At 68.3% G+C, this 111,820-nt stretch carries 115 protein-coding genes, 1 tRNA gene, 1 pseudogene and 1 riboswitch (2 of these 118 running past the window's edge); of the genes and pseudogenes, 62 read left to right on the top strand and 55 right to left on the bottom strand.

What is annotated here, in order from left to right; genetic code table 11:
* A protein-coding gene (locus tag LX13_RS08550) for a TIGR03557 family F420-dependent LLM class oxidoreductase (protein WP_253660916.1) crosses the window boundary here: on the bottom strand, positions 1–831 show its 5' portion. The gene continues 123 nt to the left of window position 1, outside the view; the window shows 831 of its 954 coding nt (coding positions 1–831); the start codon lies at positions 829–831; its stop codon lies off the left edge, out of view.
* 450 nt (positions 832–1,281) lie between these two features.
* Between LX13_RS08550 and LX13_RS08545 the strand changes: the two genes are divergently transcribed.
* Together LX13_RS08545 and LX13_RS08540 are read left to right on the top strand one after the other, a co-directional pair.
* Positions 1,282–2,877 carry an FMN-binding glutamate synthase family protein gene (locus LX13_RS08545; protein ID WP_253660915.1) on the top strand — a complete coding sequence of 532 codons (1,596 nt, stop codon included), beginning with the start codon at positions 1,282–1,284 and terminating at the stop codon, positions 2,875–2,877.
* A 208-nt stretch (positions 2,878–3,085) separates the two neighbouring features.
* Positions 3,086–3,709 carry a hypothetical protein gene (locus LX13_RS08540; RefSeq protein WP_253660914.1) on the top strand — a complete coding sequence of 208 codons (624 nt, stop codon included), beginning with the start codon at positions 3,086–3,088 and terminating at the stop codon, positions 3,707–3,709.
* A 15-nt stretch (positions 3,710–3,724) separates the two neighbouring features.
* Here LX13_RS08540 and LX13_RS08535 read toward each other — a convergent pair whose 3' ends face one another.
* Positions 3,725–5,500, bottom strand: coding sequence for a S53 family peptidase (locus LX13_RS08535; protein WP_253660913.1), 1,776 nt, complete (start codon positions 5,498–5,500; stop codon positions 3,725–3,727).
* Positions 5,501–5,766: 266 nt separating this feature from the next.
* Between LX13_RS08535 and LX13_RS08530 the strand changes: the two genes are divergently transcribed.
* The 3 genes from LX13_RS08530 to LX13_RS08520 are packed head-to-tail and all read left to right on the top strand — an operon-like array spanning position 5,767 to position 8,491.
* Positions 5,767–6,060, top strand: coding sequence for a metal-sensitive transcriptional regulator (locus LX13_RS08530; RefSeq protein WP_253660912.1), 294 nt, complete (start codon positions 5,767–5,769; stop codon positions 6,058–6,060).
* The gene (locus LX13_RS08525) at positions 6,057–6,266 is read left to right on the top strand and encodes a heavy-metal-associated domain-containing protein (protein ID WP_253660911.1); all 210 of its coding nucleotides are present in this window, start codon (positions 6,057–6,059) and stop codon (positions 6,264–6,266) included. Before LX13_RS08530 ends, LX13_RS08525 begins: the two co-directional genes overlap by 4 nt.
* Positions 6,263–8,491: a heavy metal translocating P-type ATPase gene (locus LX13_RS08520; protein ID WP_308214720.1), complete on the top strand. Its 2,229-nt coding sequence runs from the start codon at positions 6,263–6,265 to the stop codon at positions 8,489–8,491. Before LX13_RS08525 ends, LX13_RS08520 begins: the two co-directional genes overlap by 4 nt.
* 93 nt (positions 8,492–8,584) lie before the next feature.
* On the opposite strand, the gene LX13_RS08515 is transcribed toward LX13_RS08520, so the two are convergent.
* From LX13_RS08515 to LX13_RS08485, 7 genes are read right to left on the bottom strand one after another with little or no spacing between them, the layout of a single operon-like run.
* Entirely contained in the window at positions 8,585–9,160 is a 576-nt protein-coding gene (locus tag LX13_RS08515) for an Asp23/Gls24 family envelope stress response protein (protein ID WP_253660910.1), read from the bottom strand.
* A complete protein-coding gene (locus tag LX13_RS08510) occupies positions 9,157–9,867 on the bottom strand; it encodes a DUF6286 domain-containing protein (protein WP_253660909.1) in 711 nt (236 codons plus the stop codon). Before LX13_RS08510 ends, LX13_RS08515 begins: the two co-directional genes overlap by 4 nt.
* Positions 9,864–10,250: an Asp23/Gls24 family envelope stress response protein gene (locus LX13_RS08505; protein WP_253660908.1), complete on the bottom strand. Its 387-nt coding sequence runs from the start codon at positions 10,248–10,250 to the stop codon at positions 9,864–9,866. Before LX13_RS08505 ends, LX13_RS08510 begins: the two co-directional genes overlap by 4 nt.
* The gene (locus LX13_RS08500; RefSeq protein WP_253660907.1) at positions 10,243–10,425 is read right to left on the bottom strand and encodes a DUF2273 domain-containing protein; all 183 of its coding nucleotides are present in this window, start codon (positions 10,423–10,425) and stop codon (positions 10,243–10,245) included. Before LX13_RS08500 ends, LX13_RS08505 begins: the two co-directional genes overlap by 8 nt.
* Positions 10,426–10,459: 34 nt before the next feature.
* Positions 10,460–10,768, bottom strand: a complete 309-nt coding sequence (locus tag LX13_RS08495; protein ID WP_253660906.1) for a hypothetical protein — start codon at positions 10,766–10,768, stop codon at positions 10,460–10,462.
* Between the two features lie 18 nt (positions 10,769–10,786).
* Complete coding sequence (locus LX13_RS08490; protein WP_253660905.1) at positions 10,787–11,092, bottom strand: hypothetical protein; 306 nt, start codon at positions 11,090–11,092, stop codon at positions 10,787–10,789.
* Positions 11,089–11,571 carry an Asp23/Gls24 family envelope stress response protein gene (locus tag LX13_RS08485; protein WP_253660904.1) on the bottom strand — a complete coding sequence of 161 codons (483 nt, stop codon included), beginning with the start codon at positions 11,569–11,571 and terminating at the stop codon, positions 11,089–11,091. Before LX13_RS08485 ends, LX13_RS08490 begins: the two co-directional genes overlap by 4 nt.
* Before the next feature lie 219 nt (positions 11,572–11,790).
* Between LX13_RS08485 and LX13_RS08480 the strand changes: the two genes are divergently transcribed.
* The 3 genes from LX13_RS08480 (at position 11,791) to LX13_RS08470 (ending at position 14,576) form a co-directional block, all read left to right on the top strand.
* Positions 11,791–12,534: an RNA polymerase sigma factor gene (locus tag LX13_RS08480; RefSeq protein ID WP_253660903.1), complete on the top strand. Its 744-nt coding sequence runs from the start codon at positions 11,791–11,793 to the stop codon at positions 12,532–12,534.
* Between the two features lie 29 nt (positions 12,535–12,563).
* Positions 12,564–13,046 (top strand): hypothetical protein, encoded by a 483-nt coding sequence (locus LX13_RS08475; protein ID WP_253660902.1) that lies wholly within the window; start codon positions 12,564–12,566, stop codon positions 13,044–13,046.
* A gap of 72 nt (positions 13,047–13,118) precedes the next feature.
* Positions 13,119–14,576, top strand: coding sequence for an FAD-binding protein (locus LX13_RS08470; protein ID WP_253660901.1), 1,458 nt, complete (start codon positions 13,119–13,121; stop codon positions 14,574–14,576).
* A gap of 367 nt (positions 14,577–14,943) precedes the next feature.
* On the opposite strand, the gene LX13_RS08465 is transcribed toward LX13_RS08470, so the two are convergent.
* The gene (locus LX13_RS08465; RefSeq protein WP_253660900.1) at positions 14,944–15,597 is read right to left on the bottom strand and encodes a fasciclin domain-containing protein; all 654 of its coding nucleotides are present in this window, start codon (positions 15,595–15,597) and stop codon (positions 14,944–14,946) included.
* Positions 15,598–15,956: 359 nt separating this feature from the next.
* Here LX13_RS08465 and sigK point away from each other — a divergent pair, with 359 nt between their 5' ends.
* From sigK to LX13_RS08440, 5 genes are all read left to right on the top strand, one after another.
* Positions 15,957–16,532 carry an ECF RNA polymerase sigma factor SigK gene (gene sigK / locus LX13_RS08460; protein WP_253660899.1) on the top strand — a complete coding sequence of 192 codons (576 nt, stop codon included), beginning with the start codon at positions 15,957–15,959 and terminating at the stop codon, positions 16,530–16,532.
* On the top strand, positions 16,522–17,388 hold the full coding sequence (locus tag LX13_RS08455; RefSeq protein ID WP_253660898.1) for an anti-sigma factor: 867 nt from the start codon (positions 16,522–16,524) through the stop codon (positions 17,386–17,388). The genes sigK and LX13_RS08455 overlap by 11 nt, the downstream gene beginning before the upstream one ends.
* Positions 17,389–17,598: 210 nt before the next feature.
* Positions 17,599–18,681: a Re/Si-specific NAD(P)(+) transhydrogenase subunit alpha gene (locus LX13_RS08450; RefSeq protein WP_253660897.1), complete on the top strand. Its 1,083-nt coding sequence runs from the start codon at positions 17,599–17,601 to the stop codon at positions 18,679–18,681.
* A complete protein-coding gene (locus LX13_RS08445) occupies positions 18,681–18,989 on the top strand; it encodes an NAD(P) transhydrogenase subunit alpha part 2 (protein WP_253660896.1) in 309 nt (102 codons plus the stop codon). Before LX13_RS08450 ends, LX13_RS08445 begins: the two co-directional genes overlap by 1 nt.
* Before the next feature lie 11 nt (positions 18,990–19,000).
* A complete protein-coding gene (locus tag LX13_RS08440; protein WP_301301045.1) occupies positions 19,001–20,515 on the top strand; it encodes an NAD(P)(+) transhydrogenase (Re/Si-specific) subunit beta in 1,515 nt (504 codons plus the stop codon).
* A gap of 89 nt (positions 20,516–20,604) precedes the next feature.
* On the opposite strand, the gene LX13_RS08435 is transcribed toward LX13_RS08440, so the two are convergent.
* The 3 genes from LX13_RS08435 to metE all read right to left on the bottom strand — a co-directional run bounded on the left by LX13_RS08435 (position 20,605) and on the right by metE (position 23,971).
* Positions 20,605–21,021 (bottom strand): CARDB domain-containing protein, encoded by a 417-nt coding sequence (locus LX13_RS08435; protein WP_253660894.1) that lies wholly within the window; start codon positions 21,019–21,021, stop codon positions 20,605–20,607.
* A gap of 227 nt (positions 21,022–21,248) precedes the next feature.
* Complete coding sequence (locus LX13_RS08430) at positions 21,249–21,623, bottom strand: VOC family protein (protein ID WP_253660893.1); 375 nt, start codon at positions 21,621–21,623, stop codon at positions 21,249–21,251.
* A 77-nt stretch (positions 21,624–21,700) separates the two neighbouring features.
* Complete coding sequence (gene metE, locus LX13_RS08425; RefSeq protein WP_253660892.1) at positions 21,701–23,971, bottom strand: 5-methyltetrahydropteroyltriglutamate--homocysteine S-methyltransferase; 2,271 nt, start codon at positions 23,969–23,971, stop codon at positions 21,701–21,703.
* 183 nt (positions 23,972–24,154) lie between these two features.
* A riboswitch (cobalamin riboswitch) is annotated at positions 24,155–24,332 on the bottom strand.
* 107 nt (positions 24,333–24,439) lie between these two features.
* Here metE and LX13_RS08420 point away from each other — a divergent pair.
* Positions 24,440–25,825 carry a DUF2252 domain-containing protein gene (locus LX13_RS08420; RefSeq protein WP_253660891.1) on the top strand — a complete coding sequence of 462 codons (1,386 nt, stop codon included), beginning with the start codon at positions 24,440–24,442 and terminating at the stop codon, positions 25,823–25,825.
* Positions 25,826–25,840: 15 nt separating this feature from the next.
* Here LX13_RS08420 and LX13_RS08415 read toward each other — a convergent pair whose 3' ends face one another.
* Positions 25,841–26,581 carry a metallophosphoesterase gene (locus tag LX13_RS08415; RefSeq protein ID WP_253660890.1) on the bottom strand — a complete coding sequence of 247 codons (741 nt, stop codon included), beginning with the start codon at positions 26,579–26,581 and terminating at the stop codon, positions 25,841–25,843.
* A gap of 59 nt (positions 26,582–26,640) precedes the next feature.
* Positions 26,641–29,001, bottom strand: a complete 2,361-nt coding sequence (locus tag LX13_RS08410; protein ID WP_253660889.1) for an ATP-dependent DNA ligase — start codon at positions 28,999–29,001, stop codon at positions 26,641–26,643.
* Positions 29,002–29,275: 274 nt separating this feature from the next.
* On the opposite strand from LX13_RS08410, the gene LX13_RS08405 reads away from it, so the two are divergent.
* Positions 29,276–29,839 carry a hypothetical protein gene (locus tag LX13_RS08405; RefSeq protein WP_253660888.1) on the top strand — a complete coding sequence of 188 codons (564 nt, stop codon included), beginning with the start codon at positions 29,276–29,278 and terminating at the stop codon, positions 29,837–29,839.
* Between the two features lies 1 nt (position 29,840).
* On the opposite strand, the gene LX13_RS08400 is transcribed toward LX13_RS08405, so the two are convergent.
* Entirely contained in the window at positions 29,841–30,305 is a 465-nt protein-coding gene (locus LX13_RS08400; RefSeq protein ID WP_253660887.1) for an SRPBCC family protein, read from the bottom strand.
* Between the two features lie 170 nt (positions 30,306–30,475).
* Here LX13_RS08400 and LX13_RS08395 point away from each other — a divergent pair, with 170 nt between their 5' ends.
* Positions 30,476–32,083, top strand: a complete 1,608-nt coding sequence (locus LX13_RS08395; protein WP_372499897.1) for a serine hydrolase — start codon at positions 30,476–30,478, stop codon at positions 32,081–32,083.
* A gap of 18 nt (positions 32,084–32,101) precedes the next feature.
* Here the strand turns inward: LX13_RS08395 and curA are convergent, their stop codons facing one another.
* Together curA and LX13_RS08385 are read right to left on the bottom strand one after the other, a co-directional pair.
* The gene (curA, locus tag LX13_RS08390; RefSeq protein WP_253660885.1) at positions 32,102–33,133 is read right to left on the bottom strand and encodes an NADPH-dependent curcumin/dihydrocurcumin reductase; all 1,032 of its coding nucleotides are present in this window, start codon (positions 33,131–33,133) and stop codon (positions 32,102–32,104) included.
* Between the two features lie 91 nt (positions 33,134–33,224).
* Positions 33,225–33,680 carry an NUDIX hydrolase gene (locus LX13_RS08385; RefSeq protein ID WP_253660884.1) on the bottom strand — a complete coding sequence of 152 codons (456 nt, stop codon included), beginning with the start codon at positions 33,678–33,680 and terminating at the stop codon, positions 33,225–33,227.
* A 105-nt stretch (positions 33,681–33,785) separates the two neighbouring features.
* On the opposite strand from LX13_RS08385, the gene LX13_RS08380 reads away from it, so the two are divergent.
* The 7 genes from LX13_RS08380 (at position 33,786) to LX13_RS08350 (ending at position 39,107) form a co-directional block, all read left to right on the top strand.
* Positions 33,786–34,091 (top strand): hypothetical protein, encoded by a 306-nt coding sequence (locus LX13_RS08380; RefSeq protein WP_253660883.1) that lies wholly within the window; start codon positions 33,786–33,788, stop codon positions 34,089–34,091.
* 1 nt (position 34,092) lies between these two features.
* Positions 34,093–35,022: an FAD:protein FMN transferase gene (locus LX13_RS08375; protein WP_253660882.1), complete on the top strand. Its 930-nt coding sequence runs from the start codon at positions 34,093–34,095 to the stop codon at positions 35,020–35,022.
* Positions 35,019–35,579 (top strand): ferric reductase-like transmembrane domain-containing protein, encoded by a 561-nt coding sequence (locus LX13_RS08370; RefSeq protein WP_253660881.1) that lies wholly within the window; start codon positions 35,019–35,021, stop codon positions 35,577–35,579. The genes LX13_RS08375 and LX13_RS08370 overlap by 4 nt, the downstream gene beginning before the upstream one ends.
* Positions 35,576–36,826, top strand: a complete 1,251-nt coding sequence (locus LX13_RS08365; protein WP_253660880.1) for an NADH-ubiquinone oxidoreductase-F iron-sulfur binding region domain-containing protein — start codon at positions 35,576–35,578, stop codon at positions 36,824–36,826. Before LX13_RS08370 ends, LX13_RS08365 begins: the two co-directional genes overlap by 4 nt.
* Positions 36,823–37,041 carry a ferredoxin gene (locus LX13_RS08360; RefSeq protein ID WP_253660879.1) on the top strand — a complete coding sequence of 73 codons (219 nt, stop codon included), beginning with the start codon at positions 36,823–36,825 and terminating at the stop codon, positions 37,039–37,041. The genes LX13_RS08365 and LX13_RS08360 overlap by 4 nt, the downstream gene beginning before the upstream one ends.
* Positions 37,042–37,172: 131 nt before the next feature.
* Entirely contained in the window at positions 37,173–38,114 is a 942-nt protein-coding gene (gene ku / locus LX13_RS08355; protein ID WP_253660878.1) for a non-homologous end joining protein Ku, read from the top strand.
* A gap of 123 nt (positions 38,115–38,237) precedes the next feature.
* Entirely contained in the window at positions 38,238–39,107 is an 870-nt protein-coding gene (locus LX13_RS08350) for an AurF N-oxygenase family protein (RefSeq protein ID WP_253661787.1), read from the top strand.
* 62 nt (positions 39,108–39,169) lie between these two features.
* Here LX13_RS08350 and LX13_RS08345 read toward each other — a convergent pair whose 3' ends face one another.
* From LX13_RS08345 to LX13_RS08330, 4 genes are read right to left on the bottom strand one after another with little or no spacing between them, the layout of a single operon-like run.
* Positions 39,170–40,807 (bottom strand): FAD-dependent oxidoreductase, encoded by a 1,638-nt coding sequence (locus tag LX13_RS08345; protein WP_253660877.1) that lies wholly within the window; start codon positions 40,805–40,807, stop codon positions 39,170–39,172.
* Between the two features lie 58 nt (positions 40,808–40,865).
* Complete coding sequence (locus tag LX13_RS08340) at positions 40,866–41,486, bottom strand: TetR/AcrR family transcriptional regulator (RefSeq protein ID WP_253660876.1); 621 nt, start codon at positions 41,484–41,486, stop codon at positions 40,866–40,868.
* A 24-nt stretch (positions 41,487–41,510) separates the two neighbouring features.
* Positions 41,511–42,530, bottom strand: coding sequence for a crotonase/enoyl-CoA hydratase family protein (locus LX13_RS08335; RefSeq protein WP_253660875.1), 1,020 nt, complete (start codon positions 42,528–42,530; stop codon positions 41,511–41,513).
* Positions 42,527–43,594 (bottom strand): hypothetical protein, encoded by a 1,068-nt coding sequence (locus LX13_RS08330; protein WP_253660874.1) that lies wholly within the window; start codon positions 43,592–43,594, stop codon positions 42,527–42,529. Before LX13_RS08330 ends, LX13_RS08335 begins: the two co-directional genes overlap by 4 nt.
* Before the next feature lie 259 nt (positions 43,595–43,853).
* Between LX13_RS08330 and LX13_RS08325 the strand changes: the two genes are divergently transcribed.
* The gene (locus tag LX13_RS08325) at positions 43,854–46,661 is read left to right on the top strand and encodes an ATP-binding cassette domain-containing protein (RefSeq protein WP_253660873.1); all 2,808 of its coding nucleotides are present in this window, start codon (positions 43,854–43,856) and stop codon (positions 46,659–46,661) included.
* A gap of 129 nt (positions 46,662–46,790) precedes the next feature.
* Positions 46,791–48,296: a flavin-containing monooxygenase gene (locus LX13_RS08320; protein ID WP_253660872.1), complete on the top strand. Its 1,506-nt coding sequence runs from the start codon at positions 46,791–46,793 to the stop codon at positions 48,294–48,296.
* On the opposite strand, the gene LX13_RS08315 is transcribed toward LX13_RS08320, so the two are convergent.
* Positions 48,283–49,071, bottom strand: a complete 789-nt coding sequence (locus LX13_RS08315) for an alpha/beta fold hydrolase (RefSeq protein WP_253660871.1) — start codon at positions 49,069–49,071, stop codon at positions 48,283–48,285. The genes LX13_RS08320 and LX13_RS08315 overlap by 14 nt on opposite strands.
* 94 nt (positions 49,072–49,165) lie before the next feature.
* Between LX13_RS08315 and LX13_RS08310 the strand changes: the two genes are divergently transcribed.
* The gene (locus LX13_RS08310) at positions 49,166–50,701 is read left to right on the top strand and encodes a hypothetical protein (RefSeq protein ID WP_253660870.1); all 1,536 of its coding nucleotides are present in this window, start codon (positions 49,166–49,168) and stop codon (positions 50,699–50,701) included.
* Here the strand turns inward: LX13_RS08310 and LX13_RS08305 are convergent, their stop codons facing one another.
* Together LX13_RS08305 and LX13_RS08300 are read right to left on the bottom strand one after the other, a co-directional pair.
* On the bottom strand, positions 50,702–51,142 hold the full coding sequence (locus LX13_RS08305; protein ID WP_253660869.1) for a hypothetical protein: 441 nt from the start codon (positions 51,140–51,142) through the stop codon (positions 50,702–50,704).
* Between the two features lie 174 nt (positions 51,143–51,316).
* Positions 51,317–52,024: a DUF2071 domain-containing protein gene (locus LX13_RS08300; RefSeq protein ID WP_253660868.1), complete on the bottom strand. Its 708-nt coding sequence runs from the start codon at positions 52,022–52,024 to the stop codon at positions 51,317–51,319.
* 84 nt (positions 52,025–52,108) lie between these two features.
* Here LX13_RS08300 and LX13_RS08295 point away from each other — a divergent pair, with 84 nt between their 5' ends.
* Positions 52,109–53,449 (top strand): MFS transporter, encoded by a 1,341-nt coding sequence (locus tag LX13_RS08295; protein ID WP_253660867.1) that lies wholly within the window; start codon positions 52,109–52,111, stop codon positions 53,447–53,449.
* Here LX13_RS08295 and LX13_RS08290 read toward each other — a convergent pair.
* Positions 53,437–54,345 (bottom strand): LysR family transcriptional regulator ArgP, encoded by a 909-nt coding sequence (locus tag LX13_RS08290; RefSeq protein ID WP_253660866.1) that lies wholly within the window; start codon positions 54,343–54,345, stop codon positions 53,437–53,439. The two genes, LX13_RS08295 and LX13_RS08290, sit on opposite strands and share 13 nt — an antisense overlap.
* A gap of 72 nt (positions 54,346–54,417) precedes the next feature.
* Here LX13_RS08290 and LX13_RS08285 point away from each other — a divergent pair, with 72 nt between their 5' ends.
* Positions 54,418–55,038, top strand: a complete 621-nt coding sequence (locus LX13_RS08285; RefSeq protein WP_253660865.1) for a LysE/ArgO family amino acid transporter — start codon at positions 54,418–54,420, stop codon at positions 55,036–55,038.
* Here LX13_RS08285 and LX13_RS08280 read toward each other — a convergent pair whose 3' ends face one another.
* Positions 55,039–56,346, bottom strand: a complete 1,308-nt coding sequence (locus LX13_RS08280) for an EAL domain-containing protein (RefSeq protein WP_253660864.1) — start codon at positions 56,344–56,346, stop codon at positions 55,039–55,041.
* Between the two features lie 360 nt (positions 56,347–56,706).
* Here LX13_RS08280 and LX13_RS08275 point away from each other — a divergent pair, with 360 nt between their 5' ends.
* The 5 genes from LX13_RS08275 to LX13_RS08255 all read left to right on the top strand — a co-directional run bounded on the left by LX13_RS08275 (position 56,707) and on the right by LX13_RS08255 (position 60,856).
* Positions 56,707–57,174 carry a DUF4334 domain-containing protein gene (locus tag LX13_RS08275; protein ID WP_253660863.1) on the top strand — a complete coding sequence of 156 codons (468 nt, stop codon included), beginning with the start codon at positions 56,707–56,709 and terminating at the stop codon, positions 57,172–57,174.
* Between the two features lie 101 nt (positions 57,175–57,275).
* Entirely contained in the window at positions 57,276–58,184 is a 909-nt protein-coding gene (locus tag LX13_RS08270; RefSeq protein WP_253660862.1) for an ABC transporter ATP-binding protein, read from the top strand.
* Positions 58,181–58,978, top strand: a complete 798-nt coding sequence (locus tag LX13_RS08265) for an ABC transporter permease (RefSeq protein WP_253660861.1) — start codon at positions 58,181–58,183, stop codon at positions 58,976–58,978. The genes LX13_RS08270 and LX13_RS08265 overlap by 4 nt, the downstream gene beginning before the upstream one ends.
* 50 nt (positions 58,979–59,028) lie before the next feature.
* Positions 59,029–60,225 (top strand): sensor histidine kinase, encoded by a 1,197-nt coding sequence (locus tag LX13_RS08260; RefSeq protein WP_253660860.1) that lies wholly within the window; start codon positions 59,029–59,031, stop codon positions 60,223–60,225.
* A 19-nt stretch (positions 60,226–60,244) separates the two neighbouring features.
* Positions 60,245–60,856: a response regulator gene (locus LX13_RS08255; RefSeq protein WP_253660859.1), complete on the top strand. Its 612-nt coding sequence runs from the start codon at positions 60,245–60,247 to the stop codon at positions 60,854–60,856.
* A gap of 16 nt (positions 60,857–60,872) precedes the next feature.
* Here the strand turns inward: LX13_RS08255 and LX13_RS08250 are convergent, their stop codons facing one another.
* A complete protein-coding gene (locus LX13_RS08250; protein WP_253660858.1) occupies positions 60,873–61,550 on the bottom strand; it encodes a DUF1275 family protein in 678 nt (225 codons plus the stop codon).
* Between the two features lie 32 nt (positions 61,551–61,582).
* Between LX13_RS08250 and LX13_RS08245 the strand changes: the two genes are divergently transcribed.
* From LX13_RS08245 to LX13_RS08230, 4 genes are all read left to right on the top strand, one after another.
* A complete protein-coding gene (locus LX13_RS08245; protein ID WP_253660857.1) occupies positions 61,583–62,185 on the top strand; it encodes a DinB family protein in 603 nt (200 codons plus the stop codon).
* The gene (locus LX13_RS08240; protein WP_253660856.1) at positions 62,182–63,501 is read left to right on the top strand and encodes an alpha-hydroxy-acid oxidizing protein; all 1,320 of its coding nucleotides are present in this window, start codon (positions 62,182–62,184) and stop codon (positions 63,499–63,501) included. Before LX13_RS08245 ends, LX13_RS08240 begins: the two co-directional genes overlap by 4 nt.
* 148 nt (positions 63,502–63,649) lie before the next feature.
* The gene (locus LX13_RS08235) at positions 63,650–64,042 is read left to right on the top strand and encodes a PLD nuclease N-terminal domain-containing protein (RefSeq protein WP_253660855.1); all 393 of its coding nucleotides are present in this window, start codon (positions 63,650–63,652) and stop codon (positions 64,040–64,042) included.
* Between the two features lie 77 nt (positions 64,043–64,119).
* A complete protein-coding gene (locus LX13_RS08230; RefSeq protein ID WP_253660854.1) occupies positions 64,120–64,560 on the top strand; it encodes a DoxX family protein in 441 nt (146 codons plus the stop codon).
* Here the strand turns inward: LX13_RS08230 and LX13_RS08225 are convergent.
* On the bottom strand, positions 64,445–65,482 hold the full coding sequence (locus LX13_RS08225; RefSeq protein WP_253660853.1) for a DMT family transporter: 1,038 nt from the start codon (positions 65,480–65,482) through the stop codon (positions 64,445–64,447). The two genes, LX13_RS08230 and LX13_RS08225, sit on opposite strands and share 116 nt — an antisense overlap.
* A gap of 35 nt (positions 65,483–65,517) precedes the next feature.
* On the opposite strand from LX13_RS08225, the gene LX13_RS08220 reads away from it, so the two are divergent.
* A complete protein-coding gene (locus LX13_RS08220) occupies positions 65,518–66,093 on the top strand; it encodes a TetR/AcrR family transcriptional regulator (protein ID WP_253660852.1) in 576 nt (191 codons plus the stop codon).
* An 18-nt stretch (positions 66,094–66,111) separates the two neighbouring features.
* Here the strand turns inward: LX13_RS08220 and LX13_RS08215 are convergent, their stop codons facing one another.
* From LX13_RS08215 to LX13_RS08205, 3 genes are read right to left on the bottom strand one after another with little or no spacing between them, the layout of a single operon-like run.
* Positions 66,112–66,999 (bottom strand): crotonase/enoyl-CoA hydratase family protein, encoded by an 888-nt coding sequence (locus tag LX13_RS08215; RefSeq protein ID WP_253660851.1) that lies wholly within the window; start codon positions 66,997–66,999, stop codon positions 66,112–66,114.
* Positions 67,000–67,025: 26 nt separating this feature from the next.
* Positions 67,026–68,237: an alpha/beta hydrolase family protein gene (locus tag LX13_RS08210; protein WP_253660850.1), complete on the bottom strand. Its 1,212-nt coding sequence runs from the start codon at positions 68,235–68,237 to the stop codon at positions 67,026–67,028.
* The gene (locus LX13_RS08205) at positions 68,234–69,469 is read right to left on the bottom strand and encodes an alpha/beta hydrolase family protein (protein WP_253660849.1); all 1,236 of its coding nucleotides are present in this window, start codon (positions 69,467–69,469) and stop codon (positions 68,234–68,236) included. Before LX13_RS08205 ends, LX13_RS08210 begins: the two co-directional genes overlap by 4 nt.
* Positions 69,470–69,634: 165 nt before the next feature.
* On the opposite strand from LX13_RS08205, the gene LX13_RS08200 reads away from it, so the two are divergent.
* Together LX13_RS08200 and LX13_RS08195 are read left to right on the top strand one after the other, a co-directional pair.
* On the top strand, positions 69,635–70,066 hold the full coding sequence (locus tag LX13_RS08200; protein WP_253661786.1) for a GtrA family protein: 432 nt from the start codon (positions 69,635–69,637) through the stop codon (positions 70,064–70,066).
* Positions 70,067–70,082: 16 nt separating this feature from the next.
* Complete coding sequence (locus tag LX13_RS08195) at positions 70,083–70,901, top strand: SDR family oxidoreductase (RefSeq protein WP_253660848.1); 819 nt, start codon at positions 70,083–70,085, stop codon at positions 70,899–70,901.
* Here the strand turns inward: LX13_RS08195 and LX13_RS08190 are convergent.
* From LX13_RS08190 to LX13_RS08180, 3 genes are read right to left on the bottom strand one after another with little or no spacing between them, the layout of a single operon-like run.
* Positions 70,898–71,209 (bottom strand): hypothetical protein, encoded by a 312-nt coding sequence (locus LX13_RS08190; RefSeq protein WP_253660847.1) that lies wholly within the window; start codon positions 71,207–71,209, stop codon positions 70,898–70,900. The genes LX13_RS08195 and LX13_RS08190 overlap by 4 nt on opposite strands.
* Positions 71,210–71,211: 2 nt before the next feature.
* Positions 71,212–71,649, bottom strand: coding sequence for a hypothetical protein (locus tag LX13_RS08185; RefSeq protein ID WP_253660846.1), 438 nt, complete (start codon positions 71,647–71,649; stop codon positions 71,212–71,214).
* A complete protein-coding gene (locus LX13_RS08180) occupies positions 71,646–71,945 on the bottom strand; it encodes a hypothetical protein (RefSeq protein WP_253660845.1) in 300 nt (99 codons plus the stop codon). Before LX13_RS08180 ends, LX13_RS08185 begins: the two co-directional genes overlap by 4 nt.
* Positions 71,946–72,167: 222 nt before the next feature.
* Here LX13_RS08180 and LX13_RS08175 point away from each other — a divergent pair, with 222 nt between their 5' ends.
* The gene (locus tag LX13_RS08175) at positions 72,168–73,394 is read left to right on the top strand and encodes a hypothetical protein (protein WP_253660844.1); all 1,227 of its coding nucleotides are present in this window, start codon (positions 72,168–72,170) and stop codon (positions 73,392–73,394) included.
* Between the two features lie 3 nt (positions 73,395–73,397).
* Here LX13_RS08175 and LX13_RS08170 read toward each other — a convergent pair whose 3' ends face one another.
* Entirely contained in the window at positions 73,398–74,351 is a 954-nt protein-coding gene (locus LX13_RS08170; RefSeq protein ID WP_253660843.1) for an amidohydrolase family protein, read from the bottom strand.
* A gap of 21 nt (positions 74,352–74,372) precedes the next feature.
* Complete coding sequence (locus LX13_RS08165) at positions 74,373–75,011, bottom strand: TetR/AcrR family transcriptional regulator (RefSeq protein WP_253660842.1); 639 nt, start codon at positions 75,009–75,011, stop codon at positions 74,373–74,375.
* Positions 75,012–75,119: 108 nt separating this feature from the next.
* Here LX13_RS08165 and LX13_RS08160 point away from each other — a divergent pair, with 108 nt between their 5' ends.
* Genes LX13_RS08160 through LX13_RS08130 form a run of 7 tightly spaced genes read left to right on the top strand, consistent with a single transcriptional unit; the run spans position 75,120 to position 83,300 of the window.
* The gene (locus LX13_RS08160; protein ID WP_253660841.1) at positions 75,120–76,244 is read left to right on the top strand and encodes a VOC family protein; all 1,125 of its coding nucleotides are present in this window, start codon (positions 75,120–75,122) and stop codon (positions 76,242–76,244) included.
* Entirely contained in the window at positions 76,241–77,185 is a 945-nt protein-coding gene (locus tag LX13_RS08155) for a fumarylacetoacetate hydrolase family protein (protein ID WP_253660840.1), read from the top strand. Before LX13_RS08160 ends, LX13_RS08155 begins: the two co-directional genes overlap by 4 nt.
* Entirely contained in the window at positions 77,182–78,747 is a 1,566-nt protein-coding gene (gene mhpA / locus LX13_RS08150; protein WP_253660839.1) for a bifunctional 3-(3-hydroxy-phenyl)propionate/3-hydroxycinnamic acid hydroxylase MhpA, read from the top strand. The genes LX13_RS08155 and mhpA overlap by 4 nt, the downstream gene beginning before the upstream one ends.
* Positions 78,744–79,940, top strand: a complete 1,197-nt coding sequence (locus LX13_RS08145; protein WP_253660838.1) for a cytochrome P450 — start codon at positions 78,744–78,746, stop codon at positions 79,938–79,940. Before mhpA ends, LX13_RS08145 begins: the two co-directional genes overlap by 4 nt.
* A gap of 53 nt (positions 79,941–79,993) precedes the next feature.
* Positions 79,994–80,662, top strand: a complete 669-nt coding sequence (locus LX13_RS08140) for a TetR/AcrR family transcriptional regulator (RefSeq protein WP_253660837.1) — start codon at positions 79,994–79,996, stop codon at positions 80,660–80,662.
* Complete coding sequence (locus LX13_RS08135) at positions 80,601–82,238, top strand: acyl-CoA dehydrogenase family protein (protein ID WP_253660836.1); 1,638 nt, start codon at positions 80,601–80,603, stop codon at positions 82,236–82,238. The genes LX13_RS08140 and LX13_RS08135 overlap by 62 nt, the downstream gene beginning before the upstream one ends.
* A gap of 30 nt (positions 82,239–82,268) precedes the next feature.
* Positions 82,269–83,300 (top strand): LLM class flavin-dependent oxidoreductase, encoded by a 1,032-nt coding sequence (locus LX13_RS08130; RefSeq protein WP_253660835.1) that lies wholly within the window; start codon positions 82,269–82,271, stop codon positions 83,298–83,300.
* Here LX13_RS08130 and LX13_RS08125 read toward each other — a convergent pair.
* Complete coding sequence (locus LX13_RS08125; RefSeq protein WP_188488099.1) at positions 83,290–84,168, bottom strand: LLM class flavin-dependent oxidoreductase; 879 nt, start codon at positions 84,166–84,168, stop codon at positions 83,290–83,292. The genes LX13_RS08130 and LX13_RS08125 overlap by 11 nt on opposite strands.
* Positions 84,169–84,382: 214 nt before the next feature.
* On the opposite strand from LX13_RS08125, the pseudogene LX13_RS08120 reads away from it, so the two are divergent.
* The 4 genes and pseudogenes from LX13_RS08120 to LX13_RS08105 form a co-directional block, all read left to right on the top strand.
* Positions 84,383–84,631: pseudogene (locus LX13_RS08120) on the top strand (BatC protein); the annotation flags it as partial.
* An 87-nt stretch (positions 84,632–84,718) separates the two neighbouring features.
* A complete protein-coding gene (locus LX13_RS08115) occupies positions 84,719–85,930 on the top strand; it encodes a cupin domain-containing protein (protein WP_253660834.1) in 1,212 nt (403 codons plus the stop codon).
* Positions 85,927–86,859 carry a ferredoxin family protein gene (locus tag LX13_RS08110; RefSeq protein ID WP_253660833.1) on the top strand — a complete coding sequence of 311 codons (933 nt, stop codon included), beginning with the start codon at positions 85,927–85,929 and terminating at the stop codon, positions 86,857–86,859. Before LX13_RS08115 ends, LX13_RS08110 begins: the two co-directional genes overlap by 4 nt.
* Before the next feature lie 147 nt (positions 86,860–87,006).
* A complete protein-coding gene (locus tag LX13_RS08105) occupies positions 87,007–87,591 on the top strand; it encodes a hypothetical protein (RefSeq protein WP_253660832.1) in 585 nt (194 codons plus the stop codon).
* Between the two features lie 58 nt (positions 87,592–87,649).
* Here LX13_RS08105 and LX13_RS08100 read toward each other — a convergent pair whose 3' ends face one another.
* A complete protein-coding gene (locus LX13_RS08100) occupies positions 87,650–88,447 on the bottom strand; it encodes a CPBP family intramembrane glutamic endopeptidase (protein ID WP_253660831.1) in 798 nt (265 codons plus the stop codon).
* A gap of 34 nt (positions 88,448–88,481) precedes the next feature.
* Complete coding sequence (locus tag LX13_RS08095; protein ID WP_253660830.1) at positions 88,482–89,144, bottom strand: ester cyclase; 663 nt, start codon at positions 89,142–89,144, stop codon at positions 88,482–88,484.
* Positions 89,145–89,288: 144 nt separating this feature from the next.
* On the opposite strand from LX13_RS08095, the gene LX13_RS08090 reads away from it, so the two are divergent.
* Positions 89,289–90,023 (top strand): GAF and ANTAR domain-containing protein, encoded by a 735-nt coding sequence (locus LX13_RS08090; RefSeq protein WP_253660829.1) that lies wholly within the window; start codon positions 89,289–89,291, stop codon positions 90,021–90,023.
* Between the two features lie 3 nt (positions 90,024–90,026).
* Here LX13_RS08090 and glfT1 read toward each other — a convergent pair whose 3' ends face one another.
* The 4 genes from glfT1 to LX13_RS08070 are packed head-to-tail and all read right to left on the bottom strand — an operon-like array spanning position 90,027 to position 93,295.
* Positions 90,027–90,929, bottom strand: coding sequence for a galactofuranosyltransferase GlfT1 (glfT1, locus tag LX13_RS08085; protein WP_253660828.1), 903 nt, complete (start codon positions 90,927–90,929; stop codon positions 90,027–90,029).
* A gap of 6 nt (positions 90,930–90,935) precedes the next feature.
* Positions 90,936–91,799 (bottom strand): galactan export ABC transporter ATP-binding subunit Wzt/RfbE, encoded by an 864-nt coding sequence (wzt, locus tag LX13_RS08080; protein ID WP_253660827.1) that lies wholly within the window; start codon positions 91,797–91,799, stop codon positions 90,936–90,938.
* A 13-nt stretch (positions 91,800–91,812) separates the two neighbouring features.
* Complete coding sequence (wzm, locus tag LX13_RS08075; protein ID WP_253660826.1) at positions 91,813–92,676, bottom strand: galactan export ABC transporter permease subunit Wzm/RfbD; 864 nt, start codon at positions 92,674–92,676, stop codon at positions 91,813–91,815.
* 49 nt (positions 92,677–92,725) lie between these two features.
* Positions 92,726–93,295, bottom strand: a complete 570-nt coding sequence (locus LX13_RS08070) for a bacterial proteasome activator family protein (protein WP_253660825.1) — start codon at positions 93,293–93,295, stop codon at positions 92,726–92,728.
* A gap of 141 nt (positions 93,296–93,436) precedes the next feature.
* Here LX13_RS08070 and LX13_RS08065 point away from each other — a divergent pair, with 141 nt between their 5' ends.
* Positions 93,437–94,633: a cysteine desulfurase-like protein gene (locus LX13_RS08065; protein ID WP_253660824.1), complete on the top strand. Its 1,197-nt coding sequence runs from the start codon at positions 93,437–93,439 to the stop codon at positions 94,631–94,633.
* Positions 94,634–94,705: 72 nt separating this feature from the next.
* On the opposite strand, the gene LX13_RS08060 is transcribed toward LX13_RS08065, so the two are convergent.
* Positions 94,706–95,683, bottom strand: coding sequence for an NAD(P)H-quinone oxidoreductase (locus tag LX13_RS08060; RefSeq protein ID WP_253660823.1), 978 nt, complete (start codon positions 95,681–95,683; stop codon positions 94,706–94,708).
* Positions 95,684–95,866: 183 nt separating this feature from the next.
* On the opposite strand from LX13_RS08060, the gene LX13_RS08055 reads away from it, so the two are divergent.
* Together LX13_RS08055 and LX13_RS08050 are read left to right on the top strand one after the other, a co-directional pair.
* Positions 95,867–96,382, top strand: a complete 516-nt coding sequence (locus LX13_RS08055; protein WP_253660822.1) for a MarR family winged helix-turn-helix transcriptional regulator — start codon at positions 95,867–95,869, stop codon at positions 96,380–96,382.
* An 8-nt stretch (positions 96,383–96,390) separates the two neighbouring features.
* Positions 96,391–96,478: transfer RNA gene (locus LX13_RS08050), tRNA-Ser, on the top strand.
* 96 nt (positions 96,479–96,574) lie between these two features.
* Here LX13_RS08050 and LX13_RS08045 read toward each other — a convergent pair.
* The 4 genes from LX13_RS08045 to LX13_RS08030 form a co-directional block, all read right to left on the bottom strand.
* Entirely contained in the window at positions 96,575–97,288 is a 714-nt protein-coding gene (locus LX13_RS08045; RefSeq protein WP_372499896.1) for a CPBP family intramembrane glutamic endopeptidase, read from the bottom strand.
* Positions 97,289–97,301: 13 nt separating this feature from the next.
* Positions 97,302–98,462, bottom strand: coding sequence for an NAD(P)H-binding protein (locus LX13_RS08040; protein WP_253660820.1), 1,161 nt, complete (start codon positions 98,460–98,462; stop codon positions 97,302–97,304).
* A gap of 85 nt (positions 98,463–98,547) precedes the next feature.
* On the bottom strand, positions 98,548–99,600 hold the full coding sequence (locus LX13_RS08035) for a magnesium transporter CorA family protein (protein ID WP_253660819.1): 1,053 nt from the start codon (positions 99,598–99,600) through the stop codon (positions 98,548–98,550).
* A gap of 30 nt (positions 99,601–99,630) precedes the next feature.
* Positions 99,631–100,746 carry a D-alanine--D-alanine ligase family protein gene (locus LX13_RS08030; RefSeq protein WP_253660818.1) on the bottom strand — a complete coding sequence of 372 codons (1,116 nt, stop codon included), beginning with the start codon at positions 100,744–100,746 and terminating at the stop codon, positions 99,631–99,633.
* Between the two features lie 54 nt (positions 100,747–100,800).
* On the opposite strand from LX13_RS08030, the gene LX13_RS08025 reads away from it, so the two are divergent.
* From LX13_RS08025 to LX13_RS08015, 3 genes are read left to right on the top strand one after another with little or no spacing between them, the layout of a single operon-like run.
* A complete protein-coding gene (locus LX13_RS08025; RefSeq protein WP_253660817.1) occupies positions 100,801–102,129 on the top strand; it encodes a UDP-N-acetylmuramoyl-tripeptide--D-alanyl-D-alanine ligase in 1,329 nt (442 codons plus the stop codon).
* Between the two features lie 2 nt (positions 102,130–102,131).
* Positions 102,132–103,295: an acyltransferase family protein gene (locus LX13_RS08020; protein WP_308214743.1), complete on the top strand. Its 1,164-nt coding sequence runs from the start codon at positions 102,132–102,134 to the stop codon at positions 103,293–103,295.
* The gene (locus LX13_RS08015; protein ID WP_253660815.1) at positions 103,292–104,536 is read left to right on the top strand and encodes a hypothetical protein; all 1,245 of its coding nucleotides are present in this window, start codon (positions 103,292–103,294) and stop codon (positions 104,534–104,536) included. The genes LX13_RS08020 and LX13_RS08015 overlap by 4 nt, the downstream gene beginning before the upstream one ends.
* A gap of 160 nt (positions 104,537–104,696) precedes the next feature.
* Here LX13_RS08015 and LX13_RS08010 read toward each other — a convergent pair whose 3' ends face one another.
* Together LX13_RS08010 and LX13_RS08005 are read right to left on the bottom strand one after the other, a co-directional pair.
* Positions 104,697–106,100, bottom strand: coding sequence for an alpha/beta hydrolase (locus LX13_RS08010; protein ID WP_253660814.1), 1,404 nt, complete (start codon positions 106,098–106,100; stop codon positions 104,697–104,699).
* Positions 106,101–106,235: 135 nt separating this feature from the next.
* Complete coding sequence (locus tag LX13_RS08005) at positions 106,236–107,069, bottom strand: helix-turn-helix domain-containing protein (protein WP_253660813.1); 834 nt, start codon at positions 107,067–107,069, stop codon at positions 106,236–106,238.
* 100 nt (positions 107,070–107,169) lie between these two features.
* Between LX13_RS08005 and LX13_RS08000 the strand changes: the two genes are divergently transcribed.
* Positions 107,170–107,940 (top strand): SDR family NAD(P)-dependent oxidoreductase, encoded by a 771-nt coding sequence (locus LX13_RS08000; protein ID WP_253660812.1) that lies wholly within the window; start codon positions 107,170–107,172, stop codon positions 107,938–107,940.
* 13 nt (positions 107,941–107,953) lie between these two features.
* Here LX13_RS08000 and LX13_RS07995 read toward each other — a convergent pair whose 3' ends face one another.
* Positions 107,954–108,385 carry an acyl-CoA thioesterase gene (locus tag LX13_RS07995; RefSeq protein ID WP_308214719.1) on the bottom strand — a complete coding sequence of 144 codons (432 nt, stop codon included), beginning with the start codon at positions 108,383–108,385 and terminating at the stop codon, positions 107,954–107,956.
* 219 nt (positions 108,386–108,604) lie between these two features.
* On the opposite strand from LX13_RS07995, the gene LX13_RS07990 reads away from it, so the two are divergent.
* Positions 108,605–109,576, top strand: a complete 972-nt coding sequence (locus LX13_RS07990; RefSeq protein WP_372499895.1) for an alpha/beta hydrolase — start codon at positions 108,605–108,607, stop codon at positions 109,574–109,576.
* Positions 109,577–109,580: 4 nt separating this feature from the next.
* Here the strand turns inward: LX13_RS07990 and LX13_RS07985 are convergent, their stop codons facing one another.
* Entirely contained in the window at positions 109,581–110,069 is a 489-nt protein-coding gene (locus LX13_RS07985; RefSeq protein ID WP_253660810.1) for a MarR family winged helix-turn-helix transcriptional regulator, read from the bottom strand.
* Positions 110,070–110,185: 116 nt separating this feature from the next.
* Here LX13_RS07985 and LX13_RS07980 point away from each other — a divergent pair, with 116 nt between their 5' ends.
* The gene (locus tag LX13_RS07980) at positions 110,186–111,133 is read left to right on the top strand and encodes an NADP-dependent oxidoreductase (protein WP_253660809.1); all 948 of its coding nucleotides are present in this window, start codon (positions 110,186–110,188) and stop codon (positions 111,131–111,133) included.
* 4 nt (positions 111,134–111,137) lie between these two features.
* Here the strand turns inward: LX13_RS07980 and LX13_RS07975 are convergent, their stop codons facing one another.
* Together LX13_RS07975 and hisC are read right to left on the bottom strand one after the other, a co-directional pair.
* Positions 111,138–111,395, bottom strand: a complete 258-nt coding sequence (locus LX13_RS07975; protein ID WP_253660808.1) for a hypothetical protein — start codon at positions 111,393–111,395, stop codon at positions 111,138–111,140.
* 4 nt (positions 111,396–111,399) lie between these two features.
* A protein-coding gene (gene hisC, locus LX13_RS07970) for a histidinol-phosphate transaminase (RefSeq protein ID WP_253660807.1) crosses the window boundary here: on the bottom strand, positions 111,400–111,820 show its 3' portion. It continues 662 nt past the right edge of the window; only the last 421 of its 1,083 coding nucleotides appear in the window; its start codon lies beyond the right edge, outside the window — the gene reads right to left on this strand; its stop codon occupies positions 111,400–111,402.

The raw sequence follows: 111,820 nt of genomic DNA, 5'->3' as shown, positions 1-111,820 counted from the left end.
GTGGGCGTCGGGATCGGCGTTGCATGTGATCGTCTCGGCGATGTCCGCCTTCGGGACCAGGCCGGCGACGCTCTCGAAGTCCCGCGGACGGGGCAGGATCTGCGCGAGCTGACCCGGCAGGGCGTCGTTGGACCAGAGCCGGTGGGCGGTGTCGAGCGCGCGGTCGGAGTCGGTGTCCCAGCAGACCTTCGTGCCCGCCTGCACCGGCTTCGAACCACCGCCACTCGACCGGAACACCTCGATCGACTCCTTGTCCGGCGTGACCGTGCAGAAGCCGTCACCGATGCGGCCGGCCAGCTCGGCGGCCTGCGGCCCGAACCCGGAGACGTAGATGGGGACGGTCTCGGTGGGCAGCGTGTAGATCTGCGCCTCCTGGACCTCGTAGTGCTTGCCGTGGTGGCTGATCTCCTTGCCGCCGTGCAGCAGTCGGATCACGTCGATGGCCTCCTCGAGCATCTCGAGGCGCACCCCCGGCGACGGCCAGAGGTCGCCGAGCACGTGCTCGTTGAGTGCCTCACCGCTGCCGACCCCGAAGACGAACCGGTTGTCGAGTTGCACCGCGGCCGTGGCGACGGCCTGCGCGAGGATCGCGGGGTGGATGCGGATCGTGGGACACGTGACCGCCGTCGTGACGGGCAGTGAGGTGACCTCCGACAGCGCGCCGAGAACACCCCACACGAACGGGCTCTGGCCCTGCTCGGAGTTCCACGGGTGGAAGTGGTCGGAGATCCAGAGGCGGGTGAAACCGGCGGCCTCGGCCATCCGGGCCTGCTCGATGAGTTCTTTGGGGCCGTACTGCTCGCACGACAGGAAGTAGCCGACGTCGGTCATCAGTGATGCAACCCTTCACAGTGCAGATCGGGTGTGTTCGCGTTCGTCGTCGGACTCACAGGCCGCGTGGTGCGGTGAGGGTGACCGAGGACGTGTGCGCAGCAGCGGTCTGAACTGGCATCTTCGACCGTACGCGATCAGGCACAGCCGGATCCACGCCGTGCGTGGAGGGCGAATGGTGGGGGCGCGCTCTGCTTGACACCGGTTGACTCCCACCACCGCGATCGGATCGGGCTAGGAAGCAACTGTCCATGGCAACCCAACCTGTCCTCGACGGTACGCGGGCGCGACGCCGACCCGCTACGTCTCGCCGCACCGAACCCCGAGAGTCGTTGGCGTGGTGTGGGGGTCGGACGGGGCTGGTGGGCCGTCACCGTCCGTTGGCCGAGCGGGTGTAGGACTGTCGTGAGAGGACGGCGGGGCCGTCATGGGCTGTGATGGGAGTCGTCCGTGGTGAAGTTCGTGGTCCTGGTGGTCACCGTCGGGGGAGCAGTGCTGGCGGCAGTCGCGGCGGCGTTCTCGTCGCAGGTCTGGTGGGTCTTCTGTGCGTTGTTCGCCGCCGCGGCTGCCGTCGCCGTGTACGACCTCGTCCAACGCAGGCACTCGGTGTTGCGGATCTACCCGCTGGTCGGGCACATGCGATTCCTCCTCGAGGCCATCCGCCCGGAGCTGCAGCAGTACTTCATCGAACGCAACTACGACGGGCGCCCGTTCGACCGCGACGTGCGGACGATCATCTACGAGCGCGCGAAGGGCATCCACGGCGAGCTGTCGTTCGGCACCGAGCGCGACATCGAGCAGGTGGGCTACGAGCACCTTGTCCACTCGACCGTCCCGGTGCCGATCGCCGACACCCCGCCGCGCGTGATGATCGGCGGTCCGCACTGCACGCAGCCCTACTCGATGTCGCTGCTGAACGTGTCGTCGATGAGCTTCGGGGCGCTGTCCGGTGCCGCGCTGACCGCCCTCAACCGCGGCGCGGCCGCGGGCGGCTTCGCGCACGACACCGGCGAGGGCGGTCTGACGCCGTATCACCTGTCGGGCGGGGCCGATGTCGTCTGGGAACTCGGATCGGGATACTTCGGCGCCCGTACCGCCGACGGACGGTTCGACCCGAAGACGTTCGCCGACAAGGCGACCGACGACCGGGTGAAGGCCATCTCGATCAAACTCAGTCAGGGCGCGAAGCCGGGGATCGGTGGTGTGCTCCCCGCCGCGAAGGTGAGTGCCGAGATCGCCGAGTACCGGGGTGTGCCCGCACACGAGAAGTGCGTGAGCCCGGCCTATCACTCCGCGTTCTCCACGCCGCGGCAGCTCGTCCGGTTCGTGGCCGAGCTGCGTCGACTCTCGGGCGGCAAACCGGTCGGCATCAAACTGTGCGTCGGCGACCGCAGCGAGGTCCTCGCCATCTGCAAGGCGATGATCGCCGAGAACGACGGCCCGGACTTCATCATCGTCGACGGGGCCGAGGGCGGTACCGCAGCCGCGCCCCTGGAGTTCGAGGATCACGTGGGCCTCCCGCTCACCGACGGGTTGATGACCGTGCACAACGCGCTGGTCGGCTCCGGGTTGCGGGACACGGTGCGCATCGGCGCCAGCGGGAAGGTCGCGACCGGCAGCGACATCGTCAAGCGGCTCATCCAGGGCGCCGACTTCACCAACGCGGCGCGGGCGATGATGATGGCCGTCGGGTGCATCCAGTCGCAGCGATGCCACACGAACCACTGCCCGGTCGGTGTCGCCACGCAGGATCCGCGCCGGGCGCGGGCCCTCGACATACCGGACAAGTCCGAGCGGGTGCACCGCTACCACCAGGCGACCGTCGAGCAGGCGATGCAGCTGATGGCGTCGATGGGCATCGGATCGCCCGACCAGCTCGACCCGAGCATGCTGCGCAAGCGAGTCGACACGGTCACCCAGCGGTCCTACGCGGAGATCCATGAGTGGCTCGACGACGGCGAGTTGCTCGCCGACCCGCCGGTCGACTGGGTGCGGGACTGGGCGCACGCCGACGCCGACTCGTTCCGCCGTACCGTGCGCCACTGAACTCTGCGACGGTTTCGGGCCCATCGGTACTAGTCTGATCGCCAGGGTCAAGGGGGAATGCGTCATGGTGGACGACGGATGTTGGGCGACGGTCATATGCAGTGCGAATGATCGGGCGGAACTCGGGGATACCAGCGACAACGGGTGGGTACTCGGCTGCCGCCTCAGCATCGGGCATCGCGGCGATCACGCGACCGATGCCGAGAACGTGCCCCGGTACGACCGCCGGTTGTGGCTCGAATGGAACGACCGCGAACAGCACGCACAGTCGCTGATCGACCGGATGCCCTGCACGGGCGGGGTCGGGGCGCGGTGCATGCTCTTCGAGGGTCACGGCGGCGTGCACTGGTACGCCCCGACCAACGGCTATCTGACCTCCGCAGGGACCGGTCGGCGTCGCGCCGAGGAGTCCGATCCGCAGACGCGGTCGAACGTCGTCACCGTCGACCACGCCGACGACAACGGTCACCGCGAGGGTGGCCACCACGACCTGCACGAGTCCTACGGTGACGTCGCACCGACCGCGCCCTCCCGCGCACACGACGTCATCGAGACGGGCGCGCACCGGGAGAGCGACCACGAGCACGACCTCGGCGACATCGCCGACACACATGGTGTCGCCGACATCGCCGAGATCCCCAACCTGCGCGGCCGGGCGGTCCGCGGTCAGCCGCCGACAGACCGCCTCGACGCGTTTCCGTCCGCGCGTGCCGACGAGATCACCGCGGCCGAGCACCCGTCGGCACCGTCGGTGAGTGCCGCCCTCGACGCCGTGGTCGCCGCGTTGGCGCAACTCGCCGAGGCCCTGCGGCGATCCGAGAACGAGCGCTGACGTCCGACGTCGCGGCTACGGCGCGCTGACGGCCGTGGCGTACGCGGGGTTGTTCGGCGTACCCAGTCCGGTCGTCTTGTCGTAGCTCGCCGTGGTCGGGTACACCCCGGTGTTGCCGGTGATGGAGTTGGTGCCGGTCGTGATGTCGTGGAACGCGCCCGGCGTGGACGTCGCGACCCGGTAGAGCGTCGGGTTGATGTTGCCGAAGCGTTTGCCGCCGGCTTTCGCCGAGGTCAGCGCGAGCAGGGCGGCGTTGAGCGGAGCCGCGCCACTGGTGCCCGCCGAGGCGGTCCACCCGCCCCCGGTGTCGTTGCCTGCGGCGTCCGACAGCTCGGTGTAGGTGCTGAACTGGTATTCGGCGGCCACGCCGGCGATGTCGGGGACCTGGCGCTTGGCACCCCCGTCGACGCCGGTTCCGGTCTGCCAGGACGGCTTGGCGAAGTAAGTGGACACCCCACCACCGCTGGCGCCTCGGAACGACGGGTCGATGCCCGCGGCGTAGTCGTTCCACACCTTCTCGTTGGCCCACGCCCCGGTGGTGGAGTTGATGAACAGACGGCTGCCGCCGACGCCGGTCACGTTGGGATCGGAGGCGGGGTAGTCGACGGTGATGGTGGTGTCCCGTGACGAGGAGTTCCACTGGTCCGACGACCCGTGGTCACCGGCGGCGTCGACGAAGGTCTGTCCCTGCGCCACTCCCTGCGCGATGATGTTCGACAACGCCCGGATGCCCGAGGCGCCCTCGGCCAGTTCGGACTCGCCCCAGCTGATCGAGACGATCGAGGCGCGGTTGTCGGAGACGATCTTCGAGTACAGGTCCACGTCGGCGTTGCCCACGTTCGGTGCCTGATAGTTCAGGATCGTCGCCTTGGGTGCGATCGAGTGCAGGACCTCGATGTCGAGGTCGACCTCGCCCTGCCCCGAGAGGTCGCCGGCCGGCCCGCCGTCGACGTCGATCGTCTGTACCGCGGGCGCGGTGATGCCGTACTGGCTGTCGAACGCCTTGTAGTTCGCGGGCTTGTACCCGGAGAACTCGACCAACGCGATGGTCTGTCCGCTGCCCCCGTTGCCGCCGATCGTCGGGGCTGCGTAGGCGCTGCTCAGTTCGGCCGCGGTGAATCCGCCCTTGGGTCCGCTGCCCTTGTCCGTCACCGCATTGGGTGCGAGCTTCGGCTTCTGCGGTACCTGCGCCGTCGGCGGGGGAGTGACCGGGAGCGGTGCGTCGGTGAGCCCGGAGACGTCGGTGATGACCGATGCCGCGGCGGGGGATGCCTTCGCCGAGCTGTCCGCTCCGATGAACTCGGCTCCGTTTTTCGGGTCGCGGTACTGCGAGAGCCCGGTGCCGAACGTGGCGCCGAGCTGATCCACGGTGCCCGTCGCCGAGATGGTCTGCTGTCCCTGGGCGAGCGCACCGACCTGCAGGCCGTGTGAGCGCAGATAGTCGGTGGCCGTGGTCACCTCGCTCGGTGACGGCCCGAAGCGCGACGCGAACTCGGCCGGGGTGAGGAACCGGCGGAACTGTGGCGACCCCGGATCACTCACCGCCGCATCGAAATCGGCCAGACCCTGCGGGTCGCGGGATGCCAGCGCCACGGTCACCGTCCGCCGCTGTGCCGCCGGCGCACTGCCCACCTTCGCCGACCGGGCCACGCGGGGACTCACCTGCGCTCGACCCGAATCAATTGGGGCCACCGGCGCATTCGAGGCCGGTGCGGCCCACGCAACCCCGGAGCTCACGGCCATCACCGTCGCCACACCCACCGCGAACGGAACCAGACGCTTGATCGTCATGCCAGCCTCACCTTCTGTGTTTCGAGGAACCTAGCAGTTACTGCGCACAGGTAACTAGCAATACGAACAGTCGTGACCGAAAGGAATTCGGTGTTCACGCCCGCGTCACGAGAACCGGGCAAAACCCCCGTCGTACATATGATTCGGGCGCCTCGGCCCAACCTCGGCGCTTCGGCACTCGGCAGCTTTATACGGTAGGGGGGTACCGTAAACCTGCCAAGGGTGGTATACCGGACAGGGGTATGAACCACGGAGGAGACAGCCACATGGACGGCGCCACGCACGGATACATCCAGCGCAAGGACGACTACCTCAAGCGGCTGCGCCGCATCGAGGGTCAGGCGCGCGGACTGCAGCGGATGGTCGACGAGGAGAGCTACTGCATCGACATCCTCACGCAGGTCACGGCGATGACGAAGGCGCTACAGGCGGTCAGCCTCGGACTATTGGAGGAACACATGAACCACTGCGTGATCAACGCGGCACAGGAGAGCGACGAAGCGGGCCAGGTCAAGGTGCGCGAGGCGATGGACGCCGTCACCCGGCTGGTCCGCTCATGAGCACCGCCACGTTCACCGTCACCGGAATGACATGCGCGCACTGCGTCGCCTCGGTCACCGAGGAGGTCTCCGAGATCGTCGGCGTCGACGGTGTCGAGGTCGATCTCGACACCGGCGCGCTCTCCGTCACCAGCTCCGACCCGATCGATCCGGCTGCTGTCGCGGCCGCGGTGACCGAGGCGGGGTACGACCTGGTCGCGCCGTGAGCACCGCGGTGTTCGACCTCGAGGGCATGACCTGCACCTCGTGCGCCGCGCGGATCGAGCGCAAGCTCAACAAGCTCGACGGTGTCGAGGCATCGGTCAACTTCGCGACCGAGACCGTCGAGGTACATCACCCCGACGAGGTGACCACCGGCGAGCTCGCCGACGTGGTCGCCGCCGCCGGCTACCGCGCCGTCGAGCAGGAAGCCCACGGGCACAGCTCTTCTGACCACGACCACTCCGCCGGGGCGACGGATCTACGCCGCCGGTTGATCGTCTCGGCGATCCTCAGCGTCCCCGTCGTGGCCCTGTCGATGGTGCCCGCGTGGCAGTTCGACTACTGGCAGTGGGTGTCACTCGCGCTCGCCATCCCGGTCGTGGTGTGGGGCGCCTGGCCGTTCCACCGTGCGACCGTCAGCGGTGCGCGGCATCTCGCGACCTCGATGGACACCCTCGTGTCGATCGGGATCACCGCGGCCTACGGGTGGTCGCTGTACGCACTGTTCTTCGGGACGGCGGGCATGATCGGCATGCGCCACGGCTTCGATCTCACCCTCGCCCGGGGCGACGCGTCGGCGAACATCTACCTCGAGGTCGCCGCGGGCGTCACGACCTTCCTGATCGCCGGTCGGTACCTGGAGTCGCGGTCGACCCGGGAGGCCGGAGCCGCCATGCGTGCGCTGGCCGAACTGGGCGCGAAAGAGGCGACGCTGCTCGTCGACGGTCCGCACGGGCCGGTCGAGAAGCAGGTTGGCGCAGACACTCTCGTGGTCGGTGACCGGTTCCTGGTCCGACCGGGCGAGAAGATCGCCACCGATGGCGAGGTCATCTCGGGGTCGTCGGTGGTCGATCAGTCCGTGATCACCGGTGAGTCGGTGCCCGTCGACATCACCGTCGGCGACCGGGTCATCGGGGCAACCGTCAACGGCGGCGGGACGATCACCGTCCGTGCGACCTCCGTCGGTGCCGACACGCAGATGTCGCAGATCGCCCGGCTCGTCATGGACGCGCAGAACGGCAAGGCCGGCGTGCAACGCCTCGCCGACGCCATCTCGGCGTACTTCGTCCCGGTCGTGCTCGTGCTCGCGCTGGTGACGTTCAGTGCGTGGCTGCTGGCCGGCGGCGGACTGACCGCGGCCATCACCGCGGCCGTCGCGGTGCTGATCATCGCCTGCCCTTGCGCGCTCGGCCTGGCCACGCCCACCGCGCTCATGGCGGGCAGCGGTCGCGGCGCGCAGCTCGGGATCCTCATCCGGGGACCGCAGGTCCTCGAACGCGCCAGCCGCATCGACACCGTCGTGCTGGACAAGACCGGCACGATCACGACCGGCGTGATGACCGTCGCCGACGTGGTCGCCGCCCCGGGCGTATCCGATGACCAGGTGTTGCGGCGGGCCGCAGCGGTCGAATCGGTGTCGGAACACCCGATCGCCCGTGCCATCGCACGCGCCGGCACGCAGCGTCTCGAACGGCTCCCCGAGGTCGAGGGCTTCGAGAACGCCGCCGGTCTGGGCGTGCGCGGAACCGTCGATGGTGTCGAGGTACTCGCCGGTCGGGCGGCATGGGCGACGGAGCGCGGACTGGCCGCCGCTCCGGAGGTCACCCGCGCGATCGACGAGGCCGAGTCGGCGGGCGCCACCGCGATCGTCGTCGGCTGGGACGGTGCGGTGCGCGGCGCGGTGGTGGTGGCCGACGAGGTCAAGCCGTCGTCCGCGGCCGCGGTGGCCGACCTGCGACGACTCGGGCTCACACCGGTCCTGTTGACCGGCGACAACGAGGGCGCGGCCCGCGCCGTCGCCGCAGCCGTCGGCATCGACCGCGTCATCGCGGGTGTCCTGCCGCAGGACAAGGTCGACACCGTGCGCGCACTTCAGGCCGAGGGATCTCGTGTGGCGATGATCGGCGACGGGGTCAACGACGCGGCCGCACTCGCCGCCGCCGACCTCGGACTGGCCATGGGTACCGGCACCGACGTGGCCATCGAGGCGTCCGACCTGACGTTGATGTCCGGCGACTTGCGACTGGCCGGCGACGCGATCCGATTGTCCCGGGCGACGTTGCGGACCATCCGCGGGAACCTGTTCTGGGCCTTCGGATACAACGTCGCCGCACTTCCGTTGGCGGCGTCCGGGCTGCTCAACCCGATGTTCGCGGGCGCGGCGATGGCCTTCTCGTCGGTGTTCGTGGTGCTGAACAGCCTTCGGCTGCGCCGCTTTCAGGCTCGCTGACGTACGCAACCCACACCTCTGACCGGGGTCGAGCGCATTGTGCGCCTTGCGACGGTCATCGGTGTGGGTTGTGGTGGATCTGCTCCGCGCGGGTCAGGACACGCGCTGGGTCGAGCCCTTCGACTTCTCCAGGTGGATCAGGATCCGGGCCCGCAGATCGCTGCCGGGTAGGGCTCCGCGGATCTGACGCTGCGCGTTCTCGACCACCGGGAGCAGATCGTCGAACGACGTGGTCGGATCGGCGATCACGGTGATCTCCAACAACTTTCGCTTGCGATCGTCGACCGCCTTCGACCGTGTCGAGGACACCAGTCGGTGGTGGGCGAGATCGTCGGCCACGGCGTTGGCGATCTTGCCCGGCGACACCGCCAGGGTGCCCGAGCTGTCGCTGCCCGGCAGCTCGACGTCGCCGATCTTGCGGGGACGGGCATTGACCGACAGCAGGAAGAACCCGATGACGATGCCGCCCACCGCGATCCCGGCGAGCACGTAGACCCACCAGCCGGCGTCGGGCGCCCGGTCGAACCAGGAGGCGTCGATGTCGGCGATGCGATCGCGCACCCAGGTCACCTTCAGCTCCCACGCGATCGCGGCAGCGCCGACGACGATCATCGCGACGGCGACCAGGAACGCGACCACACGGTTCAGTCCTGCGGGGAGGGCATTCACGGTTGCTCCTTGATCAGGGTGGGCGAATCCGACTCGGACTCCGCGGCCTCGGTCGCGAACGACTCGGGCATGGCCGGTCGCGCGATGGGAGCAGGCGGGGTGACCGACTGTTCGACCTTCTTCACGCGGACCTTGAGTTTCACGGTGCGCCCGGGGGCGACCGGTGCGATCGCTGCGGTGACGCGTTCGGTGATGGTGGCGCGGGTCTCGGGCGAGTCCTCCGAGAGCAGGACGGCGACCTTGACCTTGCGACGCTTCACGACGGTGTTGGCCTCCAGGACGTCGCGGACATCCCGGGCGACCGCGCTGCTGCGTCGGGCGACGTCGACGCGTCGAGTCCAGGTGCTCGGCGAGTACCCGTCGACGTCCTCGACACCGTCGACCGCGAAGTGGGTCTTGGGTCGGGGCGTGACCGAGACGATGAGGAACCAGAGGCCGACGATGATCAGCGCGACCGCGGCCGGCCACATCCACACCTGCCACGACAACGACGAGATCCACCGCGACGCGGCGGCGATCCACTCGGTGCCGGAGATCCACTTCATCTCGATGATGAAATCGCGGATCGCGATGCCGGCGATCGCCAGCAGGACGAGGGCGAACAGCGTCGTGACCACGACCGATCCGGGCGTGGCCGTCGGCGGCTTGAGCTTGCGCGCGTCCGGTACCGGGACGGACTGGGCGTCCGATGGTGTCGGGGTGGTCACTGCACTCTCCTCGTGGATGGTTGTTCGCCGGGCACGAGCTCGGCGATCGTGACGTCGACCCGGTGGGGTGTGATGCCGGCGAGGCGGGCGAGCTCGTGGTGGACCTGCGCCCGGACCTCCTGAGCGACCGTGGTGATCTGCGTCGGCCAGCGGACGGCGATCGACACCTGCACCCGTGGGTGGGAGACCGACATGTCGATCGAGACCTTCGGGTAGTCGGCGCCGGTGATCAGCCCCATGGATCCGCGGTGACGCAGCACGCCCTCGATGTCCAGGGCTGTCTGACGGCTGATCTGCTCACCGACGCGGTCGGCGATGGTCAGCGTGCCCGGCCCGCCGTTCTCCACGGTCGGTTCAGCGGTGCCGGGGGCATCGTCAGCCACGGTTACGGCTCTTCAACAGACCGGACAGGTCGATGGTGCCGTCCCGCTGCAGGCCGATGGCCAGACCGACCGCACCGAGCACGATCGCGAGGATGAAACCGCCGAAACCGCCGGTGGTGGCTGCGATCGCCAGGAGCAGTCCGACGATGAGGCCGATGGTTGCGTTGTTGTTCATGTCAATCCTCCGATTGCCGTGCTGCGTGAATGGATCAGATGTCGAAATATCGTCTGCTCCCCGGGACGGACCGCGGGAGGCGCCCTCGGATCTGACGGATCTGCGCGGCGGTCCGCCGCTGCAGTCGTCGAAGAGGTCTGCTGGGTCGCACGGTCAACCGGGCGTCGGTCGTCTCGGCGGTCGACGGCATACGGAACGTCGAGGCCGGTTGTGGCGCCCGCCCGAACTCCCGATCGAGCCGGGACAGTTCGAGGCGGAGCCGCTCCGGGTCGCCGCCGACATCGGGGTGATGTGAACGGATCACCTCACGACGTCGGGCGGCGTACTCCGGAGAGGTGGTCATCGTCAGATTGTCGCCGAATCAGACGGAGTCCGGTGTCCCGGGCTGCTCGTCGACCGACACGTCCTCGACGATGACCGTCATCGGACGGTCCGCGACCGCCTCGACGGCCTCGCGGACGGCCTCGGCGGTGTCGGTGACATTTCGATGGAGATCCACCTCGATGTGCACCTCGCCGCTGTAGTCCTGCAGGCGTACCCCGACCACCCGTCGACCGGGTGTGTACGTGGCCACCTCACCGAACCGGCCGGCGTTGAGTCCGGTCACACCGGGGACCGACGTGGCGGCGGTGGCCACCGCGTCGGCGACCTCGGCGCTCGAGCTCACTGGACGCGGGGCTCTGCGGGCTCGGTGGTGGTCTCGTCGTCCTCGAAGTGGATGTCGTGGATGGCGATGTTGACCTCGGTGACCTCGAGGCTCGTCATGTCCTGGATCGCGTTGATGACATTGGAGCGCACCGCGGCGGCGAGCTCGTGGATCGCGACGCCGTAGTTGGCGACCAGTCCGAGATCGACAGCGGCCTGCTTCTCGCCGACCTCGACTGTGACGCCCTGGGTGATGCTGGGGCCGCCGCCGGGGATGGCCTCACGGACGCGGCCGACGATGCGGGCGGTCTGGCCGCCGAGGGCGAAGACGCCGTCGATCTCGCGTGCGGCGATGCCGGCGATCTTCGAGACGACCTGGTCGGCGATGGTGGTGCGGCCGTGCACGCCGACGAGCTCACGGTGATCGGCGGAGATCTCCGTGCTCGCTCCGGCGGTGGCGGCGGGGGTCGTGGTTGCCTTGGTGGTCGATGCCGAGGTCATCTGCACTCCTTCGTGTTTGCGCGTGGGTCGCGGCCGTGTCGGCCGGAACCCGTGTGGGGTGAAACGTTGTCCACCGGGGTGGGCGACACTGGTGGCGTCGCTTGCTCCCGATGTAATGAGTGAGTCGGGCTCGGCGCGGGTTCTGCACGCGGGATCTGACGTGATCTGGGCCACACTGTGGTTCTGTGGAAAACAGTACGTACGAACGGAGGCGCGCACGTGGAGTTCGGCGAAGACATGGCCGGCCCGTCCGACGTGGCGACGGATTCTGACGAGCTGCTCGCGCACGCGGCCGCGATCGGTGACCGTGCCGCGTTCGACGAGCTCGTCCGGCGGACGCTGCCGGTACTGCTGCGCTACGCGAACCGGATGACGCCCGACCGCCAGAACGCCGAGGACGTCGTCCAGGAAACGCTGTTGGCCGCATGGAAGGGGCTGCCACGGTTCGGGTTCCAGAGCAGCTTCCGGACCTGGGTGTTCTCCATCGCGCACCGCAAGATCATCGACATCCGTCGCAAGCGCAGCGAACTGGCCGCCGACGACGAGTTCCTGAGCGCCGTGCCGTCCTCGTCGCCGACTCCGGTGGACGACGCGATGGGGACGTCGTTGATGGACGCGCTCGAGCGTGAACTGGCCGATCTGCCCTACAACTCTCGCGCCGCCTGGTGGCTGCGCGAGATGGAGGGTCTGTCGCATCCGGAGATCGCGCGCATCCTGCAGATCACCCCCGGCTCGGTCCGCGGGCATCTCCAACGGACCCGCGCCCGCCTGGCCGAGCGGATGGAACCGTGGCGCCCCGGTGGGACCGGGAATCCGACGGGTGTCGCCGAGCCGAGGTCGGCGCCGATTCCGCGTGACGCGCCTGCCGGGGGCCGGGGACGGACCGATGTCGGGGCGCGTAAGCACTCCCGGGCGGGACCGGTCGCCGCACGCGACACGACAGAACGATCGGTGGGCACGTGACGCCCGCACCAGCTCAGGGAGGAGGCGCGATGTCGGAACCGGAACCGGAACCGGTCGATGTGGGCTCGGAACAGTGGCTCGTGGACGCAGGCCGTCAACTCGATCCGCCGCAGAGCGATGTCGAACGCCTCACCAGGTCGGTGATCGACTCCGCGCGCAAGATGTCGCACTCGCGGGCGACCCTCGCCACCGACATCGACCGCGTCATCGTCACCGACCGCGTCCTGCGTCGGCTGCTGCTCATCGAGGTCCGCCGTCGGATGCACCGACCGGTGCTGCGGGTCGTCGTCGACTCCGAGGGCGGCGAGGTGACCGCGATCCATCTCGGGGTGGTGTGTTGGTACGACGACGAACTGATCGAACTCGCGTCTCGGACGCGCGCCGTGATCGCCGACGTGTTCGTCGGGACCCTGGGCGCCGATCGTGGGCAGCGTGCGGCCGCGCTCGTCGACATCGACTGGGTCGATCTCGACGAGAAGAGGCATCGGGACGCGAATACGAGGGAGAACTAGAACCTGTTCTAGTCGGGCGGTACGCTGCGAGTGCGGGCAGCTCGTGTCCGCGCTCGAACGAGAGGACTCGCGGTGCGCGCCGAGATACCCGAGGTCATCAGTCAGTCGTCGGTCGAATCGTGGAGCGACGAGATCGATGTCGTGGTGATCGGCTGCGGCATCTCCGGAGCGTGTGCCGCCGTCGAGGCCGCCGCGGCGGGGGCGAAGGTGCTCGTGCTCGAGCGCGCCGCGGTCGCCGGTGGGACCACGTCGATGGCCGGCGGGCACTTCTACCTCGGTGGCGGGACGGCCGTGCAGCAGGCGACGGGCCACGAGGACTCCGCCGAGGAGATGGAGAAGTACATCACCGCGGTCAGCCGCGACCCCGAGCCGGACAAGATCCACGCCTACTGCCGCGACAGCGTCGAGCACTTCGACTGGATCGAGGCCCTGGGGTTCCGCTTCGAACGCAGCTTCTTCCCCGGCAAGGCCGTGATCCAGCCCGAGACCCAGGGGCTGATGTACACCGGCAACGAGAAGGTGTGGCCGTTCAAGAACATCGCCATCCCGGCGCCCCGCGGGCACAAGGTGCCCGTCCCCGGCGACACCGGCGGCGCCGGCATGGTCATCGACCTGCTGGTCAAGCGCCTGGCCGACCTCGAGGTCGAGATCCGGTACGAGACCGGCGCGCGCAACCTCGTCACCGACGACACCGGCGCCGTAGTCGGTTTGGCGTGGAAGCGCTTCGAGGAGACCGGGGCCATCCGGACGCGCAGCGTCGTCATCGCGGCAGGCGGATTCGTGATGAACCCGACGATGGTCGACGAGTTCGTACCGTCGCTGGCCGAGAAACCGTTCGTGCTGGGCAACCCGTTCGACGACGGCCTCGGCATCCGTATGGGTGCGTCCGTCGGTGCCGCCCTCAAGCACATGGATCAGACGTTCGTCACCGCACCGGCCTATCCGCCGTCGCTCCTCATCACCGGTCTGATCGTCAACGCCGACGGCGCCCGCTTCGTCGCCGAGGACTCCTACCACTCACGGACGTCGGGATTCGTGCTCGACCAGCCCGGCGCGGTGGCCTACCTGATCGTCGACGAGGAGCACATGGAGCGGCCGGACTTCCCGCTCATCAAGTTCATCGACGGGTGGGAGACCATCGCCGAGATGGAGGCCGATCTCGGCATCCCCGCGGGAAAGCTCGAGGCCACGATGGCCCGCTACAACGACAACGCCGCGAAGGGCGAGGACCCCGACTTCCACAAGAGCGCCGAATGGCTCGCGCCGCAGACGCAGGGACCGTGGGCGGCGTTCAACATGAGCCTCGGCGAGGCGCTGTACGCCGGGTTCACGATGGGCGGCCTGGCGACGAGCCTCGACGGCGAGGTGCTCTCCGAGTCGGGCGCACCGATCGTCGGTCTGTACGCGGCCGGTGCCGGTGCGGCCAACATCGCGCAGGACGGCAAGGGATACGCCAGCGGCACACAGCTCGGCGAGGGGTCGTACTTCGGCCGCCGGGCCGGAAGGCATGCGGCGCTCGCACGCGACTGACGCGCCGCTGACCACGGCACGTAGCGCTGTATGCCGACCAGTCAGCGCCGTCGAACTTGCGTTGGCGTGACGGAAAGCCGCCGACGGTGCGGAACCGTGTCATCGAGTGTGCGCTGTCTCGCCCGGATGTCGCGTCAGGTGTGGAGCACACTCGATGGCCCGTTTCCGCACAGTCAGCACCACCGGTCCAGAACAGGACGAGACGGACGACGTTCCGGAGTCGACCACACGAAGAAGCGGACCGGAACCATGGGGCAGATGGTTCCGATCCGCTTCTCTGTGGGGTGACGTCCCCGGGCATCCCCGGGGACGTCCTACAACGCAGTCGGTGAGCGAACACCGACCGTTGTGGTCGTGGGGTCGTGCGTCATGACGTCGGCGGCATCAGGACGGTGTCGGTGAAGTAGACGGTGGCGTTGGAGGTCTTGACACCGCCACAGATGACCGATGTCTTCCCGTCGACGGTCAGCGCGCTACCGTTTCCCGACACCGTGACGTCCTGACCTTCGACGGTCTTGTGGGTGCCGGTGATCTCCGACGGCTTCAGCTGGCCCTGGATCACGTGATAGAACAGCACCTTCGTGAGTAGCTGATCGTCGGTCTTCAGGATGCTCATCGTCGCTTCGGGCAACTTGTCGAACGCGTCGTCGACCGGCGCGAACAAGGTGAACTGACTGCTGTTGAGCGTGTCGGCGATGTTCACCCGCGGGTTGAACTGTCCGGTGAACGACTTGCTCAGCGTCGTCAGCAGCGGATTGTTCGACGTGGCGGTCGCGACCGGGTCCAGGGCCATCGCATCGACCGACGCCGCCCCGCGGGGGTTGGCGGCCATGTACGACCCGCAACCGGGACCCACGAGACCAGCGGACGGGTCCACCGTGGTCGCGGGCGCGACCACGGACGGTCCGGCCGCAGACCCGGACGAATCGGAACCGCCGTCGTCGGAGCACCCGGCCGCGGCGACCAGCACACCTGCGGCCACCAGGACACCGGCGAGCCGTCCGGGGCTGGTGCGGGGCATGAACGGTCCGTTCCTCGTGCTGACAGGTTCCCTTGAGATTCGGAATGTGCGACCCGTCGGATGGGTCGCACGCTGCATCCGGCCCGAAACGGCGAGGTCGCGGGCGTTGATCACGGAAAGGTCACGCCCCGACAAATTGTCGTGCCCGTCACGGCATCCGACAGGCAGACGGCGACGAATGCCTAGATGACAGTTTGATGGATGCATTTCTCTCGGTCACAACGCCCGTGAACGAGCCCAAGACAGGTGTGACCCACGCAACGGATCACACGCCCCACAGCCCGGATGGCCAACAGATGGCCGAAACGGGTACTGACGATTGCTTAAGGCGATGAAACAGACACGCTACTGTCGGTCCTGTGACCGACCGATCTCTTGCACGGACGCCGGAACTGGCGGACCTGCTGGAGCGAACGGCAGCGCGCGATCGAGCTGCCTTCGCAGCTCTCTACGACGCCACCAGTGCGCGTGTCTACGGTCTGATCCTGCGCGTGATCCGCGATCCGGGATATGCGGAGGAGACGCTGCAGGAGGTCTATCTGCAGGTGTGGCAGAACGCGCACAACTATCGGCCCGACATGGGCTCGGTCGTGTCGTGGATGTTGACCATCGGGCACCGTCGCGCCGTCGATCGGGTTCGGTCGGAGGAGGCGTCGTCGCGGCGGGGCACGGAGTACTCGGTCTCGAACTCGGTGACACCGTCCGACGAGGTGGTCGAGTCGGTGGTCACGCGGGAGGATCGGCGCGAGGTCATCAAATGCCTCGGCACCCTCACCGACACCCAGCGCGAGAGCATCGAACTCTCCTACTACGGCGGATTGAGCTACCCGCAGGTCGCGGAGCGGCTGAAGGCCGGCCTGCCGACCGTGAAGTCTCGGATCCGCGATGGTCTGCGCCGACTCCGTACCTGCTTGGAGTCGGACGATGAGGCCTGACCCGACCGCTCGGGGCACTGTCGACGACCTGCTCGAGCTCTACTCCATCGATGCTCTCGACCCGCACGAGATGCAACTCTTCGAGACCGCGCTGCTCTCGTTGGCCGCCGCGGACCGTATCGAGGCCGTTGAGCGGATCCGCCAGACCCGCGACGCCGTCGGCCGGATGGCCGTCGAGGTGGCCGCTGTCCCGCCCGTTCACCTCCGCGCCCGCATCCTCGACGCGATCGACGCCGGGGACATCTCGCCAGCCGCCCCGGACGCGTCGACCATCTCGTCGTTGGCATCTGCCGAACTCCCGATGGGCGATGCCGCCGAGGAGCAGGCTCCTGCGCACCCGCAGCCGACCGACGAACTGGCGGCGCGACGCCTCGGTCGTCGACGTCGCATCGCGCTCGCGGCGACCTCGGCCGCCGCGGCGATCATCCTCGTCGTCGGTGGTGTGTTCGTCGGACGCTCGGTGCTGTCGGATCCGGCCACCGACAAGCCCGCGATCGCCCAGACCAACTCGTTCGACGAGCTGCGCAACGTCATGAGCGCCTCCGACGCCGAGGTGCATCGCACCGAGATGACCGGCATCCCCGGAACGGTCGTGGTCGCCTCGTCGCGGTCGATGGACCGCGCGGTGGTGCTGCTCGACGACGCACCGCATCCCCCGCAGGACCGCGCCTACCAGCTCTGGCTGATCGGCAACGACCATGCACCGCGTCCGGCTGGCCTCGTCGACGCCGCCGCGACCACGAAGGCGATCGTCGTGACCGATCTCGCCGGGTCGCGAACCGTGGGCATGACCGTCGAACCGGCCACCGGTTCGCCGCAGCCCACCGGTGAGGTCGTCGCCGCCGTCCCCATCTGATCCGACAACCTGCATCGCCGGACTGGTGTCTGGACAGGAGTCCGGGTGCCGGATGTGCGGCATGCTATCTTTCGATCAACCTTCGGTCGCCGATCGTGACCGTTTGCCTCTCCAGCCTGCGTCGGTGAACCCCCGGACGCGGCCGCGAGCAGCGTCTGTGATGGAAGTTGCCAGGTAGATCTACGTCAGCAGTGTGAGACAGGTGGGTGTATGAGCGTCGGTGTCGTGCGCGAGAGCGCGGAGGGGGAACGGCGCGTAGCGCTCGTACCCAAAGTTGTCGCGACGTTGGTGAACAAAGGTGTCGAGGTCATCGTCGAGTCCGGGGCGGGCCTCAACGCCCTGATCCCGGATCAGCTGTACTCCGACGCCGGGGCCACGATCGGCGACGCCTGGTCGGCCGACATCGTCGCCAAGGTCGTCGCCCCGTCCGACGACGAGGTGGGCAAGCTCCACACCGGGCAGACCCTCATCGGCTTCCTCGCCCCGCGTAACCAGACCAACCAGATCGGCGCGCTGAAGGCCGCCGGTGTGCAGGCCTTCGCGGTCGAGGCCATCCCGCGCATCTCGCGCGCCCAGGTGATGGACGCGCTGAGTTCGCAGGGCAACGTGTCGGGATACAAGGCCGTGTTGCTCGCGGCCGAGAAGTCGACGCGGTACTTCCCGATGCTGACCACCGCGGCGGGCACGGTGAAGCCCGCGACCGCACTGATCCTCGGTGTCGGTGTCGCCGGACTGCAGGCGCTGGCCACCGCCAAGCGCCTCGGTGCCCGCACCACCGGATACGACGTCCGGCCCGAGGTCGCCGACCAGGTGAAGTCGGTCGGTGCCCAGTGGCTCGACCTCGGTATCGACGCCGCAGGTGAGGGTGGCTACGCACGCGAGCTCACCGAGGACGAACGCGCGCAGCAGCAGAAGGCTCTCGAGGACGCGATCAAGGGCTTCGACGTCGTCATCACGACCGCACTCGTCCCCGGTCGGCCCGCGCCGCGCCTGGTGACCGCCGCGGCCGTCGAGGGGATGAAGCCCGGCAGCGTCATCGTCGACCTCGCCGGTGAGACCGGCGGCAACTGCGAACTGACCGAGCCCGGCCAGAACGTCGTCAAGCACGACGTGACGATCTGCTCGCCGCTCAACCTGCCCGCCGGCATGCCCGAGCACGCCAGCGAGCTCTACTCCAAGAACCTCCTCGCGTTGATCGAACTGATCCTCGACGAGAACGGCGCTGTGGCACCGGACTTCTCCGACGAGGTCCTCGCCAAGTCGTGTGTGACCCGAGAGGCAGGCACCGCCTGATGTACACCGGTCTTCTGGCAAATATCGCCATCCTCGTCCTGGCGGGGTTCGTCGGCTTCGCCGTCATCTCCAAGGTGCCCAACACCCTGCACACCCCACTCATGTCCGGCACCAACGCCATTCACGGCATCGTGGTGCTCGGCGCGCTCATCGTCCTGGGTGAACTCCCCGCGGACGCGAGCTGGGGCGTCCGGATCATCGCCTTCGTCGCGCTGATCTTCGGCACGCTCAACGTCATCGGCGGCTTCGCCGTGACCGACCGCATGCTCGGCATGTTCAAGGGCAAGAAGAAGGAGGCATCCAAGTGAGCGGTTCGGTAATGCTGCTGGCGGCGGATGCCCACACTCCCAGCCAGGGGGTGTCGTACCTGGTGACCGCCCTCTACATCGTCGCGTTCGGCATGTTCATCTACGGCCTCTCCGGACTGACGGGTCCCAAGACCGCGGTGCGCGGCAACTGGATCGCCGCCGTCGGTATGGGCGTCGCCGTGGTGGCCACCCTGATCTCGGTCTACAACAACGGTTCGAACGGCGACGACGGCGAGACGGTCGGCGTCCCGACCATCAACTGGATCCTCATAGCTGCCGGTCTGATCATCGGTGTCGCACTGGGCATCCCGCCGGCTCTCAAGACCAAGATGACGGCGATGCCGCAGCTGGTCGCGCTGTTCAACGGCGTGGGCGGTGGCACGGTCGCGCTGATCGCGTGGTCGGAGTTCATCGAGACCTCGGGCTTCTCGGACTTCCACGGCACCGAGCCGGCATCGCCTCTGGTCATCGGTTCGCTGATCGCGGCCATCATCGGTTCGATCTCGTTCTGGGGTTCGCTCGTCGCCTTCTCCAAGCTGCAGGAGATCCTGCCCAAGGGCCTGGAGAAGTTCTTCGTCGGCAACGCGAAGGTGTTCCAGGTCGCGAACATCGCGCTGCTGGCTCTGTCGGTGGGCATCGCGATCTTCCTCGGCGTGCAGGCGACCGACGGTGGCGGCGCGAGCACCTGGTGGATCGTCGGACTGCTGATCGCCGCGGGCGTCATGGGACTGTTCGTCGTGTTCCCGATCGGCGGCGCGGACATGCCGGTCGTCATCTCGCTGCTCAACGCCATGACCGGTCTGTCGGCGGCGGCAGCGGGTATCGCGCTCGACAACACCGCGCTCATCGTCGCGGGCATGATCGTCGGTGCCTCGGGCTCCATCCTGACCAACCTCATGGCGACCGCCATGAACCGGTCGATCCCCGCGATCGTCTTCGGGTCCTTCGGTGGCGGCGACGCCGGCGGGGCAGTCGGCCCAGGTGGCGATCAGGGCACTGTCAAGGCGACCTCGGCCGCCGACGCCGCGATCCAGATGGCGTACGCCGGACAGGTCATCGTCGTCCCGGGATACGGCCTCGCCGTCGCCCAGGCGCAGCACGCGGTCAAGGACATGGCGTCGATCCTCGAGTCCAAGGGCGTCGAGGTGAAGTATGCGATCCACCCGGTGGCCGGACGTATGCCCGGACACATGAACGTGCTGCTCGCCGAGGCCGACGTCGAGTACGACTCGATGAAGGAGATGGACGACATCAACGGGGAATTCTCCCGCACCGATGTCACCATCGTCATCGGCGCCAACGACGTCACCAACCCGGCGGCGCGCAACGATCCGAGTTCGCCCATCCACGGGATGCCGATCCTCAACGTCGACCAGTCGCGGTCGGTGATCGTGTTGAAGCGGTCGATGTCGTCGGGGTACGCCGGTATCGAGAACCCGTTGTTCTTCGCCGATCAGACGTCGATGCTCTTCGGTGACGCCAAGAAGTCGGTCGGTGCGGTCATCGAGGAACTCAAGGCCCTGTAAACGCCAGTTGGGCACGTAACGACGCCAGTTGGGCACCTGCACCCGTTGACTGGGCGGTTGCGGACGCCGACTGGGCGCCGCGGCGAGGCTCAGCCGACCAGGAAGCGGAACCCGCTGACCGTGTTGTTCGCCGGGTTGGCGTCGCGCTGCTTCTCTTTCGCCGACACCGTGACCTGTCCGATGAGGATGCGGCCGATCATGCTGCGTGTGGCGATGCGGCGTGTCTCGCCCGGACGGATCGATTCGACGGTGAATCCGTCGCTGCCGGTGGGCGGGATCGATGTGACGACGACGGCGATGTCGGTGGCGGTTGCGTTGCCGCGGTTGCGGATCGTGATGCTGAACGGGATCTGGTCACCCTGCGCACGCGGCCCGAGCACCGGCAGGGTGACGGTCAGGTCGGGTCGAGCGGGTGCGGCCTGTGCGACCGCGGTTCCCGTGACGCCGCCGAGGACGCATGCCGCAGCGATTGCGGTGGCGACCGATCGGGTGACCAGAGATCTCATGTGCGCTCCCTCGTTCAGATGTACGTGACGCTGGTGGGAAATATTTAGCAGTTCTACGAGTCGAGCGTCCTGGATTCCCGCGAACTGCCCACCCGGGCGTCCGTGACCGCCCAGTCGTTGTCCGCATCTGCCCAGTCGACGTCCGTAACCGCCCACTCAACGGGTTTACGTGCCCAACTGCGGTGATCACTTGCCCAACTGCGGTGATCACGTGCCCAACTGGCGGGTCAGTGGGCCTCGTCCCAGGTGCGACCGAGGATGCAGAACTCGTTGCCCTCGGGATCGGCGAGCACGGTCCAGGTGACGGACGGGTCCTGACCGACATCGACCCGTCGTGCACCCAGCGACACCACGCGGTCGATCTCCTCCTTCGTGGTGCAGCCGTCGGCGCGAAGATCCAGGTGCAGACGGTTCTTGATCGTCTTCGCCTCGGGCACGGCGATCAGGTCGATGCCCGGTGACGAACCGTCGGCCGGTCCGATCGCCAGATACCCGTCCCCCTCGCGTTCGAGCACCTGCCACCCCAGGACCTGGGTCCAGAAATCGGCGAGCGCGGAGACGTCGTGGCAGTCGATGGCGATGGTGTCGAGTCGGCTGGTCATGCTCAGGAACGGTAACCGACGATCGTCCGGGTGGGCACCGGTTTTCACCCGCACCCACCCGGACGATCAGCGTGGGTCTAGAGCTCCGAGCGCACCATGTGCGCCGCGGTGACGAGATTGCGCAGCGACGCCTCCACCTCGTCGGTCGAGCGGGTCTTCAGTCCGCAGTCGGGATTGATCCACAGACGTTCGGAAGGAACGGCATCCAGCGCGGCCTTCAGCGATGCCACGATCTCGCCGACCTCCGGAACGCGCGGTGAGTGGATGTCGTAGACACCCGGGCCGACGCTGTTGGAGTAGCCGATGGAGTTGAGATCGTCCAACACCTCCATGTGCGACCGTGCCGCTTCGATCGACGTCACGTCCGCGTCGAGGTCGGCGATGGCACCGATCACCGCACCGAACTCCGAGTAGCAGAGGTGGGTGTGGATCTGCGTCGAGTCGCGCACCCCGGACGTCGACAACCGGAAGGCATCGACCGCCCACGTGAGATACGCCGACTGGTCCTCCGACCGCAACGGCAACAGCTCACGCAACGCCGGCTCGTCGACCTGGATGATGCCGATGCCTGCGGCCTCGAGGTCGACGGTCTCGGCGCGGATCGCGACCGCGATCTGATTTGCGCTGTCCGCCAACGGTTGATCGTCACGGACGAACGACCACGCCAGGATCGTGACCGGCCCGGTCAGCATGCCCTTGACCGGACGGTCGGTGAGCGACTGCGCGTAATCGATCCACGCCACGGTCATCGCGTGCGGGCGACGGACGTCGCCGTACAGGATCGGCGGACGCACACAGCGCGTCCCGTAGGACTGCACCCAGCCGTTCTCGGTGGCGAAGAACCCGTCGAGCTGCTCGGCGAAGTACTGGACCATGTCGTTGCGCTCGGGTTCACCGTGCACCAGCACGTCGAGTCCCAGATCCTCCTGCAGCGCGATCACACTCGCGACCTCGTCGCGCATCCGCTGCTCGTACTCGGCGACGCCGATCTCGTTCTTGCGCAGCGCTGCTCGTGCGAGTCGGATCGCCGACGTCTGCGGGTAGGACCCGATCGTCGTCGTCGGCACCTCGGGCAGGTTCAACCGCTCGTTCTGCGCCGTCCGTCGATCGGTGGACGGCCCGCGGGTGATTCCCCCGCGCAACGCCGCCGCCACCTGCTCGCGAACCTGACCGTCGTGCACGCGGGGATCCGACCGCCGCGCGGCCAACGCCTGCGAGCAGGCATCCAATGTCGCACTGACGGATTCGCGTCCGTCACGCAGCGCGGTGGACAGGGTGACCACCTCGGCGACCTTCTCCTCCCCGAACGCGAGCCAACTCCGCAGGGTGTCGTCGAGTTCGGTCTCCGGTTCGAGGCTGTACGGGACGTGCAACGTCGAGCAGGAGGTCGACACTGCCACCGACGCGGCCGAACCCAGCAGGGTGGCCAGCGTCGCCAGCGACACCGACAGGTCGTTGCGCCAGATGTTGCGGCCGTTGACCACACCCGCGACGAGCAGCTTCGACGTCAACGCCGGGACCGTGGCGACGGCGTCGGCGGTCCCGCGCACCAGGTCGAGCGCGATGCCCTCGACGTCGGTGGCGGCCAGTGCGGGTAGTGCGTCGCGGAGATCGCCGAAGTAGCTCGCCACCAGAATGGCCGGGCGGTCGCTTGCGCTACCGAGTTCGCCGTAGACCCGCGACGCGAGCCCGGCCGGGTCCTCGTGCAGGTCGGTGACCAGCGCGGGCTCGTCGATCTGCACCCATTCCGCTCCCGCGGACCTCAACCTCGACAACAGCTCGCGATAGAGCGGGATCAGCTCATCGAGCCGATCGATCGGGGCGCCGCCGCCGTCGACCGCCTTGCTCAGCAGCAGGAACGTGATCGGTCCGACGATGACCGGCCGAGCCGGGATCCCCAGCGACAGGGCCTCGTCGAGCTCACCGAGCACCTTGCTCGGGTCCAGCGCGAACTCGGTGGACGCGGAGATCTCCGGGACGAGGTAGTGATAGTTCGTGTCGAACCACTTCGTCATCTCCAGTGGGGTGATCCGGCCGGTACCCCGGGCGGCCGCGAAGTAACGATCGAGATCATCGGTGATGGTGGCGACCCGGGGCGGCAGAGCGCCGAGCAGGACGGCGGTGTCGAGGACCTGGTCGTAGAACGAGAAGGTGTTGACCGGGACCGAGTCCAGTCCGGCGGCGTGCAGCTTCTGCAGACCGTCACGACGCAGGTCGGTGGCCAGCGCGTGCAGCTGGGTCTGGTCGGTGCGGCCCGCCCAGTACGACTCGATCGCACGTTTGAGCTGCCTCTTGGGCCCGATGCGCGCCGAGCCGAGAGTTGTTGCGGTGAAAGGTGTACCAGTCATGTACGTATAGATCCTTCGGTGCGTGCGGAAGGACATCACCAAAGAACGTGGTACCGACGAGCCGGTCGCATGCCGATGGCACGCGACGATCCGACCCCGTGAGAGGGCACGGCACGACTCTTGCGGTCACACGCCCAGTCCACGAGGCGATGATCCGCCGGGTGCGGCGCACCCGGCACAGTTGGCAGGTCTTCGGACTCGTGGGCACAGCACTCTGGCCTAGTGGCCGACGCTTCCCAGCGGCTCCGCTCGCGCGGACCCACCAGTGCTCATGTCGGCGGTCGTTCCCACTCACCGCTGCGGGACAGTCCCGGATTCTCACCGGGTTCCCTCTTGCCCGGTCACCGCCATGGCGATGACCGCGCTCGATGCCGCACGACGGACTCAGGGGCTCCTGGGCGTCTCTCGTACGGCAGACCAGCTGCGATCGCGACAGTACGCGCATCCAGCCCCCGATAGCATCCAGGCATGCCTTTCCATCACTTTCTCGAGCGTCATGACCACGACGCCGCCGTCGCGATGGGAAAGTCCGTCCGAGACGCGCTGCCCCGTTCGGGGCTGGCCGATGTGCCCGCGTTCGACCGTGATCTGGTGTCACTCGTCCGGGCGCAACACGCGGGACGGATCCCGGAGCTCATCCCGCTGCGGATCGCGCGGATGAGTGAGTCGCCGTTCGCGTTCTACCGCGCGACGGCCGACATCATGGCCGGCGACCTCGCCGCGTCGGCGGTGACCGGTATCGACGTGGTGATCAGCGGTGACGCGCACCTGGGCAACTTCGGTTTCTACGCCAGTCCTGAGCGTCGGATCCTGTTCGACCTGAACGACTTCGACGAGTCCGGGGTCGGTCCGTGGGAGTGGGACCTCAAACGGTTGGCTGTCAGCGCCGTGCTGTGCGCCCGGGCCGACGGTGCCGATCTCGACGACCAACGCGAGCTGGCCGAGGAGGTCGTCGAGGGATACCGGTCGGCGATCCGCAGCGCGGCGTCGGAGTCGGTGATCGACCGGTACTACACCTCGGTCGACGCCGAGGAGCTCGCCGACACCGCAAGCGGATCGGTCGCCGACGTCATCGAGGAGGCATTGGTCAAGGCGCGCAGACGAACTGCCGCCTCGATTGTCGACAAGATCACCGAGGTCGGTGTCGACGGGCGGCGTCGCATCACCCCCGATCCGCCGATCGTCGTGCCGCTCTCGGCGCAGGACCCCAGTCGGGTGCAGCTCGCCGGGCAGCGGGTGGACGAGATCTTCACCCACTACCTCGCGTCCGTCCGTACCGATGTCGCCCTGTTGCTGTCGCAGTTCGAGATCGTCGACGTCGCGCGGCGGGTCGTCGGTGTCGGATCCATCGGGAACATCGCGCTGATCGTGCTGCTGGAGGGTCCGTCGAAGGAGCCGATGGTGTTGCAGCTCAAGCAGGCTGCCCCGTCGGTGCTGGAGACCAGCGGTGGTCGGACCGACGTCATCCCGGAGACCGAGCACACCCCGGCCTTCGCTCGCGACGCCGTGCGGGTCGTCGCGAGTGCGCATGTGCTGCAGGCGAACTCCGATCCGTTCCTGGGCTGGACGGCGACGTCGGAGGGCGCGTTCTACTGGCGGCAGTTCCGCGACATGAAGGGCTCGATAGATGCCACCGACCTCAGCGCGCGGGAACTGCGTCGGTACGGGCGGCTGTGCGCTCGTCTCCTCGCGCGGGCCCACAGCCAGAGTCCGGCGTTCGGTCAGATCGCGGGGTACCTCGGCAAGAAGGACAGTGTCGATCGAGCCGTCGCCCGCTGGTCCATCGGCTACGCCGACCAGGTCGACCGCGACTACGCCGATTTCCTCGCCGCGGCCGCGTCCGGCGCCATCTGACGTCCTCCCGCGGGCTCAGACGACGACAGACCGGAAATGCGTGATCATCCGCCACCCGTCGAGGGTGTGGAACGCGAGTCCGGGCGGCTGTGAGGCGTTGACGATGTCGGTGCCCTCGCACGGCAGGTTCAGCGTCGACGACACCCCGGGCGCGATGCACAGTGGTCGGCCGGCGAAGCTGGTGACGGCGCCGGTGTGCGCGTGGCCGCAGAGGAACCCGACGATGTTGGGATGCCTGGCGGCGACCGCAGCGAGCCGCTCCTCGCCACGCTGACGGATGTTGTCCATGAACGGCATCAGCAGCATCACCGGCGGGTGGTGGAAGCACACGAACACGGGGACCCGCGGCCCGACCGCGGTGATCTGTTCATCCATCCAGGCCAGCGTCGCGTTGCTGAGGTAACCGTCGTTGCGGCCGGGAACGCTGCTGTCGCACATCAGGAACAGGGCGCCGGCGATGGTCTCGGCCCGGTTGATCGGGTTGTCGTGGGTGTGTCTGCCCAGCAGGCCGTAGCCGAATTCGTCGCGCCGATCGTGGTTGCCCGGGATGATCAGCGTCGGGATCGGCGACTGCAGCGTCGCCGCGGCCTCCTCGTACTGCGCGGGCGTCCCGTCGTCGGCGATGTCGCCGGTGACCACCAGCGCATCGATCGACTCCGACCGCGCCGCCAGGTAGTCCAGGACCGCCTTCACCCGGCGGCGGTTGTGCTCGCTGCCGTCGAAGTGGAGGTCGCTGATGTGCGCGACGGTCAGCATCGCACTGCTCCGAACTGCACCGACTCAGACCTCCCCGACTCCTGCGTGAAGATCAATGATCACAGATCCCCCGGCAACTTGTCCCTGCGGATGCCCCGCCAGCTCGGATGTCGGAGGTGTCCGGTGCTGGTCCAGTCCATGAAGCGCACCTCGGCGACCACCTTTGGCAGCACCCACACCGCGTCGTGCTCGACGGGCCGATCGAGGCGATCGACGAACGGCGACGTCTTCCGCTTGAGGGGTAGGAGTTCCTCGGCCAGCGCGGTCAGTTGTTTGTCGGTGAGCCCGGTGCCGACCCGCCCGACGTAGCGCAACCCCGTCTCCTCGGGGAGGCCGACCAGCAGGGATCCGATGGTGTTGGCGCGGTTGCCCTTTCCCGGACGCCACCCGCCGACGACTACCTCGATGTCGCTCCAGTTCTTCTGCTTGAGCCACGTCTGCGAACGCCGTCCCTGCTGGTAGACCGAGTCGCGACGCTTGGCGACGACTCCTTCCCACCCCTTCTCGCGACTCTGGGCGACTGCCTCGACGCCGGAACCGATGAGCAGCGGCGGCACCTCGATCGCAGGGTTGGACGCGAAGATCGGCGCGAGTTCGTCGAGCAGCGCGCGGCGGTCCTCCCACGTCATCCGGATCAGCGACGACCCGTTGAGGTAGAGCACGTCGAACAGGAGCAGTTTGATGTCGAACTTCTCGTCGGTGTGCGCGCGACTCGCCAACAGCGTGAAGTTGGTCTTGCCGTTGCTGTCGACGGCCACGACCTCGCCGTCGAGCACCGCGTCGATCAGTCCGAGATCGTCGGCGACGGAGTGCAGCTGCGGGAAGTCCTTGGTCATGTCGATCCCGGACCGGCTGCGCAGCCGGAGCTCGCCCCGGGTGTACTCGAGCAGGATGCGGTAGCCGTCCCACTTGCCCTCGAACGCCCACTTGCCGGCGTCGAGCTTCTCGACGGGGTCCTCGGTGGCGAGCATCGGGCGGGGATCGCGCAGGCTGTCGGGCAGGATCGGGCGCGGCTCGTCCGACATCAGATGGGCGAGCCAGTTCTTGTCGCCGGTCTTGATCAGCGCGTAGCGACCCTGGATGCGTTCGCCGTGTAGTCGGACGATGACCTCGTTGGCACGCCACTTCTCGGTCTCGTAGGTGCCGTGGTCCCAGATCTCGACGTGCCCGCCGCCGTACTCGCCGGCCGGGATGTCGCCCGCGAATGTCGCGTAGTCCAACGGGTGGTCCTCGGTGTGCACCGCGAGACGGTTCTGGTCGCCGTCGAGCGGCAGGTTCTTGGGCACCGCCCACGACACCAGGACGCCGTCGCGTTCGAGCCGGAAGTCGTAGTGCAGGCGCCGGGCGTGGTGCTCCTGGATGACGAAGATGGGCGCGCCGGGTTCACCGGTGTCCCCGGCACCCGTGTGCGCGGTGTCGCCGAACGGTTCCGGGGTCTTCGCCTCGTCACGCTTGCGGCGGTACTCGCCCAGATCGACGACCTCCCGTTCCCCCTCGGCGTCGGCGGACGGTGGCGCCTCCGGGGCGTCGATGGCGTCGTCGAGTCCGGCGAGGATGTCGCCGTGGGTGTCGATGCGCTCGAGTACCTCGGTGAAGTCGAGCTGGCGGATGTCGGTGTCGGTGAACTCGTCCCAGAAGCGTGGTGCCGCGGCCCACGGACGGTCCCGACCGCGCAGCGAGTACGGCGACAACGTCGTCTTCGAACCGCTGTTCTGGCTCCAGTCGATGAACACCTTGCCCGGGCGCAGCGCCTTGCTCATCGATGCGGTGACGTCATCGGGGCGCTCGGCCGCCAGTGCGGTTGCGATCTGCTTCGCGACGGTCCGCGCGCCGTCGGACGACACCGCCCTCGGCAACGGCGCGTAGACGTGGATTCCCTTGCTGCCGCTGGTCACCGGGTACGAGTCCAGACCCGCGCTCGCCAACAGATCGCGGAGCAGCAGGGCGATCTCCGCGCATTGCGACAGCGCGACGTCGGGGCCCGGGTCGAGGTCGAGGACCAGTCGGTTCGCGCGGCGGTCCGCCTTGGCCATCGTGACCTCGGTGGTGTCCGGTGGGAACGTCCATTGCGGCACATGTAGTTCGAGTGCCGCCTGCTGTCCGAGCCACACCAGGTCGGCGCGGGACGCCGCCACCGGATAGGTCGCCTCCCGGTCGCTGTGCTCGATCGACCGGCGCTCGATCCAACTCGGCGCGCTGTCGGGAAGGTTCTTCTCGAAGAACGGTTGCTTCTCGACCCCGTCCGGCCACCGCTTACGGGTGATGGGGCGACGCCACAGATGCGGCAGCATCACATCGGCGACGCGGTTGTAGTAGTCGATGACCTCGTATTTGCGGGTCCCGGTCGCGGGATAGATGACCTTGTCGAGATGGGTGACGGCGACGTGCCGTCCATCGACGTCGATCGAGTCACCGGCCATGCCGTCCAGTGTCCCAGCCGCAGCTCTGCGCGTCACGGCCCACGACGAGCTTCACCCCCGGCGGACGATTTCGGGCTACGGTGGAGTAGTTGCTCCTGAAGTCAGCCGGGTCGACCGAACCTCAGTTCGTCCACCCGCTCCGGGAAATCACCGGTCGCGGATTCACTCATCGCGACAACACATCCCACCGCCCCCTGGCGGTCGACGTTGTCGTGTTCGTCGCCCGCCTGTCGGCTCGTCCGACGGCCGCGCGGCATGTCCCGAGAGGACTCTCATGTCCGTACGTATCACCACCGCCCGCTCACTCCACGATCTCGGTGCCGCAGCCTGGTTCGGCGGTTCGCTGATGGGCGCCCTGGGCGTCAACGGCGCCGCTGCCGCCGTCCGCGACCCCAGGGACCGTGCCCGCGTCGCTGCCGTCGGGTGGGCCAAGTGGTCGCCGGCCAACGCCGCGGCGATCGCAGCGCACGTCGTCGGCGGCGCGATCGTGCTGTACGACAACCGCGGTCGGGCGGTGCACCAGTCCGGTGTCCGCGCCAACACCGTCACGAAGCTGGCCGTGACCGCCGCAGCGCTCGGCGCGACCGCCTACAGCGGTGTGCTGGGCGCGAAGACAGCGGAGGGCGACGGCTCGCCGGTGCACGGCGCCACCGATCCCGCACCCACCACGCCGCCCGAGGTCGCCAATGCGCAGAAGCAGCTCCGCTACCTCCAGTGGGCCCTTCCGGTGCTGACCGGAACCATCGTGGTGCTCGGCGCACAGCAGGGCGAGCAGCAGCGTCCCACGCAGATCGCCTCGGGACTCGCGAGCACCCTCGCGCGTCGCGTCGCGAGCTGAGTCAGCTCCCCTCGGCGATCCCCTTGATGCGAGCGAGCGTCTCGGGGATCCCGCTGTGCGCGGCATCGATCCGGTTCTGGATCTGTGCGTCCGCCTCGTCGCCGTACTTCTCGTGGAAGTAGGCGATGCCGTCGTCGGTGAAGTGCCATGACTCGGTGAGTCGGGTACCACCGTCGTCGGGGGCGATCGTGTAGCCCCACCGGCTGTACTTGCCGCCGACCTTCCACGCGAACTCCTCGCCGGGAGTCGCCACGACGACCTCCGATCGGGTCTCCCAGGTCCGATCGGGGGTCTCGTTGCGTCCGGTGAACCACGCGCCGACCTCGGGACCCTGCCCCTCGTCCCACCAGCACGCCGCGCAGATCGGACTCCACTCCCCGGTGCGGGTGACGTCGGAGACCAAGGCGTACAGCGCGTCTGGCGTCGCGTCGATGACGATCGAGTCGGAATGCGTCAGATTGCTCATGGTCGCCACCGTAACCCGAGAGGCGATCCGCGGTCGCTAGTGCTGATCAACGATGTCGCATATGTCCTAGACGCCCCGTGACGGTGACCGGCGGGTTTACGCTCCGACCAGCACAGCTGCCGGCAGCGGCGGCGCGTCGAGCGGAGACGAACATGCGTGCATCTGTGGACATGCGTCGAGACGGACACCGACAGAAGCGCGCGTGGACCACCGCGATATCCCTGGTTGCCGTGTGTGCCCTCGGCGCCGCGTGCGACTCCGGGTCGTCATCGGGCCCGGCCGCGTCGAGCGCGTCCGACGGCGCCGACGTCAACGCTGCGGCCGCCAACCCGATCGCCCCCGGCGCCATCGACAACGCGGTCGGCCAGATCGACGGCATGGTCGATGAACTCATGCGCACAACCGGTACACCCGGCATGGCGGTTGCCGTCGTGCACGGCGGCAAGCAGGTCTACGCCAAGGGGTTCGGGGTCGCGAACATGGCGACCGGCGCCAAGGTCGACGCCGACACCGTATTCCAGTTGGCCTCGGTGTCGAAGTCGGTCGGATCGTCGGTGGTGGCCGCGGAGGTCACGAAGAAGGCCATCACCTGGGACACCCCGATCGTCGCCAATCTCCCGTCGTTCGCGCTGTCGGATCCGTGGGTCACGACGCACGTGACCGTCGCCGACATGTATTCGCACCGTTCGGGGCTGCCCGAACACGCGGGTGACAAGCTCGAGTCGATCGGGTACTCGCAACAGGACGTGTTGGCCCGGATGCGCAGTGTCCCGCTGTCGCCGTTCCGCGCGACGTACGACTACACGAACTTCGGACTCACCGCTGCGGCGGAATCGGTCGCCGCGAAATCCGGAAAAGACTGGGCCACACTGTCGGCCGACACCATCTACACCCCGCTGGGGATGTCGTCGACGAGTTCGCGCTACTCCGACTTCATCTCCCGTCCCGACCACGCGATCGGACACATCAAGATCGACGGCAAGTGGGCTCCGACCACGTTCCAGCGCGAGCCCGATGCGCAGTCACCCGCAGGCGGCGTCAGCTCGTCGGTCAACGACATGTCGCACTGGCTGGAGATGATGCTCGGCGACGGCACCTATCAGGGGCGTCAGATCGTCAGCCCGGAGTCGATGGTTCCCGCCATCTCGCCGGAGATCGTGTCGAACCCGCCGGCCGGTCCCGCCGATCGCACCGGGTTCTACGGATACGGGTTCAACTCCTCGGTGACCGCCGACGGCCGCACGATGTACTCGCATTCCGGGGCGTTCAGTTCCGGTGCGGGAACGAATTTCGTGGCGATCCCGTCGGCCGACGTCGCCATCGTGACGTTGACGAACGCCGCACCGACGGGGGCGGCGGAGTCGCTCGGGATGCAGTTCGCCGATCTCGTCCAGTACGGCGAACGGCGTACGGACTGGTTCGACCTGTACGGGCCCGCCTTCGAGGACCAGAGCAAGCCGTTCGGGTCGTTGGTCGGGGTCTCGCGACCCGCCCCGTCCACACCGACGCAGCCGTTGGCGTCCTACGCCGGTACCTACACCAACGGCTACTACGGACCCGCGACGGTGTCCGAACGTGATGGCAGGCTGCAACTCTCACTCGGACCCGACGGACGTGCCACCTATCCGCTCACACATTGGAGCGGCAACGAGTTCACGTATTCGATGCGCGACGAGAACGCCGAGGACGGGTCGATCTCGAAGGTCACCTTCGACGGACCGGCGATGACCGTCGAGTACTACGACGACGAGGAGAGCAACGGCGTGTTCACACGCTGAGCGCGGGCCGGCGGATCGCTACTCGGCGATCCGCACCACCGTCTTGCCGAAGTTCTTGCCCGACAGCATGCCGCGGAACGCGTCGAGGGTGTTGTCGAATCCCTCGGCGACGTGCTCGCGGTACTTGAGCGACCCATCGGCGACCCAGCCCGACGCGTCGCGCAGGAACGAGCCGAACTGGTCGTTCGCGAACTCGGTCTGGATGAACCCGCGCACGGTGAGGCTGCGGGAGAGGATCTGACCCATCAGGGCCCCGCTGCGGTCGGGCCCGTCTGGCAGTTCGGTGAGGTTGTAGTTGGCGACGAGGCCGCACACGGGGATCCGGCCGTAGGTGTTCATCCGCGGCAGGACGGCGTCGAACACCTTGCCGCCGACGTTCTCGAAGTAGACGTCGATGCCACCGGGAACCGCGGCCTTGAGCTGGTCGGCGAAGTCGTCGGCGCGGTGGTCGATCGCGGCATCGAAACCGAGCTCGTCGGTGAGGTAGGCGACCTTGTCCGGACCGCCGGCGATGCCGACCGCACGGGCGCCCTTGATCTTCGCGATCTGTCCGACGGCGGAGCCGACCGGTCCGGTGGCCGCGGCGACCACGACGGTCTCGCCCTCTTTCGGTGCCCCGATGGTCAGCAGACCGGAGTAGGCGGTGAACCCGGGCATGCCGAGGACCCCGAGCGCGGTCGACGCCGGGACGGAGCTCGTGTCGAGCGTGCGCAGGTAGGAGGTGGACTCGACCGAGTGGGTCTGCCAGCCGCCGTAGCCCAGCACGATGTCGCCGGGCGCGAAGGAGGAGTCGGTGGACTGCAGGACGCGCGAGACGGTCGCGCCGACCATGGTCTGGTCGATCTCGACCGGCGCCGCGTACGACTTGGCCGAACTCATCCGTCCGCGCATGTACGGGTCGAGCGACAGGTCCAGCGTCTGGAGCAGCGCCTGTCCGTCACCGAGTTCGGGGAGGGCGGCCTCCTCGAATCGGAAGTCGGAGTCCTTCGGTTCGCCGTGCGGTCGTGCCGCCAGGACGATCCGTCGGGTGGTCTGCTGCTCGCTGGTCATCTCGCTCCTTCATGCGTGTCCGTACTTCTTGCTTCGCGTAACGACTGCTTTGTGGCACTTTGTTCCACGGCCACGCGGTCGGTGCGGTGACTCACAGGAGGACGTCGCCGGCCCGGTCGGCGAGGGCGGGCCACACGCGGTCGGTGAGCAAGGGGGCGAGCGGGACGCCGACGTCCGCGCGCCGCAGGTCCAGCCACCGGACCTCCTCGATCTCCGACGCGGGCACACCGGCGAGGACGACGGCGGCGTCGAACTCCCCCGCGACGACGTAGACGTGGGCGTCGACGAGGTGACCGGGCTCGTTGGCGGCGTCGGCGCGGAAGTGTCCCAGCAAGTCGAGTGCGGCGGCCTCGACAATCAGCCCGACCTCCTCGGCGCTCTCCCGCACGGCGGCGTCGGCGGGCGACTCACCCGACTCGAACTTCCCGCCCGGGAGCATGAACGTGCTGGTGCCGCGTTTGCGGACGGTGAGGATCCGACCGGCGGTGTCGGTGACGACCACCGCCGACACTCGGATGACCGGGGCAGTGGCGGAGGTGTCGGGCACGCGCCCATGATGCCCGGTCATCACAGGGGACAACTCCCAGCCGCAACCCAGCGACCTCACAGCCGCGATCCCGACACTGGAGCGCACAGCAGAAGGGAGAGTGTCGTGATCACTCCAGAGCGCGGTATCCGGCGAGTACGCATCGCCGCCGCAGCGTTGACCATGGGCGCACTCGCCGCGGTCGGCATCACCACCGGTGTCGCCTACGCCGACACCACGTCGACGTCGGTGCAGGACACCTCGACGACCACCGGCACCGACGGCGCCGCCACGACCGACACCGGGTCGACGTCGACGACCGACAGTTCCACGTCGACGACCGACTCCTCGACGGGGACGTCGACCTTCGGGAACAGTCCGAGCGTCTCGGCCGGATCCGGTGACAGCCACGCGCAGACGAGTGGGTCCTGAGATGACCGCCGCATGCACCTGGCAGATCTGGGGCCTCGACGCGTCGCTGACCGTGACCGATCCGCGGCGACTGAGCGACGCACGGGTGATCGTCGAGAAGATCCTGGACGACGTCGACCGCGCGTGCAGCCGGTTCCGTCCGGACGCCGAGCTCTACGGCAAGTCGATCCGGCGTGGACGTCCGACGCGGATCTCGCCGGCGCTGCGCACGCTCGTCGACGCGGCCCTCGACGCCGCCCGCGCGTCCGACGGTGCGGTGGATCCCACCGTGGGTCAGGCATTGGTCTCCCTCGGTTACGACCGTGATCTCGCGGCCGTACTGGCCGATCCGGCACAGGCCGACCGCGGAGACGGCATGCCCCGCATCCGGATCCGACCGGCCGACCACACCTTGATCCGCAGGCACGGTGACACCCTCGCCGTTCCGGAGGGCATCACCCTCGACCTCGGAGCCACCGCAAAGGCGGTTGCCGCGGACCTCGCCGCCGACGTCATCGCCGACGAGATCGGCTGCGGCGTCATGGTGAGCCTCGGTGGCGACATCGCAGCACGTGGTGAGACACCCACCGGCGGCTGGCAGGTGACCGTCGACGACGGTCCCGGTGAACCGCGTACCCAGATCGCCCTGCAGGGCGACTGCGCCGTGGCCACCTCGAGCACCCTGCACCGGCGGTGGCGGCATCGTGGCACGTCGATGCACCACATCATCGATCCCGCCACCGGACTGCCCGCCGAGGTGCGATGGCGCACGGTGACCGTGGTCGCCCGACGCTGTGTCGACGCGAACACGGTCAGTACCGCGTGCATCGTCAAGGGCGATGCCGGAGCGGACTGGGTTGCGGCGACGGGACTCCCGGCCCGCCTGATCGCCGCCGACCGCTCCGTCATCGGGTGCAACGGCTGGCCCGCCCCCGACCAACTCGCGGCATGACCGACGAGGCGCTGTGGGCGCTGGGTCGCGGCACCGGCATCACCGCACTGCTGATGCTCACGGTGTCGCTCGTGCTCGGTATCGCGGGCCGTTCCGGACGAAGCGTGTTCGGTCTGCCGCGGTTCGGGGTGGTCGCGGTCCACCAGTTCGCATCGTTGTCGGCCACCCTGCTGATCGCGCTGCACGTGACCACGCTGGTGATCGACCCCTACGCCCAACTCGACCTCGTCGACGTCGTCGTACCTTTCGGCGGCGGATACGAGTGGTTCTGGGTCGGCCTGGGAACTCTCACGCTCGACATGACGATCGTCGTCGTCGTCACCAGCCTGCTGCGACACCGACTGGGTCACAGGGTGTTCCGCGCGGTCCACTGGATCAGTTACGCGATGTGGCCGGTGGCGCTCGCGCACGGCCTGGGCAGCGGCAGCGACACCGGCGACGCCTGGATGATCGTCCTGGTCGCCATCACCGTCCTGGCCGTCCTCGTGGCGCTTGCGTTGCGATTGAGGGCCGATTTCACCGAGTTCCACCGCACCCGAAAGGTGTCCCTGCGATGACGACATCCACAGCACCGCTGCCCGACACGCTCGGCGACACCGCGTCCGGGATCCGTACCCCGCGTCTGCTCACCGGCGCCGGCGACGACCTCGACCGACACCGACAGATCCACGGCGCGTTGCCCTCCCGCGGTGCCGACCTGATCGCCATGGCGCAGGCCGCCGGGCTGACGGGCCGCGGTGGCGCCGCGTTCCCCTCGGCACGCAAACTCGCCGCGACCGACCGCGCGTCAGGCATCCCGGTGATTATCGCCAACGGTGCGGAGGGGGAGCCGTTGAGCCGTAAGGACGCGGTACTGCTCGACCGGTCACCGCATCTCGTCCTCGACGGTCTGCGTGCGGCGGCCGCCGCGATCGGCGCCGACACCGCCTTCCTGTGCGTCCCGGCGCACCGCGTCGCGCATCTGCGAGCCGTGATCGACGCTCGACGCGAATCGGGTTGGGACGCAACCCCGACCACCGTGACCGCGACACCGGGTCGATTCGTCGACGGGGAGAAGACCGCGCTCATCGACCTGGTCTCGGGCGGACCGGGACGGCCGATGGACCAACGACGCAGTGCGAGCGTGTCCGGCGTGAACGGCCGGCCCACCCTGGTACACAACGTCGAGACCCTGGCGCACCTGGCCCTCATCGCACGTGGCGGGCCGCGCTGGTTCCGTGAGCGCGGCACCGCTGACGAACCCGGCACGATGCTGGTCACGCTCGCGGGCGCCGATGCGATCGACGGGGTGCTCGAGATCGACATGGGAACACCGTTGGGCGCAGTCCTGCGTAGCGTTCCGTCGCTCGCCCCCGGCGATCTGCGTGCGGTCCTGGTCGGCGGGTTCCACGGAACCTGGATCGACCGTGCCGATGTCGGACGGGTGTCGATGTCGGCCCGGACCCTGCGCTCCGTCGGCGCGAGTCCCGGCGCAGGGGTGCTGCGCTACCTGCGTCGTGACGAGTGCGGCCTGGCCGCCACGTCGGCCATCGTCGACCACCTCGCGAGCGAGACCGCCGGGCAGTGCGGACCGTGCCGGTTCGGGCTGCCTGCTCTCGCCGACGCCGTGGCCGAGTTGCTCGCGCGCGGCGGCGCGGAGAACGCCGCACGTGTGGCGCGCCTGGCCGACACCATCGACAAGCGCGGCGCCTGCACTCATCCCGACGGCACCGCCCGCATGGTGCGGTCCGCGTGCGCGGTGTTCGCCGACGACGTCGCCGCCCACGCTGTCGGCCGTTGCGGTGCACCAGGAGGACGGCGATGAGTCGGATGCACGTGGACTGGACCCGATGCGACGGCCGCGGGCTGTGCGTCGAACTCCTGCCGGAGACCTTCGACCGCGACGAGTGGGGCTACCCGGTCAGCGTTCGAGGAGAGCGAGAACCGGGGATCGACGCGGGTGCGCACGGGCGAGCCAAGCGCGCCGTGAAGGCCTGCCCCCGCCTGGCGTTGAGCATCGTCGACACCGACCGACGATGATTTTCGGCATCGGTGACGGTCTGACCTGAGGACCCCGGCGTACATGCCCGTGCGCGCCGGGGACAAACAGGAGGTCACGGAATGCACACAGGGGGCTGCGCCGGGAGCACGGTGTCGGCACAATGATGTCCATGCGCTCGATCTGGAAAGGCGATCTGAGCTTTGGCCTGGTGAACGTACCGGTCAAGGTCTATTCGGCGACGGAGAGCCACGACCGCAGCTCGCACCAGGTCGACTCCAAGGACGGCACCCGGATCCGGTACCGCAAGGTCCGCGAGGGAACCGACGACGAGATCCAGTTCTCCGACATCGCCAACGCGTACGAGAGCGACAGCGGCGAGACGGTCATCCTCACCAAGTCCGACCTCGCCGAGCTGCCGGTGCAACGCAGCCCCGAGATCTCGATCACCGGGTTCGTCCCGCGCGAGCAGATCGACCCGATCTACTACGACAAGCCGTACTACCTCGAGCCGGCGTCCAAGTCGCCCAAGGCCTACGTGCTCCTTCGTCAGGCCCTCGCCGACACCGACCGCGTGGCCGTCGTGACGTTCACCCTGCGCAATCGCACCCGGCTGGCCGCGTTGCGGGTCGTCGGCAACGTGATGACCCTGCAGACGCTGCTCTGGCCCGACGAGGTCCGGCAGGCCGACTTCCCGTCGCTCGAGGAGGAGCCGACCATCCGTCCGCAGGAACTCGAGATGGCCGCGTCGCTCATCGACAGCATGGCCGGCGACTTCGACCCGTCCGAACACGAGGACACCTACCAGCTCGAGCTCTCGAAGCTGATCGAGGCGAAAGCCGAAGGCACCGAGGCGTTCCCGACCCCGGAGAAGTCCGATTCCGACGACGACGAGGACTCCGAGGTCGCCGACCTGCTCGCCGCGCTGCGGGCATCGGTGAAGAACCGCGGTGGCTCCGACGAGTCGGAATCTTCGGAGAAGAAGGCGCCGGCCGCCAAGGCCCCCGCGAAGAAGGCGGCCGCGAAGAAGGCCCCGGCCAAGAAGGCGGCGGCGAAGAAGACCACCGCCAAGAAGGCCCCCGCGAAGAAGGCCGCCGAGCGCAAGGCCGGCTGAGACCCTCTCGAATCGCTCGACTCTTGCCGATCTCACGATCGCGTATACAGTGACACTGATGAATGGCACATTCAACGGTGGGAGTATCACGTGACCGTGCTGCAGAGTTCGCTGGATCGGGGCATGGACCAGATCTCGAGTCGTCTGGTGGAGTCGTCGACGCGATCGTCGCGCAACGCGATGTCCGAGATCGACTGGGACCTGGCCCTGGACCCGTCGCTGTACGCGTGTCGCCCGGAGTGGTCGGCGCTCTACGGGACCGAGTACTGGGACGAACTGACCACCGAGCAGCGGGTCCGGCTGACCCGCCACGAGTTCGCGTCGGTCATGACCATCGGCATCTGGTTCGAGATGATGCTGCAGGAGATGATCATCCGCGATCAGCGGTCGTCCGACTACCACTCTCCGGAGTTCCAGTTCGCCATGACCGAGGTCGCCGACGAGTGCAGGCACTCGCTGATGTTCGCGCTCGCGTCGCAGAAGATGGTCGGGACGTCGTACCACCCGTCACGCCGTGTGGCGCGGATGGGCAAGGTCTTCATGAACACTGCCAAGAACGAGGTGGCGTACGCGGGGATCCTGATCGCCGAGGAGATCCTCGACGTCATGCAGCGCGGTTCCATCGGCGACGACACCGTGTTGCCGATGATCCACACGGTCAACGAGATCCACGTCCTCGAGGAGTCCCGGCACATGCGGTTCGCGCGTGAACAGGTGCGCGAGTCGATGGCCGGCGTCGGACGCCTGCGACGCGAGACCAGTGCCGTGCTCGTGGCGCTCGGCGCCGAGATGATCGTGCTCAATCTCGTTCGCCCGCAGGCGTTCGTCGACGCGGGGTTGGACAAACACCGCGCGGTCGGGGCGATGCTCTCCAACGAGCACCGACACCGGATGCTGCGGGGCGGCTGCGTACACCTGATGCAGTTCCTCGACGAGGTCGGACTTCTGACCCCCACCGCCGAGAAGATCTACCGGCGGACACATCTGCTGTAGAGATCTGGGCTGTCCCGACCGGCTCGGCGGCGAAACTCTGCGGTCACGGCTCCGGCATGGACCTATGGCCGATGCCGGCCCGCCGAGAGCCGACTTTCGCCGGCGGCGGAATCGAGTCCTGTTGGCATGGCGCCCTTGTCGGGTACGTGGACCATCGCCTCCTCCGCCATCGCGGTGATGGTGAGACTCGGGTTGACGCCGGCGTTGGCGGGAACGGTGGACCCGTCGGTGATGAGGAGATCGCGATAGCCGAAGGCACGTCGGTATCGGTCGACGACACCGTGTTCGGGCCCGTCTGCGATCACCGCGCCGCCCAGGATGTGCGCTGTGGTCGGACGGGCCAGCAGTGATTCGGTGATCGCCGTCGACCCGTACCCGCCGATGTGGCGCAGCGCGGACTCGGCGATGGTCCGCGCGATCGGCAGATCGCCCTCGGGTGCTGGACCGTCACCGAGTGTTGTGTTGATGCGGCCGAATCGATGTCGGCGTCGTAGCCGTAACGCGGTGTCGGTGCTCTGCATGATCGTGAACACCACCGACCGCCTCGACCAACCCGACATGCGGGTCGGACTGAGCCAACGCAGTGGACGTGTCAACACGGCCACGACGAATTGCGCCAGGCGCATCCGTCCTCCGGTGAGCGGCCCGAACGTGAGACCCATCGCATCGCCGCCGAGACCGTAGGTGTTGTTGGTGAAGTGGATCTGATCGGTGGGATGGATGCTGGTCGTGATGGCAATGTCGCTGCGCAGGTCGGCGGCCCGGTCGCCGGCTGTCACCGCGACGATGGCCTCACTGTTTGTCCGCACGAGGTGTCCCAGCCGATCGGACAGACGCGGCAGCGAACCCCGATCACGCAGTTTCCGCAGCAGGAGATTCGTGCCCAGGGCGCCGCCCGCGATGACCACGCCACGGGTGGTGACAGTGCGCCGATCGCGGCGCAGGACTGCGCCGGATCGCACGGTCGTGACGGTGTACCCGTCGGATCCGTCGGCCGCGCCGATCGGGGTGATGTCGACGACGGTGCGACCGGGTTCGATTCGTGCGCCACGCTTCTCGGCCAGGTATAGGTAGTTCTTCTCGAGGGTGTTCTTGGCGTTGTGTCGGCAACCGAGCATGCACTGACCGCAGCGGATGCAGCCGGCGCGATCGGGTCCGTCGCCTCCGAAGTAGGGGTCGGCGACGCGGACGCCCGGCTCGCCGAGGAAGACCCCCACGTCGGTCGGATGGCATCGGTCCGCCACGCCGAGGTCGTCGGCGATCGCGCGCATCAGGGTCTCGCTCGGACCGTCGCCGGCGAAGGTCGTGACGCCCAACATGCGTTTTGCGGTGTCGAAGTGCGGGGCGAGCGCAGACCGCCAATCGGCCAGCTCGGACCACTGCGGGTGCCGGTAGAAGTCGTCGGAGTGCGGGACGTAGAGGGTGTTCCCATAGACCAGGGAGCCACCGCCGACGCCGACCCCGCTGATGACCGTCACGTGCGAGAACGGGGTCATGGCCATGATGCCGTGCAGCCCCACGAAGGGCGCCCAGAGCAGTTTGCCCACCTGCCAGGCGCTGGCCGCGAAGTCGGCGTCGGCGAAGCGGCGGCCCTTCTCGACGACGGTGACGTCGTACCCCTTCTCGGCCAGACGCAGCGCCGCGACGCTCCCACCGAAACCGGAACCGACGACGATCCAGTCGTCCTGACACTGCGTCACGGCAGGCATTCTCCTCAATGTGATGACAAGCGTCATCACATTAGCGCAGTGGTCTCGATCAGCGCAGGGAGTCGGCGATGGCCACCAGAACCCGGGTGGAGGCAGAGACGAGCACGGCGCGGTCGGTGGCGTACCCCTCGATCAGCCATGCGGTACCGACCTGACGGATGCCGCCCACCGCCGAGGTCATCAGCACCCGGCGTTCGTCGTCGTGGTCGGTGACGGACGGATCGACACGGATCTGCGAAGCGAGCAGGTCGCCGAACCGGTTGAGGGTCTCGAGATACAGCTGGTCGACCCGCCGGCTGACGCCGAGGACCTCGAGCCAGACCACCCGCGCCACCAGGGGATCCTCGGTGACGCGGAAGAACGCGTCGAGTCCGTGGCGGGCGAGCGTCGCCGGATCGGCATCGGGCGGCAGCGCCGACAGTTCGGTGACCACCGCCGACATCATCGTCTCGACGCACTCGGCGTACACCGCGAGCAGCAGGTCCTCCAGGGTGGGGAACTGCTCGTAGAAGTAGCGGTCGGCCACCTTGGCGTCGCGGCACACCCCGCGCACCGTCGCCGCGCGGAAGCCCACCGATCCGAAGATCTCGAGTCCCGCATCCAGGAGTTGTCGCCGTCGCCGGTCGTCGCGCGCGACGCGCGTCTCGCCTCCGTAGCTCCGGGTGCTCATCCTGGTTGTATACCCGACCGACGGTCAGGACTTCTTCTGATCCCCGAACGCCTCGTCGCGCTCGCGGACGGCCTGGCGGAAGCCCACTGTGGCCGAACGGGTCTGGAACGCGTACCCCTCACGGCTGTGTCGCGACACCCCGTCGAAGACGGTGCTGATCAACGCCGAATTGGCGATGCCCTGGGCGTTCAGGGCGGAGTTCAGGGCCAACTTGATCATCATCAACTGGTTGACCGGCATCTGGGCGATGCGGGCGACGTAGTCTTCGACGAGCTGATCGAGTTCCTCGGCGGGGGCGGCGTCGACGGCGAGTCCCCAGTCCAGGGCCTGCTTTCCGGTGATGCAGTCGCCGGTGAACAGCAACCGCTTGGCGCGCTGGTCCCCGATGCGGTGCGCCCACAACCCGGTGGCCGGGACACCCCACACGCGGGTGGGTGGGTAGCCGATCTTGGTGTCGTCGGCGGCGATGATCTGGTCACAGTGCAGGGCGATGTCGGTGCCGCCGGCCACGCAGAAGCCGTGCAGCTTGACGACGACGGGCTTGTTGGCGTGCATCAGGCTCGCGAAGCCGCGGTTGTAGCGACTCATCATGGCGTAGTCGATCATCGGATCCCAGACGCCGCTCGGATCATGGTTCGCTGCTTGCACTCTCGGGTCCAACGGGGTGTCGCGGACGCGGTCGGGGCCGTCCCCCTCGGGCCGTTGGCTCCGCTCGGCGAATGCTCCGAGGTCGTAGCCGCCGCAGAACCCCTTGCCCCGACCGGACAACAGGATGACGTGCACGCGCGGATCGAGGTCGGCGCGCTCGACCGACGCCACGAGATCGAGCGGGGTGTCGGCGGTGATCGCGTTGCCCTGCCTGGGCCGGTTGAAGGTGATCCGAGCGATGCGCCCGGTCACCTCATAGGTGAGTGTCGGGAACTCCAGTGAATCCGGCGGGGGAGTGTCGCGGGTCGCCGCGTAGAGCGAGTCGATGCCCTCGTCCCAGCCCTCGCGCCACGCCGCCGGCCGCTCGGCCGCGGTCTTCTCGCTGTCGGTGCTCATCGCTGCAGTCCTTCGTCGTCGGTCGGGTCGTCCACCGGGGGATCGTCGTCGATCTTCCCGCCTCGGCGCGCGCGGTGTCGGAGAATCAGCGTCCCGCACCCGAGGACAACCAACGTCAGCAGCCCGGCGACCGCCGCCCACAGGATGGAGCGTGCGATCAGCGGGGCGTTGTCGCGGGCGAGGACGACCTGGCGGTCGGTCGCATCCACCGACGCGGGCGGGGTGAGCGAGGCCTCCGGTCCCAGGTCGGCCTGTGCCGCGGCGATGTTGCCGTCGATGGACTTGAGGACAGTGGTCAACTGTCCGAACGACTTCGACAGCGTGCCCGCTGCCTCGACCGCTCGCGGTCGGGCCGACGACAATGTGCCGAACCCGTCGCTGAGCTGGGTTGCCGACCGTCGGGCCGAACCGATGGCCCCGTCGACACTGCCCGCCGCCGACCGCGCCGACGGACCCAACCCCGCGAGCGCACCCTGCAGACCGGCCACCCCGCCGGTCGCCGAGGTGAGACTGCGCGCCGCGCTCTGCAACGACCGCAGCGCCGGGAGACTCGAGCGGGCCCCCGGGATGGCGTTGGACTGCACCGCAGCGACGACCCGGTCGATCAACGCGCTCAGCGGACCGACCGCGCTCGACAGCGACGACACCTGCGTCAACGCCTTCGAGGCGGCGGTGGTCGCCCGGGACACGTCGTCCCCGGCGGCCGACAGCGACGGCGCCTGCTGCAGCGCGGTGGCCAACTGCTGGGCGCCGGTGCGGGCGGTGTCGACGGAGTCGAAGACCTGCCCGACACCCGTCGTCAGCGTGGTGATGGTGGCGGTACCGCCGGAGACGGCCGCGGTGAGGAAGCTGAACAGGAGCTTGGCCTCAGACAGCGAATCGCGTGCGGACTGGACCTTCTCCGGGCGCGGGTCGGCGGTCTGCGGGGCGGTGATCGGCCGCGACGGCGCACCGGCGGCGAAGACCGATCCGCCGACGATCGCGGACACCAGCACCACGGCCAGGAACACCGGCACCCGTCCGGGCAGGCGGGAGAGCATCGCCGTCACCTCATTCTTCGACACGCTGAGCAACGGGACCGGCGGTCGGCCCACCTCAGACTAGGTACCTCCCGACGCCGGCCCGCGCACGTCGTCGACGGGGTCGCCGGGCGAACTCGCAGCGTTTCCTCAGAATCGAGGTGCCGGACGAGGTCGGGACATCCCCGATCCCTCGCGGATTCTGGCGAAACCCTCAGACGACACGTCGTCGGCGAACCCGGACACCGCTGCTCTGGCACCCTGGAACGGACACCATCTGTACCGAATCGAGAGGACGGTGACCATGAGTTCCGTCCTGGACTCCGATCGGGTGCTGCAGGAACCGCAGCGCAAGCGCATCCGTCGCCCCATCACCGCGATCGAGGCCGCCGAGGCCGCGGCCTTCGCCGATGTCGCCGCCGCGATCTGCGTGCTCAGCCGGGTGCTGCCCATCGCGGGCGCCGCCATCCTGGTCTCGTCGATCCCGTTCGCGTTGCTCGGAGCCCGCCGCCGACTCCGCGTGGGTCTCCTCGCCGGTGCCACCGGCTGGATCGTCGCCCTGCTGTTCGGCGGCTACGGCACCGCGAACATGGTGGGCTCCGCGGCGGTGATGGGCATCTTCTGCGGCATCGCGATCCGGCGTCGCTGGTCGGCCCCGACGACGTTCGGGGTCTCGATCGTCGCACTGGGGATCCCGGCGGCGGTGCTCTTCACCGGCCTGCTGGCGGTGTTCAGCACCTACCGCGAGTTCATGTTCGACCAGATCCGCAACGGCGTGGGCGGTACCGCCCGCATCCTGTCCAACGCCGGGTTCACCGACGTGCAGTCGCTCGACCGCGCCGTGACCGCAGCACTTCGGGTCTGGCCGATCACCATCAGTGTCGGCACCCTGCTCGGAGTGGTGCTGGCCGCGATGGCGACCGCGGTGGTGGTCCGCGCGCCGGTGGTCTCGCTGATGAAGCGCCTGGGCGAGCCCGTCACCGACTCCGTCGGCGAGGAGACGGGCCTCATCGCCCCGGTGCCCGTGTCGCTGCGCGATGTGTCGGTCACCCATCCCGGTGCGATCACGCCGACGATCTCCGGCATCAACGCCGACATCGGCGTCGGCGGACTCGTCAGCGTCACCGGCCGCAACGGTGCGGGCAAGTCCACACTCGCGGGCGTCATCTCGGGCCGCAGACCCACGATGGGCAGCGTGTTCCGTCGCGGCAACCCCGGACTCGGTGCGCCCGGCGGCACCGCGGTCATCGGTCAGCGACCCGAGACCAGCGTCCTCGGACTGCAGGTGGGCGACGACCTCGCCTGGGGCGACCCGCATCTCACCCCGCAGCAGGCGACCGGTCTGCTCGAGCGGGTGGGACTGAACGTGGGCCTCGACGCCGAGACCGCGCGACTGTCCGGCGGACAGCTGCAACGCCTCGCGATCGCCGGTGCTCTGGCCCGGGACCCGCAGCTGCTGGTCAGCGACGAGAGCACCGCGATGGTCGACAAGTCCGGTCGCGATGAGCTGATGGGCGTCTACCGCGGACTGGCCGACGCGGGCACGACCATCGTCCACATCACCCACGATGCCGACGAGATCGAGAAGTCCGACCACACGATCGCCGTTCCCGGCGGTGACACCGCGACCCACGAGGCGCCGGCGTCGGCGCGCGGTCGGATGGCGGCGGGCGGCGGCCGCATCGACGTCCACGGTCTGCGCTTCGCCCACGACAGCGGCACCCCCTGGCACCGCGACGTCCTCGCGCAGGTGGATCTGACCATCGCCGCGGGTCAGACGGTCCTGATCACCGGTGCGAACGGTGCGGGCAAGTCGACACTGGCCCGCCTGTTGGCCGGTATCGAGCGGCCCGACGAGGGAGTCGTCCTGCTCGACGGCGTCCCGGTGCAGAACAACCGCACCGGCGCCCTGTTCGGGCATCAGTACGCACGGCTGTCGCTGGTTCGGGCGCGCGTGCGGGACGACATCGCCGACGCCGCCGGTCTCATCTCGTCGACGAATCCGGTGATCGCAGAATCCCTGCGCGAGATGGGTCTCGACCGGTCGATCGCCGACCAGCGCGTCGACAACCTCAGCGTGGGACAGCAGCGACGGGTCGCGCTCGCCGGTCTGCTCGCCGCGCGACCGCGGGTGCTCGTGCTCGACGAACCGCTCGCCGGTCTCGACGAGCCGTCCCGGGTGGCCATGGTGACCGCACTCGCCCGGGTGCGGGCGTCGGGCACGACGTTGATCGTCGTCACCCACGACGTCGACGAGCTCACGCCGATCGCCGACCGACTCCTCGAGGTCCCGCAGATCGTGCCCGGCCCGGTCCGGCTCGCGCGGTCGTCGAGGGCGTCGTTGGCCGGGGTGGTCGGGCGGGTGCTGCCCGGGACGTCGCCGGCGAAGCGGTTGTGGGTGGGGAGCAAGGTCTTCGCGATCGCCGCGCTCGCGCTGATGTTCGGGATCAACCCCACGTGGGTGAGCGTCGCCGCCGCGGTGATCATCGCGGTCGCCTGGACGGCGGCCGGACGCATACCCGTGGCCGCGCTCCCGCGGCTGCCGTGGTGGATCTTCCTGGTCATGCTCGGCGGTGGGTTCGTCACCGCCATGGGGGGTGGGAAGCCGTTCGTGACGGTAGCCGGGGTCGAACTGGGTCTCGGCGGCGCGAGCACGTGGGCGATCCTGATCTCCATCACCATCATCTCGTTCTACGTGTCGCTGTTGTTCTGCTGGACGACGCCGATGGTCGAGGTGCCCGCGTTCTCGCAGCGACTGGTCGGATACGCGGCGAAGATCGGCGTCCCGGCGCAGTCGGTGGCGGTGTCGGTGACCGTCGCGCTGCGACTGCTGCCGTTCATGATCGGTGACTTCCGGGTGTTGCTGCAGACGGTGGCGCAGCGACGGGCACCCGGACAGCGTTCGGTGCGTGACCGGGCCGAACAGTGGTCGGCGTGCATGCCGATCGCGTGTGCGCTGGCCGCGCAGAACGCACGTGAGGTCGCCGCGTCGATGGACAACCGTGGTGGCATCGGCTCGGTGTCGCGGCCCGACCGACGCCCCGGACTGCTCGACGTGGCGGTGATCGCGGGGATCGTCGCGATCGTCACCGCAGCCCTCGTACTGGGGTGATACACCGACGTACCATTGAAGGCGTCACGCTATTGAAATTTGGTCAATAAGCGCGCTATTGTCAGAAAGTCAATAACTGGTCGACCCGTGGACAGCCCCGCCGGACCGGCCGCATCGAGAGGGTGAGCAATGACGCAAGCATCTGAGCAGCGCAGTGATTCCGCAGTCGAGTTCCGCGATGTCCTGATCATCGGAGCCGGTCTGTCCGGCATCAACGCCGCCTACCGCGTCCACGAACGCAATCCCGGTCTGAGTTACGCGATCCTCGAGCGTCGCGAGAACATCGGCGGTACCTGGGACCTCTTCCGCTACCCCGGCGTCCGCTCCGACAGCGACATCTACACGCTCAGCTACCCCTACCGTCCGTGGGAGGGCGAGCGCAGCATCGCCGACGGCGGTGACATCCGTCAGTACCTCGTCGACACGGCTCGCGAGTTCGGCATCGACAAGAACATCCGGCACGGCGTGCACGTGCTGCGCGCCGACTTCGACCGCACCGTGGACCGGTGGACGGTCGACGCGACGGTCGACGGCACCCCGGTCACCTACTCGTCGCGCTTCCTCTACCTGTGCACCGGGTACTACGACTACGACGGCGGCTACACCCCGGACTTCCCCGGGATCGACGACTTCGCGGGCACCGTCGTGCACCCGCAGCAGTGGCCGGAGAACCTCGACTACACGGGCAAGAAGGTGGTCGTCATCGGCAGTGGCGCGACCGCCATCACGCTCATCCCCACCATGTCTCGCGACGCCGAGCACGTGACGATGCTGCAGCGCTCGCCCACCTACATCACGGTGCTGCCGCTGGTGGACAAGAACGCTCAGCGGTTGCGGAAGGTGTTGCCCGCAAAACTCGCCCACCGGGTGATTCGCCAGAAGAACGCCGGTGTCGCGCTCGGGTTCTATCTCTTCTGCCGACGCTTCCCGGACCGCGCGCGAAAGCTGTTGCGCGGACTGGCCACCCGAATCCTCCCCGAGGGCTACGACGTGGACAAGCACTTCAACCCGACCTACAACCCGTGGGATCAGCGTCTGTGCGTGATCCCGGACGCCGACCTGTTCCGTGCCATCAAGTCCGGTAAGGCCGACGTCGTCACCGACCACATCGACCACTTCGACTCTGCCGGAATCGCATTGACGTCCGGTCAGCATCTCGACGCCGACATCGTCGTCACCGCGACCGGCCTGCAGGTGTTGGCGTTCGGCGGCATCGATCTCAGTATCGACGGCGCAGAACTCAAGCCGAACGAGAAGTTCCTCTACCGCGGGCGCATGCTCGAGGAGGTCCCGAACTTCGCGTGGTCGCTGGGCTACACCAACGCCTCGTGGACGCTGCGGGCCGACGTCACCGCGAAGTCGGTGGCCGAGCTGATCCATTACATGGACAAGCACGGTTACACCCACGCCTACCCGGATCGTGGTGGACAGACGCTGCCCGAGGTGCCGGCTCTCGATCTGCAGTCGGGCTACATCCAGCGTGCGATCGACGAGTTGCCGAAGTCGTCCACGGCCCGGCCGTGGACCTTCCGGCAGAACGTGTTGCTGGACAACATCGACGCCCGCCGCGACAAGATCACCGAGTCGATGCAGTTCGGTACCGCGAAGGTGGGCTCGGGCGTCAGTTCACGCTGAGGAACGGCGCGACCTCGGCCAATATCTCCTCGGACGCGGCCGGGGTCGACGCATGGTCGCGGCCGGGGACGATGAGCATCCGTGCGTCGGGGATCGTCTCGACAACGTGCTCGGTGTCGGCGAGTCGGGTGTCGTCGTCTGCGCCGACGAACGCGAGCGTCGGATGGGGTAGGGCAGCGAGTGCGGCATCGGGTACGCCGGGGTCGCGGTCGAGTTCACGCATGTAGGCGGCCAGGGCCGTTGCGTCGTTGACCGAGAACGCCATTCGTGTGGCCGGGTCCACCGGTGTGCCCCGCTGCTCTTCCCATCGCGCGATGAATGCGTCCATCCCGTCGTCGGCCAGGACCGCCGCGCACCCGGGAAAGAACAGCGCGTCGAACGCACCCGCCTGGACGCGACTGCTGGTGCCGCCGAGCACCAGCCGCCGGACCCGATCGGGCGCCGAGGTGGCCATCGAGAGCGCGACCCGCGAGCCCAACGAGTAGCCGAACACGTCGGCACGGTCGATTCCCTCCTCGTCGAGAACCGCGAGGACATCACCGACCAACAGATCCATCGCGTAGGCGCTCGACGAATGCGGTTTGTCGCTTCGTCCGTGCCCCCGGAAGTCGATGAGCAGCAACCGATGTGAGTCCCGCAGAGCGGCGACGTATCCGAATGCGCGCCACATGGCCTGCGACAGCGCAGTCGCGTGCAACATCACCATCGGCGGTCCGTCACCGACGGTGCGATAGCTGACGGACACGTTGTCGGCAGGGTTGGTTGCTCGATCCACGACTACACAATGCACCACGGTGGCGAGCACACCGCTCTTGCCGTCGTCGGCGTCACGGGCGTACCTTCGCTGACATGACTCTGCAGAAAGGCGCATGACGCGCCTTCGCACCCTCACGGTGCTCGTCGACGAACTGCTCATAGAAGACGGAGCGATTCCGCCTCCTCGGGTCGGTTCGATCAGCTCACTTCCGCTCCGGTTCTCGGAGCAACCTTCCGATGGTGACCGCACAACCGTCATCCACGCACGACTCGAACCGCAACGGACGGCTCCGCGGGCCGGCGACGATGATCTGTGCTGGAGCGGTCTGCTCCGTGGCGACGGATGGACGGCGAGCTGGTCGGGCGATCGGCCCCGTGTCGGCCAGGTCGAACTGAGCGGACGGTTCGTCAGTCTCTACGAGATCGGGTCGTCATCACCCGATGTGCGGGGTCGGGTGACGCGAATCCGGTTGCTGAACAACCGCTATCGTGCGAGTGATCACACCCCGCCGCGGTGGGAGCCGACACCGGGATGTCGTGTCGGCGACGATGTCGCTGCGGCGCCACGATTCTTCGACCGGCAGGCACTGTGGACCGAGCCGGTTGACCGTTCGACCACCATCGAGGTCCCGGTGGGCGTTCTGGTCGAGCTGGATCTCGACGACGTCCCGCCCCCGACACCGCGACCGGACGTGGTGCCCGGCGACGTCTCCTGCGCCGACGACACCGTGTGGGCAGTCGACACGCAGCTGCCGCTCGTCGTTCGTCTGGACTCGAGCGGCACTGCGTCGCAACATCTTCTACCCGGAGCCGTCGGTGCGCACGCGCGCCGAGTCCACGCGACGCCCACCGGTTGCTGGGTGGTCGGCACCGATGGTGTGTACCGCTGCGCACCGGATGCGCAACCCCGGCTGGTCGCGGGCGAACCGGTGTCGGTGGCCGCGGTGGTCGGCGAGACGTTGCTGACGTGCACCCACGACAGCGGATGGTGGCTGCACACCCCGGGCCGCGAACCCCTCGCGGTCGAGGACTGTCCCGGTTCGGTGAGTGCGGCAACGGGTTTCGGAGATGACTTCCTCTTGCTCGTCATCACCGGACACCGAGGTGCCGACCGGGAGACGGAGTATCGACTGGTCCGCGTCACCACGTCCGGTGACGTCGAGATCGGTCCGGTGAACAGCCTGCCGGACATGGACGCCCGGCCACTGCTGGGTGGCGATCCGGTGCACGTCATATCCGGCTCCGACATCGCGAAGGTGCACGACGACCTCTTGGTCGGTGACGCTGCGCGGCTGCCGCGCATGCATTTCGGCGGTGGCAGCGCCGGCCGACATCTGTGGACGGTGTCGCATCCCAGTGGTCGCACCGGGTGCACCGGTCGGTGGCCCACCGATCACTCCGACCCGGCAGGCGACACCAGGCAGTACTGGCTGCTCGAACTGATGGATCCGACCACGATGGAGGTGGTCCGCGCCGCGCCGATCTTCACGAGTGGCCCACGCGTGGCATCCGATTCGGGCGGACGCATCTGGGTCGTCGCCGACGGATTGCGCCTGCTGAGCACCGATCCGATGCGGGAGCCCGAACCGATCGATCTCCCGAATCTGCTTCGCAGAGCGCACCCGTCGACGACGTCCGGCACGCCTTGATCAGCCGCGGTACTCCGTGTCGATGGTCAGCTTCTGCCCCCCGACGAACTGCGCCCTGGGCTTCACCGTCACGTCGTAGACACCGGGCTTTCCGGGGCTGACCACGTCGCGACCCGGGAGTCCCACGGGACCCGGTCCGGTCAGGTGACGCGTGAAGGTCGTGACGTGGCCGTCGGCGCGGCTGGTGAACACGAAGTCGACGTCGAGTGAGCACGGTGCCACACCGACCAGGACACCGCCGGCCTGCAGATCCACCTGGTCGGGGTAGTGGCCCAGTGAGGCGTCGAGTTCGCCGGCGCAGAATCCCTGGCTCGCGAGCGTGTACACCGTGGTGCTGGTGATCCCGGTGGCGGCCGACGCCGTTCCGGTACCGATCGTGGCCGTCGCCGCGATGGCGATGAAGGTCCCGGCAATGGTGGTCGCGGTTCGTGCTGCGGTCATGTTCGAACATGTCCTCTCGTGACGGGTGAGCGAGACAACCAGGTAGTTGCCCATACGAAAGATCGTCGGCGCGGGCGAGTCCGTTACCGGTCGCCTGACGATGTCAGCTGTGCCCGGCTCGAGACGGGCTCCCGGACCACCGTGACCGGTGAGAAATACGGGTCGTTCCCGCTGCTATCGGGTTCTGACCGGATTCCAGACCGCGGGCACATCGCGCATCACGAGCACGCTGTCGAGTTCGGCGGAACCGGAGGGCAGGTTGTCGAACAGCGAGGCACGCACACTCACCGGGGTGGTCGGCTCGACCCGCCACGCATCGGTGTCCAGCCGCAACCCGTCGAGATCACCCTTCTTCGATGCGGGCGACCATCCGGTGCTGCCGGCGCGGAAGAACTCCGATGCCTCGTCGATGCTCCCGAGGACACTGTTCGACAACGTGGTGGACAACCGGACGTCGGCATCGACGGTGTCGGTGGGTGTGGTCATACGTAGCGCGATGCGTTCCGGCGACTCGTCGCTCGCGATGGCCGCCTTCGTGTGTACACCGGGAAATAGTCGTCCGCCCAGCGCCACCGCGGTCCGTGACGCACTGAACCGGCGGGTGATGAACACTCCCCGGGACGGCGTGCCGTCGGACGATGTCCACTCGACGGCAACACGTTCGGCGGCGTTCTCCCCGCCCCATCCCAGCACCGTGGGTACGCCGACCGGAGCCATGCGGGCGAGGCGGATCATGCAGATCCCCGCGATCGCGACCCCGTCGACGACCTGCACGCGGAAGCCGTCGGGCAGCCAGGTCTGCGCCAGCGCCGGGTCGACCCGGTAGTTGATCAGCATCCGACGCTCGATCGTTGCGTTCATACGTCCCAGTGACAGCGGCATGTCGAAACTGTACGTCCATTCCAGACGGCGACGGTGGAAGAAATCGGGTCGCTGACCGCCCGCCGATTCGGGCATGCTGAACCCGTGAGCGCCCCGCCTGAGGAGAAGACGAGCGCCAGGGCGACGCGCTACCCGCGGGCTCTGGCGCCGTTCGCGCGCACCCAGTACCGCTTCCTCGCGATGGGCCTCGTACTGGCCATGTTCGCCGACGGCATCTGGACGGTGGGCGTCGTGTGGCAGGTGATCGCCCTGGGCGGTGGCCCGGTCCAGCTGTCGTTCGTCACCGGCATCGCGGCGGTCGGGATGGTGGCATCCACGCTGTTCGGTGGGGTGTTGGCCGACCGGATGTCGCAGCGCACCATCCTGATCGCGTTGGAGCTGATCAAGCTGACGGCCATCGGTGCGGTGGGTGTGCTCGCAGCCGCCGGTGCGCTCGACCTGCCGATGCTGATGGTGGTGGCGCTGGTCGGCGGCGTCACCACCGGTATCTACTACCCGGCATACTCGGCACTGCTGCCCGCGCTGGTGCCGCCGAACGAGCTCATGGCGGCCAACGGGATCGAGGGCACGCTCCGTCCGGTGATCCTCAGTGCCGCCGGCCCGGCCATGGCCGGCGGTCTGATCGCCGTCTCGTCTCCCGCGTTGGCGATCATCGGATCCGCCTGTGCCAGTGCCGGATCAGCGGTGCTCTACGTGTTCATGCGGCGAGTCCCCGCGCGCCGCGTTGCCGAGCCCGACCCCACTGGCACCCGCCCGGTGCGGTCCACGCTGTCCGACATCGCCGCGGGGTTCTCGTACATGTGGCGCACGCCGTGGTTGCTCTCGACGCTGTTGTTTGCCTCGATCCTGGTGATGATGACGATGGGACCCATCGAGGTCCTGGTGCCGTTCGCGATGCGGGACAGGTTCGGCGGGGACGCCGGATCGCACGCGATGGTGTTGGCGGCGTTCGGTTTCGGTGGCGCCATCGGATCACTGCTGATGGCGTCGCTGCCGATGCCGCGGCGCTACCTCAGCGTGATGTTCGCGATCTGGGGCGTCAGCAGCCTGCCGATGGTGGTGTTCGCGTTCGGCGACCGGCTCATCGCCTTCGCGGTCGCCGGTTTCGTGATGGGCCTCGCGCTCGACTGTCCGATGGTGATCTGGGGGACGTTGCTGCAGCGTCGCGTCCCACCGGAGATGCTCGGCCGGGTCGCGAGCCTCGACTTCTTCGTCTCGATCGCGTTCATGCCCATCTCCATGGCGGTGGCCGCGCCCGTCGCGGCCGGCATCGGTCTGACCGCGACCTTCCTCATCGGCGGGCTCGTGCCGGTACCGCTGGCCGTGATCGCCTTTGCCTGGGCTCGACTGCATCGGGACGAGATCGCGAACCCACTGAGCAACGAGACCGCCGCGGCCGATCCACTGGCGGCTCAGACCAGGTAGTCGGCGGCCGCGGCGACGATGAGTGCGGTCAGCTCGTCGATCAGCGGCGAGTTCAACGTCCAGTGCTGCCAATACAATTCGATGTCGACGTGGTGTTCGGACAGCTGAGTCACCGTGCCCGCCGCCAGGGCGTCGGCGATCTGGGCCTGTGGGACGGTGCCCCACCCCGCGCCCAGTTCGACGGCGCGGTGATACTCCGTCGAGGAGGGGATGTACGTCGTCGGCGGTGCAATGGCGGCGCGGGTGTGGCGGCGGATCAGTGCCGCCATGATGGTGTCCTTCCGATCGAAGGCGACCATCGGCGCGCGGGCCAGGTCACGCGACTGCAGGCCGTCCGGGAACCAGTGCGCAGCGAACTCGGTGTTGGCGACGGCCAGATACCGGGTCGCCCCCAGGCGCCGGGTCGTGCAACCGCGGACCGTGTGCGGGTCAGAGGTCAACGCGCCCAACACCGTTCCTGTTCGGAGGAATTCGGTGTTGTGACTCTCGTCGTCGCGGAGCACCTCGACCGCCACGGCGAATCGCTCCTGCATTGCGACGATGACCGGCAGCAGCCAGATGGCGAGGGAATCCGCGTTGCTCGCGATCGGGAGGTGGACACGCGGCCGGTCGCGCGGGTCCGTGTGCTCACCGTCGGCCTCGCCCGTGAGCTCGGCGAAGGCGCTGGTCGTCAACAGATCCCACTGCTTGGCCAGGCGGAGCAACACCTCACCATCGGCGGTGGCGACCGCCGGCTTGGTGCGCTGGACCAGCACCCGACCGACCGACGTCTCCAGGGCCTTGATCCGTTGACTGACCGCCGACGGAGTGATGTGCAGCGACCGCGCCGCGGCCTCGAAGGTCCCGCCCCGGACCACCGCCGCCAACGTCGCCAGGCCGTCGCTGTTGATCGTCATGAACAGCGATTCTAATGATTCGTGAAAAACATTCGCTGGATTCATCCAGGCAGCGCTCCTACCGTTGCCGATATGAACGCACTGCTCACCGCCGGGGCCGGTCTGATGACCGGAGCCGCACTGATCATCGCCATCGGGCCGCAGAACGTGCTCGTCCTGCGCACCGGCGTGGCCCGACGCCATGTGGTGTCGGTGCTGGCGGTCTGCACGGTGTCGGACCTGATCCTGATCACGGCCGGAGTCGCGGGTCTCGGTGCGTTGGTGTCGGGACATCCGACGCTGGTCACGGTCACGGTCGCGACCGTGGTCGGTGGCGGTTACGTCATCGTGCTCGGGCTGTTGGCGGCCCGACGCAGTCTCGCGCCATCGGCGATGACGATCACCTCCGGCGGCATCGGCGGCAGGTGGGCGACGATCGGTACGGCGATGGCGCTGACCTGGCTGAACCCGCACGTCTACCTCGATACGGTGCTGACTCTGGGCGCCATCGCGAACAGCCATGGACCGCAGGGCAAGTGGGAGTTCGCGGTCGGGGCAGGGATCGCCAGCGTCGTCTGGTTCGCGGCCCTCGCCCTCGCGGCGGTCAAGCTCGCGCCCCTGTTCGCCCGCCCCCGCGCCTGGCGGATCCTCGATGCGCTGGTCGCGGCGATCATGGTGACCATCGGCGCGAGCCTGATCATCTCGGTGTGGTGATCAGCCCCGCGACAGATCGGCGGCGATCGACCGCGCTGTGTCGGCGACCACGGCGCGGTCGGTGGTGACCGACCAGCGGTAGCTGTCGGTCGGGTCGACCGGTGCGTCGACGCCGCGGCCGAGGACCGCGATCGCGTAGTCGGCGCCGATCGCGGCCACCGCGAACACCCCGTCGCCGGAGTCGGTCGGCGTCGCCGGGCCGTAGACGCCGGGGATCGGACGCTGTCCCAGACCGGCCCCGGACAGACCGACCAGGTGATGACGGCGGGCCATGGCGCGGTAGCGCGCACCGAGTTCGGCACCGACGTGTCGTGGGCCCCGCAGCGCGGCGACGACGCATCCGGGCGCGTACTCGATGGCGGCGCTGTTCTCCACCACCTCGCACATCGCGATGACGTCGGCGAGCGGCCCGACGGTGGACGGACTATCGGTGAGGATGGCGCCCAGCGGCCGGATGCTGCCGCGCTCGCGCGAGATCAGTTCGGGACGCGGACCGGTCAGCGGAGCGAGATCCGGTAGGGGCCCGGGACGCCCGTAGAGGAAGCCCTGCCCCAGGGTCGCACCCATGCGATCAGCGCAGGCCGCATCGAAGTCCTGCTCGATGCCCTCGGCGAGCACGGTGGCCCCGTGGCGGCGCGCATAGTCCGCGGTCGCGCTGATCACGGTCGCGGTCTCGACCGAGACGTCGGTCATCTGGGTGATGTCGCGGTCGAGTTTCACCACGTCCGGCGCGATCACGTCGAGCAGTGCGACGCACTCCGGACGGGAGCCGACGTCGTCGAGAGCGATGCCGAACGAGTTGCGGCGCGCCCACGCCACCGTCGCGAGCATGGCGGGTGGATCGGACAACAGGGTTCGCTCGGTCAGTTCGAGGATGATCTGGGTGTCGTCGTCGAGGACCTCGTGCAGCAGGTCGTCGGCCGATCCCCACGGCGGGGGAGTGGACATCGAGTGCGGCTCGACATTGATGAAGAGGTACCGCGACGGATCCATCCGGTGGGCGCGGGTGAGCTCCACCGCACGGCGGCGACACCACCAGTCGAGTCCGGGCAGGGAGCCCTCACGACGAGCCAGGTCGAAGGCGTCGGCGGGGTTGATCCCGGGGAACTCGGGCCAGCGCGCCAGGGCCTCGAACCCGATGATGCGGCGTCCGCCCAGTTCGACCACCGGCTGGAACACCGGTACCACGCCGGAGGGGTCGTTGAGAATCTGCGCCATACCGTTCGCGCCCCCGGCGAGATCGTCTGTATACGACAACTCGGCCCCACCCGTCTTCTCCTTCTGCGCGCGCAGAAGAACGTCCGTCACTCGTGCGATGAATTGTTGATCGACCCGAATACACGATGGTGACGAGTCGATATCCCCCGTTGGAGCGGTCCCCGACACCGCTGAAGCCGACGATACCCTCCGATATCGGAAAAGCCAGGTGAGGCGCCGAATTTCGCAAATGAGTGCTCCGTGTCACGCCTGACCTGTGATTTCTCACCACGTCCGATTAATGGACACTATTTTTCAGGTGTGTCCACATAGCGATGCGTATTCGCACAATTGTTGATCTTCTGCTTCGAATTCAATTCACGTTCTGCAATGTGTACATATTTGCGACTGCCGTGAGCGGACGCCGTCCGGGGCTTCCGGAGGTGTGACGCACGTCCTATCGTGTGGGGCATGGACGTCACCGCCGCAGTCGAGAAGTTCACCGCCATCGCAGCGTCCGGAGAGGTGAGCACCACCGATCTGCTCGACGAGATCTGGGCGCCGCTGCCGACGGTCGCGGTCGAGGAGATGCTCGGGGCGTGGCGGGGAGGTGAGCTCCCGTCCGGTCACGCGATGGACGGGGCGCTCGACAAGGCCCGCTGGTACGGCAAGACCTTCAACTCGGTCACCGACGTCAAGCCGCTCATCTGCCGTGACGAATCCGGCGAGCTCTTCTCGAACGTCGACCTGGGCAAGGGCGAGGCGAGCCTCTGGCCGGTCGAGTTCCGTGGCGAGGTGACCGCGTCGATGGTCTACGACGGCCAGCCCGTGATCGACCACTTCAAGCGGGTGGACGAGCAGACCGTCATGGGGATCATGAACGGCAAGAGCAGCCTCGTCCGCGACCACCATTACTACTTCTACCTGCGCAGGGACTGACCACCGTCGGTCGGAGGACGCCGGCGGGTCCACCGATCGGTTGATCGCGGTGTAACCGACCGGTGGATGTCGTCGGCCGCGCATCCGACGACGGTGGACTCATGACGATCATTCGAGTCGAGCAGTTGAGCAAGACGTATCCGGGCGGCCGTGGAGTCGTCGATGTCGGCTTCACCGTCGACGAGGGCGAGATCTTCGGGATCCTCGGACCCAACGGGGCAGGCAAGACCACGACGGTCGAGTGCATCGGTGGGCTCCGGACTCGCGACGGGGGCGTCATCGACGTCGCCGGATTCGATCCGGGTGCCGACCCTGTCGGTCTCCGAGAGGTGTTGGGGATCCAGCTGCAGGAGTCGACCCTGCCGGACAAGATCCGGGTCGACGAGGCGCTGGCGCTGTTCGGGTCGTTCCACGACGATCCGGCGGACGCCGGCGAACTGGCCGAGCGCCTGGGCCTCGCCCCGCACGGGCGAATGCAGTACAGCAAACTGTCCGGCGGGCAGAAGCAACGCCTGTCGGTGGCGCTCGCCCTGATCGGCAGGCCCCGCGTCGCCATCCTGGACGAGCTGACGACCGGCCTGGACCCGCAGGCGCGCCGCGACGTGTGGGGGCTCCTCGAAGACCTACGGTCCACCGGCGTGACCCTGCTGCTGGTGTCGCATTTCATGGAGGAAGCGCAGCGCCTCTGCGACCGCGTGGCGGTGATCGACGGCGGCCGGATCGCCGCGATCGGGTCGCCGGACGACCTCGCGGACCGGGCCGGGGGTCAGGTCATGGTCTTCACCCCGTCGGCACCGGTCGACCTCGAACGCCTTCGGGCACTCACCTCGGTCGTCGGTGTCGAAGCGCGCGGTGGGCAGCTCCATGTCAGCGGCGGTGACGACGTCGTCGCCGAGGTCATCGTCGAACTCCGTGCGCAGGGAGTCGCCGCCGCGCACCTGCGAGTGGACCGACCCACCCTCGATGACGCATTCGTGTCACTCGTGTCCGACGGAAAGGTGAATCGATGAGCACCACAACAGCACTGACCACCACGCCCGACAAGCGCACGTCGCGGAGCGCGATGCCCCGAGGGCTGCGCGGCCTGCTGGTCTCCGAGTCGCGACTGATGTTGCGCAACCCGGCGTTGATCGCATGGGTCGCCGCGATCCCGGTGATCGCCTCGATCGTCCTCGGCGCCCTGCCGGCGACCAGGGAGCCGCGCGCCGGACTGGACGGCTCGAGTTGGTTCACGGTGTACCAACCGATCCTCATCATGTTCTCGGCGGTCCTGCTCAGCGTGCAGATCCTGCCCGACGTCCTGACCCGCTACCGCGAGATGGGCATCCTCAAACGTCTGCGCACCACCCCGGCGTCGCCGTCGGCGTTGCTCGCCGCCCAGGTGATCCTCGCGGTGGTCGTCGAGGTGGTGGTCGCGGCGGTGATGGTGTTCGTGCCCGCAGCGTTCGGCGCACCGCTGCCCCGGAACATGACGGGCTTCGTGATCGCGTTCGCCTTCTCCACCGGCGCCATGCTCGCGATCGGGATGGTCCTGGCGAGCGCATTCCGTAGCAACAAGGTCGCAGGTGCGGTGGGCACCGTGCTGTTCTTCGCATTGCAGTTCTTCGCCGGACTGTGGATCCCGCGAGCCACGATGCCGGGATGGTTGCGCGGGATCTCCGACGCCACACCCACCGGCGCCGCGGTCGGGTCGCTGACCGACGCCGTCGACGGCGCCTGGCCACAACTGCTCCACCTCGGGGTGCTCGCAGCGTGGATGGTCGTCCTCGCGGCGGTCGCGGTACGCATCTTCCGATGGGAATGAGCGCGACGGCGAAGCCGCGACGAACCGACGATCCGTGGGAGTATCAGCACATGCGTGACCACGACGCACACCCGCCGCAGCCCCTGAACTGGGACCGTTTCGACATCGCGCCCGTGCTGCTCGTCGTCATCCCCGGCGGTCTGCTCCTGGCGTCACTGCTCATCAGCGTGCTGACCGGGACGACGTCATCCGGGTGGTCACCAGGCCTGCTCATCACGGTGTCGGTCGTGGCGTTCGCACTGCAGTGCACGTGGATCCGACGCGCGACGCTGTCGATGCCCGCCCGCGGTCTGATCTTCGTCGCGCAGTTCGCGGTGACCGCCGCCCTGATCTGGGCGAGCCCGTTCTTCGGCATCTACGCCTTCATGGGATACATGACAGCGTTGATGATGTTCTCCGGCGTCGCACTCTGGACGGCCATGAGCGCCAACGCCGTTCTGGCCGCGGTCTCACAGATCGGCGGGTTCCCGCAGATCCCCCAGGCCTGGCCGGCGATGATCGTGCTCGTCGGTATCAACACCGGACTGGTGGTGTTGTTCAGTTGGGTGGGGGCCCGGCGCGATCGTGAGGTCGCCGAACGCGAGGCCGCGGTCACGGCTCTCGAAGAGGCACAGCAGCGCAATACCGTTCTGCAGGAACAGCTTCTCGAACGGGCACGCGAGCGCGGGGTGCTCGAGGAACGCGCCCGGCTCTCCCGGGAGATCCACGACACGGTGGCCCAGGATCTCGTCGCGATCGTCAGTCAACTGGAGGCCATCGACGGCGACTCCGACTGGGTCGGCCGTGTCGAGACCGCGAAGACGCTGGCCCGTTCCGGTCTGGGGGAGGCCCGGCGCGCGGTCTACGCGTTGCGGTCGCCCATGCTGGACTCGCAACCCCTTCCGCTGGCCCTGAGTGAACTCGTGAACGCCTGGGCGACAGTGCATCACCTGCGCGCCCGCATCGACATCGACGGCGATCCGGTGCCCACCGACGACGACCAGAACCTGCTTCGGATCTGTCAGGAGGCGCTGTCGAACGTCTCCCGGCATGCCCACGCGACGTCGGTGGACGTCTCCCTGTCCTACGTGGAGGAAGGCGTTCTGCTGGACATCAAGGACGACGGCCACGGCTTCGATCCGGTGGGGCTTCACGAGGGCAACGGACTACGGGGCATGCGCGAGCGGGTCTCGTCGTCCGGTGGCACGGTGGACATCTCGGCCACGCCGGGTGCGGGCTGTCTGGTCAGTGCGGTGGTGCCGGCGTGAGCGGCCCGAGGGCGGCGACGTGATCACGGTGGTGATCGCGGACGACCATCCGATAGTCCGCGATGGGGTCAAGGGCATGTTGGCCACCGACGACCGGATGGACGTGGTGGCCGAGGCATCGTCGGGACCCGAGGCACTGGCGATCGTGGCGCGGTTGGATCCCGACGTCGTGTTGATGGATCTGCGAATGCCCGACGGCGACGGTGTCCCGGCCATCGTGGCTCTCCGACAACGCGATCCGCTGCGGCCCAGGATTCTCGTGTTGACCACCTACGACGCCGACCGGGACATCGCGTCGGCGATCGATGCCGGCGCCGACGGATACCTTCTGAAGGCGCTGAGCCGGGAGGAGTTGATCGCGGCGGTCGTCGATGTCGCGGCGGGGCGCAGTGTGTTGGCTCCCAGTGCGGCGCAGAGCCTGATGGCGCGTCGTCGGCTCGACGAGCTGACCGACCGCGAGGTCGAGGTGCTCGCGCGGATCGCCGAGGGTGGCACCAACCGCACGGTGGCGAAGGGGCTGGTCATCAGCGAGGCCACCGTCAAGACTCATCTGCTGCACATCTATTCGAAGCTCGGCGTGCGCGATCGCGCCGCGGCGGTCCGTGTCGCCTACGAACGTGGTCTCCTCTGACACCACAGAGGTGGGCTCAGGTGCTGTGCCGGCGTCGACGGACGGCGATCATCACCAGCGCCGCAGCCAGCAGGGCCAACGGGAGCGCGGGCGCGGCGATCGGGACCACCGACACCAGCGCGCCCGACGCGGCCGCGCCGGCCAGCAACGACATCAGCGCGACGGCGGCCGCACGGTTGACGGTGGAATCGGTCACGAGTCCCGTCAACAGATTCGTCAGCGTGCCGGTGAAGTAGGTGGTGGTGACACCGGGGAGCCGGTACATCGCGAACGCCCTGCTCTGCATCCCCATCGCCGCGGCGGTCAGCGCGAGCGCTACGAACTGCGCCGTTCCGCCGGGACGCCCGTCGGTGGCCACCCAGATCGCGGCCAGTCCACACAGCAGCGCGAACTCGATCACGTAGACCACGATGACCGGGGTCGCGGCGCCACGTGCCGGATGCTCGTCATCCCGACGGGTGATCAGGGTCGCGACGACCACCCCGACCGCGTAGCACCCCACCGCGATCGCGGCGTGCGACATCACCCCGAGGCGACCGCCCCCGATCGCTACGCCGACGACCACGACGTTGCCGGTGATGACACTGGCGAACACCTCACCGAGACGGGTGAACACCAGGACGTCGACGGCCCCGGACACCGCGCCGAGGAGACCTGCGAACGCTATGGCGGACGGGCGCGAAGTCGGGCTCACGACGACAGACTAGGCGGCTACGCTCGAATGCCATGGCCACCGATGACCGAGCGGACCTCAAGGACTTCCTTCTCGTACGCCTGCAGTTCAACCGGGACGCAGTGCTCTGGAAGGTCGACGGCGTCGACGCGCACGACCTGCGTCGTCCGCTCACGCCCACCGGTCTGAACCTGCTGGGCGTGGTCAAGCATCTCGCCGTGGTCGAGTTCGGCTATTTCGGCGACACCTTCGGTCGTCCACCGCAGATCCCCACGCCGTGGCTCGAGGGCGAGTGGTCCGACAATGCCGACATGTGGGCCACCGCAGACGAATCGGTCGACGACATCGTGGGTCTCTATCGCGCGGCGTGGGCCCATGCGCAGACGACCTTCGATGCCTCGGACCTCACGACACCGGGTGTCGTGCCCTGGTGGCCGGACGATCGTCGCGACGTGACGCTCGGGAAGATCGTCGTCCACATGCTCGGCGAGACCGCGCGGCACGTCGGACAGATGGACATCCTGCGCGAGTCACTCGACGGCGCGGCGGGGCTCTACGCGACCAATGACAACATGGCCCACAGCGAGGCCTCCGCGCTGCGCGACTACGTCGCCAGGCTCCAGGAGGTCGCAGATTCCGTGAGAGGACCCCGATGACCCAGCCCGCCGCCGCTCCCGGTCGCGCACGCCAGAACGCCATCTACTCCGCAGGTGTGTTCGGCCATCACCCGTCGGTGCCCGCCGACTTCGCCGAACTCGAACGTCGCGCCGAGAAGGCGATGGGTCCACGCGGGTGGGCCTACATCGCGGGCGGCGCCGGCGAGGGCGCGACGATGCGGGCCAACCGGTCCGCCTTCGACCGCTGGGCCATCGTGCCCCGCGTGCTGCGCGACGTGTCGCGACGCGACCTGTCGGTCGACCTGTTCGGGACGACGCTCCCGGCGCCGATCCTCTTCTCCCCGGTGGGCGCCGGCGAACTCGCCCACCCCGACTCCGATCTGCACATCGGCCGCGCCGCAGCCGATCTGGGTGTCCCGTACATCTTCTCGAACCAGGGGTGCAACCCGATGGAGGACGTCGCCGCCGCGATGGAGGCCGTGACCCCGGGCGCCCCGCGGTGGTTCCAGCTCTACTGGTCCACCGACGACGCGCTGGTCGACAGCCTCGTCCGACGCGCCGAGACGATGGGCGCCCAGGCAATCGTCGTCACCCTCGACACCACGATGCTGGGGTGGCGTCCACAGGACCTGAACATCGGGTCGCTTCCGTTCGCCAGGGCCGAGGGCATCGCGCAGTACACCTCGGACCCGCGGTTCCGGGAAATCGTCGCCGAGCGGATCGCGAACCCGTCGGCCGACGCCGGACCGAAGGTGGAGATCACCCGGGCCGCGGTGTCGGCACTGTTCTCGATGGCCCGGCATCTCCCCGGATCGCTGCTGTCGAACCTGCGGTCGCCGGTCCCGAAGCAGTCGGTACAGACCTTCCTTGACATCTACTCCCGGCCGTCGCTGAGTTGGGACGACATCGCCGGACTGCAGAAGCGGACCAGCCTGCCGGTCGTCCTCAAGGGGATCCTGCATCCCGACGACGCACGGCACGCCGTCGATCTCGGTATCGACGGGATCATCGTGTCGAATCACGGCGGTCGGCAGGTCGACGGATCGATCTCGTCGCTCGACGCCCTTCCCGATGTCGTCGAGGCGGTCGACGGCCGGGCGAAGGTGCTCATCGATTCCGGGATCTACACCGGCTCGGACGCGTTCAAGGCGCTGGCGCTGGGAGCCGATGCGGTCTGTATCGGACGACCACACATGTACGGCCTGGCGATCAACGGCCGCGACGGTGCGCGCGACGCGGTCGCGAACATCATCGCCGAGCTCGACCTCACCCTCGGCCTGTCCGGGCACACCGACATCGCATCGCTCACCCCGGACGTCCTGCGGAACATGGGGTGCGACCACCGGGTCCGATGACCTCGACGGCCCGCTCGGGGGTCGATGAATGATCGGACGCTCGCGGTGTGCTGTCGGCTGAAAGCTCTCTATTCGCCGACGGTCGGCTGTGCGATCCTGATCGACGCCATGGGCAGAGAGGCGGGTCGGCAGGGTAGTGGACTACGTGATGATGATCGGTTCGCCGATGCTGCCGTACTCGGCGGCGATCGCCGGGGTGCTGATCCTGCTGGCGCTGATCGGTGCCATCGATGTGCTCGGGCGCGACTCTGTCCACATCCGCGGACTCCCGCAGTGGGCGTGGTTCCTGGTGGTCGTGGCACTGCCGGGCGTCGGACTGCTGGCCTGGCTGATCATCGGCCGCCGCCGACGGCGCCGGCCACGCCCGACCAGGTCGGACCGCGTGATCGAGGCCTTCCCCGAATACGACCGCAAGGGCCGATTCGTGCCCGCGGATCCCGTCGCCGACGCCGCCTTCCTGCGGCAGTGCCGCGAACGGGCCGAACAGCAACGTCGGACCGCGGAGATCGAGCGACGCCGCCGGGAGTTCGACGCCGGCTGAGTGTCGCGATGAGTTTTCCCGGTGGCCGGTGTCTATCCGTACGACAGCCGCACCGGACCTCATCCCCAGGAGCCACCATGACCACCACCGTCGCGACCTCGACCGAATCCACCTCGACCGCCACGCGCTCGCGCACCCACATCGCCGGAGTGGTCCTCAGCGTCCTGATCGGCGCCTTCCTCGTCTTCGACATACTCGGCAAGCTGTTCCAACCCGAGAGCGTCGTCGAGGGCACCGAGAAGCTCGGGTTCACCACGACCCAGGCGACGGTGATGGCCATCGTGCTCGCGGTGTGCGTGATCGTGTGGGTCATCCCGCGGACCGCAGTCCTCGGCGCGATCGGTCTCACCGCCTACCTCGGTGGCGCCGTGACCGCGAACTGGAACAACGACGCACCGCTTGTCAGCACGACGCTGTTCGCGGTGTATTTCGGTGTGGCGCTGTGGATCGCGATGATCCTGCGACGCCCGCAGCTGCTCGAGGTCCTCGGACTCCGCGCTGCGCGCCACTCGGCCTAGATCTCCCGACCCCGGGCGCCGCCGTCACCACCGTGACGGCGGCGATCCCCACCGCCAGCCCCAGGGCGGTGACGACGGTGAACGATTCACCGAACATCACCGCGCCCCAGACCGCGGTCACCGGGGCGATCAGGAACATCAGGGTGTTGACGCGGGTGACCCCGACTCTTCGCAGCAGGATCCAGTAGAGCCCGTAGCCGCCGAAGGTCGACAGCACCACGAGCCAGACCATGGCTCTCCAGAAGGCGATGTCGCCGGGAGGCGTGGCGTGACCGCCGGCCAGCGCCAGCATCGTGAACACGATCGCGCTCGTCGAACAATGGATGGCCAGACCCCGCAGCGGGGAGACGGCTGCGGGGGAGCGCTGTTCGACGAAGGTGGCCGCGACCAGACTGAGCATCCCGACGAACGGGATCGCGTACGACCACCACGGGGCCGCGGAGTCGGACCCGGCATCGGCCGCCGTGACGATGGCGACCCCACCGAGTCCGAGGACCAGCCCGATCCACTGACGGCCGGAGACGGCGACGCCGAGCAGCGGTCCGAGCAGGGCCGCGGCCACCAGCGGTTGGATGCCGTCGACGAGTGCGGTGGTCCCCGTGTTCACCCCGATCCCGATGGCCCAGTAGACGGTGAGCAGGTAACCACTCTGCGACAGCACCCCGATGACCGCCTGCCGGGCCAGGGTGCGCGAGGTGGGCATCGTCGCCCGCCGGCGGGCCGAGAACCAGGCGACCGGCAGCAACACCAGGGCCAGGGGCAGGAACCGCCACATCAACACCGTGGTGACCTCGGCGTCGCCCGCACCGAGCTTGGCGCCGATGAACCCGGAGCTCCAACAGGCGACGAACAGGGCGGACAGTCCGACGGTGACGGCAGGGTGTGCGCGTACGCCGACGGGTATACCGATCTGTTTAGTCATGGCCGCGACTATACAGATCTGTATACTCAACGTCCATGGTCCCCGACCCCGACATCGAACTGACCCCGAAAGCGCAACGCATCCTCGAGTTCGCGTCGAAGCTGTTCTACGAGCAGGGGATTCATGCCGTGGGCGTGGACACGATCGCGCACGACGCCGGGGTGACCAAGAAGACGCTCTACGAGCGGTTCGGGTCGAAGGACGGGCTCGTCACGACCTATCTGCGGGACCGCGACCGGCGGTGGCGCATCCGTCGGGACGCCGCGGTCGAGTCCGCGGGTCCGGGGTGCGCCGAGCGGTTACGGGCAGCGTTCGACGCGTCGGCCACCTGGTCGGACACCGACGGCGGAAAGGGGTGCGGTTCGATCAACGCACACGCCGAGTTCAGCGACGAGACGCACCCGGTGGCGGTGCTCATCGCCGAACAGAAGCGCGAGACCCTCGACTTCTTCCGGCGGATCCTGGCCGTCGGCGGGGTGACCGACGAGAGCGTGGTCGAGGCCGTGATGGCACTTCACGAGGGCGCCCTGGTGGCACACGGCATCGGGATCGGTTCCGATCCGTGGGGCAGCGCGCGCGATGCGGCCCTTCGGCTCGCAGGCGTCGGCTGACCGACACCTGCGAGGCGGTCAGCGGATGGCGTCGGTCTCGTCGAGGAAGTCGGGCAGGTCGGCGGGCACGGTCGAGGTGAACTCGGCGGGCCGCTTCTCCAGGAAGGCTGCGACACCCTCCTTGCCGTCCCCGACGCTGGTGTAGAACATCGCCAACGAGTCCACGCGGTGCGCATCGACCGGCGAGGCGAACGCGCTGTTGCGGTAGAGCATGTGGCGCGCCAACGCGGTGGCCACCGGCGAGCGCCCGTCGACGAAACGGTGCGCGAGGGCGAGCGCGGCGTCGAGCAGCTCCTCGGGCGGATGCACCGAGCGGACCAGTCCCATGTCCTTGGCGGTCGCGGCGTCGATGATGTCGGCGGAGTAGACGAGTTCGAGCGCGTTCTGCATCCCGACGACGCGGGGCAGGAACCAGCTCGACGCCGCCTCGGGCACGATGCCGAGCTTGCCGAACACGAAACCGATGCGGGCCTTCTCCGACGCGAGCCGGAAGTCCATCGGCAGGGTCATCGTCGCGCCGATGCCCACGGCCGCACCGTTGATGGCCGCGATGACCGGTTTCGGGCAGCGGTAGATGGCGAGCGAGACACGGCCGCCGGTGTCGCGGACGCCACTGATGATCGCCGGGTCGTCGAATCGCTCGTAGAGGTCGGTGAGAGTCGGCTCGAGGGTCTCGTCGAGCCCGAACACGTTGCCCTCACTGCTCAGATCCATGCCTGCGCAGAACGCCCGTCCCTCGCCGGTGACCACGATGGCGCCGACCGTCGAGTCGGCCGAGGCCTCGTCGAAGGCAGCGACGAGGTCGTCGGCCATCTGTACGGTGAACGCATTCAACTGATCTGGGCGGCTCAGCGTCAGGACCGCCACCCCGTCGGTGACGTCGTAGCGCACGGTTTCACGTTGCATGGAACTCAAACTACGTCAGCGTGCGGTCACCGGGTGATCCGGTCGAGAAAGCGATCGGCATCGGGCAGGACCGCCCGCAACACACCGGGATGGTCGGCGCCGGGATAGACGCGCAGTTCCAGTGGTTGCCGGCTGGCCGTCATCTGCGCCGCCAACGACAGCGCCGCCGGGGCGGGCACGTTGACGTCGAGCAACCCCTGTCCCAGCAACACCGGTCGCGTGTAACCGCTGTCCGGGGTGCCGAGGTACTCCCGCAGCGCGGCGTAGATCCCGGGGATCGTGTCGATGGGTCGGGTGAACAGCTTTCGCAGGTCCAGCCCACGGGCGAACGGACGCAGCTGCTTGCCGCAGGTCGTCCCGGCGATGTCGGTGAGCCGGCGACCCAACGGTGTGAGGAGTGCGTTCACCGGCAGATCGGGGCGGGCGTCGCGGAACCCGGCGAGGATGTAGAGCGCGTAGCCGTTCAGCGCACGCGGCAGCATCACCGGCGGGAACTGCGGCCCGGCGAGCTGCAGGACCGACTCGATGTTGGCCGGTGCGCCGGTGGCGACCACACCGCGGTAGTCGAGTCCCGACCCGGCGGTGAACTGATCGGCGAACCGCGCCGTACTCAGCGCCGCGCCCGCGCCCTGGGAGTGCCCGACCGCGACCCACTTCCGCGCGAGAGGCAGCGACATCTGCCGCGCAGCCACCACCGAGTCGGCCACCGAATGGGCCGCGGTGACGCCGTTGAGGTAGGACAGCAGTCCCGGAGTTCCCTGTCCCACGTAGTCGGTCGCGACGACCGCATAGCCGCGGGCGAGCCAGTGGCCGAGGTAGGCGGCCTCGCCGGCCTCGTGCACCTGGGCCGACGGCGCGCAGTCGTCACCCATGCCGACCGTGCCGTGCGCCCACGCCATGATCGGCCAGCCGCCGCGCGGGGGTGTCCCGCGTGGGATGAAGACTGCGCCGGTGCTCACCGCACGTCGGTCGAACTGGTTGGTGGTCGAGTACAGGATCCGGTGCGCGCTCGCGGCGTTCGGCAACGACAGGCTCGGCGCCATCGCCCGGGTGGTGATCAGCGTGCCCGCCCGCTGCGGGATCGGGCCGCTGTAGTCCCGCACGTCGAGCCCGGACCAGTCCGGCGCGGGCTCGGGGGTCAATGCCGATGCCGGACCGGCGGGGACCGTCGTCGCGACCACGGTTGCGGACATGACGGCGACGACAGCGGCGGCGAATCGCCGTCGGAGGGTGGTCATCGCTTCAGTATCCGCGCCAGGAACGGCGTCGAATCCGGTTGCGAGGCGTAGACCGTGCCGGAGTGATCCGACGTCGGGTAGACGTGCAGTTCCACCGGTTGGCGGTTCGCGGTCAGCTGCGCGGCCAACGACAGCGCCGACGGCGCGGGTACGTCGGTGTCGAGCAGACCCTGGCCGAGGAAGATCGGCCGGTCGTACCCCTGGGCGGGCGTTCCCATGAAGCGGTGCAGCGCGTCGTACGCGCCGGGGATCGAGTTCACCGGGCGGCGGAAGAAAGACCGCACATCTGACCCCGCCAGCTCCGTACGCAGTTCCGGGTAGCAGACCGTCTCGGCGCGATCGGCGACCGCGCGTCCGCGTGGGGTGAGGATGCCGTCGATGTCGAGATCGGGGCGTGCCTCACGGATCGCGGCGAGTATGTAGGTCGTGTACGTCGTGAGTCCGACCGGCAGTTTCACCGGCGGGAAGGTCGGTCCGCCCAGGACGATGACCGACTCGATGTTCGCGGGTGTGCCGGTCGCGACGACGCCCCGGTAGTCCAGCGGCCACCCGCGGGAGAACTCGGTGGCACGACGGGCGGCGTTCATCGCCGCACCGGCCCCCTGTGACTGGCCGAGGATCGCCCACCGGCGGGCGGTCGGCTCGCCCAGCTGGGTCAACGCCTTGACCGAGTCCACGATCGAATGCGCCTCGGCGACCCCGTTGAGGTAGCTCATCAGACCGGGGGTGCCGAGCCCGGCGTAGTCGGTGGCGACCACGGCGTATCCGCGGCGCAGCCAGTGCGAGAGGTAGTCGCTGTCGCGGGTGCTGCGGGGTTGGGCCGACGGCGTGCACGTGTCGCCGATGCCGACGGTGCCGTGCGCCCAGGCGAGCACGGGCCAGCCGCCGGCGGGTGCTGCACCGCGTGGGAGGAAGACCGCGCCGGTGCTGACCGCGCGGCGGTCGTGCTGGTCGGTGGTCGAGTAGAGGATCCGGTACGCGCGTCCCGCACCGGGGATCGACAACGCCGGTGCGAGGGTCGTGTGCCCGACGAGTGTGCCTGCACGCGTGGGGATCTCGCCGGAGTAATCGCGCGCGTCGAGGCCGGACCAGTTCGGTGTCCCGGTCGGCGGCAGGGTCTCGGTGGCCGCGGGCCTCGGCGGTGCGGCGCCGGCCGGGACGCCCCCGACGAGCAGGGTGGCGACGGTGGACACGGCGATGAGGCTGCCGACGACAGCTGATCTGACACTCACGCTGCTGACCCTAGTGGCCCACCCTCGACCGCCACGCACGAATCCGAAGCACGGCGAAATGATTCGCCCGCGTGGGCGAGGTTTAGGCTGATCGGCGTGTCCGATGACCAGCTCGCCCCCGGGGAACACCACTCGCACGAGGAGTTCCGCACTCCGCACGCCCCGATGCCGATCGAGCTGCCACTCGACGATGCCGAGGCGTCGACCGACGTCGACCTGAAGACGCAGCTCGTCCGTTTCGTCATCACCGGTGCGGGATCGGGTGTTCTCGACTTCGGGATCACGTTGCTGCTGCAGTACGTGATCGGTGCGCCGTACTGGCTGGCCAAGACGGTCGGTTTCATCGCGGGCACCACGACGGCATATCTGATCAACCGCCGGTGGACGTTCCGTGCCGAGCCCAGCCGCGCGCGTTTCATCGCGGTGATCGCGCTGTACCTCGTGACCTTCGCCGTCCAGGTCGGCATCTACTCGGCGCTGTCGCACGTGTGGCCCGAGGAGATCCTGTACAGCCTCTTCGCCTACGTCATCGCCCAGGGCACCGCGACCGTCATCAACTTCGCCGTCCAACGGATCGTCATCTTCAAGATCGGCTGATCGTTAGCATCGCCTGATGGAGATTTCAGGCACGGTCGCAGTGGTCACCGGAGGAGGCGCCGGCATCGGCGCCGCGATTGCCAGGGCGATCGTCGCCCACGGCGGGTCGGTGGTCGTCGCCGACCTCAACGCGGACCGCGTCGCGGCGGTGGCCGACTCGATCAACGGCTCCGCGTCGAGCACGGTCGCGGCGTCGGTCGCGGGCGACGTCTCCGATCCCGCGGTCATCGACCGGATCATCGCGACGGCGGAAGAACAGTTCGGACCGGTCGACCTCTACGTCGCCAACGCGGGCACCACCGCGGGCATGGGACTCGACTCCGACGACGCCGCGTGGCAGACCGCGCTCGACGTCAACGTCCTCGCCCACGTGCGCGCCGCCCGCGCGCTGGTCCCGGGGTGGGTCGAGCGCGGACGCGGATACTTCCTGTCCACCGCATCGGCGGCCGGTCTGCTCACCCAGATCGGGTCGGTCACCTACTCGGTGAGCAAGCACGCGGCCGTCGGCTTCGCCGAGTGGCTGTCGGTCACGTACGGCGACAAGGGCATCGCGGTCAGTTGCCTCTGCCCGATGGGTGTCAACACCGAGCTGCTCAACGCCGGATTCGAGACCGATCGTGACGGGGCGTCGGTCGCCGCCAGCGCGGTCACGAGCGCGGGCAACGTACTCGAGCCGGACGACGTCGCCGACGTCGTCATCGAGGCGCTGGGTGACGAACGGTTCCTGATCCTGCCGCACCCCGAGGTGCTGAAGATGTACCAGCACAAGGGATCCGACTACGGTCGGTGGATCTCCGGGATGCAGCGGTACCAGCGGGCGCTGACCGAGTCCTAGTCGCCGTCGGTATCGATCCGAGGGTGTGTGACGGACCGGATCTGGTCTGTGTCGACGAAGACGAGGTCTCCGTCCGCGGTGAGGACCGCCCATCGTCGTGCCGCAGGCGAGATCGTGGTCTCGTTGACCTCTACCGCCGCGGCGGTGAACTCGCCGAAGTCGTCGATGATCCGTCCGGTGGTCTCGGTCTCGGTGTCGGTGTCCGGACGGACGACGACCTCGTCGTCGACGGCAGGGACCCACGCTGCATCGTCCTGTCCGGTGGTGCCGTCGATGTCCTGGGCGCCGTCACCGTCGGTGCTCGGCACGGTCAGGATGCCTGGCGGGTGGTGTCGTCCGGCGATGCGGAGGTGCTCATCCGCTGCGCCTCGGCCAGCAGCGCGGCGTGGTCGGTGGGGGAGAGGTCGAGGCGATGCCGGGCCTCCGGGTGATCGGCGGCCCGCCGCAACCGTTGGCCGAACTGTTCCGGCGTCAGCCCGAAGGTCACGAAGATCTCGTCGCGGTCGGCGCCGCCGAACGGCGCCCAACGGACGGCGAAGGCGAGTGCCTCGACCGCGGCGTCGACTCCTCGATCGTCGATGACGGCGTCCCTGTTCGGGTTGTAGACGCGCATGTGACGGTGCCCTTCTGGTTCGGTGTCGTGGAATGGTGCGGATGCGATGAGCAGGGCGGCGATGAGCCCGCCGACACACACCGTCGCCAGCCCCGTGATGACAACGGGGTCGGCCAGTCGAAGCAGTTCGCTCATTGCGGTTGCCAGTCCTCCCACGCGATGGTCACGTCGGGTGCGGCGACGAGGGTCCACGCGGCCAGGACCGCCCGGTGCCACTCGCCGGTGCTGTCGAAGTCCGCGGGCGCCGGGATGCGGACACTGCATGCCGACCAGTACCCGGCGAAGTGGGTCGTCATCAGCTCGACGACGGCATCGTGGGCGCGGGACTCGCTCGCGTAGACGCCGTGTACGTGGCGTCCGTCCGACCCGCTGTCGACCTCGACGACCCACACCGTGCCGGTGTCGACGCGCGTGCGCGGGGTGATCGTCATGTCGTCTCCACGGTCGGTCGGAGTTGGGCCCGTTGCGTTTTCGGTGCGGGCCTGTGAACCTGCTCCAGCAGACTCCTGGTCCCGGTTGTCACGCAACGGCTTACACCGGGGTTTACACGGACAAACACCAGCTAGAAGGTGGTTTACACTCGTTGCCCGTGGGTTCGACGAGAGGGCCGCATGACCGAACGTGACTCAGTTCACACGCTTCTGGAGCACCTGATGGACGCTCGGCGAGCGGCCGGGTCGCCGAGTTTACGAACGATCGCCGCCCGTACGGACTACAGCCACACGACCGTGGCGAAGGCGTTCACCGACGCCGTGTCGACGATGTCCTGGCCGGTGGTCGCGGCAGTGGGGGTCGCCGTCGACGCGGACGCCGCGCTCACCCGGCGGCTCTGGTCGCAGAACGGTGCGTCCGGCCCGGTGCCTGTCGACACGATCCCGCGGACCCAGGCGCCGACGGCGACCCTGGTCGCGTGGTGCGGTCTGTTGCTCACCGGAGGCGTCGCCATCGCGGTCATGCAGGCCGTTGATCGCAACGTCGCCCACACGACATTCGTGACCGATCTCGTCCAGGCGGTCTTCGCCGCGATCGCGACCGCGGCGTTCGTCCGCCGCGCCCATCAGGCCCGCACGGCCGGGGAGCGACGGACCACCGCGTTCTTCGCGGCGCTCGCCGCCGGGACGCTGGCCTGGACCGCGGGTCAGGTGGCCTGGTTCGTCGCCCGCAACCTCGACCACCAGCCCATCCCGTCGGGCCACCTGCACGACGTCGGCTTCCTGCTGATGCCGGTCGGTGTCGGTGTCGCGATGTGGATGCGCGGCGGAGACTACGGCCTGACCCTGGCCTACCGGCCGTGGCAGCGCGCACTGTCGCTGGTCTGTATGGCCGCGGCGACCTACGCCGCGATGATCCTGCTCCTGACCCTGGCCGACCTGCCCGTGGACGGTTTCATCCTGATCGCCGCGCTGTATCCGACCGGCGACGTGACCCTCGCGTTGATGGCGCTGTCGCCGTTGATCTGCGGGTACCGGGTCGTCGGTTCGGTGGTGCTCGCGACCGCACTGCTGGGTGCCGCCGCCTCCGACATCGGCTACCTCATGATGAAGGCGGACACCGAGACCCAGATGATGCCGGCCGCGGCGGCGCTGGGCTACATCGCGTTCACCATCGTCCTCACGATCTACGCCTTCATCGCGCAGAGGCTTCCGGCCCGGCCGCGCCCGACCCTGCGGTGGGAGAGCCTCACCATCACCACGGTGCACGACGCCGGCACCGCGGGATGTGCGCTTCTCGCAGTCGGTTTCGCCCTCTGCCTGCTCGTCACCCACCACGACACGGCCGTGGGCGTGGTCGGAGTCGGCATCATCGCCTTGACCACCGCGGCGCTGGCCGCACGCGTCGCGACGGGCCGTCACACCGACCGGGCCGACGGCCGGACCTGAGTCTCAGCGACTCAGCAGTCGCTCCGCGTTGTCGGTGGTGAGTGCACGCCAGTCGGTCTCCTGTGCATCCATCGCCACGACGAGTCGATGGACCAGCGCGGCGGGAGTCCAACAGAAGTCGCTGCCGTAGAGGACCCGATCGGTGCCGACCGCATCGACGAGCGCGGCGGCGTGACCCGGAAACGCCGCGCCGGCCAGATCGAACGAGAGACGTTGCAGCTGTTCACGGGTCGTCAGGCGAGACATCTCCCGCCCGGAGGGATTCGGCACCATCTCGCGGAACAGTTCGATGCGATCCATCAGCACCGGCAGCGCCGCGCCGCAGTGCGGGATCACGAACCGGATGTTCGGGAATCGTTCCGGAACGCGAGCCGACAGGAGGTCGGTGACGGTTCTCGTGGTCTCGAACATGAACTCCAGCATGGGACGCGGCCTGCCCGATGACACGCTCTCGGCGTCGGGCGGAGACGTCGGATGCTCGAGCACGACGGCCCGTCGCCGATCGAGAGCCTCCCACAGCGGGTCGAGAGACGGGTCGCCCAGATATCGGGAGCCGTTGTTGCTCAACATGATGACGCCGAGCGCGCCGAGTGTGTCCATGGCGTACGCCGCCTCGTCGGTCGCGGCCTGGACGCACGGCAGTGGGAGCGAGGCGAGGAAGTCGAACCGCGGCCGGTGCTCTGCGGTCAACGCAGCGGCGTGCTCGTTGACGTGGCGCGCCAGGTCGGCGGCGGCCGAGTCGTCACCGAAGTGCACACCGGGTGAGGAGATCGACAGGATCGACCGCGCGATGTCGTTGTCGTCCATGGCGGTCAGATGGTCGTCGACATCCCAGCTCGGCCAGCCCGGCATCCCGTCGGGTTGGGAGATCCCCGCCGCGGTGGCGTCCGCGACATAGCGGTCGGTCAGGAAATGCGCATGGACATCGACCAGGGACCTGCCTCGCGCACGTGTCATGCCGTCGAGGGTAGTGATCGGTCAGGACAGCGTGGGTTGCACCAGCGGCCGGGTCGACACCTCGCCGGCTTCCTTTTTGGAGAGACCGAACATGCGCAGCAGGCTCGCCGCGAGATGATCTGCGGCGGTGTCGGCGTCGAGCGAGGGATCGCGGGCCAGCATGTGCAGACAACCGAGCAGTGACCCGGCTGTGTAGGACAGCGCGGCGGTGAGGTCGTCGATGTCGAGGCGCCCGGACTCCGTGGCCTCCGTGAGATCGCGATAGGCCCGCGGGGCGAGCCCGTCGGCGCTGTCGAGATACTGGAATCCGACCTGACTGATGGTCTGGGCCACCCGGGGATGGGTTGCGCTCAGCCGCACCGACATCCGGACCCCGGCGGCGAAGACCTCCGCCGGATCGGCCAGACCGGCCGTCGTCTCGTCGAAGAGCCGACCATGCAGTTCCAGCATCTCCGCGATCGCGGCGTCGAAGAGCTCGGCTTTGCTGGTGAAGTGGTTGTAGAAGGAGCCCAGACCGACGTCGGCGAGGTCGGTGATGTCGGAGATGGACGCCTCGGTGCCCTTCGGGGTGGCCAACAGCTGGCAGGCGGCGTCGACCAGCGCCGAGCGGGTGCGCGCCTTGCGGCGATCGAGCCGGTTACCGCCTGAGGTCTCGGACACGAGGGTCAGCGTAGTGCCTTCATCAGTGAATCCGATTCCAGAACTGAACCCTCTTGACGATGAATGACATCAGAAGTGACGATTTGTTCAGAAGACAGGAGGTCAACGATGACAACCCCAGCGGACACCGCGCACGCCGATCTCCACAGCGAGTTCGGCGCCCACCCCGGCGACCCGGACGACCGCGCCGCGCAGCCGGTCATCAAGATCGTCGACATCGCGTGGCTCGAATTCGAGAAGCAGAACATCGCACAGGCCGAACGGTTCGCCCACGACTTCGGCTTCACCACGGTCTCGCGGACCGCCGACGAGCTGTCGCTGCGCGGCACGTGGTCGGGTGCACCGTGCATCCTGATCCGCCGCTCGCACCGGTCACGATTCGTCGGTCCGGCGTTCCGCGCGGCCGGCCACGACGACCTGCTGCGCCTGTCGCGGGAGACCGGCCGTCGCGTGTACCCGCTCGGCGATCTCGGTGGTTCCGCGATCGACCTGACCGATCCCTCGGGGATGTCGGTCCGGGTCGTGGCCGGCCTCACCGACCTCCCGTCGCTGCCCGATCAGCACCCGCTGACGTTCAACTTCGGCGGTAAGGTCGAGCGATTCAACGCGATCCAGCGCCCGCCGCGCGAGCCCGCCCGCGTCCAACGCCTGGGTCACGTGGTGATCGAGACGCCGCGGTTCCGCGAGAACCTGGCCTGGTACCAGGAGATGCTCGGCATGATCGTGAGCGATTTCCTGTTCTTCCCCGGACAGCGCAGCCGTGGTCCTGCCATGGCGTTCATCCGATGCGATCGCGGCAGCGACATGGCCGATCACCACACCCTGGCGATGACGCTGGGCCCGATGTCGCGATACGTCCACAGTGCCTATCAGGTGGCCGATCTCGACGCCGTCGCCGCAGGGGGCGCCTACCTGGCCGACCGCGGATACCACCACGCGTGGGGCATCGGCAGGCACATCCAGGGCAGTCAACTGTTCGACTACTGGCGTGACCTCGACAAGTTCATGGTCGAGCACTTCGCCGACGGTGACATGTTCGACAGCACCGTCGAGGCGGGATGGGCGCCGTTCACCGCCAGCGGTCTCGCCCAGTGGGGTCCACCGGTCACCCGGGACTTCCTCGGCGCCAACCCCGATCCCGAGCTGGTCAAGGGGTTCCTCTCCGGTCTGAAGAACGACAACGAGTTCGACATCCACCGACTGCTCGGTCTACTGAAAGTTGCCCGCTCATGACGACGACCGTCCTCCGTACCGCCGCCGGCTGGTGGGTCCAGCGATTCGAGACCGCCTACCCGATCCGTACCGCCGCGACCACCACCGGTGAGTTGCTCGGCGACCGCGCCGCCATCGATGACGCCGCGACGGGCAACGACGCCGGCGCCACCCCGGTCGCCGACCTCGACCTGCTCTCACCGGTCACGGTCCCGTGCCGGGTCGTCGCGCAGATGGTCAACTACCGCAGTCACGCAGAGGATTCGGGCATCGATCCCGATCGGGTGTCGGCGACGTTCTTCCGCAAGTCGTCGGGGTCGATCACGGGCCCGTTCGGCGAGATCGTGAAGCCGGCGCACGTCACGCTTCTCGACTACGAGGTCGAGATCGGTCTGGTCGCGGCGACGACGCTCGAGGTGGGGTCCACCGTCACCGCCGACACGCTCGGTGAGTTCTTCGCGGGCGTCGTCGTCACCAACGACGTCAGCGCCCGCGACATCCAGCTGCCGAAAACGCAGTTCTACGAGTCGAAGTCGTACCCGACGTTCACCCCCGTCGGTCCCGCGCTGGTCCTGCTGAGCCACGAGGAATGGCGTCGGTTCGACCAGCTGCGACTGCAGCTGTGGGTCAACGGCGAGCGCCGCCAGAACGGGCGCGTCGGCGGCGACATGATCATCGACCCGGTCAGCGCGCTGAGCGTGCTCACCGGATTCCAGCGTCTCGACGCCGGCGACCTGCTGCTCACCGGCACACCCGGAGGCACCGCACTGTCCGCGCCGCCGAAGCCGATCGAGATGATCGGGGCGCTCATCCCGCCGCACGTGAAGTGGAAGCAGTTCTTCAAACGTCAGGCGTCGAACCCGAACTACCTCGCCGACGGCGATGTCGTCGAGGTGCGCATCGCCACCGACGACGGGGTCATCGAACTGGGCCGTCAACGCTGCCACGTGAGATACGCATGACCTCTTCGCGCGACCCCGTCGTCATCGTGGGGGCGGGGCCGGTCGGCATCGCGTGTGCCCTTCTCCTGGCCGGGCGCGGCGTGCCCTGCGTGGTGCTCGAACGACATCGGGAGGTCTACGCGCTCCCCCGTGCGGTGCACCTCGACGACGAGGTGTTCCGCATCCTGCAGGCGGTCGGTGTCGCCGAGCAGTTCGCGCCGTACACCCGCCCCATGCCGGGTATGCGGCTGATCAACGGTTGTCGACGGGTGATGACCGAGTTCACCCGGGACACCGCCGACGGCCGCAACGGCTACCCGCCGGACAGCATGTTCGACCAGCCCGATCTGGAGCGGATCCTGCTCGAGCGGGCCGACGCCATGGACCTGATCGACCTGCGCCGTGGCTGCGAGGTCACCGAGGTGACAGCGGGTCGTCGCCCCACCGTCTGCTTCCGGAACACAGAGGATCAGAGCGAGACGATCCGTGCTGCCGCAGTCATCGCGTGCGACGGCGCCAACAGCTTCGTCCGCGACCAACTCGGGATCACCATGCGCGACTTCGATTTCGACGAGCAGTGGTTGGTCATCGACGTTCGCACCCCGAAGCGTCTCGACGTGTGGGACGGGGTCCACCAGATCTGCGACCCCGCGCGGGCCGCCACGTTCATGCCCGTCACCGGCAACCGGTACCGGTGGGAATTCCGTGTATTCGACGGCGAGGATCTCGAGTCTCTGCGCTCGCCGGAGGCACTCCGAGAACTGTTGGCACCGTGGATGTCACCCGCCGAGATCGAGGAGTCCGAGGTCATGCGGCAGGCGTTCTACACCTTCCGAGCGCGGGTGGCCCGAACATGGCGCGTGGACCGCGTCTTCCTGGCCGGTGACGCCGCCCATCAGACCCCGCCGTTCGTGGGTCAGGGCCTCGGATCCGGACTGCGTGACGCGTTGAATCTGAGTTGGAAGCTCGCCGACGTCCTCGGCGGCACGGCACCCGAGACGATCCTCGACACCTACGAACCCGAGCGCAAACCGCATGCCACCCGCATCGTCCTGATGGCGCTGGCCGTCGGATGGGCCCTGACCGGAGGCCAGGACGGCCTGGCGGCGGCGCGGCGAGCGGTGGTCGCCGCCGCCTGTCACATACCCGGCATCGGCAATGCGCTTCCCGAGGGCACCCCACCTCTGGGCCGCGGCCCGCTCGTCGAGCGGCGTGGTCTGCGCAACCGGTTGAACGGCAGCATCTTTCCGCAACCGTGGGTACGCACCGACGACGGCGCCCGCCGCCTCGACGATGTGACCGGTACGGGATACATCCTCCTCACCCGGGGACCGCTCGATCCCCACACCGCCGATCGAGTCGACGCGGCCGGTCTGCACCACGTCGATGCCGATGCGTTGCGATGTGTCCCGTCGACGAACCCGACCCCCGCCGCGCTGTTGCGCAAGCACCGGGCGTACGCGGTCCTGGTCCGACCCGATCGGGTGGTCCGGGCGACCGCCCGCACCGCGGCCGACGTCGATGACCTCGTCGCCCTGCGACACCCCCGGACCGCTGCCGGGACACCACAGGTGGTCCGATGACCGCGCTGAGCGTGCGATCGCGCCGAGCGGCCCGCCGTGATGCCCCGACCGTCGACGTCGACCTGTACGGCCCGTCCGCGCTGGTCGACCCGCAACCGGTGTATCGCCGGATCCGTGACGCCGGCCCGGTGGTCTGGCTGCCCAGGCACAAGGTGTGGGCGATGGGCCGCTTCGAGGACGTTCGTACCGCGCTGCGCGACGACGTCACCTTCCGCAGCGGCAGCGGGGTCGCCGCCAACCCGGTCGCCAACCTCCTCGGCCGCAAGACCGTTCTGAACAGCGACGACGATCGGCACTCCATTCGACGTCGGATCCTGATGCAGTCGTTGACGTCTCGGGCCATCCGACCGTCACTGCCCATCTTGCGCGACGAGGCCGAGGCCACCGTCGGACGACTCCTGGAACGCGACTCGTTCGACGGAATCGCCGATTTCGCCTCCCGGCTCCCCGTCGCCGCGGTGGCCGATCTCGTCGGGGTGCGGGTGGGTCCGCAGCAGTTGCTGACCTGGGGTGCGGGCACTTTCGACATCCTCGGGCCGGTGAATCGTCGTACCCTGGACGCGACCCCGACGGCGTTGGGGCTGTTCCTGTACACGACACGGTTGCGTCGATCGCGGGTGACGCCCGACGGATGGGCCGCCAGTGTCTTCGCCGCCGCCGAGCGTGGAGAGATCAGCAAGTCCGAAGCCCGGACGATGGTGATCGACTTCGTCGCTCCCAGCCTCGACACCACCATCCTGGCGACCGGGCAGCTGCTGTGGAGCCTCGGACGAGATCCCCAGCTGTATGCGCAGTTGCGGGCCGAGCCCGACCTCATCGCAACCGCGGTGGTCGAGGCCGTGCGTCTGGCCTCGCCGGTGCGGGGTTTCACCCGCAGCGTCGCCCGCGACACCGACATCGGTGACGTCCGTCTGCACGCCGGTGAGCGGGTGGTGATGCTCTACGCGTCGGCCAACATGGACGAGCGACATTTCGACGATCCGGAGACGTTCTCGCTGCACCGCCGCGGCAGCAATCTCGGGTGGGGACACGGCATGCACACCTGTGTCGGCATGCAACTCTCCAAGCTCGAGATGCAGACGCTCCTCGAGGTGTTGATCGCCAGGGTGTCGACCATCGAGGTCAGCGATCCGGTCCCGCTGTCGAACAACTGTCTTCAAGGTCTCGACTCCTTCCGAGCACGGTTCAGCTGAAGTTGGGGGCCACCCGTTGACGTAAGAACGGAATCGGTGTTCACTCTTTCGGTATGGTGTATCGCCGCACTCCAGCGGTTCAACAGCGACTCGACGACCTGAGGTCGCGGCTCGTCGACGCCGCGATCGCCCAGGTGGCCGAGTACGGATACGCGGGCTGCTCGATCTCCGCGGTGGCCGCGGCCGCCGGCGTCGGGACCGGCACCGTCTACCGACACTTCGCGAACAAAGGCGAGTTGTTCACCGAGGTGTTCCGCATCGTCTGCACCCACGAGGTCGACGCCATGGCCGACGCGGGTGCACGGGCCCGGGACCGCGACGGCCGCTGGGTCGAGGCGGTCACCGCATCGGTGTGCACCTTCGCCGAGCGCGCTCTCCGCGCACCGACCCTCGCCTACGCCCTGCTCGCCGAGCCGGTCGACCCTCAGGTCGACACCGAACGACTGCGATTCCGGGAGGCGTTCCGGGACGCGATCGCCATCGCCATCGACGCCGCCATCGACGCGGACGAGATCCCTCCGCAGGACAGCGCTTTCACCGCGGCCTGCATCGTCGGTGCCATCGGCGAATCGCTGGTCCTGCCCCTGGCGCGCGGTGCCGCCGACCCCTCCGTCATCCCGTCCATCACCACCTTCACCCTCCGATCCCTAGGGAGCTCCGATGCACACCACCCACGAGGTCTTCAATCAGGTTCCGCCGCTGCAGGATTACGATGCGGCTGAGTACGCCCCGATCCTCGAGGCCCTGAGCCGCGAAGGTGCCGACGACGCGCTGGAGACCATCCACGAGGTGGGCCGCGCGGCGGGAAGTGCCGAGGCCCAGCGTCTCGGAGACCTCGCCGAGGAACACCCGCCGGTCCTGCACACGCACGACCGCTACGGACACCGCATCGACGAGGTCGTCTACGACCCCGCCTACCACCAGATGATGACGAAGGCTGTCGATCTCGGGTTGCACGCCGCGCCCTGGGCGGACAGCAACCCGCACGCCCACCTCATCCGCGCCGCCAAGCTGTCGGTGTGGGGTCAGGTCGACGCGGGCCACCAGTGCCCGATCTCGATGACCTACGCCGTCGTCCCGGCGTTGCGGCACAACGCCGAACTGGCCGCGCAGTACGAGCCGCTGCTGTCCAGCCGGATCTACGACCCGACGTTGTCGGTGCCGCTCGACAAGCCGGGTCTGATCGCCGGGATGTCGATGACCGAGAAGCAGGGCGGGTCCGACGTCCGCTCCGGCACCACCCGCGCGGTGCCGCAGGCCGACGGCAGCTACCTGATCACCGGGCACAAGTGGTTCACCTCGGCGCCGATGTCGGACGTGTTCCTGGTCCTGGCCCAGGCCCCCGGCGGCTTGTCGTGTTTCTTCCTCCCGCGTGTGCTGCCCGACGGCACCCGCAATCGGATGTTCCTGCAACGCCTCAAGGACAAGCTGGGCAACCACTCCAACGCCAGCAGCGAGATCGAGTACGACGACGCGACCGCGTGGCTGGTCGGCGAGGAGGGGCGCGGTGTCCCGACCATCGTCGAGATGGTCAACATGACCCGCCTCGACTGCATCATCGGCTCGTCGACCGGCATGCGCGCCGGCGTCCACCAGGCCACCCACCACGCGGTGCACCGCAGCGCATTCGGCGCCGCTCTCGTCGACCAGCCGCTGATGCGCAACGTCCTCGCCGACCTCGCCGTCGAGGCCGAGGCGTCGAGCACCGTCGCGATGTGGCTGGCCGCACTCACCGACCGCGCCACCGCCGGTGACGACCGTTCCATCGGTCTGCGCCGGATCTCGTTGGCCGTCAGCAAGTACTTCGTGTGCAAGCGTGGGCCGATCCACGCGGCCGAGGCCCTGGAGTGCCTGGGCGGCAACGGATATGTCGAGGAATCACGCATGCCGCGGCTCTACCGCGAGGCGCCGCTGCTGTCGGTGTGGGAGGGCTCGGGCAACGTCGCCGCGCTCGACACGCTGCGCGCCATGGTCAAGCAACCCGAGACCCTGCAGATATTCTTCGACGAGCTCGACACCGCTGCAGGCGCCGACACCCGGCTCGACGCAGCGGTGGTTGCACTCAAGGGCCAGTTCTCCGACTTCGACACGATGCAGCACCGCGCGCGTCGGGTGGTCGGCGACATGGCGCTCGCTCTGCAGGGGTCGCTGCTGGTGCGTTACGGTCACCCGTCGGTCGCCGACGCTTTCTGCGCGAGTCGCCTCGCCGGGGATTGGGGCAGCGTGTTCGGGACACTGCCCACCGGCGTCGACACCGCCGCGATCATCGACCGCGCGACCCCCAAGATGGGGTCGTAGCGGACGTCTGTCCGAAAGGGACCCACCAGCATGCAGATCGGCATCGACAACTTCGTCTCCTACGTCGTCGAATACGACACGGGTCGGGAGATCGATGCGCCGACCCGCATCGCGGACCTGCTCGAGGAGGTCGAGCTCGCGGACCGCTCCGGCGTCGACATCTACGGCATCGGCGAGCACCACCGCGCCGACTTCTACGACTCCGCACCGACGGTGCTGCTGGCCGCAGCCGCGGCTCGCACCACCGACATCCGGCTCACCAGCGCGGTGTCGGTGCTCTCGGCCGAGGACCCGGTGCGGCTCTTCCAGCAGTTCGCCACCATCGACCTCATCTCCGGCGGGCGCGCGGAGATGGTCGTCGGCCGTGGCTCGTTCACCGAGGCGTTCCCTCTGTTCGGGCTCGATTTCGAGGACTACGACTCGCTCTATGCCAACAAGCTCGACCTGCTCCTCACCATCCGCGAGGACCCGTCGTCGGTGACCTGGTCGGGGCGCCATCGCAGGCCGCTGACCGGTCAGGGTGTCTATCCGCTGCCGGTGCAGGACCGGATCCCGGTGTGGCTCGGGGCCGGCGGCAGCCCGGAGTCCTTCGTCCGCGCCGGGCGGCTGGGACTGCCGCTCATGGTGGCGATCATCGGTGGGGAGCCGCGCCGCTTCCTGCCGCTCATCGAGCTCTACCGCGACGCCGGTCGTCGTTCCGGGTTCGCGCCCGAGCAACTCAAGGTGGGGATCCACGTCCCCGGCCTGATCGCCGACACCGACGCCGCCGCCGAGGAGGCCGCCTACCCTGGATGGCAGGACCTGTTCGGCAACGTCGCCCGTGAGCGGGGGTTCCCGATGCCGGGACGCGCAGAGTTCGACGCGCTGGCCGGTCCGCACGGGGCGATGTTCGTCGGTTCCCCGGACACCGTGGCACGCAAGATCGGATCGGTCTCCGACGACCTCGGCGGCCTCGACCGGTTGACCGTGCAGATGACCAACACCAAACTGCCGCACCCGACGATGCTCCGGGCGATCGAACTGCTCGGGACGCAGGTGAAGCCTCAGGTCCTCAGCCGTTGACCTTGCTGATCACGTTGTCGGCGAACATCCGCAGGTTGTCGAGCTTGCGCTGCAGCGGCTCGGTGTCGGGGCCGTTGATGTAGGGGATCCGGAAGCCGACGATCACGTCGGTGATCCCCTTGTCCTCCAGACGCTTACAGCCGTCCGGGGTGTAGGCGTCGTAGGAGATGACGTGGATCTCGAAGGGGTCGTTCAGCTTTCCCTCGCCCTTGCGGATGTCGTGCAGCTTGGCCAGCAGCGCATCGAGTTCCTCCGGTTGGCCACCGCCGTGCATCCAGCCGTCGCCGCGGACCACCGCGCGCTTGAGCGCGAGGTCGGCGTGTCCGCCGACGAGCAGCGGGATCGGCTCGGTGGGGGCGGGGCTCATCTTGATGCGCTGGAAGTCGTAGAACTCGCCGTGGAACTCGAAGTACTCGCCGGTCGAGAGACCGCGGATGATGTCCATGCACTCGTTCATGCGCTTGCCGCGACGCTTGAAGTCGACGCCCATGATGTCGTAGTCCTCCGGCCACGGGCTGGTGCCGACGCCGAGCGCGAGACGGTTGTTCGTCATGTACGCCACCGACATCGCCTGCTTGGCGACGAGCACCGGCGGCCGCACGGGCAGCTTCAGCACGAACGGGTTGAAGCGGATCGTGCTGGTGACCGCACCCATGGCCATGGCCTGGATGAAGGTCTCGATGAAGGCCTTGCCGTCGAGGAACTCTCGGTTGCCGTCCTCGGTGTAGGGGTAGGTGGAGTCGGACTCCTCCGGGTAGGCCAACGAGTCGGGGATGGTGAACCCCTCGTAGCCGGCCTCCTCGGCCGCCACCGCGAGGTCCGGGTAGAACCGCGGGTCGGTCATCGCCTCGGCAAACGTGAATCGCATCGGTGGTCTCCTCGCTCGGACAACGTCCCACAATTAGAACACGTTCTACCTTGCCGGCCGCTCGAAACGACGGTCCTCGGAGGCGAATCGAGGGCGCCTACCAGCCTTGCCGTCACCCAGATCGCTGTGCCCCCAACCACCGCGGGGACCCACCCCGCGGTGGTAGACAGGAATTGTTGGATCACTGCACAGCCCACGCGACGAAAGGCACATCATGGCTCTCGACGATGACGACATCACGACCACCAGCGGCGGCGGCGAAGGCCCGGCTGACGGCGGGTCGAACCCCGGCGGACACGACGGCGGCGCAGACGGCTCGGCCGGCGCAGGCGAAGGGCCTGCCGACGGCGGCTCGAACCCCAACGGACACGACGGCGGAGCGGACGGCTCGGCCGGCGGCGAGGGCCCCGCTGACGGCGGCTCGAACCCGGATGGACACGACGGCGGAGCGGACGGCTCGGCCGGCGCAGGCGAAGGCCCGGCTGACGGCGGCTCCAACCCCGGCGGACACGACGGTGGCGCGGACGGCTCGGCCTGAGAAGTTGATTCGATGCTGAGCCGCTGCATCTCGGTCGACCCGGGGACGTTCCAGCGCGAACACTGGGGTCGATCGCCGTTGCTCAGCAGAGCGACGTCGCTGCCCCGCGACTTCGGCGATCTCCTCTCGACGCATGCTGTCGACGAGTTGCTCGCCGAGCGCGGGGTACGCGCGCCGTTCATCCGTCTGGCAAAGAACGGATCCCTCGTCGACCGCACCCGATTCCTCGGTCCGGCCGGCGTCGGCGCCGAGATCGGCGACCAGGTCGACTCGGCGAAAGCCTTGGCGCAGTTCGCCGACGGTGCCTCGATAGTGCTGCAGGGCCTTCATCGTCTGTGGCCGCCGATTATCGATTTCGTCCGCGAACTCGTCGACGACCTCGGGCACCCGGTTCAGGCGAACGCCTACATCACCCCTCCGGGCAGTCGGGGATTCGACTCGCACCACGATGTTCACGACGTGTTCGTGCTGCAGATCGCCGGCCGGAAGCACTGGACCGTGCACGAACCGGTCTTCACCAACCCGCTCGAGTCGCACCCATGGACCGACTTCCGGGGCGCGATCGCCGATCGCGTCACCGAGGAACCCGCGATCGACACCGACCTGCACCGGGGTGATGCGCTCTACCTGCCCCGCGGGTGGCTGCACTCCGCACGTTCCGCCGATGAGACGGCGATCCACCTGACGATCGGCGTACCCGCGTTGACCCGGGCCGACGTGGCCCGCGCCGCGGTCGATCGTGTCGCGTCCGCGGTCGCCGACCTGCGTGCGTCAATGCCGATCGGCATCGACCCCGGCGATCACGACGCCCTGGAGGCGGAATCGACGAAGGTCCTACTCGCCTTCGCCGACCAGATCCGTGACCGCGCGCAGGAATGGGGCTCGGCGGTCGCCGACGATCTGACCCGTACCTTCGCCGGCCGCACGCGGCCCGCCGCGGTGCGCCCGCTTGCGACCCTGGAGGCGATGGCCGGCGCGGACACCGCACGCGTCCGCTGGCGACACGGACTGATCACCGCGGTGACCGAGGACAGTGACCGCGTACGACTGCGACTCCCGGATCGCGTCGTCGAGTTCCCGGCGATCTGTGCTCCTGCCATTCGCCATCTGCGCGACGGACGCGACGCGACCGCAGACTCCCTGCCCGGACTCGACGCGGCGGACGGAGCGGTGGTGATCCGGCGGCTCCTTCGCGAGGCCATCGTGGTCCCGACCACCGCATGACCCTGCCCGTCGATGGTGCGCCGCACCTGTCCACCGATCGGCCGATGCCGCCGTGCAGCGATCAGTCCCTGGCCCGCGACGAACCGCTGTTCGCGACGGCGTCGCTCGGATTCGCCTGGCTGCTGCTGGAAATGGAAGGGCCCTGGGGGCATTCGGCCTTCATGCAGTCGCCGCGCATCCTCGACCGTGACCTCGGGCGGTCCATCGTGCGACGTGCCGAGGCCGCGTCGATGCGGATCGTCGCGATCCGCAGACCCGGTCGTCGGTCGGCGACACCGCGGTGGCGATGGTTCATCGCCCAGAGCCGCCCGGAAGGGTCGGTGCTCTACCAGGGCGAGGTGGCCGGACCACAGGACTACCTCGACATCCCCCTGGACGGATCGGCCGGCGTTCGGGTCGACGGCCCGCTCACGGCGGTCTGCGCCCACGGCAAACACGACCGGTGCTGCGCGGTGCGTGGTCGGGGTGCCGCCGCCGCCCTCACGGCCCACGATCCCGAGAACACCTGGGAGTGTTCACATCTCGGCGGCGACCGGTTCGCTGCGACGATGGTGGTGCTCCCCGAGGGGCTCAGCTACGGACGAATCGACACCGCCGACCCCGTCGATCTGTTGACCCGGTACGCCGACGGCAGGGTCGACGAGAGGTTCCTGCGTGGACGGACTTGCGTCTCGCATGCCGTCCAGGCCGCCGAGCACTACCTCCGGGAAGCCACGGGTGACGATCGCATCGAGGCGTTCACCACGCTCGGTGTCGAGGAGTCAGGTGACCGTGTGCGGGTGGTTCTGGCCGTGGCGGAGGGCCCGCAGTGCACTGTCTCGCTCCGAGTCGTCATGTCCGCGCCCCTGCTCTCGACATGCGACGCACGCATCCCCGGCAGCGTCCGCCGGTTCGAACTGGAGTCACTGGAGTTCGCCGACCAGGCCTGACCTGTCTCGGCGCCGGACCGGGCTGCCCGTGGGTGGACGGCCATCTCCACCCGGACTCCACCCGTGGGACCACGACATCTCCGCGCGCGATTCCTACAGTGGAACCATCGGTCGTCGAAGGACGTCCCCGTCGAGAAGGGAATCGAGATGTCGTACCTACGAGGGTTTCTCCCGTTCATCGGATTCATCACCCTGTCCCACTTCGGGTGGCAGTGGGGCGCGGTGGGCGCCGCGGTACTGGCCGTGGCGATGCTCATCGCCGACCGACGTGCGGGGGCGTCGTGGGACACCCAGATCCTGGCCGTCGGGTCGATCGCCTTCTTCGCGGTCCTCACCCCGATCGCGTTCGCGCAACCGCACGCCGCCATCGCCGCGTACTGCGGGACGATGTCGATCGCCTGGCTGGCGGTGGTGGCCTGGGCGAGCATCGCGATCGGCACGCCCTTCACCATGGGGATCGCGCGTAGGCAGGTCTCTTCCGAGGTGGCGGACTCCGCGGCGTTCCGGCGCCTGAACGTGGTGATCACCGCGGCGTGGGCGAGTGCGTTCACCGTCTCGGCCGTGCTGACCGTCGTCCTGATGAACCAGGCGGGGTGGATGACGGTCGCCGCGTCGGCGACCTGCTTCATGACGCCGATCCTGTTCACCCGCATCTACGTGTCCCGAGTGCGGGCGGCCCACATGGCGCCGTCGGACCGCGTGGCCGTCGAGGAGCTCGCCGAGGTCGCCTAGGTCGTTCCCACGACACAGATCGACTCCCGCGACGGAGATCACTGTCGCGGGAGTCGAATCATGTCGCGGGAGGAGAGGAAGTCGGCCCAGCCGGTGGTTCGATGCGTCGGCGGGCGAAGAACAGGGCGAGCCCGAGGACGGGATAAAGCAGGATCGGCGCCAGCGATCCCGGATAGCTGTCCTGGTCGACGAGGATCGACGTACCGGACAGGATCGAGAAGTCGAAGAGTCCGTGGATGATCGAGTTCAGGGCATTCCCCCGCGACACCCGTCGGATGAGGTAGAAGAAGTAGCCGGCCAGACTCACCGCGATGGCCTGGGGGATCGCGCTCGCGCCGTGGCCGATTGCGTTCGACAGGTGCACCGCACCGAAAATGACGCTCGACCACAGTGCGACCTTCCCCTCGGTCAGCCCACGGTCCCGGAGGACGGTCACGCCGACGCCGCGGAACATCCCCTCCTCGCCCCATCCGACGAACTGGGTGACGAGCAGGAGTAGCAGGACGAAACCGAGGCCCTTCTCGGCCAGCGCGGAATAGTCGATGCCGACCAGGATGGCCACCACGAACAGCGCAGGCACCACCCACACCCACCGACTCGTCGGTCGTTCGTCGCGCAGGACCGGTCGCCACCACCCCAGGGCGGCGATGACGACACCGGTGAACACCAACGCCGCGCCCAGCGGGACGGCCATCGTGAACACGACCCCGCGTGTGGTGGTGGTCGAATCCTCCCCGCTCACATGCTGTATCAGCAGACCACCCACCTGGATGAGCGCCAGGTACACCGCCACGATCGCGACGAATCCCAGGAACCCGAGTCGTCTGCGTCGGTGGGTCGCCGCAACGTCTGTCATGGCAGCGAACGTACGGCTCGCCGGGTGTCCACCGCTAGTTGCGCGAGGGTGCAGAGGCGACGGTCACCAGCCCGGCCTGCTGCAGGAACGTCAGGTTGTCCTCGAGGTGCCAGTCCTCGACGATCTTTCCCCCGGCACCCACATGCTGGATGTCGATGGCGCCGAACCGGATCGGCTGCCCGGCGCCCCGCACGCCGTTGTAGGTCCCGGTGAAGGATCCGGCGAACACCAGTCGCGCGGTGAAGGTGTCGCCGGTCACGTAGAGGTCGGCCAACTCGCACGTCAGGTCCGGGATGGCCGCCCGAAACGTCGAGGACGCGGCGACCGGTCCCGAGGGTCCCTGCGGCCGTCCGCTGGGCAGGGTGTTGTCGCGGAACTCGGGACCCACCGCCGCGTCGAGACGTGCGGGGTCGCCGGTGTTCCAGAACGTGTAGAGCTGCTGTGCGATATGAACGGTGGCTCGATCGCGGTCGGTGTCGGTCGAGGCGACATGCACCGACGCGGGTCGGACGAGTCCGGGCGCACGGTCGATCAGCGACTGCGGGTCCGGTGGGGTGGCGGGGTCCGAGCTGCAGGCCGACGCCACGATGGCAATGAGCGCCACCAGCACGATCATCGGGTGATCCAGGAGGTGTCGGAGCGCGTCGAATCGGCGGGTGCGAGTGCCCGCGAGCGAGGTGGAACCAGTGGTTGTCATGGCGGCGACGGTATGGAAAACATACCGGTACCTTCAACGAAACCGTGGGCCACCAGCGGTGAGTGCTGTCAGGAGAACGTCGACCGGCCGTGCGCAGTCGCTGTAAAATTGCTGCGGAATCCGGACGAGTAGGAGCGTGGGACCGTGGTCGAACGCGGCAACGAATTGTTCAGGGCCCTGGCAGCGCAGGTGGCCGAACTGCAGAACACAGATGTGTCGGACGAGGACGTCGAGACGCTGCTGACCTCGCTCACCGAGGGTGCGGTGTCGGCGATACCCGCAGCGAGTCATGCGTGCATCACCGTGGTCGAGCACGGCGAGGTCATGACGATCGCGCCCACCGACGCGGTGGCCGCGCGCCTCGACGAGTTGCAGTCCAAGCACGACATCGGCCCGTGTCTCGACGCGGCGTGGGAGCAGCACCCAGTGCTGATCGGCGACTACACGACCGACGAGCGATGGCCGCTGTTCATCGAGGACGTCGTCGCCCAGACGCCGGTCCGGTCGAGCCTCTCGTTCCAGCTGCACCGTGACGCGACCAGCATGAGCGCGTTCAATCTGCACGCCGACAGCGCGCAGGCCTTCGACACCGAGGCGCAGAGGGTGGGCAGTGTGTTCGCGGCGAACACCGCACTGGCGCTGCACAGCCGCACCTGGTCGCACCAGTTCGAGGAGGCCCTGGCCTCCCGGGACGACATCGGGCAGGCCAAGGGGATCCTGATGGAGCGTTACACCGTCGACGCCGACCAGGCGTTCGACATGCTCAAACAGATCTCGCAGACGAGCAACACCAAGCTGGTCGAACTGGCCCGACGGCTCATCGACATCGACCACCCGTCGAACAAGCGGGGGAGTGGTCGGTCCGACAGCGCCCGGTGATGCTCAGGGCCGCTTGAAGTGCTCGCGTCGCCCCTCACCGCGCAGGCGGATCCACTCGCGGAAGCCGGCCACGTCGCGGCGGTGGATGAGGAAGTACCACCCGAATCGCGCCCACTCCTGCGGGATCAGCTTGCGCAGACCGGGCTGGTGCAGCAGGTACCCCCGGTTGCGGTAGGTGAAGTAGCGCTTGGTCGTGTCGTCGGGGTACTGCGTGTGCATGCGTCCACCGAGGATCGGATGGAACTCGGCGGTGCCGTCCGGATGCAGGTACGCGGTGATCAGGCAGGTGCCGAAGCGCATCCCCGAGCGGGCGAGCCGACGATGCATCTCCACCTCGTCGCCGCGGACGAACAGACGCAGATCCGGGACGCCGACCGCGTCGATCGCACGCGCCGAGAACAGCGCCCCGTTCATCAGCGAGGCGATCCCGTCGAGGACCTCCTCGGTCTCGCTGCTGTCGACGAAGAGCTCGGATCGCTTGCGCCGCCACACGACTCCGCGCCGTAGCGGGAACGCAAGGGTGTCGGGGTCGTCGATGTTGCAGACCACCGGCGACAGCTCGTCGTAGCCGCCCTCGGTCGCGCACCGCAGCAGCGTCGCCAGGACCTCCGGGCCCTCAGGGCGTCCGTCGTCGTCGGCGCACCACACCCAGTCGGCGCCGAGCGCCAGGGCGTGCAGCATCCCGAGGGCGAATCCGCCCGCGCCGCCCAGGTTGTGGGCCGAGGGGATGTAGGTGGTCGGGAGAGCTTGCTGTGCAACCAGATCGGCGACCTCGGTCTGGCTGCCGTTGTCGATGACCACGAGGTGATCGATCGGTCGGCTCTGTGCGGTCAGCACGGCCAACGACTGGGCGAGGAGTTCGGCGCGGCGGTAGGTGACCACCACCGCGATGACCCGATCGGTCACGCTGCGTCAGCCGTTCTGCGCGGCGTTGTCGGGATCGGGTGCCGCTGCCGTGTCGGCAGCGCCGGCGCGCGCCTTGTCATCCCGATCGACCTCGGCGAGGACCTCGCGGACGTGGCGGGCGGCGTCGGGGCCCTCGTAGGCGCCGACGACTTCTTCGATGCCGCCGTCCATCCGGATCTGGCCGTGATCGATCCACAGCGCGCGGTCGCACAGCTGGGCGAGGAACTCGTTGGAGTGGCTGGCGAACACCAGGATTCCCGAGCGTTTGACCAGGTCCTGCAGTCGGATGCGGGCCTTGCGCATGAAGTCGGCGTCGACCGCGCCGATGCCCTCGTCGAGGATGAGGATCTCGGGGTCGATGCTGGTGACCACGCCCAGCGACACGCGTACGCGCATACCGGTGGAGTAGGTGCGCAGCGGCATCTTGAGGTAGTCGCCGAGCTCGGTGAACTCCGCGATCTCATCGGTCTTCTTGAGCATCTCGCGGCGGCTCATGCCGAGGAACATGCCGCGGATGATGATGTTCTCGTAACCAGAGATCTCCGGGTCCATGCCGACGCCGAGGTCGAACACGGGCGCCACCCGGCCCTGAATCTTGCAGGCGCCGCGGGTCGGTTCGTAGATGCCCGACAGCAGCCGGAGCAACGTCGACTTGCCGGCGCCGTTGTGGCCGACGAGCCCGATCCGATCGCCGTGCGACAGATGCAGGTTGATGTTCTTCAGCGCCTCGACGACCACGACATTGGACTCGTTGGATCCGATGACGCCGCCGGCCCGACCGAGGACCGACTTCTTGAACGAGCGGGTCTTGGCGTCGAAGATGGGGAAGTCGACTCCGGCGTCCCAGGTGTCCAACCGAACTGTGCTCATTACGGGTGACCTCTCAGACCCAGTAGGCCACGCGGGCCCGGAAGTTGCGCAGGACGGCCAACGCGGCGAGCCAGCCGAGCGCGGTGCAGCCGATCACGATGAACCAGTGGTAGGCCTGCACGTGCTCGCCGACAAGTGGGCCGCGGGAGATCTCGAGGTAGTGGAACATCGGATTCAGCTCGACGAGCTTGAGGCGGCTCGAGTTCTGGGCGTTCTGACCGAGGTTGTCCGTGGTCCAGATGATCGGCGTCATGAAGAACACCAGCTGGACCACGGTCGCCAACAGCTGGCCGATGTCGCGGAAGCGCGTCGAGAGGATGCCGAAGACGATGGTCACCCAGATCGCGTTGAGCGCGAACAGGAACAGCGCCGGGATGATCAACAGGATCGTCCAGTTCACCGGCTGCGGGAAGACCGCCATGACCACGGCGTAGATGACGATGTTGTGCGCGAAGATGATCGACTGCCGCCACACGAGCCGGTAGACGTGCACGCTCAACGGCGACGGGATCTGCTTGAGCAGGCCCTCGTTGCTGGAGAACACCACCGACCCCTCGAGGATGGACTGGGAGATGAAGTTCCAGAAGATCAGTCCGAGGGTGACGTGCGGCAGGAATGTCTTGATGTCGATGCCGAACAATTCGCCGTAGAGCAGGCCCATCGCAACGGCGGTGACACCGGTTGCGACGGTGATCCACAGCGGACCGAGCAGCGAGCGACGGTAGCGCTGCTTGATGTCCTGCCAACCGAGCAGCGCCCACAGCTCACGCTGGGCGAAGCCGACACGCAGATCGGTCAGGGCTCGTCGCAGCGTCCGCGAGTCCGAGGCTTGCGGTCGCAGCGGTGCGACGTCGTCATCATGCAGAACGGTGGACACGGTGGTTGAGCCTACCGGCCGTGCGCGTCCGACCGGGTCACGCGGCAGGTCAGAGGTACTGACCGGTGCCGGGGACCCCGTGCCCGGAGCCCGCCGAACCGCCGGCCGACGGCGGCAACGCCCCCTGGCGCATCTGCTCGAGTTGCGACCGCGCCGCCATCTGCTGGGCGAACAGCGCGGTCTGGATGCCGTGGAAGAGGCCCTCCAGCCATCCGACGAGCTGGGCCTGGGCGATACGCAGCTCCGCATCGGACGGGGTGGAGTCGTCGGTGAACGGCAGCGCCAGCCGCTCGAGCTCCTCGCGCAGCTCCGGCGCGAGACCGCCCTCGAGCTCGCGGATCGACGACTGGTGGATCTCCTTGAGCCGGTTTCGGCTGGCGTCGTCGAGAGGAGCGGCCCGCACCTCTTCCAACAGCTGCTTGATCATGGTGCCGATACGCATGACCTTCGCCGGCTGCTCCACCATGTCGCTGAGACCGCCCGACTTGTCGCCCTCGGCGTCCGACGATCCTGTGGGCCCCATGACGACGATGCCGTCGTCGCCGGAGCCGGTCCCGGGCAGGCCGGCGCCTCCGGTCGAGTCGTGGTCGGCTGCGGATCCGAATGCTCCCGATGTCATGGGTTCCATTGTGCGACATTCGTCCGACTGGCTGGCCGCCCACACCCGGTGACCAGGGACAGATGTGTTCAGTACCCATCTCGTGAGCCGTCCTGACGAGGGGGTATGGCTCACCTCACCTGACCGTCTATCGTGTCTGCCATGACCTACGACGTTGCCCGGGTGCGCGGATTGTTTCCGTCACTCGGCGACGGCTGGATTCACCTCGATCCGCAGGTCGGGATGCAGATCCCCGACTCCGTCGCCTCCACGGTGTCCAAGGCGTTCCGGGCGCTCGTGTCGGCCCCCGGCGGCGTCTACCCCGCAGCGCGTCAGTCGCGTGCGATCGTAGACGCGGCCCGTCTCGCGGTCGCCGATCTGGTCGGTGGCGACCCCCGTGGCGTCGTTCTCGGACCGAGTCGCGGGCTGCTCCTGAACATTCTCGCCGAAGCCCTCAACACCCGCGTCTGGCTGGGGTCGCAGGTGGTGGTCAGTCGTCTCGACGACGAGGCCAACCTCGTTCCGTGGTTACGGGCTGCCGACCGCTACGGCGGCAAGGTCGTCTGGGCCGAGGTGGACATCGAGAACGGCGCGTTGCCGCCGTGGCAGTACAGCGACCTCGTCGTCGATGCGACCAGCGTCGTGGCGATGACCCTGGCGTCGTCGACCCTGGGAACCGTCACCGACGTACGCGCGGTCGCCGAGGTGATCCACGCGGTCGACGGCCTGTTGGTGGTCGACGCGACCAACGCGGCGCCCTACATGTCGCTCGACATCGACGAACTGCAGGCCGACGTCATGGTGGTCTCCGCCGAACGCTGGGGCGGGCCGCAGACGGCCGCGCTGGTCTTCCGCGATCCCGACTATCTCAGCCGGGTCCGCCCGGTCAGCCTGTCCCCGAACGCCGAGGGTCCCGAACGCCTCGAGGTCGAGGGACATCAGTACGCCATGCTCGCCGGGTTGGTGGCGTCGGTCGAACACCTCGCCTCCCTCGACGAGGCCGCCGAGGGCACCCGTCGCGAGCGCCTGGTGACGTCGATGACCAGCCTGTCGCACTACCTGCAGCGCCTGCTGGCCTATCTGATCAACTCTCTCGACCAGCTCAACACCGTCCGGGTCCTGGGCACCGCGGACTCGCGCGTCCCGACGGTCAGCTTCACCGTCGCCGGGGTGACTGCCGACAAGGTGGTGCGACGACTCGCCGACAACGGCATCTGCGCGCTGGCCGACGTCTCCAACCGCGCGTTGACCGGGATCGGGGTCAACGACGTCGGTGGAGCGGTCACCATCGGCCTCGGCCAGTACTCCACGCCCTATGAGGTCGACCAGCTCGTGCGCTGCCTGGGTTCCCTCGGCTGACCGCCGACCGTGCCGTAACGACCCGCCGAGCGTGCCGAAATGACCCGCCGAGCGTGCCAGAACCGCGCCTGATCAGAGCGTCAGCAGAACCTTGCCGATCGCCGCGCTGTCCTCGAGATGCTGATGCGCCTGGCGAGCCTGATCGAGCGGGTAGGTGCGGTCGATGATCGGCCGCACGCGACCGGCCTCGACGAGCGGCCAGGTGTGGTCCCGGACCCCGGCGATGACCGCGGACTTCCCGATGGGCCCGTCGACGGGGCGTCCCCGGAGGTTGGTGGCGGCCACCGAGCCGCGTTTCTTCAGCAGCGCTCCGATGTTGAGCTCCGCGCTGGCGCCGCCCTGCATACCGATGATGACCAGACGTCCGCTGTCGGCGAGCGCGGACACGTTGCGGTCGAGGTACTTCGCTCCCATGATGTCGAGGATGACGTCGGCACCGCCCAGTTCCCCGACCACGTCGACGAAGTCCTGGTCGTTGTAATTGATGGTCGTGGTGGCTCCGAGTTCGGCGCAGAAGTCGAGCTTGCGCTTCGAGCCCGCGGTCACCGCGATCCGTGCGCCGAGCGCGTGCGTGAGCTGGATGGCGTGGGTACCGATACCGCTTGCCCCGCCGTGCAGCAGCACCAGTTCGTCGGGCTGGAGATCGGCCGCCATGAACAGGTTCGAGTAGACCGTCGCCGCGACCTCGGGGAGCCCGGCCGCCTCGACGAGGTCGACCCCCGTCGGCTTGGGCAGGACCTGACCGGCGGGGGTGGCGACGTACTCCGCGTATCCGCCTCCCGCGAGCAGTGCACAGACCTCGTCGCCGACGGAGAACCCGTCGACACCGTCACCCAGTTCGGCGATCGTCCCCGACACCTCCATGCCGAGGATCTCGCTGGCGCCGGGCGGCGGCGGGTAGAGGCCCTGACGTTGCATGAGGTCGGCGCGGTTGACGCCGGCCGCGGTCACCGCGATGAGTACCTCGCCCGATTTCGGCTCGGGGCGATCGGCGTGATCTGACTCGAGCGTGGCCGACGAACCCGATCCCTGGATGCTGATGATGCGCATGGAAGTCACCCGTTCATCTCTACCCGCGTCGCCCAGTGGGCGAAACGTAAGGGTCGCGACGAGCGATGTGACGAGCACAACGTGTTCATTCGGTCGTTCGCACGACTGCGGAGTGGACGCTTGTCCACGTAGGCTTTCGAGACGCCGGATTCGGGCCGGTCGGGGAGTGCAGGGAGATCATTGGTGAGTGTGAACGGTCAGCCTGTCGGCTCCGTGGAGGATTCCTCGGTATCGGACAAGTCGGTCGCGGACTGGCTCTCCGACACCGAGCAGGCGGCGTGGCGATCGTTCGTCGACGGCTCGCACGAACTCATCGGAGCTCTCGACCGCGCGCTCAACGCCGACGCCGGCCTCAGCTTCGAGGAGTACCGGATCCTGGTGATCCTCTCGGAGAACGACACCCTGCGGATGTCGGACCTCTCGCGCGGCGGACTGGCCTCGCGCAGCACGGTGTCGAGGCAGGTGTCGCGGCTCGTCGAGCGCGGTGACGTCGAGCGTCTCCCGGACATCAACGACGCCCGCAACCGGTTGGTCCGTATCAGCGACCTCGGCCGCGAACGGCTGCACGAGGCCGCGAAAGATCATGTGCGCCTTGTGCGTCGATACATGTTCGATCATCTGACTTCGGAGCAGGTGGTCGAGATGACCCGCATCCTCACCACGGTCCGAAACACCATCGACGGGCCTGACGTACGCTGATCCCGCTGGGAAGTGTGGCAGAGCGGCCGAATGCACTCGCCTTGAAAGCGAGCGTGGGTGAAACCACCGGGGGTTCAAATCCCTCCACTTCCGCCATGTCCTCGCCGTTCCCGCGACGTGAATCGACTCGCGCGACAGGGATCTCGGTCGCGGGAGTCGAACGGTGTCGCGGGAGCGACGGGGTGGACGGGATCAGACGCCGAACAGTGGCGGCAGCGCCAGCAAAATGATCGCGGTCCAGGCGACGTGCGTCAGCATGGGCGCGAGGACGCCGCCGGTCGCGCGACGCTCCAGCGCACACACGAGTCCGAGCAGGATCGCCGCGAAGCCGAGCATCGGGTTCCCGCTGGCCAGGGTGACGACGATGTAGATGATCGTCGAGTAGACCACCGGGTAGTACTTGCCCAGCGCCGAGTACAACGCGCCACGGAAGAACAGCTCCTCGGCGATGCCGTTGACCAGCGCGATGGCCACCACGAGCGCGAGATTGCCTGCCGTCGCGTACTCGAAGACGCCGGCGATCAGGTCGCGGATCGGGGGGATCTCGCGGACCACGAGCCCGCCGACCACGAAGAACAAGCCGAGACCGACACCCACGCCGAGTCCGGTGAGCACCGGTCGGCGTCGGTGTCCGCGCCAGGTGACCCGCCCGAGGTGCAGCGGTCGTGACAGCGCCGCGCCCACGACCCAGACACCGGCGAGTGCCAGTGTGTAGACGTAGAAGATCGAGTCGCCCGGTTTCGCCGACAGCGACAGTGCGAGCAGCACCGCGCCGAACACGAGGAAGACGATCACCACGATCCGGCGGCGTCGCACCACCGAACGTGCCTCGTCGGGATTCGTAGGCCGACGGTCGAGCAGCGCGGTACGCAGCTGGTCCCAACCCTCGGTTGCCCTGGTTGTCATCGTGGTCATGGTCTCACCGTCCGATGTGTGGCGCGATCTTGTTGGCACGTGACACCGCGAAGTCGACGCCGGTGCGCACGGCCCCCGCGGCGGGACCGACCGACAGCACGAGGCCGGCGCCGAGGCGCTCGAACTCGTTCCATCCGCGTGCGGTGATGACGCTCGACCCGACGCGTCGGATCCGCAGCCAGTCGCCGCCGGCCCACTCGGGGTCGGAGTCGGCGAGGTGGTGGATGTCTTCGAGCTTGTTGACCGGCAGCGCCGGTCCGGCGTGCAACGACGCCTCGACAGCTTGGCGCACGGTGAGCAGGCCGCCGGGCGGGTCGGGGACGATCGATCGGATGCGGTCCTCCGACGCGAACATCGGATAGTCCAACGACGCGACCAGGTCCCCGGTGAGCTCGGTCGGCACGGGCACCAACCGTCCGCTGACCAGCGACGCGAGCCCGGTACCGAGGCCACGGAGCGGCAACGGGATGCGACGACGTCGCGCTGCGGAGAGGTAGGTGAACAGCAGTTCGCGGTAGCTGGCCTTGTTCGCGCCTGCCACGTCGTAGGCCCCGGCCGGCAGCTTGTCCGCATCTGCTGCGGCGACGAGGTAGTAGACGACGTCGCGCACGGAGATCGGGTCCATCTTGTTGTCGGCCCAGTGCGGGAGCGGGATGACCGGTAGTCGGTCGGACAGGTACCGAACCAGCTCGAACGAGGTCGACCCGGCGCCGACGACGACCGCGGCACGCAGCCAGACGAGTTCGGGCCCACCGTCGACCTCGAGGTACTCGGCGACCTCCGCGCGGCTGGCGAGGTGCTCGGAGAGCTTCTCACCCTCGGGGACGAATCCGCCGAGGTAGACGATGCGGGAGACGCCCGCGTCCTTGGCCGCCTCGGCGACGTTGCGCGCGGCGGCGTTGTCCTTGTGCCGGAAGTCGGACTCGCCGATCCCGTGTACCAGGTAGTAGACGACGTCGACGTGTCCGATAGCGCCGAACGCGGTGGCCGCGGCGGTGCGGTCAGAGGCGTCGAGGGCGACGGGCACGACGTCGTCGTACCACCCGAACGCGGCGAGCCCGTCGGGCTTGCGCGACGCGGCGATCACCTCGTGCCCCGCGGACAGAAGTTCGGTGACCAGACGTGACCCCACGTAGCCGGTGGCGCCTGTGACCAGAATTCGCATATCCCCCACCGTACGGCGCGTGACATGGGGATTCAGTGTGAGATGTGGCTCGTGCCGACTCGGGAACAACCGCGTCGACAGGCGACTACAGCCAATCCCGCCGCTTGAACAGCACGTAGAGCACCGTCATCGACACCACCAGCAACGACACGCTGGTGATGAACCCGCCGGTGTGTTCGAAACCGGGGAACGGGACGTTCTGGCCGTAGAAGCCGGTGATCGCGGTGGGGACGGCGATGATCGCGGCCCATGCCGTGAGCTGTTTCATCACGGTGTTGAGGCGGGCATCCTGCAGCGACAGGTTCGTCTCGAACACCGTGGTCACCATGTCGCGGAGTGATTCGGTCCACTCGGTGACCCGCAGGACGTGGTCGTAGAGGTCGGTGAACTCGGGCTCGAGGGTGTCACCGTGGCCGAGCTCGTGGCGCTTGCGCTGGATCAGCGACACGACCTCGCGCATCGGGAGCACCACGCGGCGCAGCGCGACGAGGTTCTTGCGCAGCGAGTAGGTGCGACGCTGCAGGGCCCGCGAGGCGACCTTCTCGTCGAACAGCAACTCCTCGAGATCCTCGATGGCGTCATCGAGCTGCTGGACGGTGTCGAAGTGCCCGTCGACGACCACGTCGAGCAGACCGTGCAGGAGCGCGCCCACGCCGTAGTCCTGCCCGCCGATCTCATCCCACCGGCGCAACACCTCGTCCATGTCGAAGACGTCGCTGTACTCGCTGTCGCCCCTGTCACCGCCGCCCTCGGTGAGACGCACCGTGATCAGTGCGTTGTGCACGATGAACAACGAGATCCGCTCGAACCGGATCCGGGCCGCGGCGGCGTCGACGGCCTCGTCCCCGGTCGTCGCCGTGGGTGCATCGAACGCGACTGCGTAGACCGTGACGAACGTGTGCTTGGCGTAGGCGGTGGCCTTGACCCGCTCGGAGGCGGCCAGCGCGTCCTCGACCGCCCACTTGTTGAGGCTGAGTTCTTCGGCGAGCCGGGTCATCGTGTCGTGCGTCGGGTTGATCAGATCAGCCCAGACGAGGCGGTCCGGGTCGTCGATGCAGTCCGACACCTTTTCCAGTTCGAAACCGTCGACCGGTTCGCCCTTGTGCCAGATCTGGCCGCGCACGGCCTGGTTGCTCACGACCTCATCGTGCCACCGCGGGGCCCGGGTTCACCGGTGGGTGGAGAACCCCGAGCGTCGACGGTGTCGTTCGACGGCCAGCCCGACGAGGCGATCGATCAGGTCGGTGTACTCGAGGCCGGTGGCCTCCCACATCTTCGGGTACATCGACGACGGGGTGAAGCCGGGAATGGTGTTCACCTCGTTGAGCAGCCAGCCGCGGCCGTCCTCCTCGTAGAAGAAGTCGACGCGCGCCATGCCCGAGCACCGCAGGGCGGTGAACGCGCGGGCGGCGAGTTCGCGGACCTCGGCGATCGCGTCGTCGGTCAGCTTCGCCGGGATCGACAGTGCCGCAGTTCCGTTGAGGTATTTGTCCTCGTAGTCGTAGAACTCTGCGCCGGGCAGGATCTCGCCGGGCAGCGACGTCTCGGGGACCTCGTTGCCCAGCACCGCCACCTCGATCTCCCGGCCGACGACCCCCTCCTCGATGACGATGACCTCGTCGAAGGTCAGGGCGAGGTCGATGGCGGCGACCAGTTCGTCGGCGTCGTGCGCCTTCGAGATACCGACCGACGATCCGAGGTTCGCGGGCTTGACGAAGACCGGCAGGCCCAGTTCGGCCAGTACCCGGTCGACGATGTCGGAGCGGGTGCCGATGCCGTCGCGGTACTCCAGCCAGCGGCACTGCGGGATACCCGCCTGCGCGGTCGCGACCTTCGCCATCGCCTTGTCCATGCAGAGCGCGGAGCCGAGCACTCCGCTGCCGACGTACGGGATGCCTGCGAGTTCCAACATCCCCTGGACCGTGCCGTCCTCACCGTGTGGCCCGTGCAGTAGCGGCAGCACCACGATCGGAGCGTCGGAGTCCGCGTCGCGGAGCAGGTTCAGTGCCTCGACCTCGGTGCCCGTCGTGCTCAGCGAGGAGGGAAGGGCGTGCGAGCCGGCGAGTGCGGCGATGGCGTCGTCGTTGCGGACCCACTGCCCGTCGTGGGTGATACCGATCGGGACGAGGTCGTATCGGCCGCGGTCGGCGGCGGCCAACACGTGTGCGGCGGAGACGCAGGAGACGTCGTGTTCAGCGGAGACGCCGCCGAACAGGACCACGAGACGGTGTCGGCCCAGGGGCTCGCCGGCAGATGAACCGCTCTCGGGGGCGGGAATCAGCATGGACCACACCCTACGGACCCCGTCCGTCGCTTGGCGAGGGAGTAGTTTCGGTGGGTGCATTTCTCAGCGAGCGAGGTGGCGGAAGCGACTGGCGGCCGTCTCACCGGCCCCGATGTCACCGTCGACGGCGCGAGCATCGACTCGCGGACCGTGGCGGCAGGACAACTGTTCGTCCCGATCGTCGCCGAACGCGACGGCCACGACTTCATCGACACGGCGGTGAACGCAGGCGCGTCGGCGTTCCTGACCGACCGTGCGGTCGACGCGGGCGCGTCGTCGATCCAGGTGGCCGACACCTCGTCGGCCCTCGCCGATCTCGGACGGGCGGCGCGGGCGCGGCTGACCGGCCCGGTCATCGGGGTCACCGGCTCGGTGGGCAAGACGTCGACCAAAGACCTCCTCGCCCAGGTGCTCTCGACGCAGCTGCGGACCGCGGCCAACGAGCGGTCGTTCAACAACGAGCTCGGTCTGCCGCTGACGCTGTTCGGCGCACCCGACGGCACCGAGGCGGTCGTCGTGGAGATGGGTGCACGCGGGGTCGGACACATCGCGACCCTCTGCGACATCGCCCACCCGACCATCGGCGTCGTCACCCGGGTCGACGGGGTCCACCTGGAGTTGTTCGGCAGCATCGCCGCGGTCGCGCAGGCCAAGGGCGAACTCGTCGAGTCGTTGCCCGCCGACGGACTGGCCGTTCTCAACGTCGACCAGGAAGCCGTCGCGGCGATGGCGTCACGCACCTCCGCACGGGTCATCGGCTACGGCCTGACCACGCCCGCCGACGTCCACGCCACCGACATCCGGTTGGATTCCGAACTCCGCCCGACGTTCACCCTGCACACCCCGTGGGGGTCGATCGAGGTGTCGATGGCCGCGCGCGGCCGCCATCAGGTGTCGAACGCGCTGGCCGCGACCGCGGTGGCCGGTGGCGTCGGCATCGACCTCGACAAGATCGCCGAGGGGCTGTCCGGTGCGGCCATCTCCGGTCTACGGATGGAGTTGTCGCGCACCGACTCCGGTGTCGCGGTGCTCAACGACTCGTACAACGCCAACCCCACGTCGATGAACGCGGCGCTCGACGCGCTGGTCGGGTTGTCGGACCGGCGTCGGGTCGCGGTGCTCGGGGTGATGGCCGAACTCGGTGACACCGCCCGCGCCGAACACCTCGCCATCAGTGAACGTGCCGCAGCACTCGGTGTGGACGTGATCGCTGTCGACGCAGCCGATTACGGGACGTCGGTCACCCACGTCCCCGACATCGACTCCGCGGTCGCGGCGCTGAGCGACCTGCGCGCCGGGGATGCCGTTCTCGTCAAGGGCAGTCGGGTCGCGGCACTCGAACGGGTCGCGGTCGCATTGCTCGCCGCACCGGGCGCCTCCTGAACATCGAGGACAGTCGGCCGGCCCCCACCCCGGGCCGACCGACCGGACGCGTCGACTCGCTGACCGGGATCCGAACGCTCGCAGCCTTTCTGGTGTGCGCGACGCACGCCGCGTTCTGGACGGGCAACTACACCGACGATCTCGCGGGCCGATTCTTCGCCCGCCTGGAGATCGGGGTCGCGATCTTCTTCGTCCTGTCGGGGTACCTGCTGTTCAAACCGTGGATGGCGTCGTTGGCCGCAGGCACCCGCCGCCCGTCGGTGCGGCGATACGCCGAGCACCGGGCGCGACGTATCCTGCCCGCCTACTGGGTGACGGTGCTCGCGGTCTACGCGATCTTCGCGTGGTGGCGCACCGACACCTCCGACCTGGGGCAGGGGTGGTCGGGGCTGCTGCGCAACCTGACGTTGACGCAGATCTACGGGTACGGCCACCTGCACTCGGGGCTCACCCAGATGTGGAGTCTCGCGGCCGAGGTCGGCTTCTACGTGGTGCTGCCCATCGCGGGATGGCTCATCGTCAGCGCGGTGTGTCGCGGTCGGTGGCGGCTGGACCTCGTCGTCATCTCGCTGGTGGTCCTGGGCTCGGTGTCGCCGCTGTGGGCGATCGTCACCCACACCGGCGACGGGCTCGACCCGACCGCACGGTTGTGGCCCCCGGCGTTCCTCACCTGGTTCGTCGGCGGCATGCTGCTGGCCGCGCTCGCGCAGACGCGGCTGCGCATCAACCCGTTGCTGTCGGTGCTGATCGCCGTGCTGGCGTTCCAGGTCAGCTGCACCTCGATCGCGGGGGAGCCGACGATCACGCCGCTGTCGGGTTCGGCCACCGTCATCAAGCTGCTGCTCTACCTGGTGGTGGCGCTGGGGCTGATCGCACCGCTGGTGCTCGGACCGGCCGGATCCTGGTGGGACCGACTGATGGGATCGCGTCCGATGGTCTGGCTCGGCGAGATCTCCTACGAGTTCTTCCTCGTCCACCTGATGGTCGTCGAACTGGTGATGGACCTGCTCGGGTACACGATCTTCACCGGGTCGATGGTCGGCGTGCTCATCGTCACCAGTGTGCTGAGCATCCCCGTGGCGTGGCTGCTGCACCGTCTGACCGCGGTGTTCTGGCGTCCGCGGACCACCGCTCCGAAACCCGAATCCGTACCATCGATCCCATGACCGACCCCGGTTTCCCCCACCCCGGAGCGCGACTGCCCGACCCCATGACGCCGTCCGAAATCGGTCGGTGGTGCGAGAAGTCGGTGATCCCGGGCGTGCAACCGGAACTGTCCGACGACGCCGCGGTGGTCATCGCGACCGGGCACCTGTCGGCTGCGGCCCGTCAGATCGTGATCCGCCGGATGTCGGCGGGGCTGCCCGTCCCGACATCGACGTCGATCAGCGGTCCCGGGGGATTCGGCGGACTCCGACGGCTCCAGCGCAGCATCGGGGCGATCGAGGCGCAGCTCGCGAACCCGATGTTGCCGTCGATGGTGTCCCCGGTCATCCGCTCCCGCCGCAACACCATGACCCGGCGGCTCGACGACGCCCGGAAGAACGTGATCACCGGCAAGGGGATCTTCGCCACCAGCATCCGCGGTATCCGACGTGAGCGCCGCGAGGGCGTGCACCTCGAGTTGATCGACCGCGAGCGCCTGTTCGTCGGGCTGACCTACACGCCGACGCCCAACGTCAACTCCGGCGGATACGTCCGCCGCGCCGGCAGCGCGGCCATCGACCGCGTCGCGGGTGCGGTCGGTGCCGCGGCCACGAAGGCAGGGCTCGACAAGGGGAACCGGTGGGTCAGCGAGATCCTCGGTGACCTCGAGGCGCCGTCTCCCAACGGCGACGCGAAGTTCGTCGACGGGTATGAGACCATCCTGTTCGCCGCGGGATCGTTCTACGACCGGATCGTGCGTTGTCCCGCATGGCATTCCGACCACTTCGACATCCAACGCACCGCCGTCGACCTCAACGCCGAACTCGCCGACATCGCTGCCGACGTGATCGCGTTGCGGACCATCCGCGTCGATCTCGACAACAGCCGTCGCGCTGCCGGTTTCGACGCCGACCTCAGTGACCACATCGCGAGCCGGGAGAGTTCGCTCCGTCCGGTGTGGACCGAACTGATCGACCGGGTGGCCGCGTTGGCGTCGGTGGCCGAGGTGGTCGAGTCGGCCGCCATCGAACTCCGGGTCATCGCCGAATTCGCCCACACGGCAACGATCGACGACCGCATCGACCGGTTGGTCGCGCGGTCGGGCGAGCGGGAGATCTCCGCCGACAACACCAAGCGGCTCACCGAGCAGGTCCGTGCCGGTGAGGACCAGTTGCGGATCTACCGGGATGTTCTGCAGGGCAACATCGCCCGCCTGTCCACCGGCGACGCCACCCTGCGCAGTCGACGCCTCCCCGAATAACCCGCCAGTTGGGCACGTAACTGCCGCAGTTGGGCACCAAACCTCGTTGTCTGGGCACCATTCCGCGTGCGGTCGACATCGTGTGCCCAGTGGATCCAATTACGTGCCCAACCGGCGTCGCTACGTGCCCAACCGCGGTGATTACGTGCCCAACTGGCGGTCAGGCACCGGGGACCCTGATGGTCGAGGCCAACCACGGCAGCGACACCGACAACGCCGACGTCGCGAACTGCCACGAGTGCTTACCCGGCTGGGTGTGTATCTGGCAGGCGATGCCGACGGTCTTGTTCTCCGCGCACAGCGTCTGCGCCGCCTGACCCTGATCGTCGGTGTCGGGTCCTTCGCCGCGACCACCGAGACCGGTGCCACTGCTCTGCGCCGAATGCTTCCAGCGGTGGCCGCCTCCACCGCCACCCGCGCCGCCGGGACGACGACTGCCCTGCGGATTGCCGCCGGTGTCGTCGTACCAGGCCGAGATCCCCTGGTATGGGCCGTGTTTATGCATGACGGTGGCCGGATCGAACGACGCTGCCGTGGCGGCGTTCCCGCCGTACAGGCGCGACAGGGTCTGCGCGGTGGTACCCGCCGTGGGTGCGGCGTCGCCGGCGATGTCGACGTAGCTCGAGAACAGGTCGGGGTGCATGACGGTGAGGTCGACCGAGCACGTGCCGCCCATCGACCACCCGACGATGCCCCAGTTCGCCGCGGCCGACGACGTGTGGAAATGCGAGATCACGTACGGGCGGACCTCGTCGGTCAGGTGATCGGCGACGTTGCCGCGCGACCCGTTGACGCATTCGGTGTCGTTGTTGAACGACCCGCCCGCGTCGACGAAGACCATCACCGGTGCCGAGCCGTGATGGGCGGCAGCGTAGGAGTCGACGGTGTGGATGGCGTCGCCGGTGCGGATCCAGTCGGCCGGGGTGTTGAACTCGCCGGCGATCATCATCACGACCGGCAGCCTCGGCGGGGTGGCACCGGCGAACCACGTCGGCGGCAGATAGACGTACTCGGTGCGATGGGCGAAGTGACTCGAGGTGTCCGGGGTCGTCACCGACACCAGGGCGCCGGTCGTCCGGGTGGTGTTCCGCATCGATGCGAGATGGTCGGCCGACACCTGGTCGGGCAGTGGGCCCGAGGTGATCTCACCCCATGCGGCCGACACAGTCGGGAAGTAACCGACCCACTGGTTGAGCACGATCCCGGTGGCCAGCAACGCGATCGGTACAACTGCGATGGCGACCCCTCGTCGCCACCACCGGGCGCTGCGCCAGCCGAACACGACCACCCCCAGCGCGCCCGCGGTCACGCCGACCCAGATCCACAGGCTGCGCGGCGCGGGATCGGTGGCCAGTCCCTGCGAGTCGAAGTAGAGGTGCACGAGGAACGCGCCGATGACGGCGACGGCAACCGACGCAGGCAGCCAGATCAGGCGCCAGCGCCGCGTCCGCCATCCGATCGCGACGACGAGCAACACCACGGCGACGATCTGCACGGTGAGCGGGAACCACCCGTCCAACAACGACACACCCTGGTGTTGAGACCAGCCCGCGGGCTGTGACATCGGAGGCACGAGGACCAGTGTGCATCGTCAAAGACGCTGTGCGGCTGAGAGTTTGCTGACAGTAGTCGGGGTCGGGCAATCCCGACGGTCGTTTGACGGGTTCGTCCGAGATGGCCAGTCGGGCCGACCGTGGGATCAGACCGAGATGGTCGAATCCGGATCCCAGCTCGCGAGGATCGGCAGCACCCGGGCCGTCGTCGAATCGGGCTCCACGGTGTAGACGATGAGGCTCTGGTCGGGATTGCCGGGGGTGCAGAGGAACTCGATGCCGAACTGCATCGTCCCCGCCGACGGGTGCTGGATGACCTTGATCGTGCGCTCGAACTCCAGGACCTCGTGGTCGTCCCACCACTGCGCGAACTGCGGTTCGGACACGCGCAGTTCCTCGATCAGCGCGGCCAGTACCGGATCATGCGGTCGGCGGGCGGCATCACGACGTAATCCGGCCACCGCAGCCGACGCGAACTGCGACCAGTTCACGATCCGCTCCCGCGCGATCGGATCGCGGAACAGATAGTGGTGCAGCGACGCCCCGGTCTCCATGGGCAGACTCAGCACCGCGCGGATGAGGGCGTTGCTGGCAAGGATCTCGCCCGCCCGTCCGAGGAGGATGACGGGGACGTGGTCGAGCGCCTGCATCACCTGCAGCAACCCCGGATCAGGCGCCTGCGCAACCGGATCCGGTGCCGTCGACGGCGCGGCGAGATCGTACAGGTACGCGGATTCGACCGCGTCGAGCCGCAACGCCCGAGCAAGAGCTCTCAGTACCTCCGGCGAGACGTTCGCCTGCCGACCCTGCTCGAGCTTGCTGTAGTAGTCGGGACTGACGCCGGCGAGCTGGGCCAACTCCTCGCGACGCAGACCCGGCACCCGACGTCGCCCGTATTCCGTCAACCCCACCGACGCGGGCGTGAGGCGGTCACGTCGATCCCGCAGAAAAGCGCTCAGCGCGGTGCGGTCCTGACCCATGACGCCAGGCTAGCCGCGTCGCCGACCACAAGCCTGGTCATGACAGACCTAGGTTGATCCTCTCCTGGTTGCCGATCGACGACCCGCATAGACAAAGGTCATGACAACTTCCAGCACACAGAGACTCGCCGGCCGAACGGCCGTCGTCACCGGATCGACCAGTGGGATCGGCGAGGCCATCGCCGTCACCCTCGCCGCCCACGGCGCGAGCGTCGTCGTCAGCGGCCGCGACCCCGACCGCGGGCACGCCGTAGTCGCCCGGATCCGTGAGACCGGCGGTACGGCGGCGTTCGTGCCGGTGGACCTCGCCGGCAGCTACACCGACATCCGGTCGTTCGCCGCCGCCGCGGCCTCGGAACTCGGCGGGTCCGTCGACATCCTCGTCAACAGCGCCGGCATCTACCCGGCCACCGCGACCGTGGATCTGGCCGACTCCGACCTCGACGCGATGCTGGCGGTGAACGTCCGCGCACCCCACGTGCTCGTCGGCGAACTCGCCCCTGTGATGGCGCAGCGGGGCATGGGCGCGATCGTCACCATCGGATCGTGGATGGCCGCGGTGGGCAGCCCGTTCGCCGCCATGTACACCGCGACCAAGGCGGCCGACGAGCAGCTGACCCGGAGCTGGGCCGCGGAATTCGGGCCGAGCGGGGTCCGGGTGAACTCGGTCGCGCCCGGCGTCACGTTGACACCCGGTAACGAGAGTGCACGCCCGATCCTCGACGCCATGACCGCGTCCACGCCCGCGGGCACGGTCGTCGATCCGCAGGACATCGCCGACGGCGTGCTGTTCCTGGTCTCCGACGAGGCGTCGAAGATCCACGGCATCACCCTCTACGTCGACGGCGGGATCAACGCCACGCGACTGTGACGGACAAGTCCGCTCAGCTGCGTGACCAGGCGGCGAGATGGGCCTTCTCGTCGGGGGAGAGGCGGCGCAGGGTGTGCTTCTCGATGTCGACGACGGCCATCTGTGTGGTCGCGACGCAGGCCGGCTTCGAGTCGGCGGGTGCCTGCGCGCCGCGGATCTCGTAGGAGATGGTGAAGTCGACCGACCGGAACGCGCTGACCCACATCCCGACGTGCAACGGGGTGTCGGAGTGGCGCAGCTGCGCCTGGTAGCGGATGGCGACGTTGACGATCATCGCGCTGGTGATCAGGGGCTGGTACTCCTCGCCCGCGCTGAGCAGCCACTGGATCCGCGCTTCCTCCATCAGGGTGACCATCCGGGCGTGGTTGATGTGCCCGAAGGCGTCCATGTCCGACCAGCGGACGGGGACATGGGCACTGAACGCAAAGCCGTCATCGGTGGTCACGCGGGGTTCTCCGTTGCTCGTCGGTGGCTCAATCGTTACGCAGCCGAGGCTCACGTTGCCTGATTTGGTCGGGGGTTCGGTCGCCGCGTCTCGGTACTCTGGACAGAGTCCGCAAAGTTTGCTGAATGCTGGGGGTATTTAGACATGCTGAACTCTCGTGTGAGAGCTCGCCCCGGCTTCGTCACGCGGTCGCGTCGCCGATCCGCTCGTCGACGGGTGATCCCGTCCTTGCTCGCGATCGGGATCGTCGCCTCGGCTGTCACCGTCGCCCCCCAGGCCACGGCTGCCCCCGCGCCGCCCGCGGTCGCGAAGCTCGACAAGGTCGTGAAGGTCAACAGCAGGCACCTCGACGTCACGGTCGATTCGCCGGCCATGCGCGGCAAGGTCACGGTCTCGGTGCTGCTGCCCCGCGACACGAACGTGAGCCGGTCGACGGTCTACATGCTCGACGGCGCGGGCGCGACCGGTCAGGTCAGCGACTGGCTCACCAAGGGCAACGCCGCGAAGTTCTTCACCGACAAGAACGTCAACGTCGTCCTGCCGTCGGGCGGGGCCGGGTCGTTCTACACCAACTGGCAGAAGAGGGATCCCAAGGTCGGGATGCCGCAGTGGGAGACGTTCCTCACCGAGGAGTTGCCACCGCTGATCGACAGCACCTACAACGGCAACGGCCGCAACGCGATCGTCGGACTGTCGATGGGCGGCCAGGCCGCGTTGGCGCTGACGTTCCGCCACCCGAACCTCTACACCGGCGCGGCCTCGCTCAGCGGCTGCCCGCCGGTCAGCGGTCTGCTCAACGAGGCCTACGTGCGGGCGACCGTGGCGAAGGAGGGCGGCGACGCAGACAACATGTGGGGACGGGTCGGCGGCCCCGACTGGGCCGCGCACGACCCGAGCCTGCATCTCGACAAGCTCCGCGGCAAGAACCTCTACATCTCCGCCGGCTCCGGCGCCATCGGGCCGTTGGACTTCACGACGCCGCTCGACCCGGGGATGTCGCGCCCGGCCACGCTCCTGGCCGCGTCCGGACTGGAGTCGGGTGCCTACCGCTGCTCGCTGGAGTTCGCGCTCACGCTGCGCGCCAACGGTGTCGCCGCCGACGTCAGCTTCCCGCTCATCGGCACCCACAGCTGGGCCTACTGGTCCCGCGACCTGCCGCTGCTGTGGCCGACGATCTCCCGGGGTCTGTAGCAGGTCAGCGTCGCCGGGCGGATCGGGGCGGTGCGGAACGCATGTGCTCGCGTACGGGCGACAGCAGGTCCGCGAGCACCCCGGCGTCCTCGCGGGACAGGGTCGCGAAGAGCTGCTTGCGGACGACATCTGTGTGGCCGGGCAGCACCGTTGCCAGCACCGCCCGCCCCGCATCGGTGACGGAGACCGTGACACCGCGCTCGTCGTCCACCGACGGTGCGCGGGTGATGAGTCCCGCCTTCTCGAGCAGACCGGCCTGATAGGTCAAGCCGCTGCGGCTGTAGACGACGCCGTCGGCGAGGTCGGTCATGCGTTCGCTGCCGGTCGGTGAGTCCAGGCCGAGTCGCGCCAGCAGTTGGAACTGCACGTAGCTCAGGTCGCCGGCCTCCCGCAGCTGCTGCTCGACCGCGTGCCGGAGTAGTCCGGCGACATCCATGAGGGCGAAGTAGGCGTTCAACTGCGCCGCGTCGAGGGGCTGGTGTGCATCGGTCATACCGCAACTCTATCCAGTGATTCACATTCGAAGCACTTGCTTCGAATGTGAAGCACTGCTACGTTCGGCAATGTGCTTCGAACTCGAAGTACATTGGACTCAGGAGAGGTACGACGATGAGAGCAGTGCGATTCCACGAGTACGGCGGTCCCGAGGTGCTTCGCGAGGAGGAGGTCGAGCGGCCGGAACCGGGTGCCGGTCAGGTCCGGATCCGGGTCGCCGGTACCGCCTTCAACAGCGTCGACGGCAACATCCGCGCCGGGTTCATGCAGGACCCGATGCCCCTGGCGCTTCCCCACATCCCGGGCGTGGATGTCGCGGGGACGGTCGATGCCCTCGGCGACGGGGTCGACGACCTCGCGGTCGGTGACCATGTCGTCGGGTTCCTACCGTTCGTCGACGACGGTGCGGCCGCAGAGTTCGTCCTCGCGCCGGCTGAGATCCTCGCGTCGGCGCCCACGACGATCCCACTCGCCGACGCCGCTGCCCTGCCGGTTGTCGGGCTCACCGCCTGGCAGGCGCTCTTCGACCACGCGGATCTGCAGTCGGGACAACGGATCCTGATCAACGGCGCCGGTGGCGCGGTGGGTGGCTACGCGGTGCAGCTGGCGAAATCGGCGGGTGCCCACGTCATCGCGACCGCCGGTCCGAAGAGCCGGGCGCGCGTCGAGGCGGCCGGTCCTGACGAGATCGTCGACCACACCACCACCGATGTGGTCGACGCGGTGACGCAACCGGTCGACGTCCTGCTCAACCTCGCGTCGATCGATCCCGACCGGTTCGCTGCCCTGGCCGAGCTCGTCGGAGAGGGTGGCGTCGTGGTCAACACGACGGTCTGGATGCCGGCACCGTCGGATGCGGATCGAGGCGTCCGGGGCATCGACCTCTACGTGCGCAGCGACGAAGAGCAGTTGGCCGAACTCGCTGCCCGCGTCGACCGCGGTGAGCTGACCGTGGATGTCGCCGAACGGGTTTCGCTGACCGAGTTGGCCGACGTCCACACCCGGGCGGCGCAGGGTGCGGTGTCGGGCAAGATCGTGGTCGTCGTCGACGCCTCGGAGTGAGGCCTCAGGCCCGGCGGCGTGAGCGTCGGGTGGCCACGAGGTACGCGATGACCCCGACGACCGGCAGCAGCCAGATGATCGCGACGGCGCGCCACCGGGTTCTGGTCGACGCGGTCGAACGCGTCATCAGGTCGATCGTGACGAAGGCGGCCATGGCGACCCAGGCGAGCACGACCGCGGCCAGGGCAAGCCACCCCGCGACCTCCATGTAGTGCGGGAACATGTTGCATCCCCGGGTGCGGGCGCACTCGCTGAAACCCATCGCCTCAGCGATGCCCGCCCGCCTTCACATCGGAGACCCAGCGCTCGGCGAACGCGAGGAAGACGTCGTTCTCGGCGGGCTCGGTGACCGTCACGCGGACACCGTCGCCTGCGAACGGTCGGATGACCACCTTGTGCTCGATCCCCGCGGCGGCGAAGTCGAGGGCATCGGCCCCGAGGTCGATCCACACGAAGTTGGCCTGCGATTCCGGCACCCGGTAGCCCAGCTCGGTCAGGCGGGCGGAGACCCGGGCGCGTTCGGCCACGATCGCCTCGGTCCGCGCGAGCAGCTCCGCGTCGGCGGCGAGACATGCGACCGCGGCGGCTTGGGCGAGGGTGTTGACGCTGAAGGGGACGTGGACCTTGCGCAGGGCCTCGATGACGGTCGGGTCGGCGATCGCGTACCCGACCCGCAGACCGGCCAGC

Origin of the sequence: Williamsia maris, from assembly GCF_024171815.1 — a bacterium.
Taxonomy (GTDB): Bacteria; Actinomycetota; Actinomycetes; order Mycobacteriales; family Mycobacteriaceae; genus Williamsia_A; species Williamsia_A maris.
The sequence above is the reverse complement of the archived record's forward strand: the minus strand, read 5'-3'. Positions and strand labels throughout refer to the sequence as shown.

Bases quoted from the DNA above. Each gene is read 5' to 3' on its own strand.
- LX13_RS08525 (WP_253660911.1), top strand. From the start codon at position 6,057: ATGAGCACCGCCACGTTCACCGTCACCGGAATGACATGCGCGCACTGC.
- LX13_RS08240 (WP_253660856.1), top strand. From the start codon at position 62,182: ATGACCCAGCCCGCCGCCGCTCCCGGTCGCGCACGCCAGAACGCCATC.
- mhpA (WP_253660839.1), top strand. From the start codon at position 77,182: ATGACCTCTTCGCGCGACCCCGTCGTCATCGTGGGGGCGGGGCCGGTC.
- LX13_RS08210 (WP_253660850.1), bottom strand. From the start codon at position 68,237: ATGACCACCCTCCGACGGCGATTCGCCGCCGCTGTCGTCGCCGTCATG.
- LX13_RS08135 (WP_253660836.1), top strand. From the start codon at position 80,601: ATGCACACCACCCACGAGGTCTTCAATCAGGTTCCGCCGCTGCAGGAT.
- LX13_RS08485 (WP_253660904.1), bottom strand. From the start codon at position 11,571: ATGACCTCGGCATCGACCACCAAGGCAACCACGACCCCCGCCGCCACC.
- LX13_RS08285 (WP_253660865.1), top strand. From the start codon at position 54,418: ATGAACGCACTGCTCACCGCCGGGGCCGGTCTGATGACCGGAGCCGCA.
- LX13_RS08410 (WP_253660889.1), bottom strand. From the start codon at position 29,001: ATGGCCGGTGACTCGATCGACGTCGATGGACGGCACGTCGCCGTCACC.
- LX13_RS07975 (WP_253660808.1), bottom strand. From the start codon at position 111,395: ATGGGTTTCAGCGAGTGCGCCCGCACCCGGGGATGCAACATGTTCCCG.
- LX13_RS08435 (WP_253660894.1), bottom strand. From the start codon at position 21,021: ATGAGATCTCTGGTCACCCGATCGGTCGCCACCGCAATCGCTGCGGCA.
- LX13_RS08105 (WP_253660832.1), top strand. From the start codon at position 87,007: ATGTCGTACCTACGAGGGTTTCTCCCGTTCATCGGATTCATCACCCTG.
- LX13_RS08230 (WP_253660854.1), top strand. From the start codon at position 64,120: ATGACCACCACCGTCGCGACCTCGACCGAATCCACCTCGACCGCCACG.
- ku (WP_253660878.1), top strand. From the start codon at position 37,173: ATGCGCTCGATCTGGAAAGGCGATCTGAGCTTTGGCCTGGTGAACGTA.
- curA (WP_253660885.1), bottom strand. From the start codon at position 33,133: ATGACCAGCGAGCAGCAGACCACCCGACGGATCGTCCTGGCGGCACGA.
- LX13_RS08045 (WP_372499896.1), bottom strand. From the start codon at position 97,288: ATGACAACCAGGGCAACCGAGGGTTGGGACCAGCTGCGTACCGCGCTG.
- LX13_RS08100 (WP_253660831.1), bottom strand. From the start codon at position 88,447: ATGACAGACGTTGCGGCGACCCACCGACGCAGACGACTCGGGTTCCTG.
- LX13_RS07980 (WP_253660809.1), top strand. From the start codon at position 110,186: ATGAGAGCAGTGCGATTCCACGAGTACGGCGGTCCCGAGGTGCTTCGC.
- LX13_RS08115 (WP_253660834.1), top strand. From the start codon at position 84,719: ATGCTGAGCCGCTGCATCTCGGTCGACCCGGGGACGTTCCAGCGCGAA.
- LX13_RS08290 (WP_253660866.1), bottom strand. From the start codon at position 54,345: ATGACGATCAACAGCGACGGCCTGGCGACGTTGGCGGCGGTGGTCCGG.
- wzt (WP_253660827.1), bottom strand. From the start codon at position 91,799: ATGAGCACAGTTCGGTTGGACACCTGGGACGCCGGAGTCGACTTCCCC.
- LX13_RS08000 (WP_253660812.1), top strand. From the start codon at position 107,170: ATGACAACTTCCAGCACACAGAGACTCGCCGGCCGAACGGCCGTCGTC.
- LX13_RS08530 (WP_253660912.1), top strand. From the start codon at position 5,767: ATGGACGGCGCCACGCACGGATACATCCAGCGCAAGGACGACTACCTC.
- LX13_RS08065 (WP_253660824.1), top strand. From the start codon at position 93,437: ATGACCTACGACGTTGCCCGGGTGCGCGGATTGTTTCCGTCACTCGGC.
- LX13_RS08060 (WP_253660823.1), bottom strand. From the start codon at position 95,683: ATGCGCATCATCAGCATCCAGGGATCGGGTTCGTCGGCCACGCTCGAG.
- LX13_RS08420 (WP_253660891.1), top strand. From the start codon at position 24,440: ATGCCTTTCCATCACTTTCTCGAGCGTCATGACCACGACGCCGCCGTC.
- LX13_RS08370 (WP_253660881.1), top strand. From the start codon at position 35,019: ATGACCGACGAGGCGCTGTGGGCGCTGGGTCGCGGCACCGGCATCACC.
- LX13_RS08195 (WP_253660848.1), top strand. From the start codon at position 70,083: ATGGAGATTTCAGGCACGGTCGCAGTGGTCACCGGAGGAGGCGCCGGC.
- LX13_RS08175 (WP_253660844.1), top strand. From the start codon at position 72,168: ATGGACGCTCGGCGAGCGGCCGGGTCGCCGAGTTTACGAACGATCGCC.
- LX13_RS08070 (WP_253660825.1), bottom strand. From the start codon at position 93,295: ATGACATCGGGAGCATTCGGATCCGCAGCCGACCACGACTCGACCGGA.
- LX13_RS08125 (WP_188488099.1), bottom strand. From the start codon at position 84,168: ATGCGATTCACGTTTGCCGAGGCGATGACCGACCCGCGGTTCTACCCG.
- LX13_RS08005 (WP_253660813.1), bottom strand. From the start codon at position 107,069: ATGGGTCAGGACCGCACCGCGCTGAGCGCTTTTCTGCGGGATCGACGT.
- LX13_RS08015 (WP_253660815.1), top strand. From the start codon at position 103,292: ATGACCGACCCCGGTTTCCCCCACCCCGGAGCGCGACTGCCCGACCCC.
- LX13_RS07985 (WP_253660810.1), bottom strand. From the start codon at position 110,069: ATGACCGATGCACACCAGCCCCTCGACGCGGCGCAGTTGAACGCCTAC.
- LX13_RS08235 (WP_253660855.1), top strand. From the start codon at position 63,650: ATGATGATCGGTTCGCCGATGCTGCCGTACTCGGCGGCGATCGCCGGG.
- LX13_RS08395 (WP_372499897.1), top strand. From the start codon at position 30,476: ATGCGTCGAGACGGACACCGACAGAAGCGCGCGTGGACCACCGCGATA.
- metE (WP_253660892.1), bottom strand. From the start codon at position 23,971: ATGACTGGTACACCTTTCACCGCAACAACTCTCGGCTCGGCGCGCATC.
- LX13_RS08265 (WP_253660861.1), top strand. From the start codon at position 58,181: ATGAGCACCACAACAGCACTGACCACCACGCCCGACAAGCGCACGTCG.
- LX13_RS08030 (WP_253660818.1), bottom strand. From the start codon at position 100,746: ATGCTGATTCCCGCCCCCGAGAGCGGTTCATCTGCCGGCGAGCCCCTG.
- LX13_RS08310 (WP_253660870.1), top strand. From the start codon at position 49,166: ATGACGCGCCTTCGCACCCTCACGGTGCTCGTCGACGAACTGCTCATA.
- LX13_RS08475 (WP_253660902.1), top strand. From the start codon at position 12,564: ATGTCGGAACCGGAACCGGAACCGGTCGATGTGGGCTCGGAACAGTGG.
- LX13_RS08415 (WP_253660890.1), bottom strand. From the start codon at position 26,581: ATGCTGACCGTCGCGCACATCAGCGACCTCCACTTCGACGGCAGCGAG.
- LX13_RS08535 (WP_253660913.1), bottom strand. From the start codon at position 5,500: ATGACGATCAAGCGTCTGGTTCCGTTCGCGGTGGGTGTGGCGACGGTG.
- LX13_RS08325 (WP_253660873.1), top strand. From the start codon at position 43,854: ATGAGTTCCGTCCTGGACTCCGATCGGGTGCTGCAGGAACCGCAGCGC.
- LX13_RS08495 (WP_253660906.1), bottom strand. From the start codon at position 10,768: ATGACCACCTCTCCGGAGTACGCCGCCCGACGTCGTGAGGTGATCCGT.
- LX13_RS08270 (WP_253660862.1), top strand. From the start codon at position 57,276: ATGACGATCATTCGAGTCGAGCAGTTGAGCAAGACGTATCCGGGCGGC.
- LX13_RS08215 (WP_253660851.1), bottom strand. From the start codon at position 66,999: ATGCAACGTGAAACCGTGCGCTACGACGTCACCGACGGGGTGGCGGTC.
- LX13_RS08185 (WP_253660846.1), bottom strand. From the start codon at position 71,649: ATGAGCGAACTGCTTCGACTGGCCGACCCCGTTGTCATCACGGGGCTG.
- LX13_RS08360 (WP_253660879.1), top strand. From the start codon at position 36,823: ATGAGTCGGATGCACGTGGACTGGACCCGATGCGACGGCCGCGGGCTG.
- LX13_RS08350 (WP_253661787.1), top strand. From the start codon at position 38,238: ATGGACCAGATCTCGAGTCGTCTGGTGGAGTCGTCGACGCGATCGTCG.
- LX13_RS08200 (WP_253661786.1), top strand. From the start codon at position 69,635: ATGCCGATCGAGCTGCCACTCGACGATGCCGAGGCGTCGACCGACGTC.
- LX13_RS08340 (WP_253660876.1), bottom strand. From the start codon at position 41,486: ATGAGCACCCGGAGCTACGGAGGCGAGACGCGCGTCGCGCGCGACGAC.
- LX13_RS08010 (WP_253660814.1), bottom strand. From the start codon at position 106,100: ATGTCACAGCCCGCGGGCTGGTCTCAACACCAGGGTGTGTCGTTGTTG.
- LX13_RS08140 (WP_253660837.1), top strand. From the start codon at position 79,994: ATGGTGTATCGCCGCACTCCAGCGGTTCAACAGCGACTCGACGACCTG.
- LX13_RS08160 (WP_253660841.1), top strand. From the start codon at position 75,120: ATGACAACCCCAGCGGACACCGCGCACGCCGATCTCCACAGCGAGTTC.
- LX13_RS08365 (WP_253660880.1), top strand. From the start codon at position 35,576: ATGACGACATCCACAGCACCGCTGCCCGACACGCTCGGCGACACCGCG.
- LX13_RS08455 (WP_253660898.1), top strand. From the start codon at position 16,522: ATGAGGCCTGACCCGACCGCTCGGGGCACTGTCGACGACCTGCTCGAG.
- LX13_RS08095 (WP_253660830.1), bottom strand. From the start codon at position 89,144: ATGACAACCACTGGTTCCACCTCGCTCGCGGGCACTCGCACCCGCCGA.
- LX13_RS08405 (WP_253660888.1), top strand. From the start codon at position 29,276: ATGTCCGTACGTATCACCACCGCCCGCTCACTCCACGATCTCGGTGCC.
- LX13_RS08170 (WP_253660843.1), bottom strand. From the start codon at position 74,351: ATGACACGTGCGCGAGGCAGGTCCCTGGTCGATGTCCATGCGCATTTC.
- LX13_RS08275 (WP_253660863.1), top strand. From the start codon at position 56,707: ATGGACGTCACCGCCGCAGTCGAGAAGTTCACCGCCATCGCAGCGTCC.
- LX13_RS08465 (WP_253660900.1), bottom strand. From the start codon at position 15,597: ATGCCCCGCACCAGCCCCGGACGGCTCGCCGGTGTCCTGGTGGCCGCA.
- LX13_RS08260 (WP_253660860.1), top strand. From the start codon at position 59,029: ATGCGTGACCACGACGCACACCCGCCGCAGCCCCTGAACTGGGACCGT.
- LX13_RS08155 (WP_253660840.1), top strand. From the start codon at position 76,241: ATGACGACGACCGTCCTCCGTACCGCCGCCGGCTGGTGGGTCCAGCGA.
- LX13_RS08180 (WP_253660845.1), bottom strand. From the start codon at position 71,945: ATGACGATCACCCCGCGCACGCGCGTCGACACCGGCACGGTGTGGGTC.
- LX13_RS08430 (WP_253660893.1), bottom strand. From the start codon at position 21,623: ATGACCAGCCGACTCGACACCATCGCCATCGACTGCCACGACGTCTCC.
- LX13_RS08040 (WP_253660820.1), bottom strand. From the start codon at position 98,462: ATGCGAATTCTGGTCACAGGCGCCACCGGCTACGTGGGGTCACGTCTG.
- LX13_RS08375 (WP_253660882.1), top strand. From the start codon at position 34,093: ATGACCGCCGCATGCACCTGGCAGATCTGGGGCCTCGACGCGTCGCTG.
- LX13_RS08110 (WP_253660833.1), top strand. From the start codon at position 85,927: ATGACCCTGCCCGTCGATGGTGCGCCGCACCTGTCCACCGATCGGCCG.
- LX13_RS08145 (WP_253660838.1), top strand. From the start codon at position 78,744: ATGACCGCGCTGAGCGTGCGATCGCGCCGAGCGGCCCGCCGTGATGCC.
- LX13_RS08305 (WP_253660869.1), bottom strand. From the start codon at position 51,142: ATGACCGCAGCACGAACCGCGACCACCATTGCCGGGACCTTCATCGCC.
- LX13_RS08440 (WP_301301045.1), top strand. From the start codon at position 19,001: ATGCTGCTGGCGGCGGATGCCCACACTCCCAGCCAGGGGGTGTCGTAC.
- LX13_RS08500 (WP_253660907.1), bottom strand. From the start codon at position 10,425: ATGAACAACAACGCAACCATCGGCCTCATCGTCGGACTGCTCCTGGCG.
- LX13_RS08450 (WP_253660897.1), top strand. From the start codon at position 17,599: ATGAGCGTCGGTGTCGTGCGCGAGAGCGCGGAGGGGGAACGGCGCGTA.
- LX13_RS08225 (WP_253660853.1), bottom strand. From the start codon at position 65,482: ATGACTAAACAGATCGGTATACCCGTCGGCGTACGCGCACACCCTGCC.
- LX13_RS08445 (WP_253660896.1), top strand. From the start codon at position 18,681: ATGTACACCGGTCTTCTGGCAAATATCGCCATCCTCGTCCTGGCGGGG.
- LX13_RS08400 (WP_253660887.1), bottom strand. From the start codon at position 30,305: ATGAGCAATCTGACGCATTCCGACTCGATCGTCATCGACGCGACGCCA.
- LX13_RS08320 (WP_253660872.1), top strand. From the start codon at position 46,791: ATGACGCAAGCATCTGAGCAGCGCAGTGATTCCGCAGTCGAGTTCCGC.
- LX13_RS08220 (WP_253660852.1), top strand. From the start codon at position 65,518: ATGGTCCCCGACCCCGACATCGAACTGACCCCGAAAGCGCAACGCATC.
- LX13_RS08335 (WP_253660875.1), bottom strand. From the start codon at position 42,530: ATGAGCACCGACAGCGAGAAGACCGCGGCCGAGCGGCCGGCGGCGTGG.
- LX13_RS08245 (WP_253660857.1), top strand. From the start codon at position 61,583: ATGGCCACCGATGACCGAGCGGACCTCAAGGACTTCCTTCTCGTACGC.
- LX13_RS08130 (WP_253660835.1), top strand. From the start codon at position 82,269: ATGCAGATCGGCATCGACAACTTCGTCTCCTACGTCGTCGAATACGAC.
- LX13_RS08300 (WP_253660868.1), bottom strand. From the start codon at position 52,024: ATGCCGCTGTCACTGGGACGTATGAACGCAACGATCGAGCGTCGGATG.